The 114,997-nt window shown below is 72.6% G+C and carries 99 protein-coding genes, 1 rRNA gene and 1 pseudogene (1 of these 101 cut by a window edge); 57 read left to right on the plus strand and 44 right to left on the minus strand.

Translation table 11 applies throughout. The features are described 5' to 3' along the window. The first annotated feature begins 123 nt into the window (after positions 1–123). Together rrf and AC1DWH_RS14685 are read left to right on the plus strand one after the other, a co-directional pair. Positions 124–240: ribosomal RNA gene (gene rrf / locus AC1DWH_RS14680) — 5S ribosomal RNA — on the plus strand. Positions 241–485: 245 nt separating this feature from the next. Beyond that, positions 486–1,067 carry a dihydrofolate reductase family protein gene (locus AC1DWH_RS14685; RefSeq protein ID WP_477094294.1) on the plus strand — a complete coding sequence of 194 codons (582 nt, stop codon included), beginning with the start codon at positions 486–488 and terminating at the stop codon, positions 1,065–1,067. 78 nt (positions 1,068–1,145) lie between these two features. On the opposite strand, the gene glgB is transcribed toward AC1DWH_RS14685, so the two are convergent. From glgB to AC1DWH_RS14700, 3 genes are all read right to left on the minus strand, one after another. Continuing rightward, on the minus strand, positions 1,146–3,326 hold the full coding sequence (gene glgB / locus AC1DWH_RS14690) for a 1,4-alpha-glucan branching protein GlgB (protein WP_456845959.1): 2,181 nt from the start codon (positions 3,324–3,326) through the stop codon (positions 1,146–1,148). 60 nt (positions 3,327–3,386) lie between these two features. After that, positions 3,387–4,241 carry a LacI family DNA-binding transcriptional regulator gene (locus AC1DWH_RS14695; protein WP_477094295.1) on the minus strand — a complete coding sequence of 285 codons (855 nt, stop codon included), beginning with the start codon at positions 4,239–4,241 and terminating at the stop codon, positions 3,387–3,389. A gap of 79 nt (positions 4,242–4,320) precedes the next feature. Beyond that, positions 4,321–6,846: a glycoside hydrolase family 2 protein gene (locus AC1DWH_RS14700; protein ID WP_477094296.1), complete on the minus strand. Its 2,526-nt coding sequence runs from the start codon at positions 6,844–6,846 to the stop codon at positions 4,321–4,323. A 207-nt stretch (positions 6,847–7,053) separates the two neighbouring features. Here AC1DWH_RS14700 and AC1DWH_RS14705 point away from each other — a divergent pair, with 207 nt between their 5' ends. After that, a complete protein-coding gene (locus AC1DWH_RS14705) occupies positions 7,054–9,192 on the plus strand; it encodes an alpha-galactosidase (protein WP_477094297.1) in 2,139 nt (712 codons plus the stop codon). Positions 9,193–9,237: 45 nt separating this feature from the next. Here AC1DWH_RS14705 and AC1DWH_RS14710 read toward each other — a convergent pair whose 3' ends face one another. The 3 genes from AC1DWH_RS14710 to AC1DWH_RS14720 are packed head-to-tail and all read right to left on the minus strand — an operon-like array spanning position 9,238 to position 12,374. Further along, on the minus strand, positions 9,238–10,062 hold the full coding sequence (locus tag AC1DWH_RS14710) for a carbohydrate ABC transporter permease (RefSeq protein ID WP_456823913.1): 825 nt from the start codon (positions 10,060–10,062) through the stop codon (positions 9,238–9,240). After that, positions 10,059–11,033, minus strand: a complete 975-nt coding sequence (locus tag AC1DWH_RS14715) for a carbohydrate ABC transporter permease (RefSeq protein ID WP_477094298.1) — start codon at positions 11,031–11,033, stop codon at positions 10,059–10,061. The genes AC1DWH_RS14710 and AC1DWH_RS14715 overlap by 4 nt, the downstream gene beginning before the upstream one ends. Positions 11,034–11,045: 12 nt before the next feature. Then, complete coding sequence (locus AC1DWH_RS14720) at positions 11,046–12,374, minus strand: ABC transporter substrate-binding protein (RefSeq protein WP_477094299.1); 1,329 nt, start codon at positions 12,372–12,374, stop codon at positions 11,046–11,048. A gap of 205 nt (positions 12,375–12,579) precedes the next feature. Here AC1DWH_RS14720 and AC1DWH_RS14725 point away from each other — a divergent pair, with 205 nt between their 5' ends. Then, a complete protein-coding gene (locus AC1DWH_RS14725) occupies positions 12,580–13,821 on the plus strand; it encodes an ROK family transcriptional regulator (protein WP_477094300.1) in 1,242 nt (413 codons plus the stop codon). On the opposite strand, the gene AC1DWH_RS14730 is transcribed toward AC1DWH_RS14725, so the two are convergent. From AC1DWH_RS14730 to AC1DWH_RS14745, 4 genes are all read right to left on the minus strand, one after another. Next, positions 13,822–15,084, minus strand: coding sequence for a maltokinase N-terminal cap-like domain-containing protein (locus AC1DWH_RS14730; protein WP_477094301.1), 1,263 nt, complete (start codon positions 15,082–15,084; stop codon positions 13,822–13,824). Further along, positions 15,081–16,829: a maltose alpha-D-glucosyltransferase gene (gene treS, locus AC1DWH_RS14735; RefSeq protein ID WP_477094437.1), complete on the minus strand. Its 1,749-nt coding sequence runs from the start codon at positions 16,827–16,829 to the stop codon at positions 15,081–15,083. Before treS ends, AC1DWH_RS14730 begins: the two co-directional genes overlap by 4 nt. 17 nt (positions 16,830–16,846) lie before the next feature. Further along, positions 16,847–18,868 carry an alpha-1,4-glucan--maltose-1-phosphate maltosyltransferase gene (locus AC1DWH_RS14740; protein WP_477094302.1) on the minus strand — a complete coding sequence of 674 codons (2,022 nt, stop codon included), beginning with the start codon at positions 18,866–18,868 and terminating at the stop codon, positions 16,847–16,849. 85 nt (positions 18,869–18,953) lie between these two features. Further along, positions 18,954–20,600, minus strand: a complete 1,647-nt coding sequence (locus tag AC1DWH_RS14745) for an FAD-binding dehydrogenase (RefSeq protein WP_477094303.1) — start codon at positions 20,598–20,600, stop codon at positions 18,954–18,956. Between the two features lie 52 nt (positions 20,601–20,652). Here AC1DWH_RS14745 and AC1DWH_RS14750 point away from each other — a divergent pair, with 52 nt between their 5' ends. Next, positions 20,653–21,096: a GNAT family N-acetyltransferase gene (locus AC1DWH_RS14750; RefSeq protein WP_477094304.1), complete on the plus strand. Its 444-nt coding sequence runs from the start codon at positions 20,653–20,655 to the stop codon at positions 21,094–21,096. Here AC1DWH_RS14750 and glgX read toward each other — a convergent pair. After that, complete coding sequence (gene glgX, locus AC1DWH_RS14755) at positions 21,081–23,276, minus strand: glycogen debranching protein GlgX (RefSeq protein ID WP_477094305.1); 2,196 nt, start codon at positions 23,274–23,276, stop codon at positions 21,081–21,083. The two genes, AC1DWH_RS14750 and glgX, sit on opposite strands and share 16 nt — an antisense overlap. A gap of 97 nt (positions 23,277–23,373) precedes the next feature. Between glgX and AC1DWH_RS14760 the strand changes: the two genes are divergently transcribed. The 4 genes from AC1DWH_RS14760 (at position 23,374) to AC1DWH_RS14775 (ending at position 27,232) form a co-directional block, all read left to right on the plus strand. After that, entirely contained in the window at positions 23,374–24,162 is a 789-nt protein-coding gene (locus AC1DWH_RS14760; RefSeq protein ID WP_477094306.1) for an electron transfer flavoprotein subunit beta/FixA family protein, read from the plus strand. A 23-nt stretch (positions 24,163–24,185) separates the two neighbouring features. Further along, positions 24,186–25,166 carry an electron transfer flavoprotein subunit alpha/FixB family protein gene (locus AC1DWH_RS14765; RefSeq protein WP_477094307.1) on the plus strand — a complete coding sequence of 327 codons (981 nt, stop codon included), beginning with the start codon at positions 24,186–24,188 and terminating at the stop codon, positions 25,164–25,166. Between the two features lie 83 nt (positions 25,167–25,249). Further along, positions 25,250–26,725 carry an outer membrane protein assembly factor BamB family protein gene (locus AC1DWH_RS14770; protein ID WP_477094308.1) on the plus strand — a complete coding sequence of 492 codons (1,476 nt, stop codon included), beginning with the start codon at positions 25,250–25,252 and terminating at the stop codon, positions 26,723–26,725. Positions 26,726–26,851: 126 nt separating this feature from the next. Continuing rightward, the gene (locus AC1DWH_RS14775; RefSeq protein ID WP_456844370.1) at positions 26,852–27,232 is read left to right on the plus strand and encodes a PLDc N-terminal domain-containing protein; all 381 of its coding nucleotides are present in this window, start codon (positions 26,852–26,854) and stop codon (positions 27,230–27,232) included. Between the two features lie 3 nt (positions 27,233–27,235). Here AC1DWH_RS14775 and AC1DWH_RS14780 read toward each other — a convergent pair whose 3' ends face one another. After that, positions 27,236–28,228 carry a phosphotransferase family protein gene (locus AC1DWH_RS14780; RefSeq protein ID WP_477094309.1) on the minus strand — a complete coding sequence of 331 codons (993 nt, stop codon included), beginning with the start codon at positions 28,226–28,228 and terminating at the stop codon, positions 27,236–27,238. Between the two features lie 95 nt (positions 28,229–28,323). On the opposite strand from AC1DWH_RS14780, the gene AC1DWH_RS14785 reads away from it, so the two are divergent. The 6 genes from AC1DWH_RS14785 to AC1DWH_RS14810 are packed head-to-tail and all read left to right on the plus strand — an operon-like array spanning position 28,324 to position 35,508. Further along, positions 28,324–29,514, plus strand: a complete 1,191-nt coding sequence (locus AC1DWH_RS14785) for a cysteine desulfurase family protein (RefSeq protein ID WP_477094310.1) — start codon at positions 28,324–28,326, stop codon at positions 29,512–29,514. Further along, positions 29,514–30,614: a tRNA 2-thiouridine(34) synthase MnmA gene (gene mnmA, locus AC1DWH_RS14790; RefSeq protein ID WP_477094311.1), complete on the plus strand. Its 1,101-nt coding sequence runs from the start codon at positions 29,514–29,516 to the stop codon at positions 30,612–30,614. Before AC1DWH_RS14785 ends, mnmA begins: the two co-directional genes overlap by 1 nt. Continuing rightward, a complete protein-coding gene (locus tag AC1DWH_RS14795; protein WP_477094312.1) occupies positions 30,611–31,642 on the plus strand; it encodes a uroporphyrinogen decarboxylase/cobalamine-independent methonine synthase family protein in 1,032 nt (343 codons plus the stop codon). The genes mnmA and AC1DWH_RS14795 overlap by 4 nt, the downstream gene beginning before the upstream one ends. Before the next feature lie 20 nt (positions 31,643–31,662). Then, entirely contained in the window at positions 31,663–32,004 is a 342-nt protein-coding gene (locus AC1DWH_RS14800; RefSeq protein WP_477094313.1) for a hypothetical protein, read from the plus strand. A 29-nt stretch (positions 32,005–32,033) separates the two neighbouring features. Next, positions 32,034–34,217, plus strand: a complete 2,184-nt coding sequence (ligA, locus tag AC1DWH_RS14805; protein WP_477094314.1) for an NAD-dependent DNA ligase LigA — start codon at positions 32,034–32,036, stop codon at positions 34,215–34,217. Between the two features lies 1 nt (position 34,218). Beyond that, complete coding sequence (locus AC1DWH_RS14810; RefSeq protein ID WP_477094315.1) at positions 34,219–35,508, plus strand: GNAT family N-acetyltransferase; 1,290 nt, start codon at positions 34,219–34,221, stop codon at positions 35,506–35,508. A gap of 4 nt (positions 35,509–35,512) precedes the next feature. Here AC1DWH_RS14810 and AC1DWH_RS14815 read toward each other — a convergent pair whose 3' ends face one another. Then, positions 35,513–36,199 carry a TetR/AcrR family transcriptional regulator gene (locus AC1DWH_RS14815; protein ID WP_477094316.1) on the minus strand — a complete coding sequence of 229 codons (687 nt, stop codon included), beginning with the start codon at positions 36,197–36,199 and terminating at the stop codon, positions 35,513–35,515. Positions 36,200–36,405: 206 nt separating this feature from the next. On the opposite strand from AC1DWH_RS14815, the pseudogene AC1DWH_RS14820 reads away from it, so the two are divergent. Beyond that, positions 36,406–37,080: pseudogene (locus tag AC1DWH_RS14820) on the plus strand (alpha/beta fold hydrolase); the annotation flags it as partial. A gap of 219 nt (positions 37,081–37,299) precedes the next feature. Here AC1DWH_RS14820 and AC1DWH_RS14825 read toward each other — a convergent pair. Continuing rightward, positions 37,300–37,962: a ThuA domain-containing protein gene (locus tag AC1DWH_RS14825; RefSeq protein ID WP_477094317.1), complete on the minus strand. Its 663-nt coding sequence runs from the start codon at positions 37,960–37,962 to the stop codon at positions 37,300–37,302. Between the two features lie 16 nt (positions 37,963–37,978). Beyond that, a complete protein-coding gene (locus tag AC1DWH_RS14830) occupies positions 37,979–39,148 on the minus strand; it encodes an ROK family protein (protein ID WP_477094318.1) in 1,170 nt (389 codons plus the stop codon). 109 nt (positions 39,149–39,257) lie between these two features. Between AC1DWH_RS14830 and AC1DWH_RS14835 the strand changes: the two genes are divergently transcribed. The 7 genes from AC1DWH_RS14835 (at position 39,258) to AC1DWH_RS14865 (ending at position 54,424) form a co-directional block, all read left to right on the plus strand. Next, complete coding sequence (locus tag AC1DWH_RS14835; protein ID WP_477094319.1) at positions 39,258–40,772, plus strand: sugar ABC transporter ATP-binding protein; 1,515 nt, start codon at positions 39,258–39,260, stop codon at positions 40,770–40,772. Continuing rightward, a complete protein-coding gene (locus AC1DWH_RS14840) occupies positions 40,769–41,818 on the plus strand; it encodes an ABC transporter permease (protein WP_477094320.1) in 1,050 nt (349 codons plus the stop codon). Before AC1DWH_RS14835 ends, AC1DWH_RS14840 begins: the two co-directional genes overlap by 4 nt. A 61-nt stretch (positions 41,819–41,879) precedes the next feature. After that, positions 41,880–42,935: a substrate-binding domain-containing protein gene (locus AC1DWH_RS14845; RefSeq protein WP_477094321.1), complete on the plus strand. Its 1,056-nt coding sequence runs from the start codon at positions 41,880–41,882 to the stop codon at positions 42,933–42,935. Positions 42,936–43,035: 100 nt separating this feature from the next. After that, positions 43,036–44,181, plus strand: coding sequence for a Gfo/Idh/MocA family protein (locus tag AC1DWH_RS14850; RefSeq protein ID WP_477094438.1), 1,146 nt, complete (start codon positions 43,036–43,038; stop codon positions 44,179–44,181). Positions 44,182–44,183: 2 nt separating this feature from the next. Next, positions 44,184–45,185: a sugar phosphate isomerase/epimerase family protein gene (locus tag AC1DWH_RS14855; RefSeq protein WP_477094322.1), complete on the plus strand. Its 1,002-nt coding sequence runs from the start codon at positions 44,184–44,186 to the stop codon at positions 45,183–45,185. Between the two features lie 117 nt (positions 45,186–45,302). After that, a complete protein-coding gene (locus AC1DWH_RS14860) occupies positions 45,303–54,011 on the plus strand; it encodes a hypothetical protein (RefSeq protein ID WP_477094323.1) in 8,709 nt (2,902 codons plus the stop codon). Further along, positions 54,011–54,424: a pilus assembly protein CpaE gene (locus AC1DWH_RS14865; protein WP_477094324.1), complete on the plus strand. Its 414-nt coding sequence runs from the start codon at positions 54,011–54,013 to the stop codon at positions 54,422–54,424. Before AC1DWH_RS14860 ends, AC1DWH_RS14865 begins: the two co-directional genes overlap by 1 nt. A gap of 13 nt (positions 54,425–54,437) precedes the next feature. On the opposite strand, the gene AC1DWH_RS14870 is transcribed toward AC1DWH_RS14865, so the two are convergent. Then, entirely contained in the window at positions 54,438–54,842 is a 405-nt protein-coding gene (locus AC1DWH_RS14870; protein ID WP_477094325.1) for a nuclear transport factor 2 family protein, read from the minus strand. A 172-nt stretch (positions 54,843–55,014) separates the two neighbouring features. On the opposite strand from AC1DWH_RS14870, the gene gatC reads away from it, so the two are divergent. From gatC to AC1DWH_RS14890, 4 genes are all read left to right on the plus strand, one after another. Beyond that, positions 55,015–55,314, plus strand: a complete 300-nt coding sequence (gatC, locus tag AC1DWH_RS14875) for an Asp-tRNA(Asn)/Glu-tRNA(Gln) amidotransferase subunit GatC (protein ID WP_456846127.1) — start codon at positions 55,015–55,017, stop codon at positions 55,312–55,314. Then, positions 55,311–56,822, plus strand: a complete 1,512-nt coding sequence (gene gatA / locus AC1DWH_RS14880; RefSeq protein ID WP_477094326.1) for an Asp-tRNA(Asn)/Glu-tRNA(Gln) amidotransferase subunit GatA — start codon at positions 55,311–55,313, stop codon at positions 56,820–56,822. The genes gatC and gatA overlap by 4 nt, the downstream gene beginning before the upstream one ends. Then, complete coding sequence (gene gatB, locus AC1DWH_RS14885) at positions 56,819–58,315, plus strand: Asp-tRNA(Asn)/Glu-tRNA(Gln) amidotransferase subunit GatB (RefSeq protein ID WP_456846129.1); 1,497 nt, start codon at positions 56,819–56,821, stop codon at positions 58,313–58,315. The genes gatA and gatB overlap by 4 nt, the downstream gene beginning before the upstream one ends. Before the next feature lie 156 nt (positions 58,316–58,471). Further along, the gene (locus AC1DWH_RS14890) at positions 58,472–59,017 is read left to right on the plus strand and encodes a GNAT family N-acetyltransferase (RefSeq protein ID WP_477094327.1); all 546 of its coding nucleotides are present in this window, start codon (positions 58,472–58,474) and stop codon (positions 59,015–59,017) included. Positions 59,018–59,021: 4 nt separating this feature from the next. Here AC1DWH_RS14890 and AC1DWH_RS14895 read toward each other — a convergent pair whose 3' ends face one another. Then, positions 59,022–59,615, minus strand: a complete 594-nt coding sequence (locus AC1DWH_RS14895; protein WP_477094328.1) for a TetR/AcrR family transcriptional regulator — start codon at positions 59,613–59,615, stop codon at positions 59,022–59,024. 103 nt (positions 59,616–59,718) lie between these two features. On the opposite strand from AC1DWH_RS14895, the gene AC1DWH_RS14900 reads away from it, so the two are divergent. After that, positions 59,719–60,735 carry an ABC transporter permease gene (locus tag AC1DWH_RS14900; protein WP_477094329.1) on the plus strand — a complete coding sequence of 339 codons (1,017 nt, stop codon included), beginning with the start codon at positions 59,719–59,721 and terminating at the stop codon, positions 60,733–60,735. A 40-nt stretch (positions 60,736–60,775) separates the two neighbouring features. On the opposite strand, the gene AC1DWH_RS14905 is transcribed toward AC1DWH_RS14900, so the two are convergent. Continuing rightward, positions 60,776–62,104, minus strand: a complete 1,329-nt coding sequence (locus tag AC1DWH_RS14905) for a cryptochrome/photolyase family protein (RefSeq protein ID WP_477094330.1) — start codon at positions 62,102–62,104, stop codon at positions 60,776–60,778. Positions 62,105–62,178: 74 nt separating this feature from the next. On the opposite strand from AC1DWH_RS14905, the gene AC1DWH_RS14910 reads away from it, so the two are divergent. The 3 genes from AC1DWH_RS14910 (at position 62,179) to ilvD (ending at position 66,223) form a co-directional block, all read left to right on the plus strand. Beyond that, on the plus strand, positions 62,179–63,717 hold the full coding sequence (locus AC1DWH_RS14910; protein ID WP_477094331.1) for a peptide MFS transporter: 1,539 nt from the start codon (positions 62,179–62,181) through the stop codon (positions 63,715–63,717). Between the two features lie 39 nt (positions 63,718–63,756). Continuing rightward, positions 63,757–64,419, plus strand: coding sequence for a VOC family protein (locus AC1DWH_RS14915; RefSeq protein WP_477094332.1), 663 nt, complete (start codon positions 63,757–63,759; stop codon positions 64,417–64,419). Positions 64,420–64,492: 73 nt separating this feature from the next. Beyond that, positions 64,493–66,223 carry a dihydroxy-acid dehydratase gene (ilvD, locus tag AC1DWH_RS14920; RefSeq protein ID WP_456846020.1) on the plus strand — a complete coding sequence of 577 codons (1,731 nt, stop codon included), beginning with the start codon at positions 64,493–64,495 and terminating at the stop codon, positions 66,221–66,223. Positions 66,224–66,292: 69 nt separating this feature from the next. On the opposite strand, the gene AC1DWH_RS14925 is transcribed toward ilvD, so the two are convergent. Genes AC1DWH_RS14925 through AC1DWH_RS14940 form a run of 4 tightly spaced genes read right to left on the minus strand, consistent with a single transcriptional unit; the run spans position 66,293 to position 71,635 of the window. Beyond that, positions 66,293–67,201: a carbohydrate ABC transporter permease gene (locus AC1DWH_RS14925; RefSeq protein WP_477094333.1), complete on the minus strand. Its 909-nt coding sequence runs from the start codon at positions 67,199–67,201 to the stop codon at positions 66,293–66,295. Then, positions 67,201–68,136, minus strand: a complete 936-nt coding sequence (locus tag AC1DWH_RS14930; RefSeq protein ID WP_477094334.1) for a carbohydrate ABC transporter permease — start codon at positions 68,134–68,136, stop codon at positions 67,201–67,203. The genes AC1DWH_RS14925 and AC1DWH_RS14930 overlap by 1 nt, the downstream gene beginning before the upstream one ends. Before the next feature lie 2 nt (positions 68,137–68,138). Next, complete coding sequence (locus AC1DWH_RS14935) at positions 68,139–69,398, minus strand: ABC transporter substrate-binding protein (protein WP_477094335.1); 1,260 nt, start codon at positions 69,396–69,398, stop codon at positions 68,139–68,141. A gap of 59 nt (positions 69,399–69,457) precedes the next feature. Then, positions 69,458–71,635 carry an alpha-galactosidase gene (locus AC1DWH_RS14940; RefSeq protein ID WP_477094336.1) on the minus strand — a complete coding sequence of 726 codons (2,178 nt, stop codon included), beginning with the start codon at positions 71,633–71,635 and terminating at the stop codon, positions 69,458–69,460. A gap of 112 nt (positions 71,636–71,747) precedes the next feature. On the opposite strand from AC1DWH_RS14940, the gene AC1DWH_RS14945 reads away from it, so the two are divergent. The 4 genes from AC1DWH_RS14945 (at position 71,748) to AC1DWH_RS14960 (ending at position 76,088) form a co-directional block, all read left to right on the plus strand. Continuing rightward, positions 71,748–72,917 (plus strand): ROK family protein, encoded by a 1,170-nt coding sequence (locus AC1DWH_RS14945; RefSeq protein ID WP_477094337.1) that lies wholly within the window; start codon positions 71,748–71,750, stop codon positions 72,915–72,917. Continuing rightward, positions 72,914–74,602 carry a glycoside hydrolase family 13 protein gene (locus tag AC1DWH_RS14950; RefSeq protein ID WP_477094338.1) on the plus strand — a complete coding sequence of 563 codons (1,689 nt, stop codon included), beginning with the start codon at positions 72,914–72,916 and terminating at the stop codon, positions 74,600–74,602. Before AC1DWH_RS14945 ends, AC1DWH_RS14950 begins: the two co-directional genes overlap by 4 nt. A gap of 303 nt (positions 74,603–74,905) precedes the next feature. Next, on the plus strand, positions 74,906–75,412 hold the full coding sequence (locus tag AC1DWH_RS14955) for a DUF2306 domain-containing protein (protein ID WP_477094339.1): 507 nt from the start codon (positions 74,906–74,908) through the stop codon (positions 75,410–75,412). 109 nt (positions 75,413–75,521) lie between these two features. Further along, the gene (locus AC1DWH_RS14960; RefSeq protein ID WP_477094340.1) at positions 75,522–76,088 is read left to right on the plus strand and encodes a pyridoxamine 5'-phosphate oxidase family protein; all 567 of its coding nucleotides are present in this window, start codon (positions 75,522–75,524) and stop codon (positions 76,086–76,088) included. Positions 76,089–76,093: 5 nt separating this feature from the next. Here AC1DWH_RS14960 and AC1DWH_RS14965 read toward each other — a convergent pair whose 3' ends face one another. Next, a complete protein-coding gene (locus AC1DWH_RS14965) occupies positions 76,094–76,387 on the minus strand; it encodes a hypothetical protein (protein ID WP_477094341.1) in 294 nt (97 codons plus the stop codon). A 373-nt stretch (positions 76,388–76,760) separates the two neighbouring features. On the opposite strand from AC1DWH_RS14965, the gene AC1DWH_RS14970 reads away from it, so the two are divergent. The 7 genes from AC1DWH_RS14970 (at position 76,761) to AC1DWH_RS15000 (ending at position 84,948) form a co-directional block, all read left to right on the plus strand. Continuing rightward, positions 76,761–78,608 (plus strand): acetolactate synthase large subunit, encoded by a 1,848-nt coding sequence (locus AC1DWH_RS14970; RefSeq protein WP_477094342.1) that lies wholly within the window; start codon positions 76,761–76,763, stop codon positions 78,606–78,608. A 3-nt stretch (positions 78,609–78,611) separates the two neighbouring features. Beyond that, the gene (ilvN, locus tag AC1DWH_RS14975) at positions 78,612–79,136 is read left to right on the plus strand and encodes an acetolactate synthase small subunit (RefSeq protein WP_028047697.1); all 525 of its coding nucleotides are present in this window, start codon (positions 78,612–78,614) and stop codon (positions 79,134–79,136) included. A 51-nt stretch (positions 79,137–79,187) separates the two neighbouring features. Beyond that, entirely contained in the window at positions 79,188–80,216 is a 1,029-nt protein-coding gene (gene ilvC / locus AC1DWH_RS14980) for a ketol-acid reductoisomerase (protein ID WP_456846947.1), read from the plus strand. An 868-nt stretch (positions 80,217–81,084) separates the two neighbouring features. Next, positions 81,085–81,639: an ASCH domain-containing protein gene (locus AC1DWH_RS14985; protein WP_477094343.1), complete on the plus strand. Its 555-nt coding sequence runs from the start codon at positions 81,085–81,087 to the stop codon at positions 81,637–81,639. A 62-nt stretch (positions 81,640–81,701) separates the two neighbouring features. Beyond that, on the plus strand, positions 81,702–82,766 hold the full coding sequence (locus tag AC1DWH_RS14990) for a 3-isopropylmalate dehydrogenase (protein ID WP_477094344.1): 1,065 nt from the start codon (positions 81,702–81,704) through the stop codon (positions 82,764–82,766). Between the two features lie 68 nt (positions 82,767–82,834). Then, entirely contained in the window at positions 82,835–83,944 is a 1,110-nt protein-coding gene (locus tag AC1DWH_RS14995; RefSeq protein ID WP_477094345.1) for a branched-chain amino acid aminotransferase, read from the plus strand. Continuing rightward, the gene (locus AC1DWH_RS15000; protein ID WP_477094346.1) at positions 83,944–84,948 is read left to right on the plus strand and encodes a serine hydrolase domain-containing protein; all 1,005 of its coding nucleotides are present in this window, start codon (positions 83,944–83,946) and stop codon (positions 84,946–84,948) included. Before AC1DWH_RS14995 ends, AC1DWH_RS15000 begins: the two co-directional genes overlap by 1 nt. 6 nt (positions 84,949–84,954) lie before the next feature. Here the strand turns inward: AC1DWH_RS15000 and AC1DWH_RS15005 are convergent, their stop codons facing one another. Continuing rightward, the gene (locus AC1DWH_RS15005) at positions 84,955–85,563 is read right to left on the minus strand and encodes a hypothetical protein (RefSeq protein ID WP_477094347.1); all 609 of its coding nucleotides are present in this window, start codon (positions 85,561–85,563) and stop codon (positions 84,955–84,957) included. Positions 85,564–85,925: 362 nt separating this feature from the next. Here AC1DWH_RS15005 and cimA point away from each other — a divergent pair, with 362 nt between their 5' ends. The 3 genes from cimA to AC1DWH_RS15020 all read left to right on the plus strand — a co-directional run bounded on the left by cimA (position 85,926) and on the right by AC1DWH_RS15020 (position 89,589). After that, a complete protein-coding gene (gene cimA / locus AC1DWH_RS15010; protein ID WP_456846985.1) occupies positions 85,926–87,548 on the plus strand; it encodes a citramalate synthase in 1,623 nt (540 codons plus the stop codon). Positions 87,549–87,636: 88 nt separating this feature from the next. Then, positions 87,637–88,509, plus strand: coding sequence for a sensor domain-containing protein (locus tag AC1DWH_RS15015; protein ID WP_477094348.1), 873 nt, complete (start codon positions 87,637–87,639; stop codon positions 88,507–88,509). A 21-nt stretch (positions 88,510–88,530) separates the two neighbouring features. Beyond that, positions 88,531–89,589, plus strand: a complete 1,059-nt coding sequence (locus AC1DWH_RS15020) for a lipoate--protein ligase family protein (RefSeq protein WP_456846987.1) — start codon at positions 88,531–88,533, stop codon at positions 89,587–89,589. Between the two features lies 1 nt (position 89,590). Here AC1DWH_RS15020 and AC1DWH_RS15025 read toward each other — a convergent pair whose 3' ends face one another. From AC1DWH_RS15025 to ybaK, 4 genes are all read right to left on the minus strand, one after another. Next, entirely contained in the window at positions 89,591–89,899 is a 309-nt protein-coding gene (locus tag AC1DWH_RS15025) for a DUF202 domain-containing protein (protein ID WP_456846988.1), read from the minus strand. After that, positions 89,896–90,267 (minus strand): YidH family protein, encoded by a 372-nt coding sequence (locus tag AC1DWH_RS15030; RefSeq protein ID WP_477094349.1) that lies wholly within the window; start codon positions 90,265–90,267, stop codon positions 89,896–89,898. Before AC1DWH_RS15030 ends, AC1DWH_RS15025 begins: the two co-directional genes overlap by 4 nt. Before the next feature lie 175 nt (positions 90,268–90,442). Beyond that, positions 90,443–91,159, minus strand: coding sequence for a YggS family pyridoxal phosphate-dependent enzyme (locus AC1DWH_RS15035; protein ID WP_477094350.1), 717 nt, complete (start codon positions 91,157–91,159; stop codon positions 90,443–90,445). A 5-nt stretch (positions 91,160–91,164) separates the two neighbouring features. Continuing rightward, complete coding sequence (gene ybaK, locus AC1DWH_RS15040) at positions 91,165–91,662, minus strand: Cys-tRNA(Pro) deacylase (RefSeq protein ID WP_456846481.1); 498 nt, start codon at positions 91,660–91,662, stop codon at positions 91,165–91,167. A gap of 72 nt (positions 91,663–91,734) precedes the next feature. Here ybaK and AC1DWH_RS15045 point away from each other — a divergent pair, with 72 nt between their 5' ends. Then, on the plus strand, positions 91,735–92,133 hold the full coding sequence (locus tag AC1DWH_RS15045) for a YccF domain-containing protein (protein WP_456846480.1): 399 nt from the start codon (positions 91,735–91,737) through the stop codon (positions 92,131–92,133). Between the two features lie 3 nt (positions 92,134–92,136). On the opposite strand, the gene AC1DWH_RS15050 is transcribed toward AC1DWH_RS15045, so the two are convergent. Genes AC1DWH_RS15050 through AC1DWH_RS15060 form a run of 3 tightly spaced genes read right to left on the minus strand, consistent with a single transcriptional unit; the run spans position 92,137 to position 95,406 of the window. After that, complete coding sequence (locus tag AC1DWH_RS15050; RefSeq protein ID WP_477094351.1) at positions 92,137–92,400, minus strand: hypothetical protein; 264 nt, start codon at positions 92,398–92,400, stop codon at positions 92,137–92,139. Positions 92,401–92,442: 42 nt separating this feature from the next. Beyond that, entirely contained in the window at positions 92,443–92,835 is a 393-nt protein-coding gene (locus AC1DWH_RS15055) for an MmcQ/YjbR family DNA-binding protein (protein WP_477094352.1), read from the minus strand. A gap of 3 nt (positions 92,836–92,838) precedes the next feature. Next, positions 92,839–95,406, minus strand: coding sequence for a DEAD/DEAH box helicase (locus tag AC1DWH_RS15060; protein ID WP_477094353.1), 2,568 nt, complete (start codon positions 95,404–95,406; stop codon positions 92,839–92,841). A gap of 69 nt (positions 95,407–95,475) precedes the next feature. Here AC1DWH_RS15060 and rnhA point away from each other — a divergent pair, with 69 nt between their 5' ends. After that, positions 95,476–95,904 carry a ribonuclease HI gene (rnhA, locus tag AC1DWH_RS15065; RefSeq protein ID WP_477094439.1) on the plus strand — a complete coding sequence of 143 codons (429 nt, stop codon included), beginning with the start codon at positions 95,476–95,478 and terminating at the stop codon, positions 95,902–95,904. 2 nt (positions 95,905–95,906) lie between these two features. On the opposite strand, the gene AC1DWH_RS15070 is transcribed toward rnhA, so the two are convergent. Together AC1DWH_RS15070 and AC1DWH_RS15075 are read right to left on the minus strand one after the other, a co-directional pair. After that, on the minus strand, positions 95,907–96,470 hold the full coding sequence (locus AC1DWH_RS15070) for a hypothetical protein (RefSeq protein WP_477094354.1): 564 nt from the start codon (positions 96,468–96,470) through the stop codon (positions 95,907–95,909). 59 nt (positions 96,471–96,529) lie between these two features. Then, on the minus strand, positions 96,530–97,300 hold the full coding sequence (locus tag AC1DWH_RS15075) for an MBL fold metallo-hydrolase (RefSeq protein ID WP_477094355.1): 771 nt from the start codon (positions 97,298–97,300) through the stop codon (positions 96,530–96,532). An 88-nt stretch (positions 97,301–97,388) separates the two neighbouring features. Between AC1DWH_RS15075 and AC1DWH_RS15080 the strand changes: the two genes are divergently transcribed. The 3 genes from AC1DWH_RS15080 to AC1DWH_RS15090 all read left to right on the plus strand — a co-directional run bounded on the left by AC1DWH_RS15080 (position 97,389) and on the right by AC1DWH_RS15090 (position 100,429). Further along, the gene (locus AC1DWH_RS15080; RefSeq protein ID WP_477094356.1) at positions 97,389–98,267 is read left to right on the plus strand and encodes an oxygenase MpaB family protein; all 879 of its coding nucleotides are present in this window, start codon (positions 97,389–97,391) and stop codon (positions 98,265–98,267) included. After that, positions 98,264–98,998 (plus strand): glutamine amidotransferase, encoded by a 735-nt coding sequence (locus tag AC1DWH_RS15085; RefSeq protein ID WP_477094357.1) that lies wholly within the window; start codon positions 98,264–98,266, stop codon positions 98,996–98,998. Before AC1DWH_RS15080 ends, AC1DWH_RS15085 begins: the two co-directional genes overlap by 4 nt. Positions 98,999–99,064: 66 nt before the next feature. After that, positions 99,065–100,429, plus strand: coding sequence for a ferredoxin reductase family protein (locus AC1DWH_RS15090; RefSeq protein ID WP_456846472.1), 1,365 nt, complete (start codon positions 99,065–99,067; stop codon positions 100,427–100,429). A gap of 25 nt (positions 100,430–100,454) precedes the next feature. Here the strand turns inward: AC1DWH_RS15090 and AC1DWH_RS15095 are convergent, their stop codons facing one another. After that, positions 100,455–100,697, minus strand: coding sequence for a hypothetical protein (locus tag AC1DWH_RS15095; RefSeq protein WP_477094358.1), 243 nt, complete (start codon positions 100,695–100,697; stop codon positions 100,455–100,457). On the opposite strand from AC1DWH_RS15095, the gene AC1DWH_RS15100 reads away from it, so the two are divergent. Together AC1DWH_RS15100 and AC1DWH_RS15105 are read left to right on the plus strand one after the other, a co-directional pair. Beyond that, positions 100,690–100,959 (plus strand): FMN-binding protein, encoded by a 270-nt coding sequence (locus AC1DWH_RS15100; protein ID WP_456846470.1) that lies wholly within the window; start codon positions 100,690–100,692, stop codon positions 100,957–100,959. The two genes, AC1DWH_RS15095 and AC1DWH_RS15100, sit on opposite strands and share 8 nt — an antisense overlap. 3 nt (positions 100,960–100,962) lie before the next feature. Continuing rightward, positions 100,963–101,700: an FAD:protein FMN transferase gene (locus AC1DWH_RS15105; RefSeq protein WP_477094359.1), complete on the plus strand. Its 738-nt coding sequence runs from the start codon at positions 100,963–100,965 to the stop codon at positions 101,698–101,700. On the opposite strand, the gene AC1DWH_RS15110 is transcribed toward AC1DWH_RS15105, so the two are convergent. The 3 genes from AC1DWH_RS15110 to AC1DWH_RS15120 form a co-directional block, all read right to left on the minus strand. Then, complete coding sequence (locus AC1DWH_RS15110; RefSeq protein WP_477094360.1) at positions 101,672–102,904, minus strand: sensor histidine kinase; 1,233 nt, start codon at positions 102,902–102,904, stop codon at positions 101,672–101,674. The two genes, AC1DWH_RS15105 and AC1DWH_RS15110, sit on opposite strands and share 29 nt — an antisense overlap. Further along, positions 102,901–103,566 carry a response regulator transcription factor gene (locus AC1DWH_RS15115; RefSeq protein ID WP_456847306.1) on the minus strand — a complete coding sequence of 222 codons (666 nt, stop codon included), beginning with the start codon at positions 103,564–103,566 and terminating at the stop codon, positions 102,901–102,903. The genes AC1DWH_RS15110 and AC1DWH_RS15115 overlap by 4 nt, the downstream gene beginning before the upstream one ends. A gap of 67 nt (positions 103,567–103,633) precedes the next feature. Beyond that, a complete protein-coding gene (locus AC1DWH_RS15120; RefSeq protein WP_477094361.1) occupies positions 103,634–104,503 on the minus strand; it encodes a 3-methyladenine DNA glycosylase in 870 nt (289 codons plus the stop codon). 35 nt (positions 104,504–104,538) lie between these two features. Between AC1DWH_RS15120 and AC1DWH_RS15125 the strand changes: the two genes are divergently transcribed. After that, positions 104,539–104,925, plus strand: coding sequence for a DUF1304 domain-containing protein (locus tag AC1DWH_RS15125; protein ID WP_477094362.1), 387 nt, complete (start codon positions 104,539–104,541; stop codon positions 104,923–104,925). A gap of 37 nt (positions 104,926–104,962) precedes the next feature. Here AC1DWH_RS15125 and AC1DWH_RS15130 read toward each other — a convergent pair whose 3' ends face one another. Then, the gene (locus tag AC1DWH_RS15130) at positions 104,963–105,988 is read right to left on the minus strand and encodes a DUF418 domain-containing protein (RefSeq protein WP_477094363.1); all 1,026 of its coding nucleotides are present in this window, start codon (positions 105,986–105,988) and stop codon (positions 104,963–104,965) included. A 101-nt stretch (positions 105,989–106,089) separates the two neighbouring features. Between AC1DWH_RS15130 and AC1DWH_RS15135 the strand changes: the two genes are divergently transcribed. From AC1DWH_RS15135 to AC1DWH_RS15150, 4 genes are read left to right on the plus strand one after another with little or no spacing between them, the layout of a single operon-like run. Further along, on the plus strand, positions 106,090–106,911 hold the full coding sequence (locus AC1DWH_RS15135) for a methyltransferase domain-containing protein (RefSeq protein ID WP_477094364.1): 822 nt from the start codon (positions 106,090–106,092) through the stop codon (positions 106,909–106,911). Positions 106,912–106,925: 14 nt separating this feature from the next. Next, positions 106,926–107,711 (plus strand): fumarylacetoacetate hydrolase family protein, encoded by a 786-nt coding sequence (locus AC1DWH_RS15140; protein ID WP_477094365.1) that lies wholly within the window; start codon positions 106,926–106,928, stop codon positions 107,709–107,711. A 10-nt stretch (positions 107,712–107,721) separates the two neighbouring features. After that, positions 107,722–109,209 carry a glutamate--tRNA ligase gene (gene gltX / locus AC1DWH_RS15145; protein WP_477094366.1) on the plus strand — a complete coding sequence of 496 codons (1,488 nt, stop codon included), beginning with the start codon at positions 107,722–107,724 and terminating at the stop codon, positions 109,207–109,209. Next, positions 109,206–109,937, plus strand: coding sequence for an HAD family hydrolase (locus tag AC1DWH_RS15150; protein ID WP_477094367.1), 732 nt, complete (start codon positions 109,206–109,208; stop codon positions 109,935–109,937). Before gltX ends, AC1DWH_RS15150 begins: the two co-directional genes overlap by 4 nt. Here AC1DWH_RS15150 and AC1DWH_RS15155 read toward each other — a convergent pair. The 6 genes in view from AC1DWH_RS15155 to AC1DWH_RS15180 are tightly spaced (at most 43 nt apart) and all read right to left on the minus strand, a layout consistent with a single transcriptional unit that may run on beyond the window. Then, complete coding sequence (locus tag AC1DWH_RS15155) at positions 109,934–110,680, minus strand: class I SAM-dependent methyltransferase (RefSeq protein WP_477094368.1); 747 nt, start codon at positions 110,678–110,680, stop codon at positions 109,934–109,936. The genes AC1DWH_RS15150 and AC1DWH_RS15155 overlap by 4 nt on opposite strands. A 17-nt stretch (positions 110,681–110,697) precedes the next feature. Then, the gene (hisN, locus tag AC1DWH_RS15160; protein ID WP_477094369.1) at positions 110,698–111,501 is read right to left on the minus strand and encodes a histidinol-phosphatase; all 804 of its coding nucleotides are present in this window, start codon (positions 111,499–111,501) and stop codon (positions 110,698–110,700) included. Positions 111,502–111,532: 31 nt separating this feature from the next. After that, on the minus strand, positions 111,533–112,609 hold the full coding sequence (gene rsgA, locus AC1DWH_RS15165) for a ribosome small subunit-dependent GTPase A (protein ID WP_456846620.1): 1,077 nt from the start codon (positions 112,607–112,609) through the stop codon (positions 111,533–111,535). Beyond that, the gene (gene aroA / locus AC1DWH_RS15170) at positions 112,609–113,892 is read right to left on the minus strand and encodes a 3-phosphoshikimate 1-carboxyvinyltransferase (RefSeq protein WP_477094370.1); all 1,284 of its coding nucleotides are present in this window, start codon (positions 113,890–113,892) and stop codon (positions 112,609–112,611) included. The genes rsgA and aroA overlap by 1 nt, the downstream gene beginning before the upstream one ends. A gap of 43 nt (positions 113,893–113,935) precedes the next feature. Then, complete coding sequence (locus AC1DWH_RS15175) at positions 113,936–114,448, minus strand: DoxX family protein (RefSeq protein WP_477094371.1); 513 nt, start codon at positions 114,446–114,448, stop codon at positions 113,936–113,938. An 11-nt stretch (positions 114,449–114,459) separates the two neighbouring features. Next, positions 114,460–114,997: the 3' portion of a ferritin gene (locus AC1DWH_RS15180; RefSeq protein WP_456846623.1), read on the minus strand. The gene runs 8 nt beyond the window's last position; 538 of the gene's 546 nt are visible here — the last part of the coding sequence; its start codon lies off the right edge, out of view; its stop codon occupies positions 114,460–114,462.

A 114,997-nucleotide genomic window follows, 5' to 3' on the forward strand; every position in this document is an offset into this window, starting at 1 on the left:
GACCCTCGCAGCTGACCGGTACTAATAAGCCGACAACTTCACCACCTCATTCAATTATTGCTACGCGTCCACTGTGCGGTTCCCGAGAGACGAACGGGAACCCGTTTGACAACTCGACAACGTTACGGCGGTCATAGCGAAGGGGAAACGCCCGGTCCCATTCCGAACCCGGAAGCTAAGCCCTTCAGCGCCGATGGTACTGCACTCGCCAGGGTGTGGGAGAGTAGGACGCCGCCGGACATCATTCAGAAAGAGCCACCCCTACGGGGGTGGCTCTTTCTGTTTGTGCGCCCGAATGCATTCTCTGGCCTCGAGCTGGGCGTGGGGCGCGTGCCCTCGGAACGGCGAGGTCCGCCGCTGTTGCTGCGCGAGGATCGCGCCCACGCGCGGACACCGGGCCGCTGCGGGCTGACGGGCTTCGTCCAGGAGCGCCGGCTCACGGCTCGCTAACCTGGGGGAACCACGCCAATGCAGAGGAGACCCCGGTGGGCAAGGTGGTCATGTACGGCTCGGTGTCGGTGGACGGCTTCATCGCGGACGAGAACGACGATCCCGGTCCGCTGTTCGAGTGGTTGGTCAGCGGCGCTGTGCCGTTGGATGACGGCGGCGTGCTGAAGGTGTCGCAGGCGTCCTACGACCATGTCCGGCCCTACTGGGACCAGATCGGGGTGACGATCGCCGGCCGCTACGTGTTCGACCTGACGGACGGCTGGGACGGGACGCCTCCGAGCGGGATCGACCACGTGGTCGTCGTGACGCACCGGCCGCCGCCCGAGGGCTGGGACCCCGAGGCGCCGTTCCATTTCGTCGACGGCGTCGAGGCCGCCATGGCCACGGCGCAGGAGCTTGCCGGCGACCGCGTCGTCGAGGTCGCCGCCGGTGACGTCGGGGGCCAGATGCTGGCGGCCGGCCTGGTCGACGAGGTGCGGATGGACGTCGCACCTGTCGTGCTCGGGTCCGGCAAGCGCTACTTCGGGTCGCTCCACGCGCAGCACCTGCTGGAGGATCCCGACGTCGTGATCCAGGGCGACCGGGTGCTTCACCTGCGCTTCCGGGTGCGCCGGTGAGGGAGTTGCCTCAAGAGCGCCAAGGGCGCCCATCCGGTCGGATGGGCGCCCTTGGCGTTTCGCCGGGCGGTGTTCCGGTCAGCCGGCCTCGAAGACGACGACGCCCAGCGGGGGGACGCGGATCGAGGCGGAGTACGGCCGGCCGTAGTGCGGCTCGGGCAGGGCCTCGATCTCGCCGAGGTTCCCCACGCCGGACCCGCCGTAGGCCTCGGAGTCGGAGTTGAAGATCTCGCGCCAGCGGCCCCCGCGGGGGAGCGCCAGCCGGTAGCCCTCGTGCGGGACGCCGGCGAAGTTGATGACGACGGCGACGGGCGGGGAGTCGTAGCCCTTGCGCAGGTAGGCGAGGGTGTTGCGGAAGGCGTCGTCCGAGTCGATCCACTCGAAGCCGTCCGGCGTGTGGTCGAGCTGCCACAGGGACGGCGTCTCCTTGTAGACGCGGTTGAGGTCGGCGACGGAGCGCAGGACGCCCTGGTGGGCGGGGTCGTCGAGCGCGTGCCAGTCGAGGGAGCGGGCCTCGGTCCACTCGGTCTGCTGCGCGAACTCGCTGCCCATGAAGATCAGCTGCTTGCCGGGGTGCGTCCACTGGTACCCGAGCAGGAGGCGGACGCCGGCGAGCTTCTGCCAGTGGTCCCCGGGCATGCGCTCGTAGAGGGAGCCCTTGCCGTGCACGACCTCGTCGTGGCTGATGGGCAGCACGAACCGCTCGGAGTAGGCGTAGACCATCGAGAAGGTGATCTCGTTGTGGTGGTAGCGCCGGTGGATCGGCTCCTCGGCCATGTAGCGGAGGGTGTCGTTCATCCAGCCCATGTTCCATTTCAGGCCGAACCCGAGGCCGCTGCCGTCGGTGGGGGCGGTGACGCCCGGCCACGCCGTCGACTCCTCGGCGATCATCATGATGCCCGGCGTGCGGCGGTAGGCCGTGGCGTTGGCCTCCTGCAGGAACGAGATGGCGTCCAGGTTCTCGCGGCCGCCGTACTGGTTGGGCCGCCACTGGCCGGCCTTGCGGGAGTAGTCGAGGTAGAGCATCGAGGCGACGGCGTCGACCCGCAGGCCGTCGACGTGGAACTCCTCGAGCCAGTAGGTGGCGTTGGCGACGAGGAAGTTGCGGACCTCGGACCGGCCGAAGTTGAAGATGTAAGTGCCCCAGTCCGGGTGCTCGCCGAGCAGGGGGTCCGGGTGCTCATAGAGGGCGGTGCCGTCGAACTGCGCGAGCGACCACTCGTCCTTGGGGAAGTGGGCCGGCACCCAGTCAACGATGACGCCGATGCCCGCGCGGTGGAGGGTGTCGACGAGGTAGCGGAAGTCGTCGGGGTGGCCGAACCGGGAGGTCGGCGCGAAGTACGACGACACCTGGTAGCCCCACGAGCCGCCGAAGGGGTGCTCCGCCACGGGCATCATCTCGACGTGCGTGAAGCCGAGGTTGACGACGTGCTCGGTGAGCTGGTGCGCGAGGTCCTTGTAGGACAGGCCGACGCGCCAGGAGCCCAGGTGCACCTCGTAGACGCTCATCGGGGCGGTGTGGGGGTCGTGGGAGGCGCGGGCGGTCAGCCACTCGTCGTCGGTCCACTCGTACCGCGACTCGACCACGACGGAGGCGGTCGCGGGCGGGATCTCGGTGCCCTGGGCCAGCGGGTCCGCCTTCTGGCGCCACGACCCGTCGTTGCCGAGGATCTCGAACTTGTACCGGGCGCCCGCGCCGATCCCGGGGGCGAAGACCTCCCAGACCCCGCTGTCGCCCAGCGAGCGCATGGCGTGGGACGCGCCCTGCCAGTAGTTGAAGTCGCCGACGACGCGCACGGCGCGGGCGTTGGGGGCCCACACGGCGAACGACGTGCCGGACACCTCGCCCAGCTCGCCGGGGTAGGTGTGGACGTTGGCGCCGAGCACGGTCCAGAGCTGCTCGTGCCTGCCCTCCCGGACGAGGTGGCGGTCGAGCTCCTGGACGGTGGGCAGGAAGCGGTACGGGTCGTCGACCACCGTGGCGTGGCCCTCGTACGTGACCTCGATCCGGTAGTCCGGCACCTCGGTGCCGGGCAGGACGGCGACCCAGATGCCGTCCTGCTCGTGCCGCGCGGCGACGCGGGAGTCGGAGGTGATCACGACGACGGACTCGGCGAGCGGCCGCAGCGTGCGGACCGTGACCCCGCCGCCCCCGACGTGTGGACCGAGGACGTCGTGCGGCGCGTAGAACGCTCCGTGCGCGACGGTTCGCAGGGTGTCGACATCGACGGGGACCGGGGACGGTGCGGCCGGGCTCATGCCCCTACCCAACCACCAGCGCGGTTCCGGCGCAGGACTGTCGCCCGGGTGACCTGCGTCTCAGGCGTCGTCGGCGGGTGCCGTGGTCGTCGTGCCGCGCGCAACCAGGCGGGGCAGGGGGGCCGTGTAGGACCGGACCGTGCCCGAGGCGAGCAGGTTGAGCACGCAGTCGGCCACCTGGACGCCCATCGCGTGCACGTCGAGGCTCATCGCCGAGAGGGCCGGGTGCGACAGCCGGCACAGGGCGGAGTCGTCCCACGCGAGCAGCGAGAGGCGGTCCGGCACGACGATGCCCATCTCGTGCGCGACGCCGAGCCCGGCCACCGCCATGACGTCGTTGTCGTAGATGATCGCCGACGGCGGCGAGCCGCGGCCGAGCAGGGCGCGGGTGGCGCGGGTGCCGGACTCCTCGCCGTAGTCGCCCTCGACGACCGTGCCGTGCGCGCCGAGCCGGGCGCACTCGCCCATGAACGCCTCGGTGCGCGCCTGCGTGTGGGCGAGCCCGCGGGGACCGCTCACGCGGGCCAGCTGGCGGTGGCCGAGCGCCACGAGGTGTAGGACGGCGGTGCGCATCGCCTCGGCGTTGTCGATCCACACGTTGGCGAACGGCAGGTCGGGGCGCGGGCCGCCGACGACGACCGTGGGGATGCCGAGCTCCGCGAGCACGTCGAGCCGGGAGTCCTCGAGCGCCACGTTGACGACGACGACGGCGTCGACGAGCTTGCCCTCGCCCCAGCGGCGGTACGTGCGGATCTCCGCCTCGTGGTCGGGCACGACGTGCAGGAGCAGCGAGCGGTTCTCGCCGGCCAGCGACTCCTCGATCCCGCCGACGAGCTCCATGAAGAAGGGCTCGAAGCCCAGCATCCGGGCGGGCCGGGCGAGTACCAGGCCGACCGCGTCGAGACCTTGCGTCATGGTCGCGAGCGTACCTTCGGCGCGCGACGCATCGGGCCGACGACGGGGTGACGTCACGGCACCGACCGGGCCGCCGCGATCAGGCCGGCGACTGCGTGAGGTCGCGCGCCCGGGGCTGCGGCGCGCGGGCCACCCGGACGTCGTTGGCGGAGCGGAGCACGGGGGCGCGGGTGAGCTCGGCGGGGTCGAACGTGCCGCGCGTCCGCACGTGGAAGGACGCCGTGCTCCCGCCCGGGACGTCGACCAGGGCCGTGTCGACCAGGGCGTCCGGGTCGAGGCGGTCGACCAGCAGGGTCACGTCGCGGGCCAGCGACGACGCGGTGACGTCCACGCGGTAGCCGTCCTGCACCGGGGTGACCGAGGCGCGCAGAGGTGCGGGGTCGAGGTCGAGGTCGACGTCCTCCGCCCACGTGTGCACCGTGCGCAGGTCGCCCAGCCGGACGACGAGGACCTCGCGCGTCGGGTCGACGGGCGTCGCGACCGTCGTCGGCAGCGTGAACTGGCCGACCGACCAGGCGCCGACGGCGAGCGCGAGGTCCTCCTCCGCCAGGACCGTGCCGTCGAGCAGCTGGCGCGACAGGCGGACGATTCCCTGCCAGATGGCGGGCGTCTCGTTGACGACGGCCAGCACCTCGCGTCCCTGGCGCGGCTGCACCGTCAGGAGTCGGGGGGCGTAGGCGGTCCTGAGTGCGTACCAGAGGGGCTTCGGGCGCTCGTCCCCGTCGATCGCGGCCCACGACGTCACCGGCCAGCAGTCGTTGAGCTGCCAGACGATCGCGCCGGCCGTGCGGGGCCACCACGAGCGGTAGTGCTCGACGGCGAAGCGGACGGCCCGGGCCTGGTTGAGCTGGGCGGCCCAGTGCCAGTCCGCGAAGTCGTCCGGTACCCCGAGGTGCGGCTGCATGCCGCGGTCGAGCTTGCCGTTGCCGTCGTCCGCCTTCTGGTGGAGCAGGAACGCCGGGTCGTCCTTCGTGAGCGGGCCGCCGTCGACGGCGTGCACCGCGCGGGTGAGCGTCGCCCACGTCGGCGGGCCCTGGAAGCCGAACTCCGAGCAGAAGCGCGGGACCTCGTCGCCGTAGACCGTGTAGTCGACGCGGTTCCAGACCTCCCACTGGTGGTGGGTGCCGTGGTCCGGGTCGTTCGGGTGGACCTCGTCGAGAGCGAAGCCCGGGGAGTAGGGGCTGCCGTCGGAGTACGGGCGGGTGGGGTCCAGCTCGGCGACCACCCCCGCCAGCAGCTCCGTGGCGTAGCGGTAGCCCCAGGTCCGGCCCTCGAGCTCCTCCGGCCAGCCCCAGTCCATGAAGCCCCAGAGGTTCTCGTTGCCGCCGTTCCACAGCACGAGCGACGGGTGCGGGGTCAGGCGCGCGACGTGCTCGCGGGCCTCGGCCTCGAGCTCGTCCCAGAGCGGCTGCTCCTCGGGGTAGGCGGCGCAGGCGAGCAGGAAGTCCTGCCAGACCAGCAGGCCGCGCTCGTCGCAGAGCTCGTAGAAGTCCTCGGACTCGTAGATGCCGCCGCCCCAGACCCGGACCAGGTTCAGGTGGGCGTCGACGGCCTGGTCCAGCCGGTGCGCCAGGCGCTCGCGGGTGATCCGGGTCAGCAGGTGGTCGTCGGGGATCCAGTTGGCGCCCTTGACGAAGATCGGGCGGCCGTTGATCCGGAACGTGAACGCGGTGCCGTCGTCGTCGGTGCTGGTGTCCAGCTCGACGGTGCGGAAGCCGATGCGGCGGGACCAGGTGTCGAGCGACTCCGGCGCGTCCGGGGCGGCGAGCGTGACTCCGAGCTCGGCGAGCGGCTGCGTGCCGTGCCCGACGGGCCACCACAGGGGTGCGTGCGGGACCTCGAGGTCGACCGTGGCGGTCGACGACCCGCCCGGGACCTCCACCGACACGTCCGCGCCGGCGACGTGGGCGCGGACGACCAGCGCGGCGTCCCCGCCCGGCAGCCCGGACCGCTCGACCTCGACGTGCACGGCGACGTGGCCGGTGCCGGCGGCGTCGACGGTGACCAGCGGGCGCACCGCGGCGAGACGCGCGACGGACCAGCGCTCGACGCGCACCGGCCGCCACAGGCCGGCCGTCTGCAGGTCCGGCCCCCAGTCCCAGCCGAACGAGCAGGCCATCTTGCGGACCATGTTGAACGGCTGGTCGTAGGCGAGCGGTCGGGGACCGAGGCGCGTCGCCTCGGTCTCGGCGTGGGCCAGCGCCGAGGTCAGCAGGACCCGCAGGCGCTGCGTGGTGGGCTGCACGAGGTCGCGGACGTCGAACCGGTATGAGCGGTGCTGGTTGGCGGTGCGGCCGATCTCGTGCTCGCCGAACGTGAGCGTGGCGACGGTGTCGATGCCGTCGAAGACCAGGTCGACGCGCTCGTCGTCGGCGGCCGGGTCGAGGTCGAGGTCGCGCTCGAACACCCAGTCCGTGCGACGCATCCAGGCGAGGTCCTCCTCGTGGCGGTCGAGGTACGGGTCCGGGATCAGGCCCGCGTCCAGCAGTGCCGTGTGGCTGGTGCCGGGCACGCGGGCGCGGACGCGGCGACCGACGAGGTCGGCCGGGACGGGGCCGGCGACGGCGGTCAGCGACCAGCCGTCGTACAGGTCCTGGGTGTTCATCGTCGAGCTCCTGGGTCCGGGGGTCCGGCGTGTGCCCGCCGCATCCTTGTGGCGGGCATCGTCGGCACCTCGGGGAGGGGCCGAACTTGTGGCAGGTACCCTGCGATCATTGTTAGACAACTGAATAAAGTAAGTCAATGGCACGCGGACCATGCCACTGGCCGTAGCGTGCACACGACGCCAGCACCCGATCAGGAGACACCCGACGTGACCCACGACGCCAGCCCCGACACTCTCGTCCACCTCCGCGCGGCGGGGGTGAGCGTCGTCGTCGATCTCACCGGGGGGACCCTGCCCCGGGTGCTGCACTGGGGGCGCGACGTCGGCGACCTCGACGCGGTTGCGCTCAGCGCGGCGCGGCGCGGCTGGCAGCCCGCCGCCCACGGCTACCCGGTCGACGGGCAGGTCGAGACCGCCGTGCTGCCGCAGGAGTCCGCCGGCTACCTGGGCACGCCGGGCCTCGTCGGCAGCCGGGCGGGCCAGGACTTCTCGACGCTCTTCCTCGTGAGCGCGCACGACGTCGCGACGACGCCCGACGGGACGCAGCGGCTGACGGTCGAGGCGCGCGACGCCGCCGCACGGCTGGGGCTGACGCTCGTGCTCGAGCTGACGGCGCAGGGGCTGGTGCGGCAGCGCGCGGTCCTGACCAACGAGGACGACGACATCTACGGGCTGGAGGGGCTGCTGCTCACCCTGCCGGTCCCGGCGGTCGCCACCGAGCTGCTCGACTTCACCGGGCGCTGGGCTCGCGAGCGCAGCCCGCAACGCACGGCGTTCACGCACGGCACGCGGCTGCGCGAGAACCGGCGCGGCCGGACGGGCTACGACAGCGCGTTCGTGCTGGTGGCGGGCACGGCCGGGTTCGCCAACCGCACCGGCGAGGTCTGGGGGCTGCACACGGCCTGGTCCGGCAACCACCGGGCGCTGGCCGAGCGCAGCCACTACCAGCCCGGGGTGCTGGGCGGCGGGGAGCTGCTCGGCTCCGGCGAGGTGCGGCTGGCCCGCGGGGAGTCGTACGCGAGCCCGTGGGTCTACGGGTCCTGGGGCGTCGGGCTGGACGCGCTCGCGGGCCGGTTCCACGCCTGGATGCGCGCGCGCCCGCAGCACCCGCGCTCGCCCCGGCCGGTCACCCTCAACACCTGGGAGGCCGTGTACTTCCAGCACGACCTCGGGCGGCTGACCGCGCTCGCCGACGCCGCCGCGGCCGTGGGCGCCGAGCGGTTCGTGCTCGACGACGGCTGGTTCGGGGACCGGCGCGACGACACCCGGGCGCTGGGGGACTGGACCGTGTCCGCCGACGTGTGGCCCGACGGGCTGCACCCGCTGGTCGAGCACGTCACCGGGCTCGGGCTGGAGTTCGGGCTCTGGGTGGAGCCGGAGATGGTCAACGCCGACTCCGACCTGGCCCGCGCGCACCCCGAGTGGATGCTGCGGGTGCCCTCCCGGCTGCCCCGCGAGGCCCGCCACCAGCAGGTGCTCGACCTCGCCGTGCCCGAGGCCTACGCGTACATCCTCGAGCGGCTGGACGCGCTGCTCACCGAGTACGCGATCGGGTACCTCAAGTGGGACCACAACCGGGACCTCGTCGATGCCGGGCACGGGGGAGCGCCCGGGGTGCACGGGCAGACGCTCGCGGTGTACCGGCTGCTCGACGAGCTGCGGGCGCTGCACCCCGGGGTCGAGATCGAGTCGTGCTCGTCGGGCGGCGCGCGCGTGGACCTGGAGATCCTGCAGCGGACCGACCGGGTGTGGGCCAGCGACTGCATCGACGCCCTCGAGCGTCAGCAGATCCAGCGCTGGACCAACCTGCTGATCCCGCTCGAGCTCATCGGGGCGCACATCGGCTCCGGCACCGCGCACAGCACGGGTCGTCGGCACGCGCTGTCTTTCCGCGCCGCGACCGCGCTGTTCGGGCACCTCGGGATCGAGTGGGACCTCCAGGAGGCCGACGAGGCGCAGCGGGCCGAGCTCGCCGCCTGGATCGCGCTCTACAAGGACGTGCGCCCGCTGCTGCACACCGGGACCGCCGTGCACGCAGACGTCCCCGACCCGGTGGTCGCGGTGCACGGGGTGGTCGCGCAGGACCGTGGGGACGCGCTGTACGCGGTCGCGCTCACCGGCCGGTCGGCGAGCACCGCGCTGCCGCGCGTCACGCTGCCCGGGCTCGACCCCGACGCGCTCTACGACGTGCGGCCGCAGGCGCCGGGCGACGGCGTCGACCACGCGCCGGGCTGGTGGACCCCCGCGGGCGTGCGGCTGCCCGGCCGGCTGCTGTCCGGCGTGGGCCTCGAGGCCCCCCTGCAGCTGCCCGAGCGCATCGCGCTCGTGCGGGCGACGCGGGTGTGACCCGACGACGAGGGCGGCCGCGCGGGCCGCCCTCGTCGGTGCGGGCTACTTCGTCGCGCCTGAGGTGAAGCCGTTGTAGATGTACCGCTGCAGGAACAGGAACAGCACCAGGATCGGGATGATCGTGATGACCACGCACGCGCAGATGGCTTCCCACTGCGAGCCGTAAGGCCCCTTGAACGCGAAGAGCGCCGTGGAGATCGGGAGCTTGTCGGGGTCGTTCAGGTAGAGGTAGGGCAGGTAGAACTCGTTGTAGATGCCGATGCCCTTGATGATGACGACGGTCGCGATCGCCGGCTTGAGGTTGGGCAGGATGATCTGGAAGAAGATCCGCAGGTGCCCAGCGCCCTCGATCATGGCGGCCTCGTCCAGCGAGCGCGGGATGCTCCGCATGAACTGCACGAAGATGTAGATCGAGACGATGTCCGTGCCCATGAACAGCAGGATCAGCGCCCAGCGTGAGCCGTAGAGGCCCAGACCGTTGATGATCTGGAAGGTCGCGACCTGCGTGGTGACACCGGGCACGAGCGTCGCCAGCAGGAACATGAGGAGCACCAGGCTGCGGCCGCGGAACCGGAAGCGATCCAGGGCGTATGCGGTCCCGGCGCCGATGAGGATGGTGCCCGCGATGGCGGCGCCGAAGATGAGCGCGGTGTTGAAGAACGCCAGCGCCATGCCGCCCTTGGTGAACGCGAGCACGTAGTTGTCGAAGTTGAACCAGCTGTCGGGCGGCTGGAACGGGTTCGTCGACAGGAACTCCTGGTTGGTCTTGAAGGACCCGAACAGGATGAGCCCCAACGGCAGCAGCGTGACGATCGAGGCGACGACGAGAGAGACGTACTTGGCGGTGCTGGTGGCTGCGACCTTCACGTGAGGTCCACCTCCTCCTCCGGGACGAGCCGGCGCTGGAGCCAGGTGACCAGCAGGACGAACACCAGCAGCACGACGGCCATCGAGGAGGCGAGCCCGACCATGTTCCGCTGGAAGGCCATCCAGAGGGTCCGGAGGACGAACGTCTCCGTGCCGTTGGCGCCATTGGTCATGACGAACGGGATCTCGAAGACGGACAGCGAGCCGGAGATGCCGAGGATGAAGGCCAGGCCCACGATGGGTCGGATCGACGGCAGGATGATCGACCAGAACTCGTGCCAGCGGTTGGCGCCGTCGAGCGCGGCCGCCTCGTAGATCTCCGAGTTGATGGACTGGATCGCGCCCAGGAACATCACGAAGGTCAGGCCGGTGTACCGCCAGACGGAGACGGCCGCGAGCGAGAAGTTGGCGATGTCCGGGTCGCCGGTCCACTGATGGATGAGGCTCTCGAGCCCGGTCTTCATGAGAACCGTGTCGAGGCCGCCGCCCGGCTTGAGGAAGTTGAGGAAGATCAGCCCGATCGCGACGCCGTTGATGAGGTACGGGAAGAACAGGATGCCCTTCCACATGTTCTTGAAGCGCACCTTGAACGACAGGATCGTCGCGAAATAGAGCGCGAGCGCCATCTGCACGAGCGAGCCCACGATGTAGAACAGCGAGACGTAGAAGACCCGCAGGTTGTCGGGGTCCGTGAATACGTCGATGTAGTTGTCGAGCCCGATGAAGTTCTTGGTCTTGTCCAGGCCGTCCCAGTCGGTGACCGAGTACCAGAACATGTTGACGACGGGCGTGTACGTCAGGAGCAGCAGCAGCCCGACGGGGACGAGCAGGAACAGGTAGGGCGTGAGGCGGCGGTACCACGCGGAGCGGCGGCCCGCCCCACCCGGAACCTTCCGGGTGGGGCGGGCCAGCTCGGGCTCCGTCGCTACGGCCGTGGCCCGGCTGGCGTAGCTGGAGGATGAGGTCGTCATGGTGCGGTGAACTCAGGCGCCGGCGTCGGCGCGTCCCTTGGCCCACTTGGAGTTCAGGTCGTCGAAGATCTGCTCCTTGGTGCGGTCACCGGAGCGAGCGTCGTCGATGATCTGGAGGCGGTACTTCGGGTCCGTGGTGACGATGCCCGACGCGGTGTCGATGTCCGCGAACAGCGACTCCTTGCCCTCGGGAGCCGGGTTCATGGTGATGAGCTCGACACTGTCCATGAAGCTCTTGAGGGCATCGGGGACCGGGCCGTCGGCGAGGGGTGAGAGGCCGACCTGCGACTCCGAGTAGCCCGAGTCGTGGTTGAACCAGTCGATCCACGCGCGCGCGGTCGCCTTGTTCTTCGAGTGCACGTTGATGCCGAGGTTGTAGTCACCGCCGGCCACCGTGTGGAACTTGCCGTCGACCTGCACCGGGGTGGGCATGTACGCGATGTCGGTGGGGTCGGCGCCCGCGGCCTCGGCGGCGGCCGCCATCTGCGGGATCGCCCACGAGCCGAGGACCATCGTGGCGATGTCGCCGACGCCGATCTGGCGCTTGGAGCCCTCCCAGTCCGTGGTGGTCGGGTCGGCCTCGGTGAGGCCCTCGGCGACGGCGTCGAAGATGGTGCCGTCGATGACTCCGTAGTCGGAGTCGTCGGTCCACGGGGTGTCCGTCTGCGCCATCTTGTTGAGGGCGTCCGGGTCCGCGGTCACCGCCCCGCGCCAGCCGTCCCACTGCGAGAGCGTCCAGCCGTCCTTGTAGTTGGTGTAGAGCGGGGCGACCTTGGCGACGCCCTTGTCCTTGATGGCCTGCAGGTCGTCGAGGAACTCCTGCGGGGTGGTCGGGAACTCGGTGACGCCGGCCTCGTCCCACACGCGCTTGTTGTAGAGGATCCCCTGGACGTTGCCGACGACGGGGATGCCGTACGACTTGCCCTCGAAGGACTTGTCGTTGAGCCAGTTGTACTCCTTCTGCATCTCGGCCAGGTCGCCGAGCGGCTCGAAGAAGTCGCCGAACTGGTCGGGGGTGACCGAGCCCGGGATGGCGAGGACGTCGCCGTAGTCGTCGGTGTTCATCCGGGTCTTGACGGTGCCCTCGTAGTCCTTGACGCCCTCGACCTTGACGTCGGTGACCTCGGGGTACTTCTTCTTGAACTCCTCGACGTACGTGTCGAACGTGCCGTCCTCGACCAGGTCGGTGCGCCAGGTCAGGACGTTGAGCGTGCCCGAGGGGGTGCCGTCGTCGTTGGCGTTGCCGCCGCTCCCGCCGCCCGAGCAGGCGGCCGTGAGGGCGAGCAGCGAGCTCGCGGCCGCGACCGCCACGAGACGGGTCCGTCGCTTCTGAGGGAACATCGTTGATCCTCTCGTCGTGCCGGCACCTCCGCGTGCCGACCAGGGTCTGATGAGGCAGGGCCACCCGGGGGTGGGAAGCCGTGCTCCCGTGTGGCATTCTTAGGCAAGTGAACAAAGTAAGTCAACGGGCGTGTCTCGGGAGTCTGTTGCCGTTCCCGGATCGTTATGGTGTGCGACGAGGGGGACACCCCACGGAGGAGGACGTGTGAGCGGCTCGCAGCCTGGTCTCGGCGCCGCGCACGCGAGCAGCCGGTCCGCGATCCTCGACCTCATCCGGGCCGCGGGCACGATCAGCCGCGTCGAGCTCACGCGGGCGACCGGGCTGACCGGCGCCACCATCTCCACGGTCGTGCGCCGGCTCATCGACGACGGCCTCGTGGTCGAGGTCGGGCGCGCAGAGTCGACCGGCGGCAAGCCCCGGATGCTCCTGCAGCTGGACCCGTCCGCGCGCTACGCCATCGGCGTGCACCTCGACCACGCCGGGATCACGTACGTCATCGCCAACCTGGGCGGCGCGATCGTCGCCCGGTGGCGCCGGCCCGGTGCCGGGTCCGACGACCCGCGCGAGGTGGTCGCCCGCATCGCCGCGGAGATCCGCACCACCATCACGCGCGTCGGCGTCGACGCCACCCGGATCCTGGGCCTCGGCGTGGTCTCGCCCGGGCCGATCTCCTCGTCGACCGGCATGACCTTGACGCCGCCCGTGATGGAGGCGTGGGCCGAGTTCCCGCTCGCCGAGGCCCTCGAGGGCGCCATCGGGTTGCCCGTCCTGCTGGACAACGACGCGACCGCCGCGGCCATCGGGGAGTACTGGTCCGGCGGGATCGCGACCGGCTCCGCATTCGCCGCGCTCTACATGGGCACCGGCATCGGCGCCGGGATCATCGTCGACGGCACGGTCTACCGCGGCTCCAGCTCCAACGCCGGCGAGGTCGGCCACATCTGCGTGGACCTCGACGGGCCGGCGTGCTGGTGCGGCAGCGTCGGGTGCGTCGAGGCGCTGGCCGGCCCCGCCGCGGTCGTCGCCGCCGCGCGCGACGCCGGGCTCGAGCTGGCGGGCCGCAACGTCGCCGAGAACTTCGGGTCGCTGGCCCGCTCCGCCAGCCGGGGCGAGGCGCTGCCCATGGAGCTGCTGCAGCGGTCGGCGCGGTACCTCGGGGTCGCCGCGCAGACGCTCGCCAACGTGCTCGACCTCGAGCTGGTGATCCTCACTGGACCCGCGTTCGCACTCGCGGGCTCGCTGTACCTGCCGGAGATCGAGCGCCGCCTGGGGCAGTCGTTCTTCGCGCGCGGCAGCCACGCCGTGCGGGTCACCATCTCGTCCAACGCCCCCGAGGCCGCCGCCGTCGGCGCCGCGGCCCTCGTGCTGCAGAGCGAGCTCGCGCCCCGGCAGGCGGGCGTGCGGATGCCGCTGGAGCTGCCGCTCGAGGTGACCGCCGGGGCCTGATCAGCCCGCCAGGCGCTCCAGCCCGGCGATCGGGATGGGCAGCCACGACGGTCGGTTCCGCGACTCGTAGACGGCCTCGTACAGGGTCTTGTCCAGCTCGAGCGCCCGCAGCAGGGTGGCCGCGCCGGGGTCGGCCGTCGTGCCGTACCCCGCGAGCAGCCCGGCGCGCGCGGCACCCGTCCACGCGTCGGCGTCGGCCCCCGACAGTCCTCCGACGGCCGCGGCGTAGTCGATCGACCGCAGCAGGCCGGCGACGTCGCGCAGCGCCAGGTCGGGCCGGGTGCGCTGGGCGAGGGGAGCGAGGGGCTCGCCCTCGAAGTCCATGATGAACCAGGTGTCGTGCGAGCGGAGCACCTGACCGAGGTGCAGGTCGCCGTGCACGCGCTGGCGCGGCGGGGCCGACGACAGGCTGCGCACCTCGGCGACGACGGCCGCGACCCCGTCGGCGAAGCGCACCAGGGCCGGGACCGCCGACAGCGCCCACGAGAACCGCGCGGCGACGGCGCGCGCGACCTCCTCGGGCCCCTCGCCGGCGGGGTCGACGCCGTACGCCTGCACGAGGGCGTCGTGCATCGTCGCGGTGATCGAGCCCAGCGTCTCGGCGAGCGGCGCGAACGGCTCGCCGCGCCCCGCGTACGCGCACGCCAGCTCGAAGCCGTCCTCGGCGGCGTCCACGAACGCGCTGAGCACGCCGAGGTAGCCGGTGACCGGCTCGCCGTCGTGCCCGGGCCACTCCGCCTGCAGCCAGGCCAGCGGCGCGGGCACGTGCTGCCAGCCCACGTCGACCAGGTGACGTGGGACGTCGACGTCGGGGTTCTCGCCAGGGGCGACGGCACGCAGCACCTTGAGGATGCCCGGTCGGGCGCCCGGCAGGATCACGGAGGTGTTGGACTGCTCACCGGAGACCACGCGGGCGGCGGACAGGTCGACGTCCGCGCCCGGGCCGTCGGCGGCGGCGAGCCACGCGCGCAGGAAGGCCGGGTGGTCGGCTCCGTCGACGACGCCGCGACCGTCGAGGACACCGATCGCCCCCTCGACGTCACCGTCCACGAGCACCAGCGGCACCTGCAGCACGGCGTCGATCGAGCCGGCCCGCGCCCGCACCAGCAGCACGACGACCTCGGGCGCGATGTCCACGGAGGCGACGGCCGACAGGACGGTCGACTGTCCCTTGGCCGGGAACCAGCGCCGGGTCGGCAGCCACTCGCGCACCACGTCGAGCAGGCGCGCGTCGTCGGGTGACGTGCGGGCGGTCAGGCTCACGGCGCAGTCAGCTCCAGCCAGTAGAAGTCGCGCGACCCGAGGGTGAACGACGCGGAGCCGTCGGCGCGGACGGGCGGGAAGTCCGACCCGCCGAACACGTCGTGCGCGCCCCAGCCTGCGCGGTCGGACAGCGTGATCGTGGCGGCGCGGGCGGTCGAGGCCATGTTCGCCACCACCAGGATCGTCTCGTCCGCGGTGTGCCGGCAGAACGCGAGCACCGAGTCGTTGTCGGACGGCAGGACCTCGAAGCCGCCCGCACCCAGGGCCGGGTGCTGTCGGCGGACTGCGAGCATGCCGTGCACCCAGTGCAGCAGCGACGTGGGCTGTGCCAGCTGCGCCTCGACGTTGGTGTGGCTGTAGTGGTGCACCAGCGACTGGACCAGCGGGAGGTAGAGCTTGCCGGGGTCGGCGGTGGAGAACCCGGCGTTGCGGTCCGGGGTCCACTGCATCGGCGTGCGCACCGCGTCGCGGTCGGGCAGCCAGATGTTGTCGCCCATGCCGATCTCGTCGCCGTAGTACAGGCAGGGGCTGCCGGGCAGGCTCAGCAGGAGCGCGTGCGCGAGCTCGATCTCCTTGCGCGAGTTGTCCAGCAGCGGGGCCAGCCGGCGTCGGATCCCGACGTTGGCGCGCATGCGCGAGTCGGGCGCGTACCAGCCGTACATCGACGCGCGCTCCTCGGTGGAGACCATCTCGAGCGTGAGCTCGTCGTGGTTGCGCAGGAACGTGCTCCACTGGGCGCCGTTGTTCGGGATCGGCGGCGTGTCCGCCAGGATGTCGACGATCTGCGTGGCCCGCTGGTCGCGGATCGAGTAGTAGATGCGCGGCATCACCGGGAAGTGGAAGCACATGTGGCACTCCGGCTCCTCCTCGGTGCCGAAGTAGTGCACGACGTCCTCGGGCCACTGGTTGGCCTCCGCCAGCATGATCCGGCCGGGGAACTCGTCGTCGATCATCTTGCGGACCTTGCGCAGGAACGCGTGCGTCTCCGGCAGGTTCTCGCAGTTGGTGCCCTCGGCCTCGAACAGGTACGGCACGGCGTCGAGGCGGAAGCCGTCCACGCCGATGCCCAGCCAGAACCGGCCCACGTCGAGCATCGCCTCGACCACGCGCGGGTTGTCGAAGTTGAGGTCCGGCTGGTGGCCGAAGAACCGGTGCCAGAAGAACTGCCGCCGGACGGGGTCGAAGGTCCAGTTGGACGTCTCGGTGTCGACGAAGATGATGCGCGCGTCCTGGTACTTCGTGTTGTCGTCGCTCCACACGTAGAAGTCCCCGTAGGGGCCCTCCGGGTCCGAGCGTGACGCCTGGAACCACGGGTGCTGGTCGCTGGTGTGGTTCATCACCAGGTCGACGACGATCCGCATGCCGCGCGCGTGCACCTGCTCGATCAGCTCGGTGAAGTCGGCCATGGTGCCGTACTGGCCGGCGATCGCGGTGTAGTCGGCGACGTCGTACCCGCCGTCGCGCAGGGGGCTCGGGTAGAACGGCGGCAGCCACAGACAATCGATGCCGAGCCACTGCAGGTAGTCGAGCCGGTCGATGAGGCCGCGCAGGTCACCGCTGCCCTGGCCCGAGGAGTCGGAGAACGTGCGGAGCATGACCTCGTAGAACACCGCGGTCCGGTACCACTCGGGATCCTCCACCAGGCCGCCGGCCTCCGGCGCCGGGTGGGGCAGGGCCGGGTGCCGACGGGCCGGCAGCACGATCTGCGCCGTGGTCGGCGCCGGCTCGCGGGCGTGCCGGCCCATGGGGGTGTCCGGCGTGGTCACGGCGCGACCAGGTGCACCACGTGCGCGGCGCGGATCATCGGGTCGAGGCGGACGTAGACCGACGGCCCCCACTCGTACGTCTCCTCCGACAGGACGTCGTGCGCGACCACCGGCCGGCCCGGGTCGAGGCCCAACGCGTGCAGGTCCAGCTGGACCGAGCCCTCGCGGGTGTTCCACGGGTCGAGGTTGACGATGACGACGATGGTGTCGGTGCGTCCCGTGGGGGAGTGCTCGGCGTCGAGGTGCTTCGAGAACGCGACCAGGGCGTCGTCCGACGTCGGCAGGACCCGCAGGTTGCGCAGCTGCTGCAGGGCCGGGTGCGCGTGGCGCAGCTCGTTCAGCCGCCCCAGCAGCAGGTTGATGCCGATGGCGTCGGCCTTGGACCAGTCGCGCGGCTTGAACTCGTACTTCTCGTTGTCGATCTGCTCGTCGACGCCCGGGCGGGGCACGTCCTCGACCAGCTCGTAGCCCGAGTAGATGCCCCACGTGGGAGCGCCGAGCGCGGCGAGCACGGCCCGGACCGCGAAGCCCCGCACGCCCGTGGCCTGCAGGTACGGGGGCAGGATGTCGTGCGTCGTCGGCCAGAAGGCGGGCCGCATCCACGCGCCCTGATCACCCGAGACCTCGGCCAGGTACTCGGTGATCTCGTCCTTCGTGTTGCGCCAGGTGAAGTACGTGTACGACTGGTGGAACCCGATCTTGGCCAGGGTCTGCATCATCGCCGGCCGCGTGAACGCCTCGGACAAGAAGATGACGTCGGGGTGGTCGGCCCGCACGGACTCGAGGATCCGCGCCCAGAAGTCGAGCGGCTTGGTGTGCGGGTTGTCGACGCGGAACAGCGTCACGCCGTGGTCGATCCACACCTGCAGGACCCGTCGGATCTCGGTGTAGATGCCCTCGGGGTCGTTGTCGAAGTTCAGGGGGTAGATGTCCTGGTACTTCTTCGGCGGGTTCTCCGCGTACGCGATGGTGCCGTCCGCGCGCGTGGTGAACCACTCCGGGTGCGCCGTGACCCAGGGGTGGTCGGGCGAGCACTGCAGCGCGATGTCGATCGCGACCTCCATGCCGAGCGCGCGGGACGCGGCGACGAAGCGGTCGAAGTCGTCGAACGTGCCCAGCGTGGGCTCGATCGCGTCGTGGCCGCCCGCGGGCGAGCCGATCGCGTATGGCGAGCCCGGATCTCCCTGGTCGGAGTAGAGCGAGTTGTTGCGGCCCTTGCGGTGCGTGGCGCCGATCGGGTGCACCGGGGTCAGGTAGACGACGTCGAAGCCCATCCCCGCGATCCGCGGGAGGTCGAGCGCCGCGGTCCGCAGCGTCCCCGACACCCAGGCCCCGACCTCCGGGTCGTACCGCGCCCCCTGCGAGCGGGGGAAGATCTCGTACCAGGCGCCGGCGAGGGCGAGCGGTCGGTCCACGGTCAGCGGGTACTGCGCGGAGCGGGTCACCGCGTCGCGCAGCGGCGTCTCCGCCAGCGCCGAGTGGACGGCGGCCGACAGCCCGGCCCCGAGCCGCTCGTGCGGGCTGCGGTGCACGTCGCGCAGCGCCGCGGCGGCGTCGAGCAGCACCTGGGCCCCGGTGCTGTGCATCGCCTTCTTGCCCGTGCGGCCCGCGGCCCGCTCCAGCAGCAGCGCGCCCTCGGTGAGCATGAGCTCGACGTCCACGCCGGCCTCGACCTTGATCTCGGCGTCGTGCGCCCACGTGCCGTACGGGTCCGACCAGCCCTCGACGCGGAACGTCCAGTCCCCGACGCTCGTCGGCACCAGGCGCGCCTCGAAGCGGTCCAGACCGGGGGCGATGTCCACCATCCGGGCGCTCGCGCGGTCCACGCCGGACGGGTCTGTGAGGACGGCGGTGGCCGCCACGGCGTCGTGCCCCTCGCGGAAGACCGTCGCCCGCACGGGTACCGCTTCGCCCACCACGGCCTTGGCCGGGAACCGCCCGGCTTCGGCGACGGGGGAGACGTCCACGATCGGGATGCGCCCGACGGAGGTGCCGAGCGGCACGGAGGGAGGTGTCACGTCCCGAACCTATCCGTAGGTCCAGGTGGGAGGCATCCGGAGCGCGCCGTTCGGACGTGGTCGGTGCGGCCACGTCCGTGCCGGTCTACGCCCCCAGCGCCCGGCCCACCGTCCGGCCCGTGAACAGGCAGCCGCCGAGGAACGTCCCCTCCAGCGCGCGGTGACCGTGCACCCCGCCGCCGCCGAACCCGGAGGCCTCGCCGACCGCCCACAGGCCCGGCAGCACCTGGCCGTCGGGACGCAGCACGCGGCCCTCGAGGTCGGTGTGCAGGCCACCGAGGGTCTTGCGCGTGAGGACCGAGAGCCGGACCGCGAGCAGGGGCCCGTGCTCCGGGTCGAGCAGGCGGTGCGGCTTGGCCACCCGGATCAGCTTGTCGACGATGTAGCGCCGGGCCATCGCGGTGGCCACCACCTGCAGGTCCTTGCCCAGGCCGGTCTCCACCTGCCGGTCCCGGGCGACGATCGTGCGCTCCAGCGCGTCCGCGTCGATGCGGTCGGTGCCGGACAGCGCGTTCATCTTGGCGGCCAGCTCGGCCGGGGTGTCGGCCCAGAGGAACTCGTCGGACTTCTCCGCGAACGCCTCGACCGGTCCGACCGCGCCGGGCTTGACCCGCTCCAGCAGCAGCTTCATGTCCTTGCCGGTCAGGTCCGGGTTCTGCTCCGAGCCGGACAGCGCGAACTCGGAGCCGAGGATCGTCTTGTCGAGCACGAACCACGAGTGGTCGTCGCCCCGCGCGGTGATGTGCTGGAGCGCGCCGAGGGAGTCGAAGCCGGGGAACAGGGGGACGGGCAGCCGGTGGCCGTCGGCGTCGAGCCACAGGCTGCTGGGCCCGGGCAGGATCCGGATGCCGTGCTGAGACCAGACCGGCGAGTGGTTGGTGATGCCCTCGGGGTAGTGCCACATGCGGTCCTCGTGGACGACCGCGGCGCCGGCCGTCTTCGCGGCGGCGATGCCCGAGCCGTCGACGTGGTCCGGGACGCCGGAGAGCATGCGCTGGGGCAGGCGGCCGGCGGACGCGGGCCACGTGGCGCGCACGAGGTCGTGGTTGGCGCCGATGCCGCCGGTGGCGACGACGACGGCCCTCGCGGTGAGCTCGAACGGCGCGACGACCTCGCGCGAGCTCGGCACGGCCCGCTCGGCCGTGTCGGGGGCCAGCACGTCGCCGCGCACGCCGGTGACCCGGCCGTCGGTGGTCACCAGCTCGGTCACCCGGTGCCGGAAGCGGACGTCGACCAGCCCGTCGCGGCGCGCGTCGAGCAGCGTGCGGACGAACGGCTCGAGGATGCCCGGACCGGTGCCCCACGTGACGTGGAACCGCGGGACCGAGTTGCCGTGCCCGTCGGCGAGGTAGCCGCCGCGCTCGGGCCACTGCACCAGCGGGAACCAGCGCACGCCCTTCGCGTGCAGCCACGACCGCATGTCCCCGGCGGCGAAGTCGACGAAGCCCTCGGCCCACGCGCGGCCCCAGCGGTCGGACCCGTCGTCGGCGAAGTCGGCGGAACCCAGCCAGTCGGCGAGCGCGAGCTCCGCGGAGTCCTTGACGCCGAGGCGGCGCTGCTCAGGGGTGTCGACGAGGAAGAGGCCGCCGAACGACCAGAACGCCTGGCCGCCCAGGCTCGCGGCGGGCTCGGCGTCGAGCAGCGTGACCCGGCGCCCGGAGGCGACCAGCTCGGCGGTGGCGACCAGGCCGGCCAGGCCTGCGCCGACGACCACGACATCGGAGTGCGTCATGGCCCGTACGGTACGCGTTTGGACGCGTGTCCAGAACTCTACGATCCGTGTCGTGACCTACGAGCTGAGCGACTCCCGGGACCGGCTGGACCGCGACGCGGTCTGGCGGCTGCTGTCCACCGACGCGTACTGGGGCCGGTGGCGCAGCCGGGACGACCTCGAGCGGCAGCTCGACAGCGCCTGGCGCGTGGTCGGCGTCTACGTCGAGGCCACGGGCCGGCAGGTCGGGTTCGCGCGGGCGGTGTCCGACGGCGTCGACTTCGCGTACCTGGCCGACGTGATTATCGACGCCGGCCACCGCGGGGACGGCCTGGGCCGACGGCTGCTGACCGCGATGATCGACGACGGCCCGGGCGCGTCGTTCCGCTGGACCCTGTTCACGCGCGATGCCCACGGCCTGTACCGCGACTACGGCTTCGACGAGCCGGGTCCGACCGCGATGGTGCGACCCAGCCGCAACGGGGCTCAGGCCAGCACGGCTCAGGCCAGTACGTAGACCCGCATGCTCAGCGCCTCGACGACCGTCGCCTCGCCCGGCTCGGCGTGCAGGCCGCCCTCGATCGCCGCGGCGCGCTCCTCGGCCGGGTTCTCCCAGACGGAGTCCCACGCCAGGCGCCACCGGCCGCCGTGGTCGTCGGCCAGGATGAGGTGGACGGCGTCGAGCGAGCCGTTGATGACCAGCAGCACGGTGTCGCGCTCCGGCGGTGGGGCGGTCCGGACCATCTGCAGCGTCCGGATCGACGGGTCGTGCCACCGGTCGTGGTCGAACGCCATGCCCAGCGCGTCGAACCAGGCGAGGTCCGGGCGCTTGCCCGGCACGTACGGCCGCCCCGAGTAGAACCGTTCGGTGCGCAGGGCGGGGTGCTCGCGACGCAGCAGGAGCAGCCACCGGGCCGTGGCCAGCAGGTCCTTGCGCCACGGCGACAGGTCCCAGCGCACCCACGACGTCTCGTCGTCCTGGCAGTACGCGTTGTTGTTGCCGCGCTGCGTGCGGCCCATCTCGTCGCCGGCGGTGATCATCGGCGTGCCGGCGGCGAGCACCAGCGTCGCGAGCAGGTTACGGATCGACCGGCGCCGCAGCGGCACGAGGTCGACGGCCGGGGAGTGCGGCTCGACCGGCCCCTCGACGCCGTGGTTCCAGGACCGGTTGTCGTCGCTGCCGTCCCGGTTCTGCTCGCCGTTGGCCGCGTTGTGCTTGTGCTCGTACGCGACCAGGTCCGCGAGCGTGAAGCCGTCGTGCGCGGTGACGTAGTTGACGGACGTGCCGGGCCCGCGGACCAGCGGCGGGTCGCTGTGCCCGAACAGGTCGACGGACCCCGCCAACCGCGTGGCCAGGTCGCGCACGCGGTGGCCGGGCAGGCCGTGCGCCGCGCGTCCGGGGTCGCCCAGCCAGAACGAGCGGGAGGCGTTGCGGAACCGGTCGTTCCACTCGGCGAACGGGATCGGGAACTGCCCGGTGCGCCAGCCGCCGGGGCCGACGTCCCAGGGCTCCGCGATGAGCTTGAGCCCGTGCAGCGCGGGCTCGACGGCCATCGCCACGAGCGCGGGGTGGTCCGGGGAGAAGCCGCCGGCGTCGCGCCCGAGCGTCACCGCCAGGTCGAACCGGAAGCCGTCGACGCCCACGACGTCCGCCCAGTACCGCAGCGAGTCGAGCGTCATGCGGACCACCTCGGCCCGGCGGAAGTCGAGGGTGTTCCCCGTGCCCGTGACGTCGGCCAGCGCGGCCGGCGCACCCCCGTCGTGCGCGTAGTACGTCGCGCTGTCGAGCCCGCGCCAGGAGATGTGCTGGCCCGGCAGGCCGCCCTCGCACGTGTGGTTGTAGACCACGTCCAGCAGGACCTCGAGCCCGGCCTCGTGCAGCGCGTGCACCGCGCCCCGCAGCTCGGCGAGCACCGCGTCGGGGCCCTGGGCCTGCGCGGCCTTCGTCGCGAACCGCGCGTGCGGGGCGAAGAAGCCGAGGGTGCTGTAGCCCCAGTAGTTGGTCAGCCCCTTCTCCACCAGATGGGGCTCGTCGGCGAACGCGTGCACGGGGAGCAGCTCGACAGCCGTGACGCCCAGCGCCAGCAGGTGGTCGATCACCGCCGGGTGCGCGAGGCCGGCGTAGGTGCCGCGCAGGTCCTCGGGCAGCCGGTCGGCCAGCCTGGTCAGGCCCCGGACGTGCGCCTCGTAGACCACGGTCTGGCTCCACGGGGTCCACGGACGGTTGGCGGTGGGGTCGGGGCCGGGCAGGTCGCGGGTGTCGACGACGACCGAGTAGGGGACGTGCCCGGCCGAGTCGCGCGGGTCCGCGGGCCCGTAGGGGTCGCCGACGAGGTCGGCGCCGACGACGTGGCCGTACGTCTGGGGCGTGTGCGCGACCTCGCCGTCCAGGCCCCGGGCGTACGGGTCGACCAGCAGCTTGGCCGGGTTGTAGCGGTGACCCGCCGCCGGCTCCCACGGGCCGTGCGCCCGGAACCCGTACCGCTGGCCGGCGCGCACGCCGGGGACGGACGCGCTGAACACCCCGTGCACCGGGCCGTCGAGGCGGATCCGGCGCTCGTGCTCGTGGTCCGGGCCGTCGAACAGGCACAGGTCGACGCCGGTCGCGTGCGCGGCGAGGACGGCGACGTCGACGCCCTCGTCGGTGACGTGCACACCGAGGCGCGGCGCGCGGCGGCGGGGGGAAGGCTGGGTCACCCCGACATTGTGGGGGACGCAAGCCCACACGTGTCGGGTGGCAGCGCCCCGTGGACGCGTGCTCGCCGCGTCCGGGCCGGGCGGTAACGTTCCGCGGGTGAGGATCGTCGTCTGCGTGAAGCATGTCCCTGACATCCAGTCCGAGCGGGCCCTGGGCCCCGACGGTCGCGTGGTCCGCGACGGCGGGGACGGCACCATCAACGAGCTGGACGAGAACGCGCTCGAGGCCGCGCTCGCCCTCGTCGAGGCGCACGAGGGGTCCGTGGTGGCCCTGACCGTGGGTCCCGACGACGCCGCGGACGCCGTCCGGCGTGGCCTGCAGCTGGGCGCCGAGGAGGCCGTGCACGTCGTCGACGACGCCGTCGCCGGCTCGGACGTCGTCGGCACCGCGCGGGTGCTCGCCGCGGCCGTCCGATACCTCGACGCGCAGGAGCACGTCGACCTGGTCATCACCGGCATGGCGGGCCTGGACGGGCTCACCTCGCTCCTGCCGACGGCGCTCGCGGAGCTGCTCGACCTCCCGGCGCTGCCGCTGGCCGCCGAGCTGACCGTCGAGGACGGGACCGTCCGGGTACGCCGCAACCTCGACCACGCCGCCGAGGTGCTCGAGGCCGCGCTGCCGGCTCTGGTGTCGGTCACGGACCAGGCGAACGAGCCCCGCTACCCCAACTTCAAGGGCATCATGGCCGCCCGCAAGAAGCCGATCACCACCCTGACGCTGGCCGACCTCGACGTCGACGCAGCCCGGGTCGGTGCCGCGGGCGCCCGCACCGAGGTGCTCGAGGCCGCCGCCCGCCCGCCCCGCGACAACCGCGTGCTGGTGCAGGACACGGGGGACGCCGGCCTCCGGCTCGCCGCGTACCTCGTCGACAACCAGCTCGTCTGACCCCCCAACGAAGGATCGCCGCCGTGACCGCTCCCGTGCTCGTGCTCGTCGACCACACCGAGGCCGGAGCCGTCCGCGCCCCCGTGCGCGAGCTCCTCACGCTCGCCCGCGGGCTGGCCGGTGACGCCGGCGTGCACGCCGCGTGGGCCGTGGACGGCGTCGAGCCGTCGGCCGACGTCGTCGCCGAGCTGGCCGCCCTGGGGGCCACGCACGTCCACCGGATCGTCGCCGACGCGGACCTGCACCTGTCCGCCGTGCTGGCGGAGGCGCTCGCGTCGGTGCTGGACGCCACGGGCGCCGACCTGCTGGTGGCCGTCTCGTCGTTCGAGAACAAGGAGGCCGCCGCGCGCCTCGCGGTGAGCACCGGCGCCGGGGTGGTCACCGACGCCGACGGGCTCGCGCTCGTCGACGGCCGGTACGTCGCCTCCAAGACGGTGTTCGCCGGGACGTGGACGACGGCCTGCGCGGTCACCGCGCCGATCGCGATCGTCACCGTCAAGCCCAACTCCGTGCAGGCCTCGACCGTGGGGGGCGTCGCACCTCAGATCGTCGAGCACGTCGTCACGGCGAGCGCCAAGGCCCGGCGCGTCACGCTGGTCGAGCGCACCGAGCGGCCCGCCAGCGGCCGACCGGACCTGGGCAGCGCGAGCGTCGTCGTCGCCGGCGGCCGCGGCACCGAGGGGGACTTCTCGGTGGTCGAGGAGCTCGCGGACGTGCTCGGTGGCGCGGTCGGCGCCACGCGCGTGGCCACCGACGAGGGCTGGATCGGGCACGACGCCCAGATCGGCCAGACCGGCGTCACCATCGCTCCGCGGCTCTACGTCGGCGTCGGCGTCTCGGGCGCGGTCCACCACCGCGGCGGGATGCAGGCGTCGGGCACCATCGTCGCGATCAACTCCGACCCCGACGCGCCGATCTTCGAGATCGCCGACTTCGGCGTGGTGGGTGACCTGTTCACGGTGGTGCCGCAGGCCGCCGCGGAGATCCGACGACTGAAGGGCTGACGGCGACCGTCCGAGCGCGCTCCGGCTCGGCCGACCGAGGGGAGCTCGGGCCGATCGGCGGCCGGCGCGGATAGTCTCCGGCCATGGCTCGGCGCGAGGGCATGCGGGAGGTCGAGCTCGACGAGCGCGACGCCGAGGCCCCCGACGCGCAGGCGCCGACGCGGCGGCGCCGGTCCCGCCTGTGGCTCCTGGTCCCGGTGCTGGCCGTGATCGCGCTCGCGGGCGTGCAGCTGGTGGTCGACGCGCGCGAGCGCGCGGCCGTCGCGGCGCTGGCCGCGGTGCCCGGCGTCGTCCGGCCCGTCGACGCCGACCTGCGGGTCCTGTGGGAACCGGGGCCCGGCACGCAGGCGGCGCTCCAGTCGGGGATCGCCGTCGACGGATCGCTGATCGGCCTGCAGCAGTCGGACGACAACGCGCAGGCCCTCGTGGCCGTCGACGAGCGGACCGGGGAGCGGCGGTGGACGACGACGCTCGCCGCCGCGCACACCGTCGACCACGGTGCCGACGGGTTCACCTCGGTCGGCGGGTGCGTCCTGGAGCCGGGCGGCACGGGTCGGGTGGTCTGCCTGGTGACCGACGCCTTCCTCACCTACCGCGACACGGCGATGGTCTACGTCCCCTCCTCGACCGGCCTCCTGGTGGTGGCGGACGTGGACGACGGCTCGGTCGTCGCCGTCCGGCCGGCTCCCTCCGTCGTCGCGTTCACCGTGCTGGCCGGCCTGGCCGTGACCGCCGAGCCGGCCGCGGACGGAGCCGTCGCGGTCACCGCTGCGGACCTGGTCAGCGGTCAGCGGGAGTGGCAGACGACCGTCCCGGGCGCTCCCGTCGTGCCGGACGACAGCGGCTACGCCGACGGGTCCACGTCGATGTTCGCCACCGCGGACGGGGTGGGCGTGGTCATGCCCGGCCGGCGGATCGCCCTGCTGGACACCACCGGCCGGGTGGTCCGGACGGACCTCGACGCGAGCCTCGGCTACGCGGCCGACCCGGCCACGGCGACGGTGGCCGCCGTCGCCGGCGACGAGCAGGGCACACCGCGCACGACGATCGTCGGCGGCGGCCCCGACCTCGTCCTGAGCGGGCAGCAGATGCGGGTCTCGGCGGACGACGGCAGCGTGCCGGACCTCGTCCTCATGGCCGACAACGTCGTCCGCGCGTACGACCGGTCCACGGGAGCGGTGCGCTGGACGGTCCGGCACGTCCCCGCGGGCGACGCCCTCGTGCTGCGCGGCCGGGTGTACCTGAGCACGGGTGGCGGCGTCGTCGCCGTGGACGGGCGCACCGGCGAGGAGCTCTGGCGGGCGCCCGTCGGGCCGGGCCTGACGCTGGGCGGCCTGGTCACGGACGGGAGGCACCTGCTCAGCTCGCAGCAGCGGCCCGAGGGACCCGGTGACGTGACGTCGCCGGACGACTGGCCCGGGGTCGGCGTGCTCGTCGCGTACCGGTTCGACGACGGGGGAGAGGTCTGGCGCGTCGACCTGCCCGGCGGGCTCCTGGGGGCCGGGGCGGTCGGGCACACCCTGGTCGGCTGGGGATCCTCGTCCGCGGTGCTCGGCTGAGTGGTCCGTCCGGGTGATCGGCTCGGGCGCGCGGCAGATCGCCGGACAACCCGATCCACCGTTCGCTAGCGTGCGCGTCGGTCCCGGGGAGTCCGCACACCGGGGAGGGGCGCCCGAGGAGAGACCGTGATCCGCTACCTGCCGTACCTGATCGAGCTGGGCCTGCTGGTCTACTGCCTGATCGACTGCATCCAGACCGACGTCCCGCGGAACCTCTCCAAGACCACCTGGGTGTTCGTCATCATCATCATCCCGGTGGTCGGCGGGATCGCGTGGCTGGTCGCCGGGCGACCCGAGCACCGGCCGTCCCGGAACGTGCCGTGGCCGTCGACGCAGACGGCCGGGTTCCCCGAGTACGAGCGGCCGCGTCGGTCCGGTCCGGACGACGACGACGAGTTCCTGGCCGGCATGCGTCAGTCCGACACCACCCACGAGCAGATGCTCAAGGACTGGGAGGCGCAGCTGCGCGACCGGGAGCAGAAGCTCAAGGGCGACGACAAGGCCTGAGGCTCAGGACAGCTCGCGGAGCCACCGGACCGTCGCCAGGCCCTGCGCGGCCTGGAACCGGCGCAGGTTCGGGATTCCAAGTGGGGCGGGCTGGCGGGAGTTCCACGCGAAGTAGCCGGACAGCCCGGCGAGGCCCGCCCGCAGGTCGTCGTCGGGCACGCCGTCCGAGACCGCGTGCTGCCGGAAGTTCGTCGCCGGGTCGCCGCCGCCCTGCAGCGCGACGCTGGGCAGCATGAACGCGAGGTCCAGCCACGGCGCGCCGACGCTGGCGTGCGGCCAGTCGATGAGCCAGACGCGGTGCTGGTGGTCGGGGTCGATCATCACATTGTCGGCGCGCAGGTCCCCGTGCACGAGGGCGTCGCCGGCGCACACACGCAGGGAGTCCTGCTCCCAGAGGACCAGCTGCTCGAGGTTCTCCAGCGCCCACCGGCCCGCGTCGCCGGCCAGCTCGGCATAGCGACCCAACGACTCGTCGTCCAGGGCGTCCAGCCGGCGCCAGCCCGTGAAGTTCTCCGCCAGCTGGTCGTCGGTGCGGGGCAGCTGGTGGCCCGGCAGCGGCTCGGCGTCTGCGAGCGCTCCCAGCGCGTCGGCGACCGCGCGCAGGTCGTCGGGCTTCCACGGGAGCTCGGGGGAGCGGCCGTGCACCACCTCGAACCCGAGGATGACCCAGTCGTCGTCGTCGGACGACCACAGCAGCCGGGGCGCGGGAACCTGCGGGGGCAGGGCGTGCGAGACCCGGATCTCGGCGCGGGCCAGGTCCGGGGAGAGCGGGTTCTGCTCGGCGGAGACGGCCTTGACGAAGACGCCCCGACCGTCGGCGAGCTCGAGCACGGCCGCGAAGCCGGGGCTGAAGCCGCTGGTCGCGCTGGTCTCGGCGGTGACCTGGGAGCCGGCCAGCTCGGCGATCCTGGCCCGGACCGGCCTCGGGAGGTCACGCCAGTCCAGCCGCTGGCCGCTGAAGGCGCGCGGGAGGTCGATGACGTCGTCGGCACTCACGCGGCACATCCTGCCAGGAGATGCACCGCCGTATGAGGTCGTCCCACGGGCTGTGCGTCCGGGGTGATGCCGCGCGGTTCGTAGGATGGACCCCGATGAGCGTGTATCTCGACCATGCGGCGACCACGCCCATGATCCCGGAGGCCGCGCGGGTGCTCGCCGAGCAGCTCGCGCGTCCCGGCAACCCTTCGTCCCTGCACGCGTCCGGCCGCGCCGCCCGACGCGTGGTCGAGGAGTCCCGCGAGCGGCTCGCGGCTGCCCTGGGTGCGCGGCCGAGCGAGGTCGTCTGGACGTCCGGCGGCACCGAGGCGGACAACCTCGCGGTCAAGGGCCTGTTCTGGGCCCGCCGCACGCAGGACCCGGGTCGGCGACGCCTGCTGGTGTCGGCCGTCGAGCACCACGCGGTCCTGGACCCGGCGTTCTGGATGGCCGAGCACGCGGGCGCGGAGCTGGTGCTGCTGCCGGTCGACGCCGACGGCGTGCTCGAGGTCGACGCCCTGCGCGAGGAGCTCGAGCGCCACGGCGAGCAGGCCGCGCTGATCTCCGTGATGTGGGCGAACAACGAGGTCGGGGCCCTGCAGCCCCTCGACGACGTCGTCGCGCTGGCCCGCCGGTTCGGGGTGCCCGTGCACGCCGACGCCGTGCAGGCGGTCGGGCAGGTCCCGGTCGACTTCGGCGCCTCCGGGCTCGACGCCCTGACCGTCAGCGGGCACAAGGTCGGCGGACCGGGTGGCGCGGGTGCGCTGCTGGCCCGGCGCGGGCTCGACCTCACGCCGGTGCTGCACGGCGGTGGGCAGGAGCGCGGGGTGCGGTCCGGCACGCTCGACGCGGCCCTGCTGGCGTCGTTCGGGCTCGCCGTCGACCAGGCCGTGGCCGGTCGGGACGCCTTCGCCGCACGGGTGGGAGCGCTCCGGGACACCCTCGTGGCGGGGGTCGCGTCGGTCGTGCCGGACGCGGTGCTGCGCGGCCCGCGGGACACCTCGCGCCGGCTGCCCGCGAACGCGCACTTCACGTTCCCCGGGTGCGAGGGCGACTCGCTGCTCTACCTGCTCGACTCCGCGGGCATCGAGGCGTCGACGGGGTCGGCGTGCCAGGCGGGCGTCCCGCGGCCCAGCCACGTGCTCCTGGCGATGGGGGTCGACGAGGTCGCCGCCCGCGGCGCGCTGCGGTTCAGCCTCGGGCACACCTCGACCGCCGACGACGTCGACGCGCTGCTGGCCGTCCTGCCGGGCGTGGTCGACCGGGCCCGCGCGGCCGGCCTGGCCACCCTCGGGGCGGTGTCCTGATGCGCGTGCTGGCCGCCCTGTCCGGCGGCGTGGACTCCGCGGTCGCCGCCGCGCGCGCGGTCGACGCCGGGCACGACGTCGTCGGCGTGCACATGGCGCTGTCGCGCACGCGGGACCAGTTCCGCACGGGTTCGCGCGGATGCTGCTCGATCGAGGACGCCGGCGACGCCCGCCGTGCCGCCGACGTGCTGGGCATCCCGCACTACGTGTGGGACCTGTCCGAGCGGTTCGAGGAGACCGTCGTCGCGGACTTCGTCGCCGAGTACGAGGCCGGCCGCACCCCCAACCCGTGCGTGCGGTGCAACGAGCACATCAAGTTCGCCACGCTGCTGGACAAGGCCGTGGCCCTGGGGTTCGACGCGGTCTGCACCGGCCACTACGCGCGCATCGAGACGCGCGCCGACGACACCCGCGAGCTGCACCGGGCCCGCGACCTGGCCAAGGACCAGTCCTACGTGCTGGCGGTGATGGGCCCGGAGCGGCTCGCGCGGTCGATGTTCCCGCTGGGGGACGTGGCCTCGAAGGAGCAGACGCGTGCCGAGGCGGCCGCCCGCGGGCTCTCCGTCTCGGCCAAGCCCGACTCGTACGACATCTGCTTCGTCGCCGACGGAGACACCCAGGGCTTCCTGCGCGACCGGCTCGGGTCGCAGCCCGGCGAGATCGTCGACGCCTCCGGTGCTGTGCTCGGGCGGCACGACGGCGCGTACGCGTACACCGTCGGGCAGCGGCGCGGCCTGTCCATCGGCCGGCCCGCCGCCGACGGCAAGCCCCGGTACGTGCTCTCGGTCGAGCCGGTCAACAACCGCGTGGTCGTGGGGTCCGCCGACGACCTCGTGGTGCGGACCGTCGAGGCCGACCGGGCCGTGTGGTTCGAGGAACCGGACCGGTCGTTCGCGTGCTCCCTGCAGGTCCGCGCGCACGGCGCCGCCGTCCCCGCCCGGGCAACCCTGCGCGACGGGCTGGTCGAGGTCGCGCTCGAGGACGCCTCGCTGCGGGGCGTCGCGCCCGGGCAGTCGGCGGTCCTCTACGACGGCACGCGTGTGCTCGGGCAGGCCACCGTCACGGCCGCGCGCCGGGCCACGGTCGGCGTTGCCGGGTGAGCGGCGCGCGACCGTCCGTCACGGGCACCGGTCCGTGGCCGGGGCTCGACGTGCTCGAGGCGCAGACCGTCGTCGTCGGCGACCTCGTCGACACCCCGTCGGAGGTGGCCGGCCTGCCGTTCACGGTGCTGCTGGCCGAGCGCGGCCCGTGGGCCGACCGGACCGGGCGTGCGGCGGCGCTGCTGGCGGAGCTGCCCACCGAGCTGGGCCCGCACGGCTGGAAGCTGGCCGACCGGCCCAGCCGGGACCTCGCCCGCGCGCAGGCGTACGTGCGCGAGGACGTCGACGCGCTCGCGGTCGCCGGGCACGGGTACGTCGGCCCGCTGGTGGTCCCGGTCCTGGGCCCGATGACGCTCGCGGCCTCCCTCTACCTCTCGCGGGGCGACCGGGTGGTGTCCGACGCCGGCGCCGTCCGCGAGCTCGCCGCGTCGCTGGCCGCGGGCATCGGCGAGCACCTGGCCGCGATCCGCCGCTCCGTGCCGGGCGCGGAGCCGACCGTCCTGCTGCACGAGCCCCTGCTCGCGCAGGTCATGGCCGGCGTCCTGCCGTCGTTCTCGGGATACTCCGCGCTGCGGTCGGTGCCCGGGCCGGTCGCGGCCGAGCGCATCTCGGAGGTGGCCGCCGGTGTGCGGGCGCTCGAGGGGGCACGCGTCGTGGTGCACGGAGGGACGGCCTGGACGTCCCTGGGCGCGATCCGCGCGGCGGGCGTCGACGGCTTCGCGCTCGCGGTCGACGCGCTCGACGAGCACAGCTGGGAGAAGGTCGCCGAGGTGGTCGAGGGCGGTCTCGCCTTCTGGCCCGAGCTGCCGCCGCAGGCCTCGTCGCAGTGCGCCGGCCCGGACGTCACCGGGCAGGCCGACAGCCTCACCCGGCCGTGGCGGTCCGTCGGGCTGCCGATGGCGGGCCTGCGGGACGTCGTCCTGCTGGCGGGGGACATCACCGGCAAGGGCAGTCCCGACGACGCCCGCGCCGTGCTGGCGGGACTGGTGCGCGCCGCGCGGATCGTCGCGGAACGAGCGGAGGACTGAGGGTGGCTGCACAGCCGAGCGTGAGGCGTTCCCTGGCGCTGCTCGTGGCGTCCGGCGCCGCGATCGTGGGCATGGTCCTGCTCGTCATCTGCTACACCGGCATCGGCGTGACGGCGCTGACGTCGTCGAAGGACGACCCCGACCCGTGCGTGCAGGCCTACGCCGCCGGGACGGACGACGCGAGCGTCCGGTACACGGTCGTCCCGCCGCAGGCCGTCTGCACGTGGGACGTCGCGGGGGAGCCGACGGAGGTCGTCGTGGCGTCCGCGTCGCCCGCCCTGTTCGCGGCCGGGGCGGTGCTCGCGGTCGGCGGCGTGCTGGTGTGCGCGGGGCTGCTGATCACGTCGCGCCGTCGCGGGTAGGTGTGGGTGCTCCGCGACATGATGGGTCCGTGAGCAACGAGATCGACGACGACGCCGCCACCCGCGAGATCCCCGCCGCAGCCCGCCACCGCTGGACCGAGCTGGCCGCCCTGATCGAGGCGGACCAGTTCGCGTACTACCTCCGGGACGCCCCTGTGTCGTCGGACCAGCAGTACGACGAGCGGATGCGCGAGCTGCAGGCCCTCGAGGAGGAGCACCCCGGGCTGCGCACGCCGGACTCGCCGACGCAGCGGGTGGGCGGCACGTTCTCCACGGAGTTCGCCTCCGTCGAGCACGTCGAGCGGATGCTCTCGCTGGACAACGCGTTCTCCGACGATGACATCGACACCTGGGCCGGGCGCCTGCACCGGGACCTCGAGTCCGACGCCACCCTGCACTACCTCTGCGAGCTCAAGATCGACGGGCTGGCCATCGCGCTGCTGTACGAGAACGGCCGGCTGGTGCGTGCCGCGACGCGCGGCGACGGCCGGACCGGCGAGGACGTCACGCTGAACGTCCGGACGATCTCGACCATCCCGGCCGTGCTGGGCGGCGACCCGGCCACCCACCCCGAGCGCATCGAGATCCGCGGCGAGGTGTTCCTGCCGGTCGCCGCGTTCGCCGAGCTCAACGCGGCGCAGGTCGAGGCGGGCAAGAGCCCCTTCGCCAACCCGCGCAACGCGGCGGCGGGCTCGCTGCGGCAGAAGGACCCGCGGGTGACCGCGTCGCGGGACCTGCGGATGTACGCGCACGGCATCGGCGCCCTGGTGTGGGGTGCGGGCCGCGGCACGGGGATCGAGCGGCAGTCGCAGGTGTACGACCTGCTGGCGTCGTGGGGCGTGCCGGTCTCCGGGCACACGCGGATCGTCGAGGGGCTGGACGGCGTGCGGGAGATGATCGCCTACTACGGCGAGCACCGGCACGACGTCGAGCACGAGATCGACGGCATCGTGATGAAGGTCGACGAGATCGCGCTGCAGCGCCGGCTCGGCTCGACCAGCCGGGCGCCGCGGTGGGCCATCGCGTACAAGTACCCGCCGGAGGAGGTGAACACCAAGCTCCTCGACATCCGCGTCAACGTCGGGCGCACCGGGCGCGTGACGCCGTTCGGCGTGATGGAGCCGGTGTTCGTCTCGGGGTCGACGGTCGAGATGGCGACGCTGCACAACGCGAGCGAGGTGGCGCGCAAGGGCGTGCTCATCGGCGACACCGTGGTGCTGCGCAAGGCCGGCGACGTGATCCCCGAGATCGTCGGGCCGGTCGTGGACCTGCGCGACGGCACCGAGCGCGCGTTCGTCATGCCGACAGAGTGCCCGTCGTGCGGCACGCCGCTGGCGCCGGCCAAGGAGGGCGACGTCGACATCCGCTGCCCCAACCAGCGGTCCTGCCCGTCCCAGCTGCGCGAGCGGCTGTTCCACGTCGCGTCCCGCGGGGCGTTCGACATCGAGGCGCTCGGCTGGGAGGCGGCCGGCGCGCTGCTCACCGCGGGCGTGGTCACCGACGAGGGCGATCTCTTCGCGTTGGATGCCGAGGCGCTGCGCAAGGTGCCGCTGTTCACGCTCTCCACCAGCTCGAAGGTCGGCGGCGTCGTCCGCGAGGCCGGGGACCTGAACGCGACCGGCACGGCCCTGCTGGGCAACCTGGAGAAGGCCAAGCAGACGGCACTCTGGCGCGTGATCGTCGCGCTGTCGATCCGGCACGTCGGGCCGACCGCCGCCCGGGCGCTGGCGCAGCACTTCGCGTCGATCCCGGCGATCGCCACGGCCACCGAGGAGGAGATCGGCGCGGCCGAGGGGGTCGGGCCGACCATCGCGGCCGCCGTCGTGGCCTGGTTCGAGCAGCCGGGCGAGGACGACAAGTGGCACGCGGCGATCGTCGAGAAGTGGGCCGCGGCCGGGGTGCGGATGACCGAGGAGCGCGACGAGTCCGCGCCGCGCACGCTCGAGGGGCTGACGGTCGTGGTCACCGGTGGGCTGGAGCGGTTCAGCCGAGACGGCGCCAAGGAGGCGATCCTGGCCCGCGGCGGCAAGTCGGCGGGCAGCGTCTCGAAGAAGACGGACTACGTGGTCGTGGGGGAGAACGCCGGGTCCAAGGAGGCCAGGGCGCGCGAGCTCGGGCTGCGCATCCTGGACGAGGCCGGGTTCGAGGCGCTGCTGGCGCAGGGGCCGTCAGGCGTTGGGGACAGCCCGTCCGGCGACGTCGAGGAGGGCTGACGTGAGCAGCGCGGTGGTCCGGGTGGCCCGTGGCGGTCACGTCGCCGACGCCGGTGCACTGACCGCGGAGGCCTACCTGGCGGACCGGCTGGTCGACGCGACCGACTCGTACGCGGACGAGCTGCGCGACGCCGAGCGGCGCTCGCGCGAGGCGACGCTGCTGGTCGCGCTGCTGCCCCCGGGCGAGGGCGACGGCGGGGACGCGGAGCCCGACGACCTCGTCGTGGTCGGCACGGTGACGCTCGCGCCGTACGGCACGTCGTACGCGGAGATCGCAGAGCCGGGCGAGCTCGAGATCCGGATGCTCGCGGTGGCACCCGAGGCGCGTCGTCGGGGGATCGCCGAGCTGCTGGTGTCCGCGGCACTGCGCGAGGCGGTCGCGAGCGGCGCGAGGCGGGTGGTGCTCTCGACGCTCGACTCGATGCAGGCCGCCCAGCGGCTGTACAAGCGGCTGGGGTTCGTCGCGGTCCCCGAGAGGGACTGGGGGCACGTCGAGGTGCACCTGCGCGTGCACACCTGGACGCCCCCGGACGCGCCGGGCGCGCTGGTGGAGTCCGCGACCTGGCCTCCCGCGCGGGTGGTCGACGTGGACGGGTGGCGCGTCGGGCTGTCCGGCGGACTGACCAGGCGGGCGAACAGCGTCCTGCCGCTCGGCTCCCCGCCGGACCTCGGCGCGGCGCTCGACCGGGTCGAGGCGCTGTACGCGGAGGCGGGGCAGCCGTCGATCGTGCGGGTGTGCCGGGCGGCGACATCGGCGCTGGACGACCTGCTCGAGTCGCGCGGGTACGCCACGGTGGCGCGAACCGACGTCCTGGTCCGGGAGATCGACGAGTCCGGGCGCCCGCCGGCCCGGCGCCCCGACGGCGTGCGGATGTCGGTGGCCGACACGCCCGACGAGCCGTGGCTGAGGGCCTGGTCGGCGTCGAAGTCCCGGCTGGGGGACCCGGACGACGGTGACGACGCGGCAGCTGTCCGCCTGGCGCGCACGGTCCTGGTGGGGTCTCCGGCGATCTACCTGACGGCGACCGACCCGACGGGCCCGGTCGGTGTGATCCGGGCGGCTTTCGCCGAGGACTGGGTCGCCCTGTCGTGCCTCGTCGTCCACCCGGCCGCGCGGCGGCGCGGGCTGGGCATGGAGCTCACGCTCCGCGCGCTCGACGAGGGGGCGCAGCGCGGAGCCCGGCGGGCGTTCCTGCAGGTCGAGGCCGACAACACGGCGGCGGCCGCCCTGTACACCGGCCTCGGGTTCCAGCCTGCGGAGCGGTACGTCTACCGGCAGCGCCGCGGGTAGCAGGTCACCCCACGAGCAGACCGCGCAGGAGTCGGGTGAGCACACGCTCGGCCTGGTCCTCGTCCGCGGCGGTCGGCGGGGGCGCCAGGGCGGCGGCGAGGTGCGGGTGGGCACCACCTCGGGTGACGGCCGCCAGGTGCTGAGCGGCGGCGAGCTGTCGGCGCCGGTCCGCCGGGTCGAGGCTTCGCTGCTCGATCTGCGTCCGGGCGAGGAGCCGGACGACCGCGCTGAAGACGCCGATGGCCTCGAGCTTGCGGTGCCCGTCGACGTCGACGTCGCGCAGCGCGGCGAGCGCGTGCTCCAGGTACTCGACCGAGCGTGGGCCGAGGTCGATCGTCGTCGGGACGTCCGTGAGCCAGCGGTGCCGGAGGTATACGGCGTTGCTCTCCCGAGCGAGCACGAGCAGGTCGGCGAGCCAGTCGGAGCCGTCGAGCCCGCGGTAGTCGATCTCGCCGTTGACCTGGTCGACCATGAGCTCCACCAGCTCGTCGCGTGACTGCACGTAGCGGTAGAGCGACGCCGAGCCGCCACCGAGCTGCTGGGCGACGGAGCGCATGGTCACGGCCGCCAGCCCGAGGTCGTCCGCCAGCCGGATCGAGGCTGCGGCGATGCTGTCCCGGGTGTGCTCCGGGGCCCGCCCGCGACTCCCACGCTCGGGCCGCAACCAGATGCTCGTCTGCTCGTTCTCCACCCGCACACCCTCTCTCACGGCCACCAACACATCCTGGGGCTAGAATAGCGAACACTGATCGCAATTACGCCTGGAGTGTCACGATGACCGACCTGCCCCGCACCGGCGAGAGCGCCTGGACGCCCACGAAGCACGCCCGGAACGGCTCGGTCGACATCGCCTTCGACCGCCTCGCCGGTTCGGAGGGGATGCCCCTGCTGCTGGTCATGGGTCTGGGCACGTCGCGGTTCTGGTGGCCGACGGGCCTGTGCGAGGCGTTCGCCGCGGAGGGCTTCGCGGTCGCCCGCTATGACCAGCGCGACGCGGGCGAGTCGTCCCGGATGCCCGACGTCGCCGGCTCGAACCCCTTCGCGGCGCTCTTCGGCAAGAAGGGCGATGCGTACACGGCGGAGGACATGGTCGACGACGCTGTCGCGGTGCTCGACGAGCTGGGCTGCCCGGCGGCGCACGTCTTCGGCCACTCCTTGGGTGGCGCGGTCGCGCAGCGCATCGCCCTGCGCCATCCCGACCGCGTCCGGTCCGTCGTCTCCTCCGCCGCGCTGCCGAGCGACGTGTCCGGTCTCGGTGTCGTGCGCTACCTGCGCGTCGGTCTGCTGGCGAAGCTCGCGCGGACCACGTTTCCCGAGGGGCGCGACGGTGACCTCCAGGCGAGCCTCGCCGTCGCGCGGGGGGTGGCGTCGCCCGCATACCCGTTCGACGAGGACGCCGCGCGGGAGTGGATCGAGCGGGAGGTCGACAGCGGGCCGCGGGACTCCAAGGCGCAGAGCCGCCAGATCGGCGCCCAGTGGCACGGCCCGCGACTGCGCGACCTGCGCGCGCCCGCACTGGTGCTCCACGGCGAGCAGGACCCCATCCTGCGGGTGAGCGCAGCGCGGGCGACCGCGCGGTCGGTCGATGGTGCGCGGCTGGTCACGTTCCCCGGCGTCGGGCACGACCTGCCCGCTCCGCTGTGGGCGACGGTCGCGCGCGAGTGGGCGACCTGGCGAGGCGTGCCGAGGCCGCGGCCGCGTGACGGACCGGCCGGCGGGCCGTGCCCGCGGCGACGAGCGTGCCGGGCACGGACACGTCCTGCTCGCCCGGCGCGGCCTCACGCCCGAGCCCTAGGGCTCGCGGCTCGCCCAGAGCAGGCCGCGCTCGATGATCGTGCGGACCGCGGGCACCTCGAGGTCGGCCAGCTGGTGGCCGGGCGCGCAGACGAAGACGCGGCCGGCGCCCCAGCGGCGCGTCCAGACGGCCGGCGACGTGACGGGGGCGTGCCACGGGTCGTCGGGACCCGGGGTGATCGTGGTCGTGGCCAGCACGTCGTTCAGCGGGTCGGTCAGCAGCCAGTACTGCTCGGAGCGCAGCGTGAAGTCGTGCACGCCCTCGACGATCGGGTGGTGGCCGGTCACGTTGATCGTGTGCTCGACCAGGGGGCCGCCGGGGTGCGCCGCGAACTGGGCGCCCACCAGCTGCAGGTAGTCGGTGGCGATCCGGAACGAGTCGACGATCCCGCCGTGCCAGCCCGCGAACCCGGTGCCGGCGGCGACGGCGGTGCGCAGGCCGCGCAGCTCGTCGGCCAGGATGTCGCCCATGGTCCAGCACTGGACCACCAGGTCCGTGGCGGCCATGAGCTCGGCGTCGGCGTAGACCTCGAGGGACCCCTCGACGACCACGTCGAAGTCGTGCTCGCGCAGGAACGGGACGAAGAGCTCGGCCGCCTCCTCGGGGGCGTGCCCGTCCCACCCGCCACGGACGACGAGAGCTCGGCGTTGCTGGGTCACGCGATCCTCCGGGAGGTCAGGCGATGAGGGCGTCGATGGCGACGGCGGACAGGACGTGCTCGGAGGCCATGGCCGAGGCGCCGAGCACGCCGGCGCGGCCCTTGGTGCGGGACGCGACGATGCGCAGGTGCTGCGTGGCCAGCGGCAGGGAGCGCCGGTAGACCACCTCGCGGATCCCCGCGAGCAGGTGCTCGCCGGCCTCGGCGACGACGCCGCCGATGACGATGACCGACGGGTTGAGCATGCTCACGCAGGCGGCGAGCACCTCGCCGATGTGCCGGCCGGCCTCCCGCACCTCGCGGCTGGCGTCGAGATCACCCGCGCGGACCAGCGCGACGACGTCGGCGCTGGTGGTGGCGTTGGACAGGGCGCTCGCGATGGCCGGGCCGCTGGCCACGGCCTCGAGGCAGCCGGTGTTCCCGCAGCGGCACGGCAGGTCGAGGCCGCCGGGCACCGCGATGTGTCCGAGGTCGCCGGCCGCGCCCTGGGCGCCGCGGCGGATCTGACCGTCGGAGATGATCCCGGCGCCGATGCCGGTGGCCACCTTGACGAAGAGCAGGTGGTCGACCTCGGGCCACTGCGAGGTGTGCTCGCCGAGGGCCATCACGTTGACGTCGTTGTCCACGAGCACCGGGACGCGGAGCTTGCGGGCGAGGAGCCCGGGCACGTCGGCGTCGTCCCAGCCCGGCATGATCGGCGGGTTGATCGGCCGCCCGGTGGAGTGCTCGACCGGTCCGGGCAGGCCGACGCCGACGCTGACCAGGTCGCTGATCGGCCGACCCGCGGTGCCGAGCAGGGCCAGCCCGAGCTCGACCACGCGGTCCAGGACCGGGCCGGGGCCCTCGGAGATCGCGATGGGCTCGTGGTGCTCGGCCAGGACGGTGCCGACGAGGTCGGTGAGCGCGAGCCGGGAGTGGGTGGCGCCGAGATCGACCGCTAGCACGACGCGGGCCGCGGGGTTGAACGCGAAGGTCGCGGGTGGCCGGCCGCCGGTGGAGCTGGCCTCGCCCGCCGGTGCGACGAGGCCCGAGGACAGCAGGAGGTCGACGCGGGCGGCGATCGTGGAACGCGCTTGCCCGGTCAGGGTGGCCAGGTCCGACCGGGTCCGGGGCTGCCCGTCCCGCAGGAGCTGGAACATCTCCCCAGCGCCCGTCGGCTTGGGGGCGAACTTGAGGAGCTCGTCCATGCGCACAGTGAACCATTCCGCCTTGTGTAGGTCACGTTCACGTAACCATGACACGCCAGTGGCGACTTTTGCTTGACGAACGACAGAAGTGGGTCCTACGTTCTCGCCCATGGTCAACGAGGACCCGCCGCTGCTGCAGATGCGCGGCATCGTGAAGCAGTTCCCGGGAGCCCGGGCGCTCGATGGCGTCGACCTGGAGATCCGGGCCGGCGAGGTCCACTGCCTGCTGGGCCAGAACGGCGCGGGCAAGTCGACGCTGATCAAGGTGCTCGCCGGCGCGCACCAGCCCGACGAGGGCGAGATCCTGCTCGACGGCAGCCCGGTCACCATCGCCCACCCGGTGGCGGGGCTGAAGCTCGGCGTCGCGACGATGTACCAGGAGCTCGACGTCGTCGACGGGCTGTCCGTCGCGGAGAACATCTACCTCGGCCACGAGCTGGCCACCGCCGGCTTCTCGCAGCGCCGCGCGGCGACGGCCCGGACCCGCGCCCTGCTCAAGCGCCTCGGCCACGCCGACATCTCGCCGCACCGCGAGGTCGGGCGTCTGTCCGCCGCCGGCAAGCAGATCGTCAGCATGGCCCGCGCCCTGTCGCACGACGCCCGCGTGATCGTCATGGACGAGCCGTCGGCCGTGCTCGACGCGGAGGAGGTCACCAACCTCTTCCGCGTGGTCCGCGAGCTCACCGCGTCCGGCGTCGCGGTCGTCTACATCTCCCACCGCCTGGACGAGATCCGCCAGATCGGCGACCGGATCACCGTGCTCAAGGACGGGCGGACGGTCGCGACCGGCCTGCCCGCCGCGGCGACGCCCACCGCGGAGCTGATCAAGCTGATGACCGGCCGCAACGTCGAGTACGCCATCGCGCCGCGCCCCCCGGTCGCCGAGGACGCCGCGACGGTGCTGAGCGTCGACGGCCTCGCGCTGCGCGGGGCGTTCAGCGACGTGTCGTTCGAGGTGCGCGCGGGCGAGGTCGTCGGCCTGGCTGGGCTCGTCGGCTCCGGTCGCACCGAGATCCTCGAGACCGTGTTCGGTGCCCGTCGCGCCACCGCCGGCACCGTCCGGGTGGGGGACCGCCGACTGCGCGCCGGGTCGGTGAGCGACGCGGTGAAGGCCGGCATCGGGCTGTGCCCCGAGGAGCGCAAGAGCCAGGGGCTCATCCTCGACGAGCCGGTCTACCGCAACATCACGCTCTCGACGTTCACGCGCAACTCCACGGCGTCGTTCCTCGACGAGGGCGCCGAGCGCCGCGTCGCCACGGAGCAGATCCACGCGCTGGACGTGCGGCCGGACGACCCGGATCGCAGCGCCCGCACCCTGTCGGGCGGCAACCAGCAGAAGGTCCTGCTGGCCCGCTGGCTGGTGCACGGCTGCCGGGTCCTCCTGCTCGACGAGCCCACGCGCGGCGTCGACGTCGGCGCCCGCGCGGAGATCTACGCCCTGATCGCCGACCTGGCCGCCCTGGGTGCGGCCGTGGTGGTGGTGTCCAGCGAGATCCCGGAGGTGCTCGGCCTCGCCGACCGTGTCCTGGTCATCTCCGAAGGGCGCGTGGTCCACGAGGGACCGGCGTCCGGCATCGACGAGCACCGCGTGCTCGACCTCGTCATGGAAGGAAGTGCCGCGTGAGCGAGCAGGACATCACGGCAGCCGTGCCGGCCGCCGACGAGAGCTCCCGGGTCGAGAACGTCTCCTCGACCACGAAGCGCGGCGGCCTCCTCTCGGGCGCCGCGGGTCGCAACCTCGGGCTGGTGATCGCCCTGGTCGCGATCTGCGCGTTCGGGGTGATCTCCGCGGGGGAGCGGTTCGCGAGCATCGACAACCTGCTGACGATCCTGCGGCTCGCGGCGGTGCTCGGCGTGATCAGCATCGGGATGACCTTCGTCATCACGGGCGGCGGCATCGACCTGTCCGTCGGCTCGGTGATCGGCCTCGCCTCGGTCTGGGCGTCCACGCTGGCCACGCAGACCATGGCGCAGAACTCGCACTGGATCGTCATGGTCGGGTGCGCGCTCCTGGTGGGCGTGGGCGCGGGGCTCGTCAACGGCGTGCTCATCGCCTACGGCAAGGTCGTCGCGTTCATCGCGACGCTCGCCATGCTCGTCGCCGCACGGGGGTTGGCGGAGATCATCGCCAACCGCCAGACGCAGGTGGTCAAGGTCCAGGGGTTCCTCGACTTCTTCCGCGACGACTTCCTCGGCATCCCGATGCTGGTCTGGATCTTCGTGGTCGTCGCGGTCGTCGGCTGGATCGTGCTCAACCGGACCACCTTCGGGCGCCGCACCATCGCCGTCGGCGGCAACCCCGAGGCCGCCCGGCTCGCGGGCATCAAGGTGAAGCGCCACACGATGTACCTGTACGCCCTGTGCGGCCTGACCGCGGGCATCGGTGGCCTGATGATGCTCGGCCGCACGACGGCGGGCAGCTCGACCAACGGCCAGTTCTACGAGCTCGACGCGATCGCTGCCGTGGTCGTCGGCGGCACCCTGCTCATCGGCGGCCGCGGCACCATCGTCGGCACCGTCCTGGGCGTCCTGATCTTCACCACGCTCACCAACGTGTTCACGCAGAACAACCTGTCCATCTCGGCGCAGAACATCGCCAAGGGCGTGATCATCGTCGTCGCCGTGCTGCTCCAGCAGCGCATCGCCGAGCGCAGCCGCGCCGGAACCTGACCTCACCACCCGCTCAGCCGTACCCGTCTCAGTCATGCCAGTTCGATCAAGGAGGATCGTCATGTCCGCAGCACCACTGCGCCGGCGTTGGCTCGCACTCGCCGGTACCACCGCAGCCCTCGCGCTCGTCGTCACCGGCTGCACGTCCAACACCCCTGAGGACACCAGCACCGACGCCGCGGCACCTCCCGCCGCCGCCGCCACGGGCAACGACGAGCCGGGCGACAAGGTCGTCATCGGCTTCTCCGCGCCGGCCGCCGACCACGGGTGGATGGGCTCGATCACGAAGTCGGCCGTCGCCGAGGCAGCCAAGTACTCCGACGTGGAGCTGGTCCCGGCCGAGGGCACCAACGACGTGAACGTGCAGATCAGCCAGATCGAGCAGTTCATCAACGACAAGGTCGACGCCATCGTGCTGCTGCCGTTCGACGGCGCGGCGCTCACCGAGGTCGCGACGAAGGCGATGGACGCCGGGATCGTCGTCATCAACGTCGACCGCGAGTTCGACGACCCCAACGCCGCCCGCACGACCGTGCTCGGCGACAACTACGGCATGGGCGTGAGCGCCGGCGCGTACATCTGTGGCGAGCTGGGCGGCAAGCCCGACGCCAAGGTCGCCGAGATCGCCGGCATCGACTCCCTGCCCCTGACCCAGGACCGCAGCCGGGGCTTCAAGGACGCGCTCGCCGAGTGCGGCCTCAAGGTCAGCAACCGCGTGGCGGCGGACTTCACGGTCCAGGGCGGCGAGGCCGCCGCGGCCAACCTGCTGCAGGCCGCGCCCCAGCTCGACGCCATCTGGAACCACGACGACGACCAGGGCGTCGGCGTCCTCGCGGCCATCGACAACGCCGGCCGCGACGAGTTCTTCATGGTCGGTGGCGCCGGCTCGAAGAACGTCATGGAGGCCATCAAGGCCGACAACACGGTGCTCAAGGCGACGGTCATCTACCCGTCGACGCAGGCCGCCGACGGCATCAAGCTGGCCCGCCTGCTGGTCCAGGGCAAGTCGATGAGCGACCTGGTCGAGGTCGAGGTGCCCCGCAAGGTCCAGCTGTACGCGCCCGTCGTCACGAAGGACAACGTCGACCAGTACCTGCCGACGGCCTTCGAGTCCTGAGCCAGCCTGACCGAGCCGGGCGGGTCCCTCTCCGCAGGGGACCCGCCCGGCGTCAGAAGGAGGAGCCGTGACAGCAGCACCCCCGCGCCTGGGCGTGGGCATGATCGGGTACGCGTTCATGGGGATCGCGCACTCGCAGGCCTGGCGCAACGCCCCCCGGTTCTTCGACCTGCCGATGCGCCCCGACATGGCGGTCGTCGCCGGCCGGAACCGCCAGGGCGTCGAGGCTGCCGCCGCCAAGCTCGGCTGGTCGAGCACGGAGACGGACTGGAAGGCGGTCGTCTCGCGCGACGACGTCGACCTGGTCGACATCTGCACACCGGGCGACACCCACGCCGAGATCGCGATCGCCGCGCTCGCCGCGGGCAAGCACGTGCTGTGCGAGAAGCCGCTGGCCAACTCGGTCGAGGAGGCCGAGGCGATGGTGCGCGCGGCCGAGGCCAGCGAGGGCCTCGCGATGGCGGGCTTCACCTACCGCCGCGTGCCCGCGATCCAGCTGGCCCGCACGCTCGTCGCCGACGGGCGCATCGGCACCGTCCGGCACGTGCGCGCGCAGTACCTGCAGGACTGGATCGCGGACCCGCAGGCGCCGCTGTCCTGGCGGCTCGACAAGCAGAAGGCCGGGTCCGGTGCGCTCGGGGACATCGGCGCGCACATCGTCGACCTCGCGCAGTTCGTCACCGGGGAGTCGATCACGGGCGTGTCCGCGGTCCTGGAGACGTTCGTCAAGGAGCGGCCGGTCGCCGAGTCGTTCGGCGGCTTGCACGGCACCTCGTCGAGCACCGAGACAGGCCCGGTGACGGTGGACGACGCCGCGATCTTCCTGGGCCGGATGTCCGGCGGGGGACTGGCGACGTTCGAGGCCACCCGGTTCGCGTGGGGCCGCAAGAACGCCATCCGGCTCGAGATCAACGGGTCGGCAGGCTCGCTGGCGTTCGACTTCGAGGACATGAACGTCCTGCACTTCTTCGACGCGTCGGACCCGGCGGCCGTCGCGGGCTTCCGGCGGATCGTCGTCACCGAGCCCGAGCACGCCTACGTGGCAGCCTGGTGGCCGGCGGGACACGGCCTCGGGTACGAGCACGCCTTCACGCACCAGGCGGTGGACCTCGTCACCGCGATCGCGTCGCGACGTCAGCCGGAGCCGAGCTTCGCCGACGGGCTCGTGGTGCAGCGCGTGCTGGACGCCGTCGAGCGGTCGGCCGCCGACGACAGCAGGTGGACCTCTGTGACCAAGGAGAGCTGACGATGACCCGACCGATCACCCTGTTCACCGGGCAGTGGGCCGACCTGCCGTTCGAGGAGGTGGCGCGCCTGGCGTCCGGCTGGGGCTACGACGGGCTCGAGATCGCCTGCTGGGGCGACCACCTGGACCCCTGGCGCTGGGACGACGAGGAGTACGTCGCCGGCCGGCTCGCGATCCTCGAGAAGTACGGCCTCAAGGTCTGGGCGATCTCCAACCACCTCAAGGGCCAGGCAGTCTGCGACGACCCGATCGACCAGCGGCACCGCGACATCCTGCCCGACGTCGTGTGGGGGGACGGCGACCCCGAGGGCGTCCGGCAGCGGGCCGCCGAGGAGATGAAGCACACGGCCCGGCTGGCTGCGAAGCTCGGCGTCAAGACGGTCGTCGGGTTCACCGGGTCGAGCATCTGGAAGTACGTCGCGATGTTCCCGCCGGTCTCCCAGGAGGCCGTCGACGCGGGATACCAGGACTTCGCCGACCGCTGGAACCCGATCCTCGACGTGTTCGACGAGGTGGGCGTCCGGTTCGCGCACGAGGTGCACCCCAGCGAGATCGCGTACGACTACTGGACCTGCGTGCGCACGCTCGAGGCCATCGGCCACCGGGAGGCGTTCGGGCTCAACTGGGACCCGAGCCACTTCATCTGGCAGCAGCTGGACCCGGTCGACTTCATCCTCGAGTTCGCGGACCGGATCTACCACGTGGACTGCAAGGACGTGAAGCTCCGGCTGGGCAACGGCCGCAACGGGCGGCTCGGCTCGCACCTCGCGTGGGCCGACCTGCGACGGGGCTGGGACTTCGTCTCGACCGGCCGCGGCGACGTGCCGTGGGAGGCCTCGTTCCGGGCGCTGAACAGCATCGGGTACGACGGGCCGATCTCCGTGGAGTGGGAGGACGCGGGGATGGACCGGCTGCTCGGCGCGCCCGAGGCGCTGGAGTTCGTGAAGCGGAACGCGTTCGACCCGCCGGAGGCCGCGTTCGACGCCGCGTTCAGCGCGCGCTGAGACACCTGGGTCTGGTGGGACGGATGTGCACAGCCTCGGAAAGATCGTGCACGTCGGGCTGAACTATCGATAGTCCGGCAGCATGAGGAAATGGCCCGCTCTGTCACGGTTCGTGACGTGCGCACCCGCCGGATGCGCATGGCGGCCGTGGCGTGCGTCCTCGCCCTGGTAGGCGTGGTCCTCGGTCCCGTCACGGCCGCGGTCGCGGCGCCCGGGATCCAGCTCAGCAAGAAGGCGCCGGGCGACGTCCTGGCGGGGGAGCCGATCACCTACACGCTCACGGTCACCAACCCGCCGAGCAACCCCGACGCGGTGCCCGAGTACAACCTCGGGTTCCGCGACGTCATCCCGGCCGGGGTGTCGTACGTCGGCGGGTCGATGACACCGACGGGCGCGGGCGACCCGGCCCAGGTCGTCGACCCGGACACCGGTCAGACGACGCTGACCTGGAGCAACGTGACGGACCTGTCCGTCAACGGCTCGACCGTCCTGACGTTCCAGGTGCTGCCCGACCCGGCGCTGTACCCGGTCGGCACCACGGTCGAGAACACCGCCGACGTCTACTCCAGCACGGACCCGTTCGTCGCGCCGGAGTTCGACGAGACGGGCGTCCTGGTACCGGGCACGGCGACGGAGACGGCGAGCTCCAACCCGACGACGACGGTGATCTCCGCGCTGCAGATCACCAAGGAGGAGCCCAGCCCCGAGGCGGAGCTGCTGCGCGGCGTGCACGACAACACCACGGTGTACTCGCTGACCATCGAGGCGGCGCCGTCGGGCGGCAGCAGCAACCTCGTGGTGACCGACTACCTCCCGGCGCGGCTCGAGTTCCTCGGCTGCGGCGGGGTCGACAACTCGGCCGGCCCCGAGTACCCCGGAGCCCCGTCGCTGACCGCGACCCCGGTGCCGCCCGACTGCCTGACGCCCGCGTCGGTCACCACGGTGCAGGACCCGCCCCAGAACGGGACGACCACCTACCCGCCGGGCGTCTACACGCGCGTGCAGTGGAACGTCACCGACCTCCCGGCATCGGGCACCGTGACGCTCCGCTATGCGGCGGGCGTCCCGCTGCGCGAGAACGTCCTGTTCCCGGACCCGGCTCCGGCGCCGGCCGGGCTTCTCCAGGTCGCCAACCTGGACAACAACACCGGGCCGTCGACCCGGGAGACGGCGACCGAGCTGTCGGCCACGAACGTCGCACAGGTCACGGGCACGTTCGCCGGCCCGACCGCGCCCGGCACGCCGGCGATCGTCTCGGCCTCGGACACCCACACGGTGTCGGTCGAGGACGTGCGCATGCACAAGAGCGCCGACCGGTCCGAGTTCCTGTCCGGCGGGGTCGTCCGCTACACCCTGACGGTCGAGTCCAGCGAGTACGTGAGCGCGTCCGACATCGTCCTGGCCGACACCCTCCCGAACGGCACGTGCCCTCTCGGCGGACCCGGCACGAACTACACGACGACCGACCGACCCGACTGCGACGGCGGCCGCGCCCCGGCGCCCACCGTGCCGGTCGCGACCGCCACGCAGAACCTGGACGGCACCTTCGACATCACCTTCGCCCCGGTCGCCGAGGGTCCGGACGCGACGACGACCGTCTCGTACTCCGCGGCGATGCTGCCCGAGTACCTCGGGGGCTCGCTGGTCGGGGCCGCGACCGCCACCGGTGACACGTTCACCAACCACGCCTCGCTGACGGCGACGACGACGCCGGTCGCCGGCACGGGAGAGACCGGCACGGTCCAGGTCGAGGACACCTCCTCGTGGACGCTGACCACGGGCTCGGAGTCGATCGACAAGCTGATCGCCCCGCGGTCGATCTCGGGTGGCACCTGCCCGACCGACGTGAGCCTATACGGCGAGCCGGCGTCGTTCCCCCCGCAGGAGACCCAGTTCCGCAAGGGTGACCGCGTCTGCTACGCGCTGACCGTCGACTTCTCCGACCTCACGGAGACCCGCAACCCGCAGGTCACCGACTTCCTGCCGCCCGGCATGACGTACGTCGCGGGCTCCGCGACGGCGGCGATCACGAACGCCGGCGCGCCGTTCACCGTGACGTCGAGCGCGACGGCCGTGCAGTTCGCGATCGGCACGGCCGGGCCGGCCGGGAACCGGTTCGTCGCGGCGGGCGCCACGTTTGCCGCGGTGATCCAGGCGAACGTCACCACGGCTGCGCCCGGCACCACGGCGCTGACCAGGTCGAACCTCATGAAGCTGCGCGCGGAGAACTCGGCAGGCATCGCGGGGACGTTCCGCGACAGCCTGATCGGCGAGACCGCCCCGGTCCCGCCCGTGCGGGTGGTCAAGGGCGTCGAGTCGGTGAGCGCCCCGGCCAGTGGCCCGAACGGCGTGAACAGCAACGTGGACGGCTCCGAGGTGCGCGCGACGTCCGTCGCCACGTTCCGCATCGACGTGACCAACGACGGCGTGGCCGGGACCGCGAACGGCTACGAGGTCGGCGCGCTGGACGTCTGGGACAAGCTCCCGGTCCAGCTGACCTGCGCCGACATCGGCGACGTGCGGTTCGACCCCGTGCCTGCCGCGGCACCCACCGTGACCTGCAGCGACCCCGGCGACCCCGGCCGGCCGGCGTTCCTCGGCGCGGCCGACCTCAGCTTGCTGCAGGTGGTCTTCCCGATCGACGGCTCGCAGCCGGACCTCTCGGGCCAGGGCATCGGCCCCGGTGCCACGCAGTCGATCCTCTACGACACGACGATCCCGGACCCCGCCGGCGTCGGGACCGTCTACACGGACACCGCCTACGTGCGCAGCTACGAGGCACTGACCAACGTGCCGGGCGGCGGGACCGTGACGTTCTACCCGCGGCAGAACGTGGACCTCTCCGTCCTGCCCACCCAGTGGGACGCGCCGGCGGCCACCGACCCGTCGAACGTGCGGGTGCCCGGGCCGGAGGTCGACAAGTCCGCGACGACGTCGATCGTGGAGACCAACAACGACCTGGAGAACCAGGCGACCATCGGCGAGCTCGTCACGTACACCTACGGCGTCCGCATCCTCGCGGGCACGGCTGCGTTCGACGCCGTGCTGCGCGACCCCCTGCCGACGGGCTTCGTGCAGGTCGGGGACGCGACGCTGACCTACCACCCCGACGCGGACAGCGCGGCGACCGCGCCGGTCCCCGCGGGAGTCACGATCGACCCGGACACCGGCACCGTGACCTTCCCGCCCACGTACAACAACGCCACGGCGGTCGATCAGCGCTTCGAGGTCGTCCTCACGGCGAGGGTGACGACGGACGCGATGAGCGCGTCGCAGAACAACCTGCAGGCGATCAACACCGCCCGGTTCGACAGCCTCGCGACCCAGGGCGGCTCGGCCCTGCCGTCGGCGACGGCGTCGTGGACCATCACCATGCGCCAGCCGCGGCCGGAGGTCACCAAGTCGAACGATGCCGACAGCCCGGTGCCCGGCGGCACGACCGTCGAGTACACCCTCACCGCGAGCAACGTGAACACCGACGGCAGCGGCGCGGCGCGCACGCCCCTGCACGACACCTTCCTGGTCGACTGCCTGCCGGCGGGCATGACCTTCGACGCCTACGGGACCGACCCGGGCCGGCCTGCGGCGCCGGGCGGTCCGTCCAACGGCTGCGCCGCCGGCACCACCGCGCTCGTCTGGGTCGTCGACACCATCGAGCCCGGTGCGACCGCGACGCGCACCTACACGGCGACCCTGCCGATCGACGCCGTGGCCGGGACGTCGTACCTGAACAACGTGACCCTCTCGGGCTCGACCCTGGACGACGGCAAGACCGGCCCCACCGTGCCGGACAACCCCGACGAGCGGACCGGGACCGCCACGGCCAGCTCGGAGGTCCGCATCTTCGGGGCGAACATCGTGAAGTCGGTCTCGCCCGAGCGGGCGACGATCGGCCAGGTGGTCACGTGGCGGGTCGACGTCCTGATCGTCCCCAACACGACGTTCTACGACGCCTCGATCATCGACCAGCTGCCCGCCGGCGTGGTCGACCACACGATCACGAGCTACGAGTGCCTCGTGTTCTCCACGCCCGTCGTCCCGTGCAGCACGGTTCCCGTCCGCCTGGACGATGCCGCAGGGCCGGACGGGTCGACGCTCGTCGGGTGGAACTTCGGTGACCTCGCGCCGAGCCCCGACCTGCGCATCGTCTCCGCGACGTACACGGGTAGGATCGACGACGTCCCCGGCAACGTCGCCGGTGTCACGCTGACCAACACGGCGCACACGGCCTGGAACGTCACGGGCGACGGCCCCAACGACGACCCGCAGTCGGCGGACGCGACCTTCGACGCGACGGGTCTGTCCGCGAGCGCGACCGTGACCGTCATCGAGCCGGACGTGACCATCGACAAGGTCGTCGACGACCCGACGCCCGGGCCGGCCGACCGGTTCGAGTACACGATCACCGCCCACAACTCCGCGGACCCGACGTCGAGCGACTCGTGGAACGGCGTCCTCGTCGACACCGTGCCCGTGGGTGTCGTGGTCGACCCCGACAGCATCAGCTTCGGCGGCGTGCTGACCGGCGACGACCCGGTGCGCGGCGGCGGCACGATCACCTGGGACACCCGGGGTCTGGCGATCGCCTACCCGCCGGGCGCGGACGTCGTCGTGACCTACGAGGCGACGCTCGCCCCGTCGGAGCTCCTCGACCCGGCGGCGCTGACCAACTCGGTCCAGGTGACGAACTACGAGTCGCTCGAGTCGGGCGGTCGCGTGTACGTCGGTCCGACGGCGACCGCGCAGGTCGCCCCGGCGTTCCCGCACCTGCAGACCACCAAGACGGCGGTCTCGGCCGCGCCCGCGTACATCAGGTCGCCCTTCACCTGGCGGGTCGCGACGACGAACGACGGGTCGGCGCCGGCCTTCGGCATCGACATCACCGACGTCCTGCCGGCCGGCTGGGAGTACGTGCCGGGTACCTCGCAGCTGACGTCGCCGGCCGGCACCAACGTCCCGCACTCCGACCCGGTGATCGGCGGGGGCGTGGCGGTGTGGTCCGACCTCGGCACGCTGCAGCCCACCCAGACCGCGAGCATGACGTTCCAGCTCCGGCCGACGACGGCCGCGGTGACGGCCCCGGGGGTCGGGTCGACGATTCCGCAGGTCAACCGCGCGCGGGTGCAGGGCGAGGACGCGACGGGCGCGACCGGGAACGCGGACGGCGACTACGACAACGGCCAGGTGACCGCGCAGACGCGCATCGACTCGGCGGATCTGCAGGTGACCAAGACGCACGCGACGCCGGTGGTCGCGGGCAGCAACGCGACGTGGACCGTCACCGTGCGCAACAACGGGCCGAACACGGCCGTGGGACCGTTCGTCATCACGGACACCCTGCCCCCGGGCACGGGATTCGTCTCGGCGACGGGCACGGGCTGGACGTGCGGCGCGCCCGTCTCGGGCGTCGTCAGCTGCGCCCGGACCGCCTCTCCCGGGACGCTCGCCTCCGGGGCGTCGTTCCCCGTGATCACCGTGGTCACGTCGATCCCGGCGACCACGCCGAGCGGCACGACCTTCACCAACGCCGCCACCGCCAACGCGCGGACGTACGACCCGAGCACGGCGAACAACGCGACGACCGACGCGGCGACGGTCACCACCAACGCGGACCTGGCGGTGACGAAGTCCCACGCCGGCCCCGGCGTCGCCGGCGGCGACACCGTGTGGACCATCGGCGTCGTCAACAACGGTCCGTCGGACTCCCAGCCGGTGATCACCGTCACGGACACGCTGCCCGCAGGGACCACCTATGTCTCCGCCGTCGGCATCGGCTGGTCCTGCCCGGCGACCGTGACCGGCCAGACGTTCACCTGCACGCGGTCGACCGTGCTGACGCCCGGCGCCGTGGCGCCGCAGATCGTCGTCGTGGCCCACATCGCACCCGTCGTGACGGGGACCCTCACGAACACGGTCGTGGTCTCGGGCACCACGCCGGACACCAACCCGGCCAACGACACCGCCACCAGCACGTTCCCCGTGACCACGTCGGCGGACCTCGCGATCCAGAAGACGCACACCGGCACCTTCGTCGCCGGGACGACGAACACGTACACGTTCGCCGTGGTGAGCAACGGGCCTTCCGACGCGGCCGCCAACCTCACGATCACCGACACGCTGCCGGGCGGCCTGACGTTCGAGGGGATCGTCGACCCGGCGGGCACGTGGGCCTGCTCCGCGGTCGGACAGGCGGTCACCTGCACGAGCACGGCGCCGCTCGCGCTGGGTGCGTCCACGCAGGTGAGCATCGGCGTGAGCGTCGCGCCCGACCTCGGGTCGGGCAGCTTCGTCAACACCGCGACCGTGTCCTCGCCCACGCCGGACCCCAACCTGGTCAACAACACCGACACGGACGACACCTCGTTCACGTCCGTCTCCGACCTGGCCCTCGCCAAGTCGCACACCGGCACGGCCACCGCGGGTGACCTCGTCGACTGGACGCTGCAGGTGTCCAACCTGGGGCCGTCGGCGACCGTCGGACCGATCGTGGTTGCCGACGGGCTCCCGGCCGGCGTCACCTACGTGTCCGCCACCGGCACCGGCTGGGTCTGCACCGAGGACGCGGGCACGGTGACCTGCACGAGCGCCGCGGGGATCGCCGGCGGCTCGCCCGCGGCCCCGGCACTCGCACCGCCGATCACCCTCAGGGTGCGCATCGCCGCCGACGCCGGGCCCAGCGTGCTGCTGAACCAGGGCTCGGTCGACGGGCCGCAGACCGATCCCGACCTCACCAACAACGACGCCTCGGACGTCGTCACCGTCATCGACGCGGCCGACGTGAGCATCGTCAAGGACGTGTCCGGCCCAGGCCCGTTCGTCGCCGGTGAGCAGGTCACCTACACCCTGACCGTCGGCAACGCCGGTCCGTCGGACGCCGACGACGTGCACGTGGTCGACGACCTCCCGGCGGGCCTCACCGCGCTCACGGCGGTCGGGCCGACGGGCGACGGCTGGACGTGCCAGGTGGCGCCGGACGAGGTCGTCTGCGACCGGCCGACGTTCCCGGCCCCGGCCGCGGGCGACCCGCCGACCACCAGCGTCATCACCGTCACGGCGGCGATCGACCCGAACGTCCCGCAGGACACGGACCTCACCAACACGTCGACGGTGGCCACCTCGACGCCCGGCGACGACCCGGCGGACAACACGTCCGACGCCACGATCACGGTCGACGCGCTCGCGGACCTCGCGGTGACCAAGACGCACCCGGCCGGCCCGGTGAACGCCGGGGAGACCGTCACGTTCACGGTCGGGGTGACCAACAACGGCCCGTCCGACGCCGTCGGTCCGATCGAGGTGACCGACACGCTGCCGGCCGGCATGACGTTCGTGTCGTCGGCGGGGCCGTGGACCTGCACGCCGGACGGCGCGGCCACCACCGTCGTCTGCGACCTCGACGACGTGACGTCGTTGGCGTCCGGAGCGGCCGCGCCGGACCTGCTGATCACCGCGTTCGTGGATCCGACCGTCGACGACGGCACGTTCACCAACACCGCGGTCGGCAGCTCGACCACCACCGATCCCGTCCTGCCGAACAACACGGCCACCGACGACGTGCTCGTCGTGACCACGGCCGACGTCTCCCTCCTCAAGACCCACGCCGGACCCGTGCGCATCGGCGACGACGTGACGTTCAACCTGCGGGCCCGCAACGCCGGGCCGTCCGAGGCTCGCGACGTCGTGATCACCGACCCGTTGCCGGCCGGCCTGACCTACGTCTCGGCCGCCGGCACCGACTGGACGTGCAACGCGCTGCTCCAGGTCGTCCGGTGCACCTATGCGACGCCGCTGGCGCCGCGGACGTTCGCCCCGCCGGTCGCTGTCGTCGTGACGGTCGGGCCGGAGGCGTACCCGAGCGTCGACAACGTCGCCGACGTCGACACGAGCACCACCGGGGACAACCGCGGCGACAACGAGGCGCGGGACCGGGTGGGCGTCCCGCCCCAGGTCGACCTGGCGGTCACCAAGACGCACGACGCGCCGTTCGCCGTCGGCAGCGACGGCACGTGGACGATCGGGGTCACCAACAACGGTCCGACCCCCGACCCGGGTCCGGTGACCGTCACCGACACGCTGCCCCCGGGCGTCACCTACGTCTCGGGCACGGGTGACGGCGTCACCTGCGACGCGACGGGCCAGACGGTCACCTGCACCCTCGCGGACGGCATCGGGATCGACACCCCGGGCGCGATCACGCTCGTCGTTGCCGTGCAGCCCGACGCGTACCCGTCGGTGACCAACGCCGTCACGGTGACGACGCCCAGCGAGGATGTCGACCCCGACAACAACACGGCGACCGACACCGTCGCCGTGCTGCCGCTCGCGAAGCTGGCGATCACCAAGGACGTCGTCGGCCTCCCCGGGATGCTGCCGGTCTTCCAGATCGTCGTGACCAACCTCGGCCCGAACGTGACCACCGCCCCCGTCGTGATGACCGACGACCTGCCGGAGGGGATGACGTTCGTGAGCGCGACGGGCACGGGGTGGACCTGCAGCTCGCTCGCCGACACGGTGACCTGCACCTACCCCGACCAGCTCGCGGTCGGGCAGGCGGCGCCGCCGATCACCCTGGCGACGAGCCTGACCGCGCCGCCGAGCACGTCGATCACCAACGTGGCCGCGGCGAGCGGCGGCCAGCCGCCCGAGTCCTGCCCGGACTGCGTCCCGGTGACGGACGACGCGACCGTCGTCGTCCCCGCAGCGGCGGTCGCCGCCACCGGCGCGGACGCGCAGGCGGTCGCCGTGCTGGCGCTCCTGCTGCTGGTCGGCGGAGCGGCGCTGGTGACCATCAGGACACGGGGCCGCAGGCGACAGATACTGGTCTGATGATCTCGGGCGTGCTCGCACAGCAGCTGCACGAGGCAGGGCTGCGCTGGCACCCGCGCCCCGGCGACCGGTTCGCGGTCAAGACGCTCGACGACCAGGTGTTCACCATCTCCGACATGGTGGTCGAGCCGCACGACTACCCGACCGGGACGGTGCTGGGGTTCAACGGCACGACCGAGTGGGCGCTCGACTCGGTGGCGCAGGAGGACGCCCTGTGGCTGCCGCGCGAGGACCAGCTGCGCGAGCTGCTCGGCGGCACGTTCCGCAGCCTCGCCCGGTCCACCTACGGCGGGTACCAGGTGCTGATCGAGGTCGCCGGCCGGCCGGAGCAGGTGTTCAGCGCCGACGAGGCGGCCGACGCCTACGCCCAGGCGCTGCTGGCCCTCGTCCTCGCGGCGGCCGGGCGGATCTAGCCGTACCCGGCACTCACGTGTGCGGCGGGGCGGGGTGAGCGTCCCGCGACTGCGAACCCAGAGGCAACCGCGTGATCGACATGTACAACCTCACGGCGACGATGCCGTCAGGCGTGAGGTCGTAGACCACGACGTAAGGGAGCCGGTCTGCTGGTAGGGCCCCAGCGACGGCCGGCAGGCAGTCGCCTTCGATCATCGCGGCGTTGTCCTCGACGATGTAGGTGCGCGTCTTGAGCTCGCCCATCTGCACGTGCAGCGTGCGGACGAAGGCGGTGACCGCGGCCCGGCCCTGGAGTCGCTGGCCCGTCTCCTCGTTGGTCCAGGTGACGTCCTCGGTCAGGTGGCGGCCGAGGTCACCGTCCTTCAGGTCCCCGAAGTAGCGCGCCATGAGCGCCCGAGACGCTTCCGTGGTGTTCATCCTGTCGACCCGCTCACCGCAGCTCCGACGTGCACCGGTACGACTGTGCTCCGCGTCGTCGAGGAGATGTTCCTCCGCCGTCGGCGGGCAGCACAAGGTGGGCGGCTCGAGCGCACGGTCGAGATCTCAGCTCGCGCCGGGCCGGACGCCCGGCCCGACTAGACTCCGAGCCATGTCCACCCTCTCTCGCGACGAGGTCGCGCGCGTGGCGGGCCTGGCACGGATCGACCTCACACCGGCGGAGCTCGACCGCCTCGCGGGCGAGCTCGACGTCATCGTCGAGTCGGTCGCCCGCGTGAGCGAGATCGCCACGCCCGACGTGCCGGCCACCAGCCACCCCCTGCCGCTGACCAACGTGTTCCGTCCCGACGTCCCCGTGACGCCGGTCGACCGGGACCTGGTGCTGGCGTCCGCCCCGGCCCAGATCGACGGCAAGTTCGCCGTGCCGCAGATCCTGGGGGAGGACTCATGACCGACCTCGTCCGCCTCTCTGCTGCGGCGCTTGCGGACAAGCTGACCGCGAAGGAGGTGTCCAGCGTCGAGGCGACGCAGGCGCACCTCGACCGGATCGCGGACGTCGACGGGGCGATCCACGCGTTCCTGCAGGTCAGCGGCGAGGCCGCACTCGCGACGGCCGCCGACGTCGACGCGCGCCGGGCAGCCGGGGAGTCGCTGCACGCGCTCGCCGGCGTGCCGATCGCGGTCAAGGACGTCGTCGTCACCAAGGGCCTGGAGACCACCGCGGGATCGAAGATCCTCGAGGGCTGGATCCCGCCGTACGACGCGACGCTGGTCGAGAGGCTCAAGGCCGCGGGCCTGCCCATCCTGGGCAAGACCAACATGGACGAGTTCGCGATGGGCTCCTCGACGGAGCACTCTGCCTACGGCAACACGCACAACCCGTGGGACCTCGACCGGATCCCCGGTGGGTCCGGCGGTGGGTCCGCCGCGGCCGTCGCCGCGTACGAGGCGCCGCTGGCCATCGGCACGGACACCGGCGGCTCGATCCGTCAGCCCGCCGCCGTCACCGGCACCGTCGGCGTGAAGCCCACCTACGGCGGGGTGTCCCGCTACGGGCTCATCGCGCTGGCCTCGAGCCTGGACCAGGCCGGTCCGGTGACCCGCACGGTCCTCGACTCGGCGCTGCTGCACGAGCTCATCGGCGGCCACGACCCGCGCGACTCGACCTCGATCGACGAGCCGCTGCCGGCGCTCGTCGCCGCCGCCCAGCAGGGCGCGAAGGCCGACCTGTCGGGCGTGCGCGTGGGCGTCATCCGCGAGTTGCAGGGCGAGGGCTACCAGCCCGGCGTGCTAGCGCGGTTCGAGGAGTCGCTCGAGCTGCTGCGCGGCGCGGGCGCCGAGATCGTCGAGGTCTCCTGCCCGCACTTCACGTACGCACTCGCGGCGTACTACCTGATCCTCCCGGCCGAGGCGTCGAGCAACCTGGCCAAGTTCGACGGCATGCGCTTCGGGCTGCGAGTCATCCCTGAGGACAACCCGACCGCCGAGCGCGTCATGGCCGCCACCCGTGGCCAGGGCTTCGGCGACGAGGTCAAGCGCCGGATCATCCTGGGCACCTACGCCCTGTCGGCCGGCTACTACGACGCCTACTACGGCTCGGCGCAGAAGGTCCGCACGCTCATCCAGCGCGACTTCACGGCCGCGTTCGAGGCAGCCGACGTGCTGGTCTCCCCGACGGCGCCGACCACGGCGTTCAAGCTGGGCGAGAAGCTGGACGACCCGCTGGCCATGTACCTCAACGACGTCGCGACCATCCCGGCCAACCTCGCGGGCGTGCCCGGTCTGTCGCTGCCGAGCGGCCTGTCCGACGACGGCCTGCCGGTCGGTTTCCAGGTGCTGGCGCCGGCCAAGGCCGACGACCGGCTGTACCGGGTCGGAGCCGCGCTCGAGGCGCTGCTCGAGAACGAGTGGGGCGGCCCGCTGCTGCTGAAGGCCCCCGAGCTGGAGGTCGCACGATGAGCACGCTGGTGGACTACGACGACGCCGTCGCGCGCTACGACACGGTCATCGGCATCGAGGTGCACGTCGAGCTGGGCACGCGCACCAAGATGTTCGACGGCGCGGAGGTGACGTTCGGCGCCGAGCCGAACACGCAGGTCACGCCGGTCTCGCTGGGGCTCCCGGGCGCGCTGCCCGCGGTCAACGCGGTCGCCGTCGAGTACGCGATCCGCATCGGGCTCGCGCTGAACTGCTCGATCGCGGAGACCTGCCGGTTCGCCCGGAAGAACTACTTCTACCCGGACGTCCCGAAGAACTTCCAGACGTCGCAGTACGACGAGCCCATCGCCTACGAGGGCTGGGTCGACGTCGAGCTGGACGACGGCAGCATCTTCCGCGTCGACATCGAGCGCGCGCACATGGAGGAGGACGCCGGCAAGAACACGCACATCGGCGGCTCCGACGGTCGCATCCACGGCGCCGAGTACTCGCTGGTGGACTACAACCGGGCCGGCATCCCGCTGGTGGAGATCGTCACCAAGCCGATCACTGGGGCGGGGGAGCGGGCGCCCGAGGTCGCGCGCGCCTACGTGCAGACGCTGCGCGACATCTTCCGGGCGCTCGAGGTCTCCGAGGCGCGGATGGAGCGCGGCAACGTGCGCGCCGACGTCAACGTCTCGATCCGGCCTTCTGCGGACAGCCCGCTGGGCACCCGCACGGAGACCAAGAACGTCAACTCGTTCCGGTCGGTCGAGCGGGCCGTGCGCTACGAGGTCAGCCGCCAGGCGGGCGTGCTCGACGACGGCATCGCGATCATCCAGGAGACGCGCCACTGGCACGAGGACACCGGGACCACCGCGTCCGGCCGCGTGAAGTCGGACGCCGAGGACTACCGGTACTTCCCGGAGCCCGACCTGGTCCCGATCGCGCCGGACCGCGCGTGGGTCGAGGAGATCCGCGCCGCGCTGCCCGAGCTGCCGGCCGCCCGACGCCGGCGGCTGCAGGCCGAGTGGGAGTACGCCGACGCGGAGATGCGCGACGTCGTCAACGCGGGCGCCGTGGAGCTCATCGAGACCACCATCGCCGCGGGGGCCAGCCCGGCCGCCGCGCGCAAGTGGTGGATGGGCGAGCTGGCCCGCACGGCCAAGCAGCAGGAGGTCGAGCTGGCGGACCTGCCCGTGACGCCGACCCAGGTCGGGCAGCTGCAGAAGCTGGTCGACGACGGCCGGATCAACGACAAGCTGGCCCGCCAGGTGCTCGAGGGCGTGCTGGCGGGCGAGGGCGACCCCGAGACGGTGCTCGTCGCGCGCGGGCTCGAGGTCGTGTCCGACGACGGCCCGCTGCTGGAGGCCATCGACGCCGCCCTGGCCGCGCAGCCCGACATCGCCGAGAAGATCCGGTCGGGCAACCTCGGCCCGGTGGGCGCGATCATCGGCGCCGTCATGAAGGCGACCCGCGGGCAGGCCGACGCCGGCCGCGTCCGCGAGCTGCTGCTCGAGCGCATCGGCTCCTGACAGGCTCCTGACACCCACGACGTCCGCACTCGAGAGGGTCAGAGCCCCCTCGAGTGCGGACGTTGCGGCGTTCCGGCGGACGCGCACCGTGATCCGCCGGTAACGTCCCTGGCACACCCACGCCGTAGCGTTCGCGATCGGCGACAGGAGGCAGCGATGGAGAAGCCCACGCTCCAGGGCGAGATGATCGCGCTCCGCCCCATCCGGGCGAGCGACGCGGACGCGTTGTGGGAGTCGGTCAACGACACCGAGGGCAACCGCCTCACGGGCACGACGCAGGTGTTCACGCGGAAGCAGATCGACGACTGGTGCGCCACGATCTCGTCGGTCGAGGGCCGGATCGACCTCGCGGTGACCGCGAACGGGTCCGACGAGTACCTCGGCGAGATCGTGCTCAACGAGATCGACGAGGTGGTCCGGTCCGCGAACCTGCGCCTGGCGATGCGCCCGGGCTACCGCGGTCGCGGCTACGGCACCGAGGCGATCCAGCTGATCCTGGGGCTGGCGTTCGACGGTCTCGCCCTGCACCGGGTCGAGCTCGACGTGCTGAGCATCAACGCCCGGGCCAAGTCGCTCTACGAGAACCTCGGGTTCCGGGTCGAGGGTCGCAAGCGCGACGCCTACCGGGACGGCGCGGGCTACTGCGACGGCATCATCATGTCGCTGCTCGAGGACGAGTTCCGGGCGAGCCAGATCCCCTGACCGCTCAGCGGGGCAGGTACTTCTCGACGCTCGCCAGGTAGGCCTCGGCGTCGAAGTCCGGCACGATCGACGCCTGCACGACGTAGCCCTGCACCGCGGAGATGAGCAGCGGCACCTGCTCGACGGCCAGCACGTCGGCGTCGTCGGCGGAGGTCCCGTGCGTCCGCTGGTGCCACAGCGAGACGTACGCGGTGAGTGCCTCGCGCAGCCGCTGGATCACCTCGTAGGCGAGGGCGTGGACCTCGGGGTCCGACATCCCTTCACCCCACAGCTGCAGCATGATCCCGGGGCTGCCGAGCGACTGCAGCATGCCCGTGACGAGCAGGCGGGGGATGGTCGGCGGAGGCGCGAGCGGCTCGACCTGCGCGAGGTGCTCGATGTCGCGGACGCGCACGCCGATGACCCGCGAGGCCACGTCGACGACGATCGCACTCTTGCTGGGGTAGTGGCCGTAGATCGCGCCGGCGGACAGCCCCGACTCCGCGATGATCTCGGCCATCGACGTGGCCTGGAACCCCTTGCGCCGGAAGGCGCGCAGGGCGGCGTCGGCGATCTCGTCACGGCGGGCGACGCGGTACTCCTCGGTGACCTTGGGCACACCGCACTATAAAAACGAATGATCGTTCTTGACAACTTCGCCGCGCCTGGACGACGATTCCTCTAGAAGAACGAACGTTCGCTTTAACTCGAGAGGATCTGTCATGCACACGCAGCCGCGCACCCCGTGGCGTCGCCTCCTCGGCCTCGGTGCCGGTCTGGCCGCCGTCCTGACCCTCCTGGCGCTCGCCTTCCTCTGGCCGGCCATCACCGCCGAGCCCCGGGACCTGCCGGTCGCCGTCGCCGGACCCGCCGCCGCGGTCACCCCGGTCGCGCAGGCGCTCGATGCCCGCGCCCCGGGCGCCTTCGACGTGGTCGCCGCGCAGGACCGCGCCGCCGCCGTGACGCTCATCGAGAGCCGCGACGTGTACGGCGCGGTCGTGCTCGGCGCGCAGCCCGAGATCCTCACCGCCTCGGGCGCCAGCCCGCTGGTCGCCCAGCAGCTGGCCCAGCTCGCGCCGGTGCTGCAGGAGCAGACCGGCGCGCCCGTCCCCGTCACCGACGTCGTCCCGCTGTCCGCCGGCGACCCCCGCGGCGCGATCCTCGGCGCGATCACGTTCCCCCTGGTCATCGGCGGGATGATCGGCGGCGTCGCGATCTCGCTCCTCGTGGTCGGCGTCTGGCGCCGGGTCACCGCGGTCGCGGCGTACTCGGCCCTGGGCGGCCTCGCGGTCGCGGGCGTCCTGCAGGGCTGGGTCGGAGCGCTGCAGGGCTCCTACCTGGTCAACGCGGGCATCGTCGGGCTGGCCATCCTCGCGATCGCCGGCGTGATCGTCGGCTTCGTGTCGGTGGTCGGCCGGGCCGGGATCGCGATCGGGCCGGTGCTGTTCCTGCTGCTGGCCAACCCCATCGCCTCCGCTGCCCAGCCGTGGCAGATGCTGCCGGCGCCGTGGGGCGCGATCGGCCAGTGGATGCCGCCAGGCGCCGCCGCCGCGCTGCTGCGCGACGAGTCGTACTTCCCGCAGGCCGGCACCGCGCAGCTCTGGGTCGCGCTGGCGTCCTGGGCGCTGCTCGGCCTGGTGCTCGCGACGGTCGGCCACTTCAAGAACACCGGTGCCGCGACGTCGGCGGCCCTGGAGGAGGCGTCGGACGATGTGACCCCCGAGCTGGTCTCCGCTTGAGCTCGGTGGCCCTGGTGCTCGCACCAGGGCCACCAGGCGGTCAGCCGCGCCCGCGGTGGAAGTCGTCGAGGGCGACCTTGCGTTCCGCCGCGTGGTCCACGATCGGCGCCGGGTAGTCCTCGGGAGCCTCGAGCCCGAGCCGCCACGGCCGGTGCACGGCGGGCCCGGGGATGCCCCGCAGCTCGGGCACCCACTCGCGGACGTACGCGCCGTCGGGGTCGAACTTCTCGCCCTGCGTGACCGGGTTGAAGACCCGGAAGTACGGCGCGGCGTCGCGGCCCGTGCCGGCCACCCACTGCCAGTTGAGCTGGTTCTGCGGGACGTCCCCGTCCACCAGCCACTCCAGGAAGTGCGCCGCGCCGCGCTGCCAGCGCACGTGCAGGTCCTTGACCAGGAAGGACGCGACCACCATGCGCACCCGGTTGTGCATCCAGCCCAGCGCGCGCAGCTGCCGCATGCCGGCGTCGACGAACGGGTAGCCGGTGCGCCCCGCCGCCCACGCCATGAACGCGGCATCGCCGTCGTCCCACGAGTCCTCCGGCACCACGGCCCGCAGCGACCGGTGGGCCGCGCCGGGGTGGTGCCACAGGACGTCCGCGTGGAACTCGCGCCAGGCCAGCTCCGAGCGGAACGTCGCCACGTCGAACGGTGCCTGCGCGAGGTCGGCCAGCAGGGTCCGCGGGTGCAGCTCGCCGAACTTGAGCGGGATCGACAGCATCGACGTGGCGTCGAGGTCGGGCCGGTCGCGCACGGCCGGGTACTCGGACAGCTCGTCCTGCACGTAGGCCGTCCACCGGGCGCGCGCCGCGCGTTCCCCGGCGGCGGGCAGCCGGACCTCGGTCGGCGGCGAGTCGGGCAGGCCGTCGGACGGGACGTGGGCCCACCGGGCCACCCGCGGTCGGGGCGCGGGTGCCGCCCAGCCGTGGTCCAGCCACGCGCCGCGGAACGGGGTGAACACCTGGAACGGCGTCCCCGCCTGCGTGCTCAGGAGCCCGGGCCCGACGGCGTACGGCGAGCCCGTGCGGACCAGCGGCACGTCGAGCGCGTGCTCGACGGCGTCGTCGCGGCGCCGGCCGTACGGCTCGGTCGCGGCGGTGACGTGCACGGCCGGCGCGCCCACCTCGCGGACCAGCGCGGGCAGCACCTCGGCCGGGGTGCCGCGGCGCACGACGAGCCGACCACCGAGCGACTCGTCCAGCGCCCGCAGGCTGCGCGCGAGGTACGCGAGGCGGGGTGCGCCGGACGAGCGCCACAGCGCCGGGTCGACGACGAAGAGCGGCAGGACCTCGTCCGCGTGCTCCGCCGCGGCGACCAGCGCGGGGTTGTCCGCCAGGCGCAGGTCGCGGCGGAACCAGTGGATCGTGGGCACCCGGCGACCGTAGCCGGGGGAGCGCCGAGCCGCCCGCGGTGGTGCAACGGCCGGGGCGAGGCCACGATGGGCGGGTGAGCGGCGCGCAGGCGGGGGGCTCCGGAGGCGTGAGGCCGACGTCGCGCAAGGCCGACACGCTGCCACGCGACCGGGCGTTCTTCGGCCAGCCACTCGGCCTGTTCACCCTGTTCGGCACCGAGCTGTGGGAGCGGTTCAGCTACTACGGGATGCGCGCCATCCTGCTGTACTACCTGACCGACACGGTCGCCAAGGGCGGCCTCGGGATCGAGAAGACGTCGGGCGAGGCGCTCGTCGCGATCTACGGCTCCTCGGTCTACCTGCTCTCGGTCCTCGGCGGCTGGTTGGCCGACCGGGTCATCGGCGCCCGCCGCTCGGTGCTCTACGGCGGCATCGTCATCGCCGCCGGGCACGTGTTCCTCACCGTGCCGCAGGCCCTGTTCTCGTACATCGGCATCGTCCTGGTGGCGCTGGGCACCGGCCTGCTCAAGCCCAACGTGTCGAGCATGGTGGGGGAGCTCTACGACCGCGACGACCCCCGCCGCGACTCCGGCTTCTCGATCTTCTACATGGGCATCAACATCGGCTCGCTGGCCGCGCCGTTCCTCGTCGGCGCGGCGACCGCCGCCGGCGGGTACCACGCGGGCTTCGCGGTCGCCGCGGTCGGCATGGCGATCGCGCTGGTGTTCTTCGTGGCCGGGCGCAAGTACCTGGGCGGTGCCGGGGACGTCCCGCCCAACCCGCTCACGCCGCAGGACCGCCCGGCCGTCGTTCGGCTGTTCGCGTTCGTGCTGGTGGGCGTCGCGCTCGCCGTCGTCGCGGGGACGCTGGCCGAGGGCGGGTTCGGGCTGGCCGCGTTCATCGACGCGGTGTCCTACCTCGCGTTCGCTGCGCCCGTCGCGACCTTCGTCGTCATGTTCCGCTCGCCCAAGGTGAGCTCGCACGAGCGCAGCCGCCTGCGCGCGTACATCCCGCTCTTCGTCGCGGCGATGATCTTCTGGATGATCTTCGAGCAGGCGGCGAGCACGCTGGCGTCGTACGCCAAGGACAACACCGACCTGGTGATCTTCGGCGTGACCATCTCGCCCGTGTTCTTCCAGTCGATCAACCCCGCCGCGATCATCCTGCTCGCGCCCGTGTTCGCGTGGCTCTGGATCAAGCTCGACGACCGCCCCCCGACCGCCGTGAAGTTCGGCCTGGGCCTGACCTTCGCCGCCCTGAGCTTCGTGTTCCTGGCCGGTGCCTCGTGGCTCGCGGACGGCGGGAAGACCTCGTCGTGGGTGCTGGTCATCGTCTACGTCATCCAGACGATCGGTGAGCTGTGCCTGTCGCCCGTGGGCCTGGCGGCGACGACGCTGCTGGCGCCGCGGGCCTTCCGTGGCCAGGCCATGGCCCTGTGGTTCCTGGCCCCCTCGGCGGGCAACGCGATCGCTGCGCAGGTCATCCAGGGCACGCCGGACGTGAGCCCCGCCGCGTACTTCGGCACGATCGGGCTCATCGCGCTCGCCTTCGCCGGCGGCATGTTCGCGCTCGCACCGTGGGTCACGCGGCACATCCGGGCCGGCGAGGAGTCGGAGGCCGAGGTCTCGGCGTGAGCCCGGCGCGTGTGGGTGTCCGGTGGCAGGGTGGTCGGCATGGCTGACACCACCGTCCTGCGACACTCCGCCGTCACCGACGCCGTCGACCCCCGGCACTGGCGCGTGCTCCTGCGCACCCTCCGCGCCACGTTCAGGGCTCCCGACTTCGCCACCGCGGCCGCGTTCGTCGCCCGCATCGCGGCCGCCGCCGACGAGGCGAACCACCACCCCGACGTGGTCCTGCGCTGGGGGCAGGTCACGGTCACCACGACCAGCCACGACGCCGGCGGCCTCACGCAGCGCGACGTGGACCTCGCGGCCACCGTGACGGCGATCGCCGACGAGCTGGGCCTGACGGGAGACGTGCCGCGCAGCGAGACCCTCGAGCTCGCCATCGACGCCCTGGACATCCCCGCGGTCCAGCCGTTCTGGGCGGCCGTGATGGGCTATGAGGTGAGCGGCGACGACGAGGTGACCGACCCGGCCGGGATCGGTCCCGCCATCTGGTTCCAGCAGATGGACCAGCCGCGGCCGCAGCGCAACCGCATCCACTTCGACATCACCGTGCCGCACGACCAGGCCGCGGGACGCATCGCCGCAGCGGTCGCCGCGGGAGGCCACGTGGTCAGCGACGACCAGGCCCCGGCGTTCACGGTCCTGGCCGACGCCGAGGGCAACGAGGTGTGCGTGTGCACCTGGCAGGGCCGGTCGTCGGCCTGAGCACGCGCGGGGCTGTCGTCCGCAGGGTGACCCTCCCGTGGCGCCGCCGGGGCACGGTCATACACTCGCGAGCATGACCGTGACGTCGGACAACGCCCCCACCTCTGCTGCACCTTCCGTCGACATCAAGCCCCGCTCGCGCACCGTCACCGACGGTCTGGAGGCGACCGCCTCGCGCGGCATGCTCCGCGCGGTGGGCCTCGGTGACGACGACTTCGCGAAGCCCCAGATCGGCGTCGCCAGCTCCTGGAACGAGATCACGCCCTGCAACCTCTCGCTGCAGCGACTGGCCCAGGCGGCCAAGGCGGGCGTGCACGCGGCGGGCGGCTACCCGCTCGAGTTCGGCACCATCTCGGTCTCCGACGGCATCTCGATGGGCCACGAGGGCATGCACTTCTCGCTGGTCAGCCGCGACATCATCGCCGACTCGGTGGAGACCGTCATGCAGGCCGAGCGGCTCGACGGGTCGGTGCTGCTGGCCGGCTGCGACAAGTCCCTGCCGGGCATGCTCATGGCCGCGGCCCGCCTCGACCTCGCGAGCGTGTTCCTGTACGCCGGGTCGATCGCGCCGGGCTGGGTCAAGCTCGAGGACGGCACCGAGAAGGACGTCACGATCATCGACGCGTTCGAGGCCGTCGGTGCGTGCGCCCGTGGGCTCATGAGCCGCGAGGACGTCGACCGCATCGAGCGCGCGATCTGTCCGGGCGAGGGCGCGTGCGGCGGCATGTACACCGCCAACACGATGGCGTCGGTGGCCGAGGCGATCGGCATGTCGATCCCCGGCTCCGCGGCCCCGCCCTCGGCCGACCGCCGCCGCGACGCCTTCGCGAAGAAGTCGGGCGAGGCCGTCGTCGAGCTGCTGCGCCAGGGCATCACGGCGCGCCAGATCATGACCAAGGAGGCGTTCGAGAACGCCATCGCCGTCGTCATGGCGTTCGGCGGCTCGACCAACGCGGTCCTGCACCTGCTCGCCATCGCGCACGAGGCCGAGGTCGACCTCACGCTCGCCGACTTCTCCCGCGTGGCCGCCAAGGTCCCGCACCTGGGCGACCTCAAGCCGTTCGGCCGCTACGTCATGAACGACATCGACCGCATCGGCGGCGTGCCGGTCGTGATGAAGGCGCTGCTCGACGCGGGCCTGCTGCACGGCGACTGCCTGACCGTGACCGGCAAGACCGTCGCGGAGAACCTGGCGGACGTGAACCCGCCGGACCCCGACGGCAAGATCCTGCGCGCCCTGGACAACCCGATCCACAAGACCGGTGGCATCACGATCCTGCACGGCTCGCTGGCGCCCGACGGCGCCGTGGTGAAGTCGGCCGGCTTCGACTCCGACGTCTTCGAGGGCACCGCCCGCGTGTTCGAGCGCGAGCGCGCCGCCATGGACGCGCTGGAGAACGGCACGATCGTCGCCGGCGACGTCGTCGTCATCCGCTACGAGGGCCCCAAGGGCGGCCCGGGCATGCGCGAGATGCTCGCCATCACGGGCGCGATCAAGGGCGCCGGGCTGGGCAAGGACGTCCTCCTGCTCACCGACGGCCGCTTCTCGGGCGGCACCACCGGCCTGTGTGTCGGCCACGTCGCCCCCGAGGCCGTCGACGGCGGACCCATCGCGTTCATCAAGGACGGCGACCGGATCCGGCTCGACGTCGCGAACGAGACCCTCGACGTGCTGGTCCCGGAGGACGAGCTCGAGGCCCGTAAGGTCGGCTGGGCGCCGCTGCCCCCCACCTACACGCGCGGGGTGCTGGCCAAGTACGCGAAGCTCGTGCAGTCGGCGTCGAAGGGCGCCGTGCTGATCTGAGCGCACGACGACGGGCCCGCTCCGGAAGGGGGAGCGGGCCCGTCGTCGCGCGGGCGTCGAGAGTCGTGCCTACTTGATCGACCCCCGCGTGACCCCGGAGATGACCCAGCGCTGGCTGAAGACGTAGACGACCAGCAGCGGCGCCATGGCCATGAGGTAGGACGCGAACGCCACCGTGTAGTCGGTGTTGAACTGGCCCTGGAAGACGTACTGCGCGAGGGGCAGGGTTCGGGCCCCGGGGTCGGTGAGCACCACGAGCGGCATGATGAAGTCGTTCCACGCCCACACGCAGGTGAGGATGCCGACCGTCGCGTTCATCGGGGTGAGCAGCGGGAAGATGATCTGCCGGAACACCCGCCACGTCGATGCGCCGTCGACCCGCGCCGCCTCCTCGAGCTCGATGGGGATCGAGCGGATGTAGGCGGTGTAGATGAAGATGTTCAGCGACAGCCCGTAGATCGTGTAGAGCAGGATCATCCCGGCCTGGTTGTCCAGACCCAGGAGCGCGGTCTGCTTCACCAGGGGCAGCATGATGATCGGGAACGGGATGAACAGGGCCGCGAGCAGGTAGAAGAACACGCCCTTGAAGAACGGTCGGTGGATGTTCCGCGCGATGGCGTACGCCACGACCGAGCTGGTCAGCAGCGTGAGGACGACCGACCCGACGGTGATCAGCGCCGTGTTCATGAGCGCCTGCGGGAAGTTGGTCCGCGTCCAGGCCTCGCTGAAGTTCTCCCACCGGATCGGGCTCGGCAGCTCGAGGCCGGTGCCGGCGGCGAGCTGCTCGGGAGTCTTGAGGGCGACGACGACGGCGAGGTAGAGCGGGACGAGGATCGTCAGCGAGCACACCGCGATCAGTGCGGTCACCCACCAGTTGATCTTGCGGGTGTCGTCGTCGGCGACATTCTTCGTGCGCCGTCGCCGGGGCTCGGGAAGGACGGCCTCGGCCTGGCCGAGCGCGGTACCTGCGGTGGTCATCAGAAGTCCGCCTCTCTGCGCTGAAGGACCTTGAACTGGAACAGCGACACGACGGTGATGACGATGAAGAAGATCACCGCGTTCGCGGACTGGTAGGCGAACTCCCCGCCGGAGAACCCGCCGCGGAAGATGAGCAGGGTGACGGACTCTGTCGCCGTGCCCGGTCCGCCGTTGGTCAGGGCGACGATCTGGTCGAAGACCTGCAGGAAGCCCTTGAGGCTCAGCACGATGTTGATCGTGAAGAACGCGCTGATCAGGGGGAACGTGATCGACGAGAACTGCCGCCACGGCTTGGCGCCGTCCAGGGACGCGGCCTCGTAGAGCTCGCGCGGGATGGTCTGCAGCCCGGAGAGGTAGATGATGATCGTGAAGGCGCAGGCCTGCCAGACGGCGAGCGCGACGATCGCGGTCCACGCCCAGGTCTCGTTGGTGAGGATGTTGTCGGCGAAGAGCGGGATGCTCGCCAGGATCTTGGGCAGCGAGCTCGAGAAGAAGAACTGGAAGACGTAGCCGATGACCAGGGCCGCCAGGACGTAGGGCACGAAGTACACGCCGCGGAAGAGGTTGCGCGCCATGATCTTGGTGTTGAGACCCATCGCGATGGCCAGCGAGATCGCGTTCGTCAGCAGCGTCGCGACGATCGCGAACAGGAACGAGAACCCGTAGGCGGCCAGGACGCGGTCGTCCTTGAACAGGTTGGCGTAGTTGGACAGGCCGACGAAGTTCCAGTCGCCGTAGCCGGGGTAGTTGGTCAGGCTGAAGAAGATCCCGACCAGCACAGGGATGGTGTGGAACGCGAAGAACGCGATGACGGCCGGCCAGACCATCCAGTAGAACGTGGACTGCGCACGGCCGACCTTGACCTTCCGCAGGGTGGGAGTGCCGGAGCGGTCGGCGCCTGGTGCCGCGGACCGGACTTGCGTGGAGGACGTCATCGTCAGTCTCCCGTCACGGGGATGGTGCGAGCGGCGACCTTGCTCCACTCGCTGTCGAGGGTGGCGAGCGCGGCGTCCGTGTCGCCGCTGAAGAGGAACTGCTGGTCGATCGCGGCGAGCGGGATGCTGGGCGGGATCTGGTGGTCGATGAAGCCCGCGATGCGTCCGGCGTCGAAGTACGGCTTGACCGACTGGAGGGCGGGGTCGTCGCTGAGCTGGGCGCCCTTGACCGACGGGACCATGTTCTGCGAGGCGGCGAACTTCTCGATGACGTCCTTCTGGAACAGGTAGTTGATGAACCGGAGCGCCTCCGCCTGGTGCGGCGAGTCCTTCGGCATCGTCACCGCGACGTCGACGCCGGAGACGAGCATCCGGTCGTCGGGGTTGTCGGTCGCCGGGTACGGGAAGATCCCCGCCTTGATGTCCGGGTTGATCCCCTTGATCGGGCTGATCGCCCAGATGCCCTGGAGGAGCATGGCGGCCTCGCCGTGGGCGAACGCCGCGTTGCCGTCGTCGTAGGTCTTCCCGCGGTAGCCGTCCTGCATGTAGCTGAACAGCTGGGCCTGCTGCTCCATCGCCTCGGGGAAGTTCTTCTGGAACGACACCTCGGAGTCGGGACCGGTGTCCTCGCCCTGGGCGCGCATCTTGTCGAAGAAGCCGTCCTGCGCCGGGTAGGCCCCGAGCGCGTTGAACGAAGGCAGCCCGGTCCAGGAGTCGGCGAGGGTCCCGTAGAACGGCGTGATGCCCGCGGCCTTGAGCTTGTCGCACACCGCGATCAGCTCGTCCCACGTCTCGGGGACCTCCAGGCCTTGCTGCGCGAAGATCTCCTGGTTGTAGATGATCCCGTTGGCGTTGTTGACGTAGCCGAGACCGTTGACCTCGTCGCCCTTCGTGCCGAGGTCCTTGAGGATCTGCTGGACCGCCGGGTTGATCGTGTCGAGCACGGGCTCGTTCGAGAAGTCGTAGAACACGCCGGCCTGCGCGAGGCGGCCGAAGCCGCCGTTGGCGTTCAGCGTGATGACGTCCGGTGCCTTGTCCTTGACCAGGAGCGTCCGGATGACCGTGTCGGCGTCGGCGACCTGGTTCTGCACGACGCGGATGTCGGGGTTCTCCGCCTCGAAGTCGGCGATGATCTGGTTGAAGTCCTCGAGCGCCTCACCCTTGAACTGGAAGAAGTTCAGGGTGGTCACGCCGTCGGACGGTTGGTTCGCGCAGCCGCTTGCGACGGCCAGCAGGGCGACCGCTGCGGCCGCTGCTGCCATGCGAACGCGTCGCGGGTTTCGGTGTCTCATCGTGTGCCTCCTTGCACATCTCGTGGTGCTCAGTTCTGAGCGACCAGCTCGATGACGGTGGATCTCTGGGGGTACTGGACGGGGGGTCGCAGGCCGACGGCGTCGAGCTCACGACCCGTCAGGGTGGTGTCGTAGGTCTGCCACGGGAGCTCGGACTGAGCGGCGGCGCTGGTCGGGCGGCCGACGACGCGGAGCCGGTAGTGCCGGGCAGGGTCGAGCCCGGGGATCCGGACGCGTCCCGGCGGGTAGGCGGCCGTCGTGTCGGTCTGCGTGAGCGTGAACACGGCCCAGGTGCCGTCCGGCGAGACGACGCCGCGCACGTCGATCCCCGGCTCGGTGTCGTCGACGTCCACGGTGCGGCCGGTGGCGACCAGCGGACGGATGCGCTTGGCGTACCCGACCCATGCCGCGATGCGCCCGCGGGTCTGCTCGTCGGTCCCGGTCAGGTCCCACTCGATCCCGAAGTGGCCGAACAGCGCGACCGCGGCGCTGAAGTCGAGGTCCACGGTCCGGCCGGTCGAGTGCACGACCGGGCTGGTCAGGTGCATGCCCATCAGCTCGGGGGGCACCACGAGCGCCGTGTACCGCTGGTTGACCAGGCGCTCGAGCGGGTCGAGGGTGTCGCTGGTCCAGATCCGGTCGGTGCGCGCCAGGATGCCGAGGTCGACCCGGGCACCACCGGAGGCACAGCTCTCGATCTCCAGACCGGGGTGCGCCGCCTTGAGCTCGTCGAGCAGCCGGTAGAGGGCCAGCGTGTGCTCGCGGACCCGCGCGACACCCTCCGGGCCGCTACCGGCGTCGAGCAGGTCGCGGTTGTGGTCCCACTTCAGGTACGCGATCGGGTACTCGTCGAGCAGCGCGTGCAGCCGGCCGGCCACGTAGGCGTAGGCGTCGTCGTGCGCGAGGTCGAGCACCTGCTGCTGCCGGGCCGCAGGCGGCAGCGACATCCGCCCCCGCAGGATCCAGTCCGGGTGCCGACGGGCGACCTCGCTGTCCGGGTTGACCATCTCCGGCTCGACCCAGAGCCCGAACTCCATCCCGCAGGCCAGCACGTGGTCCACCAGCGGGTGCAGCCCGTCGGGCCAGACCGCTGCGTCGACGTACCAGTCGCCCAGGCCCGACGTGTCGTCGCGCCGGCCGGCGAACCAGCCGTCGTCGAGCACGAACCGCTCGACGCCGACGGACGCGGCGGCATCCGCCAGCGCGGTCAGCCGCTCGAGCGAGTGGTCGAAGTAGACCGCCTCCCACGTGTTGAGGGTGATCGGCCGAGGCCGGCGAGGGTGGGCCGGGCGGCGACGCCACTCGTCGTGGAAGCGGTGCGCGAGCTCGCTCAGCCCGTCGCCCCAGGATCCGACGACCTCCGGCGACGTGAGCGACGCGCCGGGCGCGAGGACGACCTCCCCGGGCGCGAAGAGCTCACCTCCGGCGAGCATCGCCTCGCCGGAGGCGGACCGCTCGGCGAGGAGACGGTGGTTGCCGCTCCACGCGACGTGCACGGCGTGGACGCGACCGCGCTCGAAGCCGAACCCGGGCCGCCCGGCGGCGAGCACCAGCGTGGCGTCCGCCCCGGGCCGGCCCCGGCGGCTCTCGCGCAGGTAGGTCCCGTAGGCGAAGGGGTGCCGCTGCGGCGAGCGTTCGCGCAGGTGACGGCCCGTGGTGTCGAGGATCTCGGTGGCGTCCCACGGCACTGGGAACGCGAGGTGCAACGACTGGACCGTGTAGGGCGTCTCGCCGGCGTTGCGCAGGGTGATGCGCTGGTGCAGGAGTCCGGCGGTACCGACGCGCAGCTCGAGCTGCGCGCTCAGTCGGGCCTCCCGGTCGACGAGCGACAGCTGGGCCCGGTGGTCGTTGGCCTGGATGTCGACCAGCTCCAGCCGGACGCTGAACGAGGCTCCGTCGCGGTGCCCCTCGAGCCCCGGGGTGCCCAGCCACCCGCCGGCCTGCGAGGCGACGAGCGTGGCCCGGGCCGGCTCGTCGAGACCCCCCGAGACGCGCTGGGGGCGCGCCGCGACAGCGAGGGAGCGCAGCGTCTGCTCGCTCGAGTCCGCCAGCTCCTCGCCCCAGTGCACGATCGCCGGGTGCGGCGCGGCGTCGACGTCGATCACGACGCTGGTTCCGCCCCGGTGCAGGTGCAGGACCCGACCCGGGGCGGGTGTGGTGGATGTGGCGCGCCGGTCGTCGGCGGTCACCTCGTCGTGGGAGAGCATGAGTTAGTTCTAACACGGAAGAAACAAGACTCACAAGTGGTCTGGATCGGGAGTTTGCGCGCGGAAGAGGCCGTGTTCGTGCCATGATGGAATCAATGAACGGGTCGAGCGCATGCTGAGCGACAGCGAGAGAGCCCTCGCACGCGCGGTGCTGATCCACGGGCCGATCTCGCGGAGCGAGCTGACGAGCCGTCTGGGTCTCTCGCCGCCGAGCCTCACGCGCCTGGCCAAGCCCTTCCTCGACCGCGGCCTGCTGGTCGAGCTCGACGACCGGTCCGACGGCTCGGTCGGCCGGCCCGTCCGACCGCTCGACGTCCGGCCGGGTCTGGCCCACTTCGCCGGGGTCAAGGTGACGGGGGAGTCCCTGCACGTCGTTGCGACCGACGTGCGCGCGGCGTTGCTCGCGTACGCGGAGCGCCCCCTCGGCAGCCACCACCCGCGTGACGTCGCCGCGGAGATCGCGCAGGCGGTCCGAGGGCTCGGCGTCGACCGGATCGCCGGCGTCGGGGTGTCGCTCGGCGGCGCCGTGCGGGACGGTCGCGTGGAGTTCGCCCCGTTCCTCGACTGGACGGACGTCCCCTTCGCCGAGCTGGTCGAGGCCGAGCTGGGTGTTCCGGCGTCGCTCGAGAACGACCTGGTCGCGCTCGCCGAGGCCGAGCGCTGGTTCGGGCTGGGCCGCGGCATCCCTGGGTTCGTCGTCATCACCATCGGCGCCGGCATCGGGTACGCGCTCGTCGTGAACGGCCAGGTCGTGCACTCGCGCGAGGCGGGCGTCGGCCTGGGCGGGCACATCCCGCTGAGCGCGACCGGGCCCGTCTGCCACGCGGGCCACCGCGGGTGCGCGGAGGCCATGCTGACCTCGGGGTCCATCGCGGCGCAGGTGTCGGCCGCCCTGCAGCGACCTGTCGACCACGACGAGGTGCTGCGCCTCGCCCGCGAGGGCGACCCGGCGGCGGCCGCGGTGGTCGACGAGGCCGCGGCTTCCCTCGGGCGGCTCGTCGCCATGGCGGCCAACCTGACCCTGCAGCCTGCGGCCGTGCTCGCCGGCGAGGGCATCGGCCTCTTCGCCGTCGCCGAGGATCGGGTGCGGGCGGCCGTCGCGGCCGACCGTGATCCGCGGGCGGAGCCCGTCCGGCTCTACGTCGACGAGTCCGGCTTCTCCGCGTGGGCCCGGGGAGCCGCGACCGTCGCGATCCAGGACGCCGTCGACCGTATCGACCTCGACCAGGTGGAGCAGGAGCTGCTCCCCGCACCCACTCCCACGAGAGGATCGGTCGCATGACGTGGACGACGCAGGACGCTCCCTGGTGGACCCGAGCCGTCGTGTACCAGGTGTACCCGCGCTCGTTCGCGGACTCGGACGGGGACGGCATCGGCGACCTGCGGGGGATCCTGGGGCGGCTCGACCACCTGTCCGAGCTGGGTGTCGACGTGGTCTGGCTGTCGCCCATCTACGCGTCGCCGCAGGACGACAACGGCTACGACATCAGCGACTACCAGTCCGTCGACCCGATGTTCGGCACGCTGGACGACCTCGACCGGCTGGTCACGGAGCTGCACGCGCGCGGCATGAAGCTCGTCATGGACCTGGTCGTCAACCACACCTCCGACGAGCACGCGTGGTTCGTCGAGTCGCGCGACCCCGCGAGCCCGAAGCGGGACTGGTACTGGTGGCGGCCGCCGCGCGACGGCATGTCCGCGGGTGCCCCGGGCGCCGAGCCGACCAACTGGGGGTCGTTCTTCTCGGGCTCCGCGTGGGAGCTCGACGAGGCCTCCGGCGAGTACTTCCTGCACCTCTTCAGCCGCAAGCAGCCGGACCTCAACTGGGAGAACCCGCAGGTCAGGGACGCCGTCTACGCGATGATGCGCTGGTGGCTGGACCGCGGGGTCGACGGCTTCCGGATGGACGTCATCAACCTCATCTCGAAGGACACGGCCCTGCCCGACGGCGTGGTGACCGGCGGGCTGCTCGCCGACGGCTCCGCGTCCTACGTCTGCGGACCGCGCATCCACGAGTTCCTGGCCGAGATGCACAAGGCGGTGTTCGCCGACCGCCCGGACCGCCTGCTGACGGTCGGGGAGATGCCCGGCGTGACGGTCGAGCAGGCGCGCGCCTTCACCGACCCGTCCCGGGAGGAGGTCGACATGGTCTTCCAGTTCGAGCACGTCGGCCTCGACCACGGGCCGGGCGGCAAGTTCGACGTCCGCCCGCTGCGGCTGCTCGACCTCAAGGCGTCCTTCGGCCGCTGGCAGACCGGGCTCGCGGACGTCGGCTGGAACTCCCTCTACTGGGACAACCACGACCAGCCGCGGGTGGTCTCGCGCTTCGGGGACGACGGCGCGTTCCGACGAGAGTCCGCGACCATGCTCGCCACGGTCCTGCACCTGCACCGGGGGACGCCGTACGTCTACCAGGGCGAGGAGCTCGGCATGACGAACGCGCACTTCACGCGGTTCGACCAGTACCGGGACATCGAGACCCTCAACCACGTCGCGACGGCCCGGACCGTGGGGCACAGCAACGACGAGCAGCTGCTGGCGGGGATCGCCTCGATGGGCCGCGACAACGCCCGGACCCCGATGCAGTGGGACGGCACGCCGCACGCCGGCTTCACGACGGGCACGCCGTGGATCGACGTGAACGCGAACTACCCGTCGCTCAACGCGGAGACCGAGCGGGCCGACCCGGACTCGGTCTTCCACTACTACCGCGCGCTCATCGCACTGCGGCACGACGACCCCGTGGTGGCGCTGGGCGACTTCACCATGCTGCTGCCCGACCACGAGCACGTGTACGCGTTCACGCGCCGGCTCGGCGACACGACGCTCACCGTCGTCGGCAACTTCTCGGGGGTGGTCCAGGAGGTGCCGCTCGCGGCCGATGCGGGCGAGCTGGTGCTCGGCAACTACCCGCACCCGCTCGGGCCGACCCTGCGGCCCTGGGAGGCGCGGGTCTACCGGTCCTGACGCGGTGGGCCAGCCCCCGGGCGCACCGGTGGGCTGACGGGGCAGACCCGGACGCGGCCGCTCCCTAGCGTCGAGGCATGACCCTGGCACCGGCTCGACCCCGGACGCGCAACCGCGTCGGCTGGACGTGGGTCGCGCTGTCGTCGCTGGCCGTCGCGGTCTACGCCGTCACGCCGTACCTCACGACGCCGTTGCACGAGCTCGCCGGCGACGCCGTCGGGCTCGCCGGCGCGTACGAGGGGGCGACCCGGGTGGGTCCGCGCGGCGTTCTACGCGCACGTCGTCGGCGGCGGGATCGCGCTGGTGCTCGGTCCGCTGCAGCTCTGGCGCGGCCTGCGCGACCGGTTCCGCCCGGTACACCGGGCGATCGGCCGGACCTACCTCGTCGCGGTGCTGGTCGGGGGCCTCGCGGCACTGGCGCTGGCGCCCGTGAACACGGCCGGGATGGTCGGGTTCGCGGGCTTCGGGACCCTCGCCGCGCTGTGGCTGTGGACCGGCTGGCGCGGCTACCGGTCGATCCGGGAGGGTGACGTCCGCAGCCACCAGGCGTGGATGATCCGGAACTTCTCGCTGACCTACGCCGCCGTGACACTGAGGCTCTGGCTCGGCGTGCTCATGGCGGCGCAGTCGCCGTGGATCGTGACGGGCGCCGACGCCGACGCCGCGTTCACCAACGCGTACGCGGTGGTCCCGTTCCTCGCCTGGATCCCGAACCTCGTGCTGGCCGAGCTGCTGGTCCGCCGCCGAGGCCTCCCGGCCCTTCGGATCGTCGACCCGGTTCCCGCGGCCCACGGGCTCCCGGACAGGTGAACCGCCTCGCGGACAGGCCGGCCCGGGTGTCCGCATGCCGTTCACCCGTCCGGTCCCGACCGGCCCCTCGCTACCCTCGGAGGAGAGTCGCACGGACGAGGGAGCAGGCGTGGGCAAGGTGCACGATGCCATCGACGGTCGGCTGCGCGAGTTCGTCGAGGCGCAGCCGATGTTCTTCGTCGCCACCGCCCCGAGCGGGCCCGACGGGCACGTGAACCTGTCGCCCAAGGGCATCGCGGGCTCGTTCGTGGTGCTCGACGAGCACACGGTCGCCTACATCGACCTCACCGCCAGCGGGTCCGAGACCATCGCCCACCTGCGGGAGAACGGCCGGATCACGCTGATGTTCTGCGCGTTCACCGGCCCGCCCAACATCGTGCGGCTCTACGGCCGCGGCCGGTTCGTCACGCTCTACGACGAGGGTTTCGACGAGCTCGCCGCGCTGTTCCCCGAGACCCGCGGCGCCCGGGCCGTGATCGTCGTCGAGGTCGACCGCGTCTCCGACTCGTGCGGCTACGGCGTGCCGCGGATGGCGCTCGAGGGGGAGCGGGACCTGCTGCCGCAGCACATGGAGCGCAAGGGCCTGGAGGGGCAGGCGGACTACCGCCGGCTCAAGAACCGGACCAGCGTCGACGGGCTGCCGGCGTTCGACATGGACCCCGACGTCGCACAGTGACGCGGTCAGCCGCGGGCACGAGGTCGGAACCGCTCCACCATCACCACGGCCGCGAGGGTGCCCACCGCCACCAGCGCGAGAGCGCCCACCACCCAGTCCGTGCGCGCGTCCTGCCACATGAGCGCGGACCAGCTTCCCGGACCGCAGCCGTCGTACGCACTCGCGGCGTTCGAGTCCGGAAGGGCCAGGCCCGCGCAGCCGTCGATCACCCGCCAGACGACGAACGCGGTCCACGCACCGAGAGCCGTCAGCACGCAGCCGGCCACGCCGAGGAGACGGCGAGCATGGGCCGGCTGCATCGTCCTCCACGTGTCCAGGCACGGCGCGTCGCCGTTCGCGCCGACGATAGGCGGCGGTCGCGCACGGCCGAGGGGAGGTTGGTCAGAGGTCCCTCGAACGGAGGCACGCCGTCCATCACGTGATCCCGTGAACCACGATGTGAGACGGGGCGGGGGCGGCGTGACACATCGGAAACGTGGGCGTAGTGTCCAACACGTGCAGACGACCATGCTTCTCGTAGTACTTCCTGAGCGCGCCGGCTAGAGGCCTCCCGCACAGGCCTCGTCAGCGCGCTCGCCCCTCGTCCAGCCCGTACGTGGCTCGAGGGGCTTTTCTGTGTTCGGACCGCACGTGAACCGGCAGCACCCAGCAGCACGATCCAGGGAGACATCGATGGTCCAGGGCCCACACCCGGCACCGCCGCGAACGCCCACGCCCACGGCAGCCACCCCGCGCGTCGCCCTCCCCGCGGCGACCAGCGCGATCGGCCCCGAGCGCGTCACCGGCGCCAAGTCGATCGTCCGCTCGCTCGAGGAGGCCGGCGTCGAGGTCGTCTTCGGCATCCCGGGCGGCGCGATCCTCCCGACGTACGACCCGCTGATGGACTCGACCAAGGTCCGCCACATCCTGGTCCGGCACGAGCAGGGCGGCGGGCACGCGGCCGCCGGCTACGCCGCCGCGACCGGCCGGGTCGGCGTGTGCATGGCGACCTCGGGTCCGGGTGCGACCAACCTGGTGACCCCGATCGCCGACGCCCACATGGACTCGGTGCCGCTGGTCGCGATCACGGGCCAGGTCTCCGCGGCCATGATCGGCACCGACGCGTTCCAGGAGGCCGACATCGTCGGCATCACGCTGCCGGTGACCAAGCACAACTACCTGGTCACCAACGCCGACGACATCCCGCGGGTCATCGCCGAGGCGTTCCACATCGCCTCGACCGGCCGGCCCGGCCCGGTGCTGGTCGACATCGCGAAGTCGGCGATGCAGGCGCAGACCACGTTCTCGTGGCCGCAGGAGCTCACGTTGCCGGGCTACCACCCGGTGACCAAGCCCCACGCCAAGCAGATCCGCGAGGCCGCCCGCCTGCTGGCCACGTCCCGTCGTCCGGTGCTCTACGTCGGCGGCGGGGTCATTCGCGCCCGTGCGGCCGCCGAGCTGCGCGCGCTGACCGAGGCGTCCGGCGCGCCCGTCGTGACCACGCTCATGGCCCGCGGCGCGCTGCCGGACTCGCACCCGCAGCACCTCGGCATGCCGGGCATGCACGGCACGGTCTCGGCCGTCGCGGCGCTGCAGAAGGCCGACCTGATCGTGGCCCTCGGCGCCCGCTTCGACGACCGCGTGACGGGCCTGCTGTCGTCCTTCGCGCCCAACGCGGCGGTCGTGCACGCGGACATCGACCCGGCCGAGATCGGCAAGAACCGTCACGTCGACGTGCCCATCGTCGGCGACCTCAAGGAGGTCATGGCGGACCTGCTGCCGGAGCTGGCCCGCGAGCACACGCAGCACGGCAAGCCGGACCTCGAGGAGTGGTGGCGCCAGCTGGACGAGTGGCGCGCGACGTTCCCGCTCGGGTTCGACGAGCCGGCCGACGGTCACCTGGCCCCGCAGTACGTCATCCAGCGGATCGGTGAGCTGTCCGGGCCCGAGTCGATCTTCGCCGCGGGCGTGGGGCAGCACCAGATGTGGGCCGCGCAGTTCATCAAGTACCAGCGGCCCAACTCGTGGCTGAACTCCGGCGGCCTGGGCACCATGGGCTACGCGGTGCCGGCGGCCATGGGAGCCAAGGTCGGCGACCCGTCGCGGACCGTGTGGGCCATCGACGGCGACGGCTGCTTCCAGATGACCAACCAGGAGCTGGCCACCTGCACCATCAACGAGATCCCGATCAAGGTCGCGATCATCAACAACTCGTCGCTCGGCATGGTGCGGCAGTGGCAGACCCTGTTCTACGAGTCGCGCTACTCCAACACCGACCTCAACACCGGGCACGGCACCGTGCGGGTCCCCGACTTCGTGAAGATGGCCGACGCCTACGGCTGCGCCGGGCTGCGCTGCGAGACCGCGGCGGACGTCGACGCCACGATCAAGAGGGCCCTCGAGATCAACGACCAGCCCGTCGTCATCGACTTCACCGTGTCGCGCGACGCGATGGTGTGGCCGATGGTCGCCGCGGGTGTCAGCAACGACCAGATCCAGTACGCGCGTGGGATCAGCCCCGCGTGGGACCGGGAGGACTGAGCCATGTCCCGCCACACCCTGTCGGTCCTCGTCGAGAACAAGCCCGGCGTGCTGACCCGCGTCGCCGGCCTGTTCGCGCGGCGGTCGTTCAACATCCACTCGCTCGCGGTCGGTCCCACCGAGCACGACGAGATCTCGCGCATCACGGTCGTCGTCGACGTCGACGCCCTGCCGCTCGAGCAGGTGACCAAGCAGCTGAACAAGCTGATCAACGTCATCAAGATCGTCGAGCTCGAGGACGCCGCGTCCGTGCAGCGCGAGCTGCTGCTGGTGAAGGTCAAGGCCGACACCGCCCAGCGGACCTCCGTGCTCGAGGTCGTCCAGCTGTTCCGGGCCCACGTCGTCGACGTCGTGCCCGACACGGTCGTCATCGAGGCGACCGGCGGACCGGGCAAGCTCGACGCCCTGCTCGCCGCCCTGGAGCCGTTCGGCATCCGGGAGATCGTGCAGTCCGGCACGGTGGCCATCGGCCGCGGGTCGCGCTCGATCACCGACCGCGCCCTCGAGCGCGTCAACCGCTCCGCCTAGCACTTTCCGTTCCTGAAGCAGAAGCAGAACCACACACCGAGGAGACCCATCGTGGCCGAGCTGTTCTACGACGACGACGCCGACCTGTCGATCATCCAGTCCAAGAAGGTCGCCGTCATCGGCTACGGCAGCCAGGGGCACGCGCACAGCCTCAACCTGCGCGACTCCGGCGTCGACGTGACCGTCGGCCTGCGCGAGGGCTCGGCGTCCCGTGCCAAGGCCGAGAACCAGGGCCTCAAGGTCGCCTCGGTGGCCGACGCGGTCCGTGAGGCCGACGTCGTCGTCATCCTGGCGCCCGACCAGGTCCAGCGCATCGTGTACCGCGAGGAGATCGAGCCCAACCTGCAGGACGGCGCCGCGCTCGTCTTCGGCCACGGCTTCAACATCCGCTTCGGCTACATCAAGCCGGCCGCCGGCCACGACGTCCTCATGGTCGCCCCCAAGGGCCCGGGTCACCTGGTCCGTCGCGAGTACGTCGACGGGCGCGGCGTGCCGGTCATCGTCGCCGTCGAGCAGGACGCCTCCGGCGCCGCCTGGGACCTCGCGCTCTCCTACGCCAAGGCGATCGGTGGCCTGCGCGCCGCCGGCATCAAGACGACCTTCACCGAGGAGACCGAGACCGACCTGTTCGGTGAGCAGGCCGTCCTCTGCGGTGGCGTCTCGCAGCTCATCCAGTACGGCTTCGAGACCCTGACCGAGGCCGGCTACCAGCCGGAGGTCGCGTACTTCGAGGTCCTGCACGAGCTCAAGCTGATCGTCGACCTCATCTTCGAGGGCGGCATCACCAAGCAGCGCTGGTCCGTGTCCGACACCGCCGAGTACGGCGACTACGTGTCCGGCCCGCGCGTCATCACGCCCGACGTGAAGACCAACATGCAGGCCGTCCTCGCGGACATCCAGAACGGTGCCTTCGCCGAGCGGTTCATCAACGACCAGGACGCCGGCGCGCCGGAGTTCAAGGCCCTGCGCGAGAAGGGCCAGAACCACCCGATCGAGCCCGTCGGCCGCGAGCTGCGCAAGCTGTTCGCCTGGGTGAAGCCGTCGGAGACGGACTATGTCGAGGGCTCGGCCGCGCGCTGACCCCCCGCACCACGAACGGCACCCCGACCACTGGCCGGGGTGCCGTTCCGCGTTTCCACTCCCGGCCCCCAGTCGCCGAGCGCGGCTCCGAGCCGCCGAACGCGGTCCCCGGCCGCCGAGCCGCCGAACGCGGTCCCCGGCCGCCGAAAGCGGTCCCGCGTTGCCCAGCGCGCGCCCGGGGCGACCGCTTTCGGCGACGACCGGCCGCGCTCGGCGACAGCCGCCCGCGCTCGGCGTCGACCGCCGCGCTCGTCGACGGTCGCCCGCGCTCGGCGTCGACCGGCCGCGCTCGTCGACGGTCGCCCGCACTCGACGTCGATTGCTGACTCTCGTGGGCTCTTCAGAGCGCGCCCCCCAGTCGCCGAGCGCGGTCCCTGGTTGCTGAGCGCGGTCCCTGGTTGCTGAGCGCGGTCCCGCGTTGCCCAGCGCGCGCCCGGGGCGACCGCTTTCGGCGTCGACCGGCCGCGCTCGTCGACGTCGCCCGCGCTCGGCGTCGACCGGCCGCGCTCGTCGACGGTCGCCCGCGCTCGGCGTCGACCGGCCGCGCTCGGCGACGGTCGCCCGCATTCGGCGTCGATTCCTGACTCTCACGCGGGCTCGGCCGAGCGCGGCCCCGAGTCGCCGAGCGCGGCCCCCGGTTGCCGAGTGCCCCCGCCTGCGGCCCACGCTCGGCGACGAGCGTGCGCATTCGATGACTGTCGGGCGCGTTCGCGGGCCGAGGCGACCGACCGATGGCGGCCGGCAGATGGCGCCCAGCCGATGGCGGCCGGCTGGCCGCGGCGGCCGCCAGCCGCCGGCCGGTGGCGGCCGGATGTGCTGCTGGGCTGCGGGTACGCAAGGATGGGCGGACCACGACGGAGGGACGACGATGACCGACGAGCAGGCGAGCGCAACCGAGGACGGCGTCGAGGGCGCCGTCGAGGACGTGCGGATCTCCGCGTTCTGGCAGGCCGCCCGCGGGCACGTGGGGTTCGGCAAGCTGGACAGCGTGCTCGGGGGGACGCCCGAGGACGTGGTGCCGCCGCCGTCGTGGTCGTACGGCGACGACGCCGAGGCAGAGGAGCTGCTGGCGCGGGTGCTGGACGGCCGCAAGACGGCCACGGCGCTGGCCGTCGCGGAGCTGGAGCAGGTCGGCCTCGAGATCCCGCGCGTCGGCGACCTGTCGATCGTCGTGGACGGCGAAGGCAACCCGCGCGCGCTCCTGCGCACCACCGACGTCGAGGTCGTCCCGTTCGACCAGGTGGACGCCGAGCACGCCGCCGCGGAGGCCGAGGACGACGGGTCGCTGGAGTCCTGGCGCACGCACCACGAGGCGTCGTGGCGCCGGGTGCTGGGGGAGGGCTTCTCGTCGACGATCGACGTCATGCTCGAGCGGTTCGAGCTGATCTACCCGACCAGCGGTCCGACGCCCGCGGTCGACTGACCACACGTTCCGTAGGTTGAGACACCCGTCCCGAGCGGTGGGACGGGGTCTAGGCTCGCTCCATGGTCGACACCACTGCTGCTCGGGACATCCGCCTCGCCGTCGTCGCCGGTGACGGCATCGGGACCGAGGTGGTCGAGCAGGGCCTGCTGGCCCTCGACACGGCGCTGCACGGTTCCCCGGTCACGGTGACGACGGCGGACTTCGACCTCGGCGCGCGCCGCTGGCACGCCACGGGCGAGACGCTGACGGACACCGACCTCGACGCGATCCGGGCGCACGACGCGATCCTGCTGGGCGCCATCGGGGACCCGACCGTCCCGTCCGGTGTGCTCGAGCGGGGGCTGCTGCTCAAGCTGCGCTTCGCGCTGGACCACTACGTGAACCTGCGCCCGAGCCGGCTGTACCCGGGCGTCGCCTCGCCCCTGGCCAACCCCGGCGAGATCGACTTCGTCGTCGTGCGCGAGGGCACCGAGGGCCCGTACGTCGGCAACGGCGGCGCCATCCGCGTCGGCACGCCGCACGAGGTGGCCAACGAGGTCAGCGTGAACACCGCGTTCGGCGTCGAGCGCGTGGTCCGTGACGCGTTCGCCCGTGCCGCGGCCCGCCCGCGCAAGAAGCTCACGCTGGTGCACAAGCACAACGTGCTCGTGCACGCGGGTCACCTGTGGCGCCGCACGGTCGAGGCCGTCAACGCGGAGTTCCCCGACGTGACCGTCGACTACCTGCACGTGGACGCGGCGACCATCTTCCTGGTCACCAACCCGGCGCGGTTCGACGTGATCGTCACCGACAACCTGTTCGGCGACATCCTCACGGACCTGGCGGCGGCCATCACCGGCGGCATCGGCCTGGCGGCGTCGGCCAACATCAACCCGGACCGCACCGCGCCGAGCATGTTCGAGCCCGTGCACGGCAGCGCGCCGGACATCGCGGGCCAGGGCAAGGCCGATCCCACGGCCACCGTGCTGTCGGTCGCCCTCCTGCTCGAGCACCTCGGCCTGACGGACGCCGCGGCGCGCGTGGAGAAGGCGGTCGCCGACGACATCGCCGACCGCTCGGGTGCCGAGCGAGTACGGTCGACGGCCGAGGTGGGCAAGGACCTCGCCGCGCGCATCGCCGGCTAGGCCCGCAGAGACACCCGGCCGTCCTCACCGGTACCGTCAAACCTGACTCTGGTGAAAGGCCCCCGCAGATGAGCACCCTCGCAACCCCGACGTCCGCCGACCTCTTCGAGGTGACGCGGACCGACACCCCCGTCCCCGACGAGCAGCGCGAAGCGGCGCTGGCGTCACCCAAGTTCGGCACCGTGTTCACCGAGCACATGGCCCGCATCTCGTACTCGCAGGAGAGCGGCTGGACCGGCCGCCGCGTCGAGAAGTACGGGCCGCTGCTCCTGGACCCCGCGACCGCCGTGCTGCACTACGCGCAGGAGATCTTCGAGGGGCTCAAGGCGTACCGGCACCCCGACGGCTCCGTGTGGACGTTCCGCCCGCAGGCCAACGCCGCGCGGTTCGCACGCTCGGCCCGCCGCCTGGCGCTGCCGGAGCTGACCGAGGCGGACTTCCTGGGCGCGATCCAGGCGCTCGTCGCGACGGACCGTGCGTGGGTGCCGTCGGGCGAGGAGACCAGCCTGTACCTGCGCCCCTTCATGTACGCCTCCGAGAGCTTCCTCGGCGTGCGGCCCTCGCTCGAGGCCGAGTTCCTCGTCATCGCGTCGCCCGTCGGCCCGTACTTCGCGGGCGGCGTGCGGCCCGTCGCCATCTGGGTCGACCAGGAGTATCACCGCGCCGGCGCAGGCGGGACGGGTGCCGCCAAGTGCGGCGGCAACTACGCCGCGAGCCTGCTCCCGCAGCAGGAGGCGTACGAGAAGGGCTTCGAGCAGGTGTGCTTCCTCGACGCGTCGACGAACACGCAGCTCGAGGAGCTGGGCGGCATGAACGTCTTCGTCGTGGGCGCGGACGGCAGCGTCGCGACGCCGCCGATCTCGGGCTCGATCCTCGAGGGCGTCACGCGCTCGTCGATCCTGCGCCTGCTCACCGACGCCGGCCACGAGGTCTCCGAGCGGCAGATCCCGTTGGCGGAGCTCCGCGCGGGCCTGGCCGACGGCTCGGTGCGCGAGGTGTTCGCGTGCGGCACGGCCGCCGTCATGACTCCCATCGGCCGCATGGCCAGCGACGACTTCGACCTCACGGTCGGGGACGGCCAGGCCGGACCGGTCACCACGCGCATCCGCGACGAGCTCACCGACATCCAGTACGGCCGCGCGACGGACCGGCACGGCTGGCTGCACCGCCTGGTCTGATGGAGCTGGGCCCGCTGGTCGACCGGATCGCCGCCGAGAGCCGCTTCTCCGGGGTGGTCCGGGTCGACCGGGCGGGCACCACAGAGCTGAACGTCGCGTACGGGCTGGCCGACCGGCGGCACGGCATCGCGATGACACCGGACTCGCAGGTGGCGATGGCGAGCGGGTCCAAGGGCATGACGGCCCTGGCCGTGATGAGCCTGGTCGAGGACGGCACGCTCGCGCTCACGACGACCGCCCGCTCGATCCTGGGCGCCGACCTGCCGCTGATCGCCGACGACGTCACGGTCGAGCACCTGCTCGCGCACCGGTCGGGCATCGGCGACTACCTCGACGAGGAGGCCGACACGCCGATCAGCGCCTACGTGATGACCGTGCCGGTGCACGAGCTGGCGACCACCGAGTCGTTCCTCGCGGTGCTCGACGGCTTCCCGACGGCGTTCCCGGCGGGGGAGCGGTTCGCGTACTGCAACGGCGGCTTCGTGGTGCTCGCCCTGCTGGCGGAGCGAGCGTCCGGGGTGCCCTTCCACGACCTGGTGCGCGACCGGGTCTGCCGCCCGGCGGGGCTGGTCGACACGGACTTCCTGCGGTCGGACGCCCTGCCGGACCGGGCCGCGCTCGGGTACGTCGAGCTGGACGGGCAGTGGCGGACCAACGTGTTCCACCTGCCCGTGCTCGGCTCCGGCGACGGCGGGATGTACACGACCACGGCCGACGTGCACCGGTTCTGGACCGCGTTGTTCGAGGGCGCGATCGTCGGCCGGGACACGCTGGCGCGGATGGTCGCCCCGCGCAGCGACGTCCCGCAGGAGCGTCGCCGCTACGGGCTCGGGTTCTGGCTGCACGCCACCCGCGACGTCGTGCAGCTGGACGGGTACGACGCGGGCGTGTCGTTCCGCAGCTTCCACGACCCCGCCGAGGGGCTCACCGTGACGGTGGTCGCGACGACGTCCGAGGCCGCGTGGCCGCTGGTCCGCGCGCTGCAAGAGCGTCTGGTCGACTGAGCCGGGTCAGTCGAGGGGCGTCCCGGGGCGCAGGGTCCGTCCGAGCACCCCGACCAGCAGCGACCAGATCGCGATGCCGATGAGCGCGTTCACGATGCCCGCGGAGATCGACGACTCGAGCTTGTCGGTCCAGGTGAGGGGCAACAGCGCCGCCGTGAGGGTGCCCAGGAACATGATCCAGCCGAAGAACGCCTTGGGCTTCGGCGTGGTGAGCACGAGCAGGTGCAGCAGCCCGCCGGCGGCCACGGCGAAGAGCGCGGCCCCCACCACGTACGCGGCGCCGGTCGAGTCGGTGCCGAAGATGTCCTTGACCGCGAGCTCGATGTTCAGGATCTGGTCGACGATGACGACGCCGACCAGGCCCACGAGCGCGGCCACCAGCGCCGTCGCGACGACACCGGCCCAGTACCGCCCGGCGTCGACCGACGGGCCGGCGGGCGCGCGGGGGGCTGCGGCAGGGACGGGCGGCGGGACGGCCGCCGGCTGCAGTGCGGCGGGGTAGACGACGGTCGGGTCCGGGACGGGCGCGGGGGCCGGGGCCGGCGCGGGAGCCGGTGGGGGCGTCGAGTGCGGGTAGGCGGACTGACGCTCGGGCGGGGGAGTCGGGTCGGACATGCGGCCTCCTCGGACGGAGTGCCGCGTCGACGGCACGGGCCCACGCTAGCGAAACGGACAACTCGGCGCTGTCGTCCGCGCCGTGAGCGTGGTGTCCAAGGGGTGGAACGCGTGACCACGCCGGGTGACGTGTGCCACCATGCAGGTGTGACCCGCTCCTCCCTCATTATCGAGTAGCGCGTCGGCCCACCACGCTGACGCGCAGACCTCCCGTACCCCGGGGGGTCTTTTTGTTGGTCGGAGCACCACCCCCGCCCCGACTACCGTCGACTGCACCGGCACACCCCGCCCGAGAGCAGTACGACGAAGCAGCAGCCAGCACGAGGTCAAGTCGCCCGTCCCAGCACCGAAGAGAGCCCATCGTGTCCGTCCTCGCCAGCACGCCGTTCCAGGTCTACGACACGACCCTGCGCGACGGTGCCCAGCAGGAGGGGATGAACCTCTCCGTCGCCGACAAGCTGGCCATCGCGCCGCTGCTCGACGAGCTCGGTGTCGGCTTCATCGAGGGTGGCTGGCCGGGCGCGGTGCCCAAGGACACCGAGTTCTTCAAGCGGGCGGCCAAGGAGCTGGACTTCCGCAACGCCGAGCTGGCGGCGTTCGGCAGCACGCGCAAGGCCGGCACCCGCGCGGTCGACGACCCGCAGGTGCGGGCGCTGGTCGACTCGGAGGCCCCGGTCGTCGCGCTCGTCGCCAAGCACGACCTGCGGCACGCCGAGCGGGCGCTGCGCACCACGGGCGACGAGAACATCGCGATGATCGCGGATACCGTGGCGTTCCTGGTCCGGGAGGGCCGCCGGGTGGTGGTGGACGCCGAGCACTTCTTCGACGGCTACCGGTTCGACCCTGCCTACTCCCGGGCCGCCGTCCTGGCCGGCTTCGAGGCGGGGGCCGAGGTCGTCGCGCTGTGCGACACCAACGGCGGCATGGTGCCCACCTGGGTGGCGGACATCGTGCACGAGATCCGCGGCGCCGTCGGGCCGGAGGCGATCCTGGGGATCCACGCGCACAACGACTCGGGCTGCGCGGTGGCCAACACGCTCGCCGCCGTCGAGGCCGGGTGCACCCACGTCCAGGGCACGGTCAACGGGTACGGGGAGCGCACGGGGAACGCCGACCTGCTGTCGGTCGTCGCGAACCTGCAGCTGAAGTACGGGCTCCCCGTGCTCAAGGTCGAGGAGGGGCTGCCCGGCGGGCTCAGCGAGCTGACCCGGATCGCGCACGCCATCAGCGAGATCACCAACATCTCCCCGTTCGCGCGCTCGCCGTACGTGGGAGCCAGCGCGTTCGCGCACAAGGCGGGCATCCACGCGTCGGCCATCCGCGTGGACCCGGACCTCTACCAGCACACGGACCCGGCCCTCGTCGGCAACGACATGCGCATGCTGATCTCGGACATGGCCGGCCGCGCGTCGATCGAGCTCAAGGGGCGCGAGCTCGGGTTCGACCTGTCCGGGCGCCCCGAGCTGCTCGGCCGGGTGACCGACCGGGTCAAGGACGCCGAGGCGAACGGGTACACGTACGAGGCTGCGGACGCGTCGTTCGAGCTGCTGCTCCTCGAGGAGATCGACGGGCAGCGTCCGCAGTACTTCCGCGTGGAGTCGTGGCGGACCATCGTCGAGCGCGCCGGCGGGCGCGGGGCACCGGCGACGGCGGAGGCCACGGTCAAGCTCCACGCCGGCGGCGAGCGGATCGTCAGCACGGGCGAGGGCAACGGTCCCGTCAACGCGCTCGACCACGCGCTGCGCCAGGCGCTCCTGCGGGTGTACCCCGAGCTCGAGACGTTCGAGCTCATCGACTTCAAGGTCCGCATCCTGGACTCGATGCACGGCACCGACGCCATCACGCGCGTGCTCATCGAGATGACGGACGGGCAGCGCTCGTGGAGCACCGTCGGCGTCGGGCCCAACCTGCTGGAGGCCTCGTGGGAGGCCCTCACGGACTCCGCCATCTGGGGGCTTCGCAACCGAGGCGTGCAGCCGCGCTGAAGTTCATCCCTGCACACTCGACCCCGGCGGCTTAGCCTCGGACCGACGGCCGCTGCAGCGCGGCCGCGGGTGTGCGGAGGGAGCGGTCGTGTCCGGCAGTGCGCCGCAGCCCGTCGACCCGGCTCCCGGGGACGAGCCGCAGGCGGGGGGCCCGGTCCGGTCGCGCCGCGGCTGGTGGTGGTTGCTCTTCGCCGTGCTCGCCCTGGCGCTCGTCACCGTCCTGGTCGCGCAGCCGTGGGAGCCGGTCGAGACCGAGCCCACGCCGTCGGTGACCGTCACGCCGCCGCCTCCCGAGACCACCGCGCCGACCCTGCCGTCGCCGTCCGTGTCCGTCGGGCCGCCCGGGGCGGACGCCGTCTTCGACGCCACCACGGCCGCCGGGCTGTTCGTCACCTCCGAGGACCTGGTCAACGACGTCCCGGCCGCCAAGCCCGGCGTGCAGCCGCTCCTCACCACCGGCACGTGGGGGCTGCCTCCGGGCTCCAGCATCGTGCCCGACCAGTGCGTCACCGCCGTCACGGTCGTCGAGCAGGCGCCCACCTGGTACGACACCCGGATGTGGGGGAACACGGACTTCACGTTCGACCAGGAGATCGTGATGCTGCCGGACCCGGCGGCCGCGCGTGAGGCGTTCCGCGAGCTGGTCACGACGGTCGACGCCTGCCCGAAGTACACCCAGGTGGACAACGGCGTCGACCGCGCCACCTGGACCGCCGACCCGGCCATCGAGGGTCAGGGCGTCTACCCGTCGATCGTGCAGGAGATCACGCACGCCGCCGCCGGCGTGAACGCGCCCTCGTACCGGGGCCACATGCTCGTCGGCAACACCATCGTCACGTGGACCGCCGAGTCGCTCGCCACGGGTGACGCGGACGCCGCGCTGGCCACCCTGGGGGACCCGACCACCCTCTCCGCGATGGTTCAGGAGCGCGCGCAGTCGGCCGTGCAGGCGCTGGGCTGACCGCGACCTACGCTGGGCACCGTGCACGGTGAGTACAAGGTCCCCGGCGGCAAGCTCGTCGCGGTCGACCTCGACGTGGTGGACGGGCTGCTGAGCGGCGTCAGCGTGAGCGGCGACTTCTTCCTGGAGCCCGACGAGGCGCTGCCCGTGCTGTCGTCGGCCCTCGAGGGGCTGCCGCGCGACGCACCGGTGAGCCGGCTGACCGAGGCCGTGACCAGCGCTCTCGACGCGCAGCACGAGCCCGTCACGATGGTCGGGTTCGACGCCCACGCCGTGGCCGTCGCGGTGCGTCGGGCGCTCGGCCTGTCGAGCGCGTGGGGCGACCACACGTTCGAGCTGATCCACCCCGGCCCGCTGCCACCCGCCGTGCACGCGGCGCTCGACCAGGTGCTCACCGAGGAGCTCGCGGCCGGCCGGCGGGGGCCCACCCTGCGGTTCTGGGAGTGGGTCGAGCCGGCGGTGATCATCGGGTCGTTCCAGTCGCTGCGCAACGAGGTCGACCTCGAGGCCGCCGAGCGCTACGGCATCACGGTGGTGCGGCGGATCTCCGGCGGCGGCGCGATGTTCATGGAGGCGGGCAACTGCATCACGTTCTCGCTGGTGGTGCCCGCGTCGCTGGTCGACGCCATGACGTTCGAGGAGTCCTACGCGTACCTCAACCAGTGGGTGCTGGGCGCGCTCGCGGACGTCGGGGTGCAGGCCTTCACCAGCGGGCTCAACGACATCGCGTCACCGGCGGGCAAGCTGGCGGGCTCGGCGCAGAAGCGGATGGTCGGCGGCGCGGTGCTGCACCACGTGACCATGTCCTACGACATCGACGCGGACAAGATGCTCGAGGTGCTCCGGATCGGCCGCGAGAAGCTCTCGGACAAGGGGACGACGAGCGCGAACAAGCGCGTCGACCCCGTCCGGTCCCAGACCCAGCTGCCGCGCGAGGCCGTCATCGCCGCGTTCGCCGCGCACTTCCGCGCCCGCTACCCGACCGTCGACGGCGTGCTGCGGCCCGAGGAGCTGGAGCGGGCGGGCGAGCTGATGCGGACCAAGTTCTCGGACCCGGGGTGGACCGCGCGCGTCCCGTGACTCAGGCGCCGTGCAGCAGCACGAACGCCACGGCGGCGATGCCCATCACGATCAGCGAGAGCGCGCAGACGGTCACCAGGCGGCCGCCGGGAGGTACTGAGCGGCCCACCAGATGGCGCCGGTGCGACGAGATGGTGAGTGCGGCCGCCGCGACGAGTCCGACGCCGGCGAGGCTCCACGCCGAGAGGCCGACGAACTCCTGGAGCAGGTGAGCCGCCGCGATCCCGCCGCCGAACAGCCCGAGCGCCGTGCGCCGCCACGCGAGGTGGGTGCGCTCGACCGCGAGCGTCGTCGGCGCCGCGTCGGTCACGCGAGCGCCAGCCCCACCAGGACGAGGCCGCCGGCGACGCACACGCCGACGACGAGGAGGCCGAACGCCGAGGGTGCCGGCAGCGGGGTTCTGGTCCGCACCGAGCGCTCGGCGCGGGCCCAGCCGAGCCAGGCGAGCACCGGTGCGACCGCGCCGAGGGCGACGAGCACCATCGCCGCGGCGAACCGCAGGTCGGTCTGGACGGGCAGGTTCAGGGCCTCGAGCGCCACGCCGCCGGCGAGCAGCGCCAGCGAGGTGCGGATCCAGGCGAGGAACGTCCGCTCGTTGGCCAGCGAGAACCGGGCGTCCGGATCGGTCCCGGCCCGGTACACCCACCGGGGGAACCGGCCGTCCTGCTCGTCATCCATGCGCCCATCTTGTATCAGCCCGACTCCGGCGTGCTCCTGACGCTCGACGAAGGAGTGACATGGACCCCGATCTTGACCGTCAGCTGCGTCGCCTGACCGTGCTGCGCGCCCGCGAGCTCGCCGCGCACCCGCGCGCCTCCGTCCGGACCGCCCAGGTGGTGCTGCTGCGTGGCGGTCACGTCGGGCGGGCGCCGAAGACCGCGCTTCCGATGCGCACGAGCGTCGCGCCCTCCGCGATCGCGAGCTCCAGGTCGCCGCTCATGCCCATGGACAGCTCCGTCGCCGTCTGAGTCCCCGAGGCGACGATCTGGTCCCGCAGACCGCGCAGCAACGCGTACCCGGCACGCACGACGCCGTCGTCGTCGGAACGCGCGCCCACCGTCATCAGGCCCGCCACCCGCAGGCCCGGCAGCGCGGCGACCGCACCGGCCAGGTCGACGGCCTGCGACGGGCTCACGCCGTGCTTGCTCGCCTCGCCCGACACGTTGACCTGCAGGTACACGTCCAGCACCTCCATCGCGCGCGCCGACAGCCGCTCCGCCAGCTCCAGCGACGCGACCGACTCGACGCACGAGGCCCAGCGCAGCGCGGCGTTGACCTTGTTCGACTGCAGCGGGCCGATCAGGTGCAGGTCGGCCAGCCCGGCCAGCTCGGGGCCCTTGGCGACGAGCTCCTGCACCCGGTTCTCGCCGACCAGCACCGGGAGGTGGGTCGGGTCGGTGGCGCGGGCCTCGCGATCGGCCTCGAGCGCGGCGCGGACGAGGTCGGCCGGCTGCGTCTTGGTGGCCAGCAGGAGCCGGACCTTGCGCGGGTCGCGTCCCGCCGCCCGGGCCGCCGCGGCCACCCGCCCGCGCACCTGCGCCAGCCGGCCGGCAAGGCCGTGATCGTCCACGCCGGTCAGCCCTTCGCGATGTCCGCGACGACGGCCGCGGTGAGGCGCACCAGGTCGTCCGGGGCTAGCTCGACGTCGAGGCCGCGCCGGCCGCCGGAGACCAGGACGGTGTCGAACAGCCAGGCGGTCTCGTCGACGACCGTGGGGTGCGGGGTCCGCTGGCCCAGCGGGGAGATCCCGCCCACGACGTACCCGGTCGCGCGCTCCGCGTCCGGCTTCGCCGCCATGGTGGCCTTCTTGGCGCCGACCGCGTGCGCGAGGGCCTTGAGGTCCAGCTGGCCGGTCACGGGCACGACGGCGACCGTGAGCGTGCCGTCCACCACCGTCATCAGGGTCTTGAACACCTGCTCGGCGGGCACCCCCAGCGCGTCCGCGGCCTCGAGCCCGTAGCCGAGCGAGCTCGCGGGGTCGTGCTCGTACGCGTGCGCCGTGTGCGGGACACCGGCCGCGGCGAGCGCGACGAGCGCGGGGGTGCCGACCGGGGTGTGCTCCTTCTTCGCCACGTCGCAACGATAGGGGCCGATCAGGGTGGTCCCGGATACCGCCCACGACCGCGCAGGGTGCAGGCTGGCCCGGTGAAGACGCTGCTGAACATCATCTGGCTCGTGCTCGCCGGGCTGTGGCTGGCCATCGGGTACGTGATCGCCGGGATCATCTGCTGCATCCTCATCGTGACGATCCCGTTCGGCATCGCGTCGTTCCGGATGGCCAGCTACGCCCTGTGGCCGTTCGGGCGCACGGTCGTCGACAAGCCCACGGCCGGAGCCTGGTCCGTGATCGGCAACATCATCTGGGTGATCGTGGCCGGCTGGTGGCTGGCGCTCATGCACATCGTCACGGGCATCGCGGAGGCGATCACGATCATCGGGATCCCGCTCGCGCTGGCGAACTGGAAGATGGTGCCCATCTCGCTGTTCCCGCTGGGCAAGCAGATCGTCCCGTCGGACCGGATCATGGCCGCCTACGGGCAGTGAGGCCTACCGTCCGACGAGCTGGATGACGATCAGGTAGATCAGCGCGCCGGCCGCGACGCCGGTGCCGGCCGCGAACCAGGTGGCCGGGTTCCTGCCGCGCAGCTGGAGCACCATCGCGGTCACCACGAGCACCACCGCGACCAGGAGCGCCACCAGGTTCTGCAGCACGAACGAGGACACCAGCGCGGCCGCCAGGCAGGCCAGGAACACGAACCGCGGTGACCTCCCGCGGCGCTCGGACGGCTGGGTCGCCGGGTCTGTCGCCATGCGCGAACGGTAGCCGGTCCGCGGGCGTGCTCGGTCGGCGTCTCAGCCGGGACCGTCGGGGTGGGCGTCCAGCCACCGCGCCGCGAGCCGCCGGGGTGCCTGCGCCAGCCACGCCTCCGTGAGCAGGTCCCGCAGCTCGGGCACGTCGATGACGTCGAGACGCACGAGGATCGCCGGGTAGCCGTGGAAGTGCGGCGTCGTGAAGTAGACGTCGGGCAGGCGGGCGATCAGCTCGTCCTTGGCCTCGAGCCCGGGCACCCGTGCGCAGAGGATCGGTCCCCCGGGCGCAGACGCGCCGAGCGCCTCCCGGTCCTTCACGCGCAACGGCCGGTCCCACGCGAGCGGCTTGGACCGGATGCTCCAGTCCAGCCCGGTCCCCTGCGACGTCTCCGGCAGCGCGGCGATCTCGCGACGGACGTCGTCCCAGGTGGCCATGGCTCAGCCTGTCAGGTCGCCCAGCGGCCCGACCACCGCGATCCGCAGCTGCACCTCGCCGGTCTCGTCGGATCCCGCCAGGTCGACCACCGCGTCGATGCGCCAGTCGTGGTCGCCCTCGGGGTCGTCGAGCAGCTGACGCACCTGCCACGAGCCGCGGCCCGGGGTGACCTGGAACAGTGCCGGGCCGCGCGCCGGGGCGCCCGTGAGGATCTCGTCGTGGTCGTCGTAGAACGGGTCGAGCGCGGTCCGCCAGCGCTCGGCGTCCCACGGCACCTCGTCGGGGTCGAGGTCGCCCAGCTGCGCGAGACCGCCGTAGTACTCGCGCGCCGCGAGCTCGACCCGACGGAACAGGGCCCCGCGGACGAGCGCCCGGAACACGCGCGGGTTGGCGGTGATCGGCTCGGGGACGTCCTCGTCGATCCCGCCGGGGGCGTCGGCGCCGTGCTCGTCGAGGGGGTTGCTGAGCCGCTCCCACTCGTCCAGCAGGCTCGAGTCGGTGCGCCGGACCAGGTCGCCCAGCCACTCGATGATCTCCCACAGCTCTTCGGTGCGCGCCTCCTCCGGGACCGTCTGGCGCAGGGCCCGATAGGCGTCGGCGAGGTAGCGCAGCAGCACGCCCTCGGTCCGGTCCAGCTGGTAGTACGCGACGTACTCGGCGAAGCTCATGGCGCGCTCGTGCATGTCGCGCACCACGGACTTGGGGGACAGGGCCAGGTCCGCGACCCACGGGTTGGTCTGCCGGTAGGTGACGAACATGGCCTCGAGCAGCTCCGCGAGCGGCTTGGGGTAGCCGACGTCCTCGAGCAGGGCCATGCGCTGGTCGTACTCGAGCCCGTCCGACTTCATCTGCGCGACGGCCTCGCCCCTGGCGCGGTTCTCCTGCGCGGAGAGCACCTGGCGGGGGTCGTCGAGAGTGGCCTCGATGACCGAGACGACGTCGTGCGCGTACGCCGGGTCGTCGCGGTCGAGCAGGTCGAGAGCCGCGTACGCGAACGGGGACAGGGCCTGGTTGAGCGCAAAGTTCGGCGCCAGCTCCGCCGTGAGCTGCACCGCTCGGCGGCGCCCGTGCGGAGCCGTCGGGTCCTCGACCCAGGGGCGCTCGATCACGCCGGCCGCCCGCAGGGAGCGGTACACGGCGATGGCCTGGCGCACGTGCCTGCCCTGTGCGCCCGGCGGCTCGTGGTTGTCGGTGAGCAGCTTCGTCATCGCCGCGACCGGGTCGCCGTCGCGGGCCAGCACGTGCAGGACCATCGCGTGCGACACGGCGAAGCTGCTGGTCAGGGGCTCGGGCGGGGCGTCGCGCAGGCGCTCGAACGTGCTGTCGGTCCAGTTGACCTGCCCCTCGGGGGCCTTCTTGCGGACGATCTTCTTCAGCTTGCGGGGGTCGTCGCCCGCCTTCTCGAGCAGCTTGCGGTTCTCGATCACGTGCTCCGGGGCCAGGACGATGACCTCGCCGACGGTGTCGAAGCCTGCCCGGCCGGCGCGGCCGGCGATCTGGTGGAACTCGCGTGCAGACAGGTGCCGCATCCGGACCCCGTCGTACTTCACCAGGCTGGTCAGCAGCACCGTGCGGATGGGCACGTTGATGCCGACGCCGAGCGTGTCCGTGCCGCAGACGACCGGCAGCAGACCCTTCTGCGTCAGCCGCTCGACCACCCGGCGGTACTTGGGCAGCATCCCCGCGTGGTGCACACCGACCCCGTGCCGGAGCAGCCGGTTGAGCGTGCGCCCGAAGCCCGGACCGAACCGGAAGCCCGCGATCTCGTCGGCGATCCGGTCCCGCTGCTCGCGGCTGGCCAGCGGCGTCGACATGAGCGACTGCGCCCGCTCGACGGCCTCCTTCTGCGTGAAGTGAACGACGTAGACGGGGGCCCGACGGGTCTTGACCAGCTCGTCCAGCAGCTCGTGCAGCGGCTCGATCGCATAGGTGAACGTCAGCGGCACGGGCCGTTCGGCGTTCGCGATCACGGCGACCGGCTGGTGGGTCCGGCGCGTGATGTCCTCGGCGAAGAAGCCGACGTCGCCGAGCGTCGCGGACATGAGCACGAACTGGACCTTCCTCAGCTCGAGCAGCGGCACCTGCCACGCCCAGCCGCGCTGCGGGTCGGCGTAGAAGTGGAACTCGTCCATGACCACCTGGCCGACGTCGGCGTCGTCGCCGTCGCGCAGGGCCACGTTGGCCAGGATCTCCGCCGTGCAGCAGATGATCGGGGCGCCCGGGTTGACCGCCGAGTCGCCGGTCATCATGCCGACGTTCGCCGAGCCGAACGCCTCGACCAGCGCGAAGAACTTCTCGCTGACCAGCGCCTTGAGCGGGGCGGTGTAGTACGTCCGGCGGCCCTGGGCCAGGGCGACGAAGTGGGCCGCCACGGCGACGAGCGACTTCCCCGAGCCCGTCGGGGTGGACAGGATCACGTGCGCACCGGTCACCAGCTCGAGCAGGGCCTCGTCCTGGTGCGGGTACAGGGTCAGCCCCTGGTCGTCGGCCCAGCCGGTGAAGGCCTCGTACAGCGCGTCGGAGTCGGTGGGATCGGCCGGGATGCGATCGGCCAGCGTGGGGGTGCTCATCGTGCGTCGATGGTCCCACGCGCGCCGACGTCTAGGGTGTGGGCCGTGAGCGAGCGACCGGCCGTCGACATGTGGACCGACGGCGCCTGCAAGGGCAACCCGGGGGTGGGTGGCTGGGGTGCCTGGATGCGCTACGGCGAGCACGAGCGCGAGCTGTTCGGCGGCGAGCCGCTGACCACCAACAACCGCATGGAGCTCACCGCGGTGATCGAGGGTCTGCGCGCGCTGACCAAGCCGTGCACCGTGACGCTGCACGTGGACTCGACCTACGTGATGAACGGCGTCACCAAGTGGGTCGCCGGCTGGAAGCGCAACGGCTGGCGCACCGGGGACAAGAAGCCGGTGAAGAACCAGGACCTCTGGGAGGCCCTCGACGCCGAGGTCGCCCGGCACGCCGTCGTCTGGGTCTGGGTCAAGGGCCACGCCGGGGACCCGGGCAACGAGCGCGCGGACCAGCTGGCCAACCGGGGCGTCGAGCTGGTGCGCGCCGGCGGCTGAGGTCAGGCCCAGCGCCAGGACGCGATCATGGCCTCGACCGTCGGCTGCCAGGTCGCGTCGTCCGGGCGGTGCGCCCACTCGACCAGGTAGAGGAGCCCGTCGTGCTCGACGGCCCACTGCGTGATGGTGACTCCCGTCGTCAGCACCAGGTCCTTGCGGACCGCCTCGCCCAGCGCGCTGTGCTCGATCACCGGATCCCCGACGACGTGCGAGTCCTCCGGATCCCGCCGCTGCCAGTCGGTGTAGCTCTCGAGCGAGCGGAACACGTCGACGGGTTCCAGCCAGAGGATGCCCACGGAGGAGAGCGTCGGCGGAGCCGCCAGCGGGATGGTGTAGAGGTTGCCGCCGAGCTCGCCCTGCGCGGGGGCGTCGAGAGAGAACGCCGTCCCGTCGTGGCCGCCGGCGACCACGTGCGCGGGCAGGTGGATACCGGTGGGGGGTGCCAGCGTCTCGACCGCGAGGGGCGCCAGCGGCGCGGGTGACCGGTTCAGCCAGACGGCAGTGCCGGCACCCGCCAGGACGAGGCCCGCGGCGAGAGGCACGAGCAGGCGACGGTGGGCGAGCACCGGCTCATCGTGGCGTGGACGCGGTCGTCCGGGTGTCGGGTCCCGGGCGGCTCACCCGATCAGCCCATCTCCGTCGCCCGGCCGCTCTCGAGCCAGCGCACGTCCGCGCCCGTCGCCGCCAGCGCCGGCTCGATGACGTCGCGGCCCTGCCGGAAGTGCGACCAGCCCTCGTAGTGCACGGGGACGACGACCCGCGGCCGCAGCAGGCCGACGACCTCGGCGCCCTCGCGCGCGGTGAACGTGTAGCGGATCGGACCACTGATCCCGAACTGCACGGCGCCCAGGTGCAGCACGGCCACGTCGACCGTCAGCCGGCGCGTGACGTCCCGTACCGCCTCGCACAGCACGGTGTCGCCCGAGACCCAGACGGCGACCTCGTCGGCGCCCGAGCGCTTGATCGCGAACCCGGTCACGTCGCCGACGATCGGGCGGCTGAACCGCGGTCCGTGCCGTCCGGGGGTCGCGATCACGGTGAGCGACGGCCGGTCCGGGCCCTCCAGCGTGGTCGTGCGCCACGGCTCGAGCCCGACGGCGTTGCCACCGAGGCGCCGCGCGGCGGGCACGGTGGTGAGGACCTTGCCGACGGACGGCAGCAGCGCCCGGCCGGCGTCGTCGAGGTTGTCCGCGTGCTGGTCGTGGGTGAGCAGGACGGCGTCGATCGGGCCGAGGTCCTCCAGGCTCACCGACGGTCCGGCGACCTTGGTGCCGTGCGATCCCCAGCCGAACGAGTACCCGCGGCCGGGCGCCTCGAACGTCGGGTCGGTGAGCAGCCGCCAGCCGTCGATCTCGATGAGCAGCGTCGGACCGCCGACGTGGGTGAGCGTGGTCATGGGGGTCAGCATGGCGTGACCGGGCGGGGACGGTACAGCGCGACCTACCATCGACGGGCAGGGGAACCGCCGAGCGGGAGGAGCCGTCGTGCAGAGCCTCGCCGCCGCGCGGGACCGGGCAGGCACCCAGCTGTTCCTGCGCGTCGCAGGACCGGACGGGCTGGCCAGCCGCGAGCGCATCCACGGCACGCCCGGCCCCCGCTGGTACCCGCCCGGCTCGGCCATCCGGACCGTCCACGGCGACGCCTCGATGTTCGTCGGCGGCATGCGGGCGCTGCTGCTGCAGTCGCTGCACCCCGCGGCGATGGCGGCGGTCGCGGCGCACTCCGGGTACCGCGGCGACCCGTGGGGGCGGCTCGCGCGGACCAGCACCTTCCTGGCGGTCACGACGTTCGGCACCATCGACGACGCGACGGCCGCGATCGACCGGGTGCGGTGGGTGCACGAGCGGATCCGCGGGACGACTCCCGACGGGCTCGAGTACTTCGCCGGGGACCCCACGCTGCTGCGCTGGGTGCACGTGGCCGAGGTCGACAGCTTCCTGCGGTCGCACCGCGTGTACGGGCAACGCCCGCTCGACGCCGCCGGAGCCGACGAGTACGTCGCCCAGGCCTCGCGCGTCGCCGTCGCGCTCGGCGCCGAGCGGGTGCCCGAGTCCGTCGCCGAGCTGGGCAAGGCGCTCGAGGAGTTCCGCCCCGCGCTCGCGCCGTCGACCGCCGCGCGCGAGGCCGCCGACTTCCTGCTGCACGAGCCGCCGGTGCCACGCTCGCTGCGACCCGGCTACACGATGCTGGCGCGGGCCGCGGTCGCCTCGATGCCGGCGTGGTCGTTCGAGCTGCTCGGCCTGGACCGCCCCGGTCGCGTCGGGCTGGCGGCGGCACGGACGGCGGGCGGGGTCGCGACACGGTCGATCCGCTGGATGCTCGGGCCGGAGGACGCGAGCAGGGTGACGACGGGCGCGAGATGAAGCCGTTCCTGCTGCTCAGCTCGCGCGCCGAGGACGTCGCCGCGGACGGGGAGGAAGCCGCCTTCCGGCGGTTCGGCGGGCTGCGGGCCGACGACCTCGAGCGCGTCCGGATGGAGCAGGCGCCGTTCCTGCCCGTGTCGCTCGATCGGTACTCCGGCGTGATCGTCGGCGGGAGCCCGTTCGACGCCAGCAAGCCGGAGCAGGAGAAGTCGCCGGTGCAGCGGCGGGTCGAGGCCGAGGTCTCCACGCTGCTGGACGAGGTCGTCGACCGTGACCTGCCGTTCCTCGGCGCCTGCTACGGCGTCGGCACCCTGGGGGTGCACCAGGGCGCGGTCATCGACGGGACCTACGGCGAGCCCATCGGCGCGGTGACCGTCACGCTGACGGACGACGGACGGGCGGACCCGCTGCTCGAGGCGCTGCCGTCGTCGTTCGAGGCGTACGTCGGGCACAAGGAGGCCTGCCGCGTGCTGCCGGCGAGCGCGGTGCTGCTCGCCTCGTCGGCGACCTGCCCCGTCCAGATGTTCCGCGTGCGGGAGAACCTGTACGCCACCCAGTTCCACCCCGAGCTGGACCTGGCGGGGATCACCACCCGGATCGGGGTGTACCGCGACTACGGGTACTACCGGCCGAAGGAGTACGACGAGGTCGTCGCGCGCGTGCGGACCGCCGACGTGTGGGCGCCGCCGCTGATCCTCGAGGCGTTCGTGCGGCGCTACGCCCGCGACTGAGCGCCGCACAGGTTGCTGACAGGAGACTCGGAGAATCCTCTGAGATCTCGTCGCGAGACTCGTCACATGGCAACGACCACCTGGCAACCACCGGCGACAGCGCCGCGCGTCGCAGAGCCGACGACCAGCCCGCGCAGCGGCGTGCTGCCGGTGATCTGGCTCGGCGTCCTCGCCGTCTCGCTGTTCTGGTGGACGGGCACCGCGTCGACCGTGGGCTCGACCCCCGGCGGCGCGCTGACGGCGCTCGGTGAGCTGGCAGGGCTGCTCGCCTCGTACCTGGTCTGCGCGCAGCTGCTGCTGGTGGCCCGGGTGCCGTGGTTCGAGCGGGCGATCGGGTTCGACCGGCTGGTCGCCTGGCACCGTTCGCTGGGCACCTCGGTCGTGCTGCTGGTGCTCACGCACGTCGCCCTGATGATCGTGGGCGGCTCGTTGCTGGACGGCCTGACGCTGTGGGCCGAGGTCCCCGGCGTCCTCGCCCGGCAGCCCTACCTGTGGCCGGCGCTGATCGGGACCGTGCTCTTCCTGGCCGTCGGGCTCTCGAGCGCCCGGCTGGCCCGCCAGAAGCTCTCCTACGAGGTCTGGTTCGCGATCCACCTCAGCATCTACGCCGGGATCTTCCTGGCCTTCTTCCACCAGGTGGCCGGCGGCACCCACTTCGTCGACTCACCGATCGCGCGGGGGCTCTGGATCCTGCTGTACGCCGGGACGGCCGCCGCGATCCTGACCTGGCGCGTCGTGCTGCCGCTGATGGCGCACCGCCGGCTCGCCCTGCGCGTCTCGGCCGTCGTCTCCGAGGGCCCCGGGCTCGCCAGCGTGTGGCTCGAGGGCCGCGGGCTCGCGGCGCTGGAGGCGCGTGGCGGCCAGTTCTTCCTCGTGCGGTTCCTGGCGCCCGGGCACCTCTGGACCGCCCACCCCTACTCGCTGTCGATGGTGCCGACCGGCGACCACCTCCGGTTCACGGTCGGAGCGCTCGGCGATCACTCGTCGGCCGTCGCCACCCTCCGACCGGGCACGCGAGTGCAGGTCGAGGGCCCGTTCGGGCGCTTCACCGCGGACCGGGCGACCACCCGCAAGGCGCTCCTGGTCGCCGGGGGAGCGGGCGTCGGTCCGGTGCGCGCGCTGGCGGAGGACCTGCTCCGGCGGGGCCACCAGCTGGTGGTCGTGCACCGGGCGCACGACGCCGCCGGGCTCGCGCTCGCGGCGGAGTTCACGCCGTCGCCCAGCCTGACGTACCTGCCCGTGCCCGGTCGGCGCCGTCAGCTGGGGTACGACCCGCTCGACGCCCGGCACCTGCGGGCGCTCGTGCCCGACATCCACACCCGCGACGTCTTCGTCTGCGGCCCACCGGCCATGACCGACGCGGTCGTGCGGTCGGCCCGCGCCCTGGGCGTCCCGCGCACGGCCATCCACCGAGAGGAGATCGAGTCATGACGACACGCTGGCGGGGGACCCTGATCTACACCGGGGCTGTGGCCGCGATGGGGGCCGCAGGATTCGCCAAGTTCGCGGTGCTGGCCCCTGAGCCGACCGCCGCGACCGCGTCCGGGGGCGACTCCTCGACCTCCTCGGGGAGTGCCGCGGGGAGCACCAGCTCGGGCTCCTCGAGCTCGTCCGGCTCCTCCTCGAGCTCCTCCGACTCCTCGGCGCCTACCAGCACCGGCTCGGGAGCCGCGACCACCACGAACGACACGGTGACCATCGTCGGCTCCACGGTGCAGACCCGGTACGGCCCGGTCCAGGTGTCGGTGACGTTCGCCTCCGGCCAGATCACCGACGTGCAGGCCCTGCAGACGCCCGGCGGCCACGGCGAGAGCATCATGATCAACCAGCGGGCCACGCCGATCCTGGCGCAGGAGGTCGTCTCGGCCCAGTCGGCCCACATCGACACCGTCTCCGGTGCCACCTACACGTCGGAGGCCTACGCCGAGTCCGTGCAGTCGGCCATCGACCAGAAGGGCTGACGCGTGCGCCACCTGGAGCTGGTGATGGGCGTGCCGATGTCGGTCGACGTCCGCCACGACGGCGACGACATCGACGTGCAGGGCGTGGTCCGCGAGGCGTTCGACCGGATGCACGACGCCGACCGTCGGTTCAGCCGGTTCCGTCCGGACAGCGAGGTGAGCCGGTTCGACCGCGGCGAGTGCCCCGAGCCCAGCGCCGACCTGCGCGAGGTGCTCGGCATCGCGGAACGGTTCGAGGCCGCGTCGGGCGGAGCGTTCAGCGTCCGACGGCCCGACGGCTCGCTCGACACCGACGGCGTGGTGAAGGGCTGGGCCGCCCAGCGTGCCGCGGACGTGCTGGTCGCCGCGGGGCTGACGACGTTCTGCCTCAACGCGGGGGGCGACGTCGTCGTCCGCGGGGAGCCGGAGCCCGGCCGCGGCTGGAACGTCGGCGTGCGGGATCCCGCCGACCCGCAGTCGTTCCTCACCGTGCTCGAGGTCCGGGACGGCGCCGTCGCGACGTCCGGCACGTACGAGCGCGGCGAGCACGTCTGGGACGGCCGGACCGGGGAGGTCGCCACCGGGTTGCAGTCCGCGACGGTGATCGCCCCCGACCTCACCACGGCCGACGTGCTGGCGACGTGCGTCCTCGCGATGGGGCCGGAGGGGATCCGGTGGGCCGTCGAGCACGGCGCCGCGGCCGTCGTCGCGGTCGGTGCCGACGGGGCCGTCGTCACGGAGCTGCAGGCAGCTCCAGCGTGACCACGGCGCCGGGTTCGCCGTCCTCGCGTGCCGCGGCGGTCACCGTCCCGCCGTGCTGCGCGGCCACCTCGGCGACCAGGGCCAGACCGATGCCGTAGTGCCGGCGGTCGCCGTCGTCGGCGCTGCCGTCGCGGTGCGAGGCGAACCGGCGGAACAGCTCGACGTCGTCCGGCGGGAGCCCCGGGCCGTCGTCGCGCACCTGGATCAGCACCCGCCCCGCGCGCGAGGCGACCTCGACCCCGACCTGCGTGCGGGCGTGGTCGATGGCGTTGTCGACCAGAGCCGTGACCGCCCGGCGCAACGACACGGGGGAGGCGAGCGCACGCGCGCCCGCGTGCCCCGACGACTCCAGCACCACGCCGCGACCCACGGCCGCCGCGCGCGCGGCGTCGACCACGGCATCGACCACGGCGGTGACGTCGACCGGGACGGCGTCGACGGACCGGGCGTCGGCCGCGAGGAGCATGTCGTCGAGCACCGCGGTGAGCGCCGCCGCGTCGGCCAGCAAGCCGTCGACGTCGTGCTGGACCCGGTCCGGCCCGGTGGTGCCCCAGTCGGCGGTCATGTGCCGGTCCAGCAGCTGCGCGCGCGTCGACAGCAGCGTCAGCGGAGTCCGCAGCTCGTGGCTCGCGTCGGCGACGAAGCGGCGCTGCAGGCTCAGCGCGGCGACCATCGGCTGCACCGCTCGACGGGTCAGCCAGACGGCACCGAGCCCGGCGAGGACGATGCCCACGGCACTCGCGACCAGCAGGGCGAGGACGAGCCGCTGCAGCTCCTCGCGGCTCTCCGCCGGGTTCAGCGCGGCCTGCACGACCGTGTCGCCGTGCGAGCCGGTGAGCACGCGCACCGTCCCGGCGTCCGTGCGCGCGGTGGTCCAGACGTCCTCGCCGGACTGAGCGACCTCCCGCATGGCGTCGAGGTCGGGGAGGCTCTCGGGCAGGTCGTCGGAGACCGAGAGGCCCCGCTGCGACGCCACGGCGACCCACATCCCCGGCGGGGCGTCGTGGGCGTCGTCGATCGAGTGGACGGCTCCCTCGAGCCGCGACGTCGCGGACTCGCCCTGGGCCCGGATCACCACCAGCAGCACCGCGGTGCCGACGACGGCCAGGCAGGCGAGCACCAGCAGGGCCGTCTGCAGCCCCAGCCGGCGGGACGTGCGGCGCAGGACCTCGCCCTCGGCCGCTGTGGCGGGCTCGGCGGTCATCCGGCGCCCAGCCGGTACCCCGCGCCGCGGACGGTGGCGACGCTCGCCCGTCCCAGCTTGCGGCGCAGGTAGTAGACGTACGTGTCGACGACGCCCTCGTCCTCGGCGTCGGTGAACACCCGATCGAGGATGTCGCGCCGGCTGAACACCTGCCGCGGGTGCCGGGCGAGCAGCTCGATCAACGAGCACTCCCGCTCCGAGAGGTCCACGAGGCCCCCGGACGCGAGGGTGACCTGCCGGGTCTCGACGTCGAGCGTCCCCGCCGGGACCGCCAGCGACCCGACGTGCTCGTAGCGTCGTCGCCGTAGCGCCCGCAGCCTCGCCGCGAGCTCGTCGACGTCGAACGGCTTGCTCATGTAGTCCTCGGCGCCGGCGTCGAGCCCGGCCACGCGGTCCGCGGGGTTGCCGAGCGCGGAGAGGACCAGCGCGGGCGTGGCGACGCCCTTCGACCGCAGCCGGCCCAGCAGGTCCAGGCCCTCGATCGCGGGCAGCCCCCGGTCCAGCACGATGACGTCGTACGACCGCGTCAGGCCCAGGTGCAGGCCCCGCTGGCCGTCCGGCGCGACGTCGACCTCGTAGCCCTCGGCGACGAGGATCTGCTCGAGCATGGACGCGAGCTGGCGGTCGTCCTCGACGAGGAGCAGCTGCGCGGGTTCCGGCATTCCGTGCTCCTCCGTCGTCGCGTCCTCGCATCGTACGGTCGGAGCACCTCGGCGATGCTCGCCGCGCTCAGGACAGCACGGCGTCGCAGACGTCGACCAGCCGGCCGCGCAGCACGTTCCCGCGCTCGGCGAACCCGCGCTGCCGCGCCACGTACTCGGCCTTGCCCTCGGGGGTCTCGATGGCGACCGGGTCCAGGCCGTAGGTCGTCACGTCGTACGGCGAGGCCTGCATGTCGAGGGTCCGGATGTCTCGGGCAAGCTCGAAGCAGTCGAGCAGCAGCGCGCCGGGCACCGCCGGGCCCAGCTTGGTGGCCCACTTGTAGACGTCCATGCCGGCGTGCAGGCAGCCGGGCTGCTCCATCGCGACCTGGGTCTCGCGCGTGGGGCGCAGGGTGTTCAGGTCGACGGCCTCGGGCGTGAAGAACCGGTAGGCGTCGAAGTGCGAGCAGCGGATCCGGTGGGTCTCGACGACCGCGTCGGTGCCGGCCCGTCCGAGGCGGAGGGGGAGCGGGTGGCGGTGCTCGTCGTCGCTCTCTCGGTAGACCATCGCCCACTCGTGCAGGCCGAAGCAGCCGGTGAACGCGGGGCGCCCGAGGGTGGCACCGAGCAGACCGCGCACGAACCGCACCGTGTCCCCGCGCTCGGCGACGAACGCGTCGACGTCCAGGGTGGCGGTGCCGTCGACGGTCCGGTACCAGCGCCAGTCGGCGTGGGGCGCAGGGAGCTCCAGCGCGACGCCGACGCCGGGGTGCCAGCGGCGCAGGGCCGCCGGGGTCACCGGGTAGTACTCGAAGAGGAAGTCCTCGATCGCGTGCTTCTGGTGCCGCGACCGGCGCTCGCGTCGGTCGGCCGTGAAGGCGTCTGCGCGCTCGGCGTGCGCGGCCGCGAGCGACGCCCAGGTCGTGGCGTCGAGCGCGGGAGCAACGGTCAGGGGCACACCACAAGGGTAGGCGTGGCTGGCAGACTGCCCGGATGGTCATCGCCGCGGCGGTCTTCGCCGTCCTCGCCGCCCTCCTGCACGTGCTGTTCTTCGTCTACGAGTCGGTCCTGTTCGAACGTCCGTCGGTGCACGCGCGGTTCCAGACGCGGACGCAGGACGTGCCGGCGGTCAAGCCGTGGGCGTACAACCAGGGCTTCTACAACCTGTTCCTCGCCATCGGCGCGATCGTCGGTGCGGTCCTGGCGCTCGCGGGCCAGGAGACCGTCGGCCTGGCGCTGATCCTGCTGGCCTGCGGCTCGATGCTAGCGGCGGCACTCGTGCTCGTCGCGACCAACCGCAGCATGGCCCGGGCCGCCGCCACGCAGGGGGCGTTCCCGCTGCTCGCGGTGGTCTTCGCGGTCGTCGCTCTTCTCGCCTAGCGAGCTCGAACTGACGCCGCAACGGGCCGTCTCGTCCTCAGGGGGCGGACGCGGTCACGCGGTCGGGCAGCTGGTCGGGCGCCACGTCCGCGGCCCTCGTCGAGACCCGGTGCAGCACCCACTCGAGCGGGCCGCGCCCGATCGTCGTCGCCCACAGCCAGCAGAGGGCGATCGTGGTGAGCAGGAACGCGAGCCAGACCTCGACGGTCGCGTCGTAGACGACGGTCCGCCCGAGGACCGCGATGGCCACGACGTGCACGGTGTAGGCGGTCAGGGCGAGCGACCCGACGGCGGCGAGGGGTGCGAGGACGCCCGGCCACCGTTCGGCGAGCGCGAGGGACGCCGCGATGACCAGCAGCGCGACGCCGAGGTTGCCGACCACCTCGAAGGTGGTCGACGAGTGCGGCTCGCTCGTCGCGAGCCCGATCGGCCAGTGGAACACGTGCAGCGCGACCCAGGACCCGCCGTGCCCCAGGATCACCAGGCCGACGCCCACGAGGGCGCCGACGGCCCGCAGCCAGCGGTCGCGCAGGTCGCTGCGGCCGAGGGCGAGGCCGAACAGGAGGTAGGCGAGCCAGACGATCGCGGGGTAGTAGTGCCCGGTCGCGAGGTGCACGAGCGTCGTGCTGGGACGCCCCTCGAGCTCGGCGGCGATCGTCTGCCCGACCGGCGGCCCGAGCACGGCGACGACGCCGGCCGCGGTGAGCAGCGCGGGGCGGGACCAGCGCAGCGCGAGGCACCCGAGGGCGAACAGCAGGCCGTAGGTCGGCAGGATCACGGCGACGGGCGTTCCCAGCAGGACGAGCAGCTCCCCGATCGCGAACAGCAGCAGGGCTCGGACCAGGATCCGCACGCGCGCCTGCACCAGCCGCGTCCCGGTCACCGGCGCGGCGCCGCCCGACAGCAGCCCGAGCGACAGCCCCGCCAGCACGACGAACAGCGAGGCCGGCCGTCCGTCGGCCAGCTGCGAGAAGCCGTACGGGTCGTCCGGTCCCACGTGCGCGGTCATCATCCCCAGCACGGCGAGCCCCCGGGCGACGTCGACTCCCACGATGCGGCGCATGCACGGATGCTAGCGATCCGCGGAAACGCGCGAATCTCGCATGTCGAAACGCTTCGTCCCGATTCTTGAACTTTCCCCCTCCCGGGTGATTACAGTTCGATGTGAACTCCCCGACGCACCCCGACGTGTACACCCACGGACACCACGAGTCCGTGCTGCGCTCGCACCGTTGGCGCACGGCCGAGAACTCGGCGGCGTACCTGCTGCCAGCCCTCGTCCCGGGGACCCGCCTGCTCGACGTGGGCTGCGGCCCGGGCTCCGTCACCATCGACCTGGCCGCCCGCCTCGAGCCGGGCGAGGTCGTCGGCGTCGACACCTCGGCGGCCGTCGTCGAGATCGCGCAGAAGGCCGCGGCGGACTCCGGTGCGGACAACGTGACCTTCCAGGTGGCCGACGCGTACGAGCTCCCGTTCCCCGACCACGCCTTCGACGTGGTCCACGCGCACCAGGTGCTGCAGCACCTCACCGACCCCGTCGCGGCCCTGCGCGAGATGCGCCGCGTCACCAAGCCCGGTGGCCTCGTCGCCGTCCGCGACGCCGACTACTCCGGCATGACCTGGTTCCCGCCGTCGAACGGCCTGGACGAGTGGCGCGAGCTCTACCACGAGGTCACGCAGGCCAACGAGGCCGACGCCAACGCCGGCCGCAAGCTCCTGTCGTGGGTGCGCGAGGCCGGCTTCGACCCGGCCGGGATCGTCCCCAGCGCCGGTGTCTGGTGCTACGCGACCCCCGAGGACCGGGCCTGGTGGGCCAGCCTGTGGGCGGACCGCTCCGTCGCCTCGAACTTCGCCGCGCAGGCCATCGCGCACGGGCTCGCCGACGAGGTCGGCCTGGAGCTCTTGGCCGATGCGTGGCGCGAGTGGGGCACGCAGCCCGACGGCTGGTTCGCGGTGCTCCACGGCGAGGTGCTGGCGCGCGCCTGACCTAGGCTGCCGACATGCGCATCGCGAGGTTCACCACCGGGGGAGACCCCCGTTACGCCCTGGTCGACGGAGCCCCCGGCTCCGAGGAGCTCGTGGTCATCACGGGCGACCCGCTCTACACGCCGGTCCAGCCGACGGGCGAGCAGATCCGGCTCGACGACGACAGCGTCCGCCTGCTGGCCCCCGTGATCCCGCGCTCCAAGATCATCGGCGTCGGTCGCAACTACGCCGCGCACGCCGCCGAGCTGGGCAACGAGGTCCCCGCGGCGCCGCTGCTGTTCCTCAAGCCCAACACGTCGATCATCGGCCCGGACGACCCGATCGTCCTGCCCGACTGGACCGAGCACGTGGACCACGAGGCCGAGCTGGCCATCGTCATCGGCAAGGTCACCAAGGACGTCACCCCGGACCGCGCCCTGGACCACGTCTTCGGGTACACGGTGGCCAACGACGTCACGGCGCGCGACGTCCAGCGCGCCGACTCGCAGTGGACCCGCGCCAAGGGGTTCGACGGCTCCTGCCCGATCGGCCCCTGGATCGTGCCCGGCCTCGACGTGGACGACCTGTACGTGCGCGCCCGCGTCAACGGGAAGACGACGCAGGACGGCCGCACGTCGCAGATGATCTTCGACTCGGCGTACCTGGTCTCCTACGTCTCCGAGGTGTTCACGCTCCTGCCCGGCGACGTCATCCTCACGGGCACGCCCGCGGGTGTGGGGCCGATCGTGGACCGCGACATCGTGGAGATCGAGGTGGAGGACATCGGCACCCTGCGCAACCCGGTGCTGCGCCGCCACTAATCTGGAGGGCGTGACTTCCTCCCCCGTGCGTGTTCGCTTCTGCCCGTCGCCCACCGGGACGCCGCACGTCGGCCTCATCCGCACGGCGCTGTTCAACTGGGCGTACGCGCGCCACACGGGCGGCACGTTCGTCTTCCGCATCGAGGACACCGACGCGGCGCGCGACTCGCAGGAGTCCTACCTGCAGCTGCTGGACGCGCTGCGCTGGCTGGGCCTGGACTGGGACGAGGGCGTCGAGGTCGGCGGCCCGCACGAGCCGTACCGGCAGTCGCAGCGCATGGACCTGTACGCCGACGTCGTCCGCCGCCTGGTCGAGGGCGGGTACGCGTACGAGTCGTTCTCCACGCCCGAGGAGATCGAGGCCCGGCACAAGGCGGCCGGCCGCGACCCGAAGCTCGGCTACGACGGCGCCGACCGCGACCTCACGGACGAGGACAAGGCGTTCTTCCGCAACGAGGGCCGCGAGCCCGTCCTGCGCCTGCGGATGCCCGACGACGACCTCACCTTCTCGGACCTGGTCCGCGGCGACGTGACGTTCAAGGCGGGCTCGGTGCCGGACTTCGTCATCGTCCGCGCCAACGGCCAGCCCCTGTACACGCTGGTCAACCCTGTGGACGACGCGATCATGGGCATCACCCACGTGCTGCGCGGCGAGGACCTGCTCTCGTCGACCCCGCGCCAGATCGCGCTGTACCGGGCGCTGCTCGAGCTCGGCGTCGCCACGGTCATGCCCGTGTTCGGCCACCTGCCGTCCGTCAACGGCGAGGGCAACAAGAAGCTCTCCAAGCGCGCGCCCGAGGCGAACCTGTTCCTGCACCGCGACCGCGGCTTCACCCCCGAGGGCCTGCTCAACTACCTCGCGCTGCTCGGCTGGTCGATCGGCCCGGACCGCGACATCTTCACGATGGCGGAGATGACCGCCGCGTTCGACGTCGCGGACGTGAACCCCAACCCGGCGCGGTTCGACGAGAAGAAGGCCGAGGCCATCAACTCGGCGCACATCCGGCTGCTCGCGCCCGACGACTTCCGCGACCGGCTGGTCCCGTACCTGCACCGCGCCGGCCTGGTGCCCGCGGACTCCTACGCCGACCTCTCGGCCGAGCACCGCGCGCTCCTCGACGCGGGTGCGCCGCTGATCCAGGAGCGCATCACGCTGCTAGGCGAGGCCGTCGGCATGCTCGGCTTCCTCTTCGTCGGGGACGACGCGCTGGAGATCGCCGACGACGCCCGGGCCGCCCTGCGTGAGGACTCCGCGACCGTCCTGGACGCCGCCGCGAGCGCGCTCGGGGGCCTGGCGGCCTTCACGACGGCGACGACGCAGGAGGCGCTCCAGGCGGCGCTGGTCGACGAGCTGCAGATCAAGCCGCGTTTCGCGTTCACGCCGCTGCGGGTCGCCCTGAGCGGCCGCCGCATCTCGCCGCCCCTGTTCGAGTCGATGGAGATCCTGGGCAAGGAGTCCACGCTCGCGCGGATCGCCGCCCTGCGCGCCGCCCTGTGAGGCAGCTCGACGGCGTCCTGTTCGACATCGACGACACGCTCGTCGACACGCGCGGCGCGTTCGTCCACGCGCTGTCCGGCGTCGCCCGCCGCTACCTGCCCGACCTGCCGGAGGACCGGCACGGCGAGCTGGTGACGGTCTGGCGCGCGGACGTCGGCGGCCACTACGCGGCGTACACGCGGGGCGAGGTCGGCTACACCGAGCAGCGGATGGCCCGCGCCAACGAGCTGCACGAGCGCTTCGGCGGTCCGGCGCTGGACGCCGACGGGTTCGCGCGCTGGGACAGCACGTTCGAGGCCGAGTTCTCGGGCGCGTGGTCGGCACACCCGGACGTGGACGCGGTCGTCGACCGGCTGCTCGCGGCCGGCCTGGCGGTCGGTGCCCTGTCCAACGCGGCGGTGGCGTACCAGACCCGCAAGCTCGACCGGGCGTCGCTGCTGGGGCGCGTGCCGATGCTCGTCGGCGTCGACACCCTCGGCTTCGGCAAGCCCGACCCGCGGGTGTTCCTCGAGGCCTGCCGCCGGCTGGGCACGGACCCCGAGCGCACCGCCTACGTCGGCGACGAGCTCGACGTCGACGCGGCGGCCGCCCGTGCCGCGGGACTGGTCGGCGTGTGGCTCGACCGCCCCGACGGCCGACGGATCCCGATCAGCGACGACGAGATCGCCGCCGCGGACGTGCTCGTCGTGCGCTCGCTCGACGAGCTCCCCGGGGCGCTCGGGCTCTAGCGGAGCTGCGCCCGGTAGCACTCCGTGCGGTACGGCACGTCGATCCACTCGCGTCCGCGCAGGTCGGGATGGGTGGCGACGAGCTCGTCGACCTCGTCGAGCAGCGCGTCGCGCTCGTCGGGCGGCAGCAGGATGAGGTGGCTCCGGCTGGCCGCGAGCGTGCGCAGGTCGGCGGCCCGCAGCCGGTCCGTCCAGTGGAACGTCGCCGTCTCGGGGTCGGTGAACAGGTCGCCCAGCTGGGGGGAGCTGTAGTCGAGGGACGGCCCCAAGGTGTCGCCCCGGTGCACGATGTCCGTCCAGCGGCCCACCCAATCGACGGAGAAGTCGCGGATGTTCCACAGCACCGCCAGCTGCCCGCCGGGGCGCAGCACGCGAGCGATCTCCGCCGACGCAGAAGGCGGGTCCACCCAGTGCCAGGCCTGCGCGATCGTGACGGCATCGACGCAGGCGTCGGGCAGGTCCATCCGCTCGGCGGTGCCCGGACGGGCGTCGACGGTCGTAAGGGTCCGGGTCAGCTCGGCGCGCATGGCGTCGGACGGCTCGACGGCGACCACCCGCAGCCCGAGGGCCACCAGCCGCTCGGTCAGCTTGCCGGTGCCGGCCGCGAGGTCGAGCACGTCGCGCGCGTCGGTCGGGACCGACCAGCGCACGGCGTCGTCGGGATAGCTCGGGCGGGTGGCCTGGTACACGGCCGCCCCACCCTCGAACGAGGCGGCACGCGCGGCGCGGTCGTCGGTGCTCATGCCCCCATCGTGCCCGGTCAGAGGTCCGGCAGCGGGTCCAGCAGCTCGAGCGCGGCCCGGTGCAGCAGCCCGTTGGACACCAGCGCGGACCCGCCGAACGGCCCCGGCACCCCGCGGATCGACGTGAACATCCCGCCGGCCTCCGTGACGATCGGCACCAGCGCCGCCATGTCGTGCAGCGCCAGCTCGGGCTCGGCGGACAGGTCCACGGCGCCCTCGGCGACGAGCACGTGCGACCAGAAGTCGCCGTACGCGCGGGTCCGCCACGTGCGGCGGGTCAGCCCGAGGAACGCGTCGAGCTGCCCGCGCTCCTCCCAGCCGGTCAGCGACGAGTACGAGAGCGAGGCGTTCTCGAGCCGGTCGACCCCGGAGACGCGCAGCTGGCTGGCGGCGGCCAGGGACTTGCCGGTCCACGCGCCCGACCCCTGCGCGGCCCACCACCGGCGGCCCAGCGCCGGGGCGCTGACCAGGCCCACCACCACCTGGTCGCCGTCGAGCAGGCCGATCAGCGTCGCCCAGACGGGCACCCCGCGGACGAAGTTCTTGGTCCCGTCGATCGGGTCGATGACCCACCGGCGCGGCCCGTGGCCGGTGTCGCCCATCTCCTCGCCGTGGACGGCGTCGCGCGGGCGGGCCCGGGACAGCTGCCCCCGCACGATCTCCTCGGCGGTCTTGTCGGCGTCGGACACGGGGGTGAGGTCGGGCTTCGTCTCGACCCGCAGGTCCTGCGCCTTGAACCGGGACATGGTCAGCGAGTCCACCTGGTCCGCGATCACGTGGGCGAGGCGCAGGTCGTCGTCGTACCCGGGGCGCAGGCTCATGCCCGACACGGTAGTGCGTCGAACCCGCACGTCAGGGACGTGCGGGCTCCCGGTTGTCCGGTTCGCCGGTGCCCAGGCGGCTGGCGAGCAGGCGGCGGAACGACTCGATGCGGGCCGCGCGGGCGGCCTTGGTGACCTCGTCGGGGGAGGCGGCCACCCACTCGTCGAGCGCGCAGTCGGGGGCGTCGTCGGCGTGCGTGCACCCGCGCGGGCACTCCTCGGCCACCGCGGCGAGGTCGGCGAACGCGCCGAGCAGGTGCTGCGGGTCCACGTGCGCGAGACCGAACGACCGCACGCCCGGGGTGTCGATGACCCAGGTGGGCTTCGACGTGCCGGGCACCCGCAGCGCCACGGCCGAGCTGGACGTGTGCCGACCGCGGCCGGTGACGTCGTTGACCACGCCCACCGCCCGGTACGTGCCCGGGACCAGCGCGTTCACCAGGGTCGACTTGCCGACGCCTGAGTGCCCGACCAGCACCGAGGTCTTGCCCTCGAGCGCCGCCCGCACGTCGTCGAGCCCGTGGATGATCCGTCCGCCGGTGGACTTCTCCGCGCTGGTGACCACCACCTCGACGCCGATCGGCGCGTACATCCCCACCAGCTCGGCCGGGTCCGCCAGGTCCGCCTTGGTCAGCGCCAGCAGGGCGTCCATGCGGGCGTCGTAGGCCGCGGCGACGCAGCGGTCGATCATCCGGGTGCGCGGCTCGGGATCGGCCAGCGCGGTGACGATGACCAGCTGGTCCGCGTTGGCGACGATGATCCGCTCGACCGGGTCGGTGTCGTCGGCCGTCCGTCGCAGCACCGTCCGGCGCTCGCCGATGCGCACGATCCGGGACAGCGACCCCTCGTCGCCCGAGGTGTCGCCGACGATGTCCACGCGGTCGCCCGGCACCACGCGGTCGCGGCCCAGCTCCCGCGCCTTCATCGCGATCGCGACGCGCTCGTCGGGCCCGTCCGGGTCGACCAGGATCGCGTAGCGGCCGCGGTCCACGGCGGTCACCAGCGCCACCTCGGCGTCGGCGTGCTCGGGGCGCTGCTTCGTGCGCGGGCGCGAGCCGCGACCGGGACGGATCCGGACGTCCCGCTCGTCGTAGCGCCGGGTCCCCATCAGGCGAGCACGGCCGATCCCGCCAGCATGCCGTTCCAGAGGCCCACGAAGTCCGGCAGCGTCTTGGCGGTCGTCGCCACGTCCTCGACCTCGACGCCGGGCACCCGCAGGCCGATCAGCGCGCCCGCCGTGGCCATCCGGTGGTCCTCGTAGGTGTGCCAGGTGCCGCCGGACAGCGGGCGCGGCGTGATGACCAGCCCGTCGGACGTCTGCTCGGCCTGACCGCCCAGCCGCGTGATCTCGGCGGCGAGCGCGGCGAGCCGGTCGGTCTCGTGCCCGCGCAGGTGGGCGATCCCGCGCAGCCGGGTGGGGGAGTCGGCCAGCGCGGCCAGCCCAGCGATGGTCGGCGCGACCTCCCCGGCCGCGTGCAGGTCCAGGTCGACCCCGTGGACCGCCCCGGTCCCGGTCACGCTGAGCACGTCGCCGTCGAGCCGGGTGGTGGCGCCCATGCGCTCGAGGATGCCGGGCAGCAGGCCGCCGGGCTGGGTGGTCTCGGTGGGCCAGCCGGGCACGCGGACGGTGCCGCCGGCGACGAGCGCCGCGCACAGGAACGGCGCCGCGTTGGACAGGTCGGGCTCGACGCGCACGTCCCGGCCGGCGATGGGGCCGGGCTCGACCCGCCAGATCGCGGGGCGTGAGTCGTCGACCACGACGCCCGCCTCGCGCAGCACCGCGACGGTCATCTCGATGTGCGGCAGGCTCGGCAGCGTCCGACCCGTGTGCCGCAGGGTGAGCCCTCGCTCGAAGCGGGCGGCGGCGAGCAGCAGCCCGGACACGAACTGGCTCGACGCGGACGCGTCCACGTCGACCTGGCCGCCGACCAGCGACCCGTGGCCGTGCACCGTGAACGGCAGCCGACCGGGCTCGCCGTGCTCCTCGACCCGCACGCCGAGCGTGCGCAGCGCCGTGAGGACGGGGCCCATGGGCCGCGCGAGCGCGGACTCGTCGCCGTCGAAGCGCACGGGCCCGTCGGCGAGCGCGGCGACGACCGGCAGGAACCGCATGACGGTCCCGGCCAGCCCGCAGTGGACGGTGGTGGAGCCCCGGACGGGTCCCGGCGTGACCGACCAGTCGCTGCCGTCCTGGTCGATCCCCGCGCCCATGCTGGTCAGCGCGTCCGCCATCAGCGTGGTGTCGCGCGACCGGAGCACGCCGCGGAGCCGCCCGGGGGAGTCCGCCAGCGCCGCCAGCACCAGGTACCGGTTGGTCAGCGACTTCGAGCCGGGGACGTCCACGAGCGCATCGAGCGGGCCGCCGGCGAGCGGCGCTGTCCACAGATCCATGGCACCCAGGTTAGTGGGGGTGCCGCCGGACCCGGCGAACGTCTCAGTCGGTCGCCTTCGCGGCCGCGTGCTCCGCGCGGGCCTTCTGCACGCGCCAGCCGATCCCGGGCTTGCCCTCGAGGTCGACGCCGGCGATGAGCGCGCCACCGGTGAAGGCGAGCGCCCGCACGAACCGCTCCTTGCGCGCCTTGCGGATCGCCGGGTCCTCGCCGGGCACCCGCTTGCCCGGCAGGTTCACCAGGATCAGCGGCGCGGTGAGGGCGGCGAGCGCGAGGGCGGCGATGCGTGGGGCCTTGCCGATGGCGAGCAGCACGCCCGCCCCGGCGAGCGCGACACCGTGCACCTGGACGATCGTGGTGAGCTGGCGGTCGGAGATCTCGTAGTCCAGCACCTCACCGGCGGGACCCTGACGGGCGGCCTCCGGCAGCCGCGCGCGCAGCGCGGTGAGCGCTCCGCGGGCGTCGGCCGCGTGGGCGGCCGGATGGCGGACGACGTCGAGCCCCTCGCTGACGAACCACGAGGCGAACAGGGGACGCGCGAGACGGCGCAGCAGCACGGCAGCTCCTCCTACAGGGCGCCGCCGGCGGCGGACGGCGCGTCGGCGGACTCGCCGCCGTCACCGATCTGCTCCCGGGCGACGTAGTTCTCGAGGTCGAACAGGTTGTCGCCGGCACGCGTGGCGACGGTGAGCAGGGTGGTCGCCGATGCGACCTCCTCGACCTGCTCCTTGAGGAACCACAGCAGGAACTGCTCGCCCAGGGCGTCGCCCTCGGCGCGGGCCGCGGCGAAGATCGCCTCGATCTGCGCCGTCACCTGCTTCTCCTGCTTCAGGGCGAGCCCGATGGGGTCGGTCACCTGCGTGAAGTCGTTCCGGACCGGGCTGCCCGCGGGGATCTCCACGGAGAGGTCCCGGTCCAGCAGGTACCGCACGATCATCAGCGCGTGGTTCCGCTCCTCGAGCGCCTGCCGGTAGTAGTGCCGCGCGAGCTGGGGCAGGTCCTGGCCGTCGAACCACACGGCGATCGCCACGTACTGCTGGTGGGCGTCGAACTCGTGGCCGATCTGCTCGCGGAGCAGGCGCAGGTAGGTGGACTCCTCGGTGGTG

It is taken from the genome of Cellulomonas sp. P2_F12 (assembly GCF_056403775.1).

Bases quoted from the DNA above. Each gene is read 5' to 3' on its own strand.
- ilvD (WP_456846020.1), top strand. From the start codon at position 64,493: ATGACCGTGACGTCGGACAACGCCCCCACCTCTGCTGCACCTTCCGTC.
- AC1DWH_RS15055 (WP_477094352.1), bottom strand. From the start codon at position 92,835: ATGGCCACCTGGGACGACGTCCGTCGCGAGATCGCCGCGCTGCCGGAG.
- AC1DWH_RS14915 (WP_477094332.1), top strand. From the start codon at position 63,757: ATGGCTGACACCACCGTCCTGCGACACTCCGCCGTCACCGACGCCGTC.
- AC1DWH_RS14925 (WP_477094333.1), bottom strand. From the start codon at position 67,201: ATGACCACCGCAGGTACCGCGCTCGGCCAGGCCGAGGCCGTCCTTCCC.
- AC1DWH_RS14720 (WP_477094299.1), bottom strand. From the start codon at position 12,374: ATGTTCCCTCAGAAGCGACGGACCCGTCTCGTGGCGGTCGCGGCCGCG.
- AC1DWH_RS14700 (WP_477094296.1), bottom strand. From the start codon at position 6,846: ATGAACACCCAGGACCTGTACGACGGCTGGTCGCTGACCGCCGTCGCC.
- AC1DWH_RS15110 (WP_477094360.1), bottom strand. From the start codon at position 102,904: ATGACCGCCGAGCCCGCCACAGCGGCCGAGGGCGAGGTCCTGCGCCGC.
- AC1DWH_RS14865 (WP_477094324.1), top strand. From the start codon at position 54,011: ATGATCTCGGGCGTGCTCGCACAGCAGCTGCACGAGGCAGGGCTGCGC.
- AC1DWH_RS14890 (WP_477094327.1), top strand. From the start codon at position 58,472: ATGGAGAAGCCCACGCTCCAGGGCGAGATGATCGCGCTCCGCCCCATC.
- AC1DWH_RS14715 (WP_477094298.1), bottom strand. From the start codon at position 11,033: ATGACGACCTCATCCTCCAGCTACGCCAGCCGGGCCACGGCCGTAGCG.
- AC1DWH_RS14970 (WP_477094342.1), top strand. From the start codon at position 76,761: ATGGTCCAGGGCCCACACCCGGCACCGCCGCGAACGCCCACGCCCACG.
- AC1DWH_RS14985 (WP_477094343.1), top strand. From the start codon at position 81,085: ATGACCGACGAGCAGGCGAGCGCAACCGAGGACGGCGTCGAGGGCGCC.
- rsgA (WP_456846620.1), bottom strand. From the start codon at position 112,609: ATGGGGACCCGGCGCTACGACGAGCGGGACGTCCGGATCCGTCCCGGT.
- AC1DWH_RS14745 (WP_477094303.1), bottom strand. From the start codon at position 20,600: ATGACGCACTCCGATGTCGTGGTCGTCGGCGCAGGCCTGGCCGGCCTG.
- aroA (WP_477094370.1), bottom strand. From the start codon at position 113,892: ATGGATCTGTGGACAGCGCCGCTCGCCGGCGGCCCGCTCGATGCGCTC.
- AC1DWH_RS14850 (WP_477094438.1), top strand. From the start codon at position 43,036: ATGATCGGGTACGCGTTCATGGGGATCGCGCACTCGCAGGCCTGGCGC.
- AC1DWH_RS14965 (WP_477094341.1), bottom strand. From the start codon at position 76,387: ATGCAGCCGGCCCATGCTCGCCGTCTCCTCGGCGTGGCCGGCTGCGTG.
- gatC (WP_456846127.1), top strand. From the start codon at position 55,015: ATGTCCACCCTCTCTCGCGACGAGGTCGCGCGCGTGGCGGGCCTGGCA.
- AC1DWH_RS15115 (WP_456847306.1), bottom strand. From the start codon at position 103,566: ATGCCGGAACCCGCGCAGCTGCTCCTCGTCGAGGACGACCGCCAGCTC.
- ilvN (WP_028047697.1), top strand. From the start codon at position 78,612: ATGTCCCGCCACACCCTGTCGGTCCTCGTCGAGAACAAGCCCGGCGTG.
- AC1DWH_RS14770 (WP_477094308.1), top strand. From the start codon at position 25,250: ATGGCTCGGCGCGAGGGCATGCGGGAGGTCGAGCTCGACGAGCGCGAC.
- AC1DWH_RS15085 (WP_477094357.1), top strand. From the start codon at position 98,264: ATGAAGCCGTTCCTGCTGCTCAGCTCGCGCGCCGAGGACGTCGCCGCG.
- AC1DWH_RS15155 (WP_477094368.1), bottom strand. From the start codon at position 110,680: ATGAGCACCGACGACCGCGCCGCGCGTGCCGCCTCGTTCGAGGGTGGG.
- rnhA (WP_477094439.1), top strand. From the start codon at position 95,476: ATGTGGACCGACGGCGCCTGCAAGGGCAACCCGGGGGTGGGTGGCTGG.
- AC1DWH_RS15090 (WP_456846472.1), top strand. From the start codon at position 99,065: ATGGCAACGACCACCTGGCAACCACCGGCGACAGCGCCGCGCGTCGCA.
- AC1DWH_RS14785 (WP_477094310.1), top strand. From the start codon at position 28,324: ATGAGCGTGTATCTCGACCATGCGGCGACCACGCCCATGATCCCGGAG.
- AC1DWH_RS14830 (WP_477094318.1), bottom strand. From the start codon at position 39,148: ATGGACGAGCTCCTCAAGTTCGCCCCCAAGCCGACGGGCGCTGGGGAG.
- AC1DWH_RS14945 (WP_477094337.1), top strand. From the start codon at position 71,748: ATGCTGAGCGACAGCGAGAGAGCCCTCGCACGCGCGGTGCTGATCCAC.
- AC1DWH_RS15005 (WP_477094347.1), bottom strand. From the start codon at position 85,563: ATGTCCGACCCGACTCCCCCGCCCGAGCGTCAGTCCGCCTACCCGCAC.
- AC1DWH_RS14835 (WP_477094319.1), top strand. From the start codon at position 39,258: ATGGTCAACGAGGACCCGCCGCTGCTGCAGATGCGCGGCATCGTGAAG.
- AC1DWH_RS14900 (WP_477094329.1), top strand. From the start codon at position 59,719: ATGCACACGCAGCCGCGCACCCCGTGGCGTCGCCTCCTCGGCCTCGGT.
- AC1DWH_RS14870 (WP_477094325.1), bottom strand. From the start codon at position 54,842: ATGAACACCACGGAAGCGTCTCGGGCGCTCATGGCGCGCTACTTCGGG.
- AC1DWH_RS14930 (WP_477094334.1), bottom strand. From the start codon at position 68,136: ATGACGTCCTCCACGCAAGTCCGGTCCGCGGCACCAGGCGCCGACCGC.
- AC1DWH_RS15075 (WP_477094355.1), bottom strand. From the start codon at position 97,300: ATGACCACGCTCACCCACGTCGGCGGTCCGACGCTGCTCATCGAGATC.
- AC1DWH_RS14935 (WP_477094335.1), bottom strand. From the start codon at position 69,398: ATGGCAGCAGCGGCCGCAGCGGTCGCCCTGCTGGCCGTCGCAAGCGGC.
- AC1DWH_RS15125 (WP_477094362.1), top strand. From the start codon at position 104,539: ATGGTCATCGCCGCGGCGGTCTTCGCCGTCCTCGCCGCCCTCCTGCAC.
- glgB (WP_456845959.1), bottom strand. From the start codon at position 3,326: ATGAGCCCGGCCGCACCGTCCCCGGTCCCCGTCGATGTCGACACCCTG.
- AC1DWH_RS14995 (WP_477094345.1), top strand. From the start codon at position 82,835: ATGAGCACCCTCGCAACCCCGACGTCCGCCGACCTCTTCGAGGTGACG.
- AC1DWH_RS14950 (WP_477094338.1), top strand. From the start codon at position 72,914: ATGACGTGGACGACGCAGGACGCTCCCTGGTGGACCCGAGCCGTCGTG.
- AC1DWH_RS14695 (WP_477094295.1), bottom strand. From the start codon at position 4,241: ATGACGCAAGGTCTCGACGCGGTCGGCCTGGTACTCGCCCGGCCCGCC.
- gatA (WP_477094326.1), top strand. From the start codon at position 55,311: ATGACCGACCTCGTCCGCCTCTCTGCTGCGGCGCTTGCGGACAAGCTG.
- AC1DWH_RS14855 (WP_477094322.1), top strand. From the start codon at position 44,184: ATGACCCGACCGATCACCCTGTTCACCGGGCAGTGGGCCGACCTGCCG.
- AC1DWH_RS15060 (WP_477094353.1), bottom strand. From the start codon at position 95,406: ATGAGCACCCCCACGCTGGCCGATCGCATCCCGGCCGATCCCACCGAC.
- hisN (WP_477094369.1), bottom strand. From the start codon at position 111,501: ATGAGCCTGCGCCCCGGGTACGACGACGACCTGCGCCTCGCCCACGTG.
- treS (WP_477094437.1), bottom strand. From the start codon at position 16,829: ATGGGCCGGCACGCCCGCGAGCCGGCGCCGACCACGGCGCAGATCGTG.
- AC1DWH_RS15050 (WP_477094351.1), bottom strand. From the start codon at position 92,400: ATGGCGACAGACCCGGCGACCCAGCCGTCCGAGCGCCGCGGGAGGTCA.
- AC1DWH_RS15095 (WP_477094358.1), bottom strand. From the start codon at position 100,697: ATGGTCACCGTGTCGTTCGTGGTGGTCGCGGCTCCCGAGCCGGTGCTG.
- AC1DWH_RS15030 (WP_477094349.1), bottom strand. From the start codon at position 90,267: ATGGATGACGAGCAGGACGGCCGGTTCCCCCGGTGGGTGTACCGGGCC.
- AC1DWH_RS14845 (WP_477094321.1), top strand. From the start codon at position 41,880: ATGTCCGCAGCACCACTGCGCCGGCGTTGGCTCGCACTCGCCGGTACC.
- AC1DWH_RS14940 (WP_477094336.1), bottom strand. From the start codon at position 71,635: ATGCTCTCCCACGACGAGGTGACCGCCGACGACCGGCGCGCCACATCC.
- AC1DWH_RS15140 (WP_477094365.1), top strand. From the start codon at position 106,926: ATGCGCATCGCGAGGTTCACCACCGGGGGAGACCCCCGTTACGCCCTG.
- gatB (WP_456846129.1), top strand. From the start codon at position 56,819: ATGAGCACGCTGGTGGACTACGACGACGCCGTCGCGCGCTACGACACG.
- AC1DWH_RS14990 (WP_477094344.1), top strand. From the start codon at position 81,702: ATGGTCGACACCACTGCTGCTCGGGACATCCGCCTCGCCGTCGTCGCC.
- AC1DWH_RS15000 (WP_477094346.1), top strand. From the start codon at position 83,944: ATGGAGCTGGGCCCGCTGGTCGACCGGATCGCCGCCGAGAGCCGCTTC.
- AC1DWH_RS15130 (WP_477094363.1), bottom strand. From the start codon at position 105,988: ATGCGCCGCATCGTGGGAGTCGACGTCGCCCGGGGGCTCGCCGTGCTG.
- mnmA (WP_477094311.1), top strand. From the start codon at position 29,514: ATGCGCGTGCTGGCCGCCCTGTCCGGCGGCGTGGACTCCGCGGTCGCC.